This window comes from Nocardiopsis sinuspersici (assembly GCF_001998325.1).
GTDB lineage: Bacteria > Actinomycetota > Actinomycetes > Streptosporangiales > Streptosporangiaceae > Nocardiopsis > Nocardiopsis sinuspersici.
The window spans coordinates 689,419-804,761 of record NZ_MCOK01000001.1 but is presented as its reverse complement, the minus strand read 5'-3'; the positions used below and the strand labels follow the sequence as shown (position 1 = coordinate 804,761).

Here is a 115,343-nt window from a genome sequence, read left to right as displayed (position 1 = left end):
TCGAGGCCCGGCTGTGGAACGACATCTTCGTCCTGGCCCAGGAGCGCCTGGGGATCGCGCGCGGCACCATCCGCGCCACCTGCCTGATCGAGACCATCCCCGCCGCGTTCGAGATGGAGGAGATCCTCTACGAGCTGCGTGAGCACTCCGCCGGGCTCAACGCGGGCCGCTGGGACTACCTGTTCAGCATCATCAAGGTCCACCGCACCCGCGGACGCGAGTTCCTGCTTCCCGAGCGCAACGCCATCACCATGACGGCGCCGATGATGCGTGCCTACACCGAGCTGCTGGTCAAGACCTGCCACAAGCGCGGCGCGCACGCCATCGGCGGCATGGCGGCCTTCATCCCCTCCCGCAGGGACGAGGAGGTCAACAAGGTCGCCTTCGCCAAGGTCCGCGACGACAAGTCCCGTGAGTCCGGCGACGGCTTCGACGGCTCCTGGGTCGCCCACCCCGATCTGGTCCCGGTCGCCATGGAGGTCTTCGACGGCGTCCTGGGCGAGCGCCCGAACCAGCTCGACAAGCAGCGCCCCGAGGTGGAGGTGTCCGCCTCCGACCTGCTCGCCGTGAGCCGGACCCCGGGCGGCGTCACCCTCACCGGGCTGCGCGGCAACATCAACGTCGCCCTGCAGTACCTGGCGTCGTGGATGGGCGGCAACGGCGCGGTGGCCATCCACAACCTGATGGAGGACGCCGCGACCGCCGAGATCTCGCGCTCGCAGATCTGGCAGTGGCTGCACAACGACATCACGCTCGACAACGGCCCCAAGGTCACCGTCGACCTGGTCAAGCAGATCATCGACGAGGAGCTGGCGACCATCCGGGAGTCCCTGGGCGAGAACTTCGACGAGAACCTGTTCAAGCAGGCCACCGAGCTGTTCACCGAGGTCGCCCTCGCCGACGAGTACGTCGACTTCCTGACGCTCCCCGCCTACGAGCGCATGCCGTAATACCGGTACAAATTTCACAAAACGGAAAATAATTTCCACCGTGCCCCTTGCCTCGGCAGGGGGCACGGTCGTACTTTCGCCTTGCGAGCTCGCATCCGGCGGGGGCGGGACCAACCGTGTCGGCGCCGGTGGAACCGGGAGGCCTCCATGTCCGAGACCGCGGCCCCGACGGGGGCCCAGGCCGACGTGGCCGCGCTCGTCCCGCGGCTGCTCCGGATCTGCGGCGAGGACGGCGTCCTCACCGACACCGCCCGGCGACGCACCTACGAGAGCGACGGCCTCACCCACCACCGCGCCGTCCCCGGCGTCGTCGTGCTGCCCACCACCGCCGACCAGGTCGCCGCCGTCGTGCGCCTGTGCGCCGAGAACGGCGTGCCCTTCGTCCCGCGCGGTGCGGGCACCGGCCTGTCCGCGGGGGCGCTCCCCCACACCGAGGGCGTCCTGCTCGTCACCTCGCGCATGCGGCGCGTCATCGAGGTCGACGTCGAGAACGAGTGCGCCGTCGTCGAACCCGGCGTGGCCAACCTCGACGTCACCCGCGCCGCCGCGCCGTACGGCTACTACTACGCCCCCGACCCCTCCAGCCAGCAGGTGTGCTCCGTGGGCGGCAACGTCGCCGAGAACTCAGGCGGCGCCCACTGCCTCAAGTACGGGTTCACCGTCAACCACGTGCGCGGCCTGGACATCGTCACCCCCTCCGGCGAGCAGGTGAGCCTGGGCGGCAAGAGCCCCGGCGCGCACGGCTACGACCTCATCGGGGCCTTCGTCGGCTCCGAGGGCACCCTGGGCGTGGCCACCCGCGTCACCGTCGGCCTCACCCGGTCGCCGGAGCGGACCGTCACCCTGCTCTCCGCGTTCACCTCGATGAACGCGGGCGGGCAGGCGGTCAGCTCGATCATCTCCGCCGGGGTGCTGCCCTCGGCCGTGGAGATGATGGACGCGCTGGCCATCGAGGCCGCCGAGAAGGCCGTGGCCTGCGACTACCCCGAGGGCGCCGCCGCCGTGCTGGTCGTGGAGCTGGACGGGCCCGCCGCCGAGGTCGACGCGCAACGCGCCGAGGTCACCCGGCTGTGCGAGGAGGCGGGCGCCTTCGAGACCCGCACCGCCACCGGAGCCGACGAGCGCGCCCGGATCTGGAAGGGCCGCAAGTCGGCCTTCGCCGCCGTCGGCCGGATCAGCCCCGCCTACATCGTCCAGGACGGCGTCGTCCCGCGCACCGCCCTGCCCGAGGTGCTGCGCCGCATCACCGAGCTGTCGGCCGCGAGCGGCATCCGAGTCGCCAACGTCTTCCACGCCGGGGACGGCAACCTGCACCCGCTCGTGCTGTTCGACGACGCCGAGCCCGGCGCGGGGGAACGGGCCGAGGAGGTCTCCGGCGCCATCCTGGACCTGTGCATCGAACACGGCGGGTCCATCACCGGCGAGCACGGCGTGGGCGTGGACAAGGCCTGCAAGATGCCGCGTATGTACGGGCCCGACGACCTGGCCACCTTCGACCTGTTCCGCCGGGCCCTGGACCCGGACGGGATCGCCAACCCGGACAAGCTGCTGCCCACCCCGCGCCTGTGCGGCGAGCAACCCGGTGTGCGCCGGGGAGTGCACCCGCTGGTGGAGTCGGGAAGAGCCGAGCAGTTCTGAGCACCGGGGGTACCTCCGGGAAGGACACGAGAGTGGGGAGACGCGCGTGACACTCGCCGGGGAGCCGGGCACCGATGACCGCGCCCCGCGGAGGGGGACCGGCGCAGACGCGGTGGGCGGCCTGGTCCCCGCGCGTGTGGCGCGCCCCGAGAGCACCGAGGCGCTGGGACGGGTCATGGCGGCCGCCGCGCGGGAGGGGTCGGCCGTCGTCGCGCGCGGCAACGGCACGGCCCTGGACTGGGGCGGCCTCCCCCGCCGTCTGGACCTGCTCGTGGACACCGCCGGCCTGTCCTGGATCGAGCACATCGCGGGCGACCTGGTGGTGGAGGTCGGCGCGGGCACCCCCGTGGCCGAGCTGTACGGGGTGCTGGCCGCCGCCGGACAGCGGCTGTCCATGGACCCGGTGCGCGCGGGCGGCACCGTGGGCGGCATGGTCGCCACGGGTGTGAGCGGCCCGCGCCGCCTGCTCGGCGGGGCGCTGCGCGACCTGGTCATCGGTATGACGGTGGTACGCGCCGACGGGGTGGTGGCGCGCAGCGGCGGACGGGTGGTCAAGAACGTGGCCGGGTACGACCTGGCCAAGCTGCACACCGGCGGACTGGGCACCCTGGGCGTGATCGCCTCGGTGGCCCTGCGCCTGCACCCGCTCCCTCCGGCCCTGCGCGTGGTGAGCCGCGCGACGCCCTCCCACGAGCACGCCGAACGGGCGCTGGCGGAGCTGCGGCGGAGCACCGTGGTGCCCTCCGCGGTGGAACTGGACCGGCCTCCGGAGGGCCCCGGGCACCTGCGGGTGGTGCTGGAGGGGACTCCGGACGGTGTCGGAGCACGGGTGGCCGAGACCGCCCGGATCCTGGGCGGGGACCCGGAGGTGGCCGACGCCCTGCCCGAGGGCTGGGGCGTGCTGCCCGCCGAGGGAACGCTCGCCCTGGTGTCGGTGCCTCCCGCCGAGAGCGTTCGGGCCGCCGTGCGGGTGGGCGGGCTCTCCGGTGCGGCGGGGGCGACCGCGCACGTCACCGGCTCCCTCCCGGCGGGCGCGCTGTACGTGTCCTTCCCTCCGGGCGCCGGCGCCGAGGCGGTGGGAGCGGTGGCCGACGGCGTGCGCTCCGTCCCCGGCTGGTCGATGACCCTGCTGCGCGCCGAACCGCACGTCCACACCGCCGGGGTGGACCTGTGGGGCGAGGTTCCCGGGCTACCGCTGATGCGGGCGGTCAAGGACTCCTTCGACCCCCGGCACCGACTGGCCCCCGGGCGTTTCGCGGGCGGCATCTGAAGACCACGAGCACCCGGGAGGACCCGTGACCGACCTACCGACCGACGCCGCGAACACGACCGCGCACGGGGCCGCGGACGAGACCGCGAGCGGTGCTCCGAGCGAGCGCGAGCGCCTGTTCGGCGACCTCCTCGACGACTGCGTCCACTGCGGGTTCTGCCTGCCCACCTGCCCCACGCACGTGCTGTGGGGGCAGGAGATGGACTCACCGCGCGGGCGCATCCACCTGATGGAGCAGACGCACACCGAGGACGTGCTCACCGAGACCGCCGTCGGGCACTTCGACAACTGCCTGGGCTGCCTGGCGTGCGTGTCCGCGTGCCCGTCGGGGGTGGCCTACGACGCCCTCATCGAGCACACCCGGCACCGGGTGGAGGCCGAGTACGACCGTCCCCGGAGCGAGCGGGCGCTGCGGGGGGCGATCTTCGCGCTCTTCCCCTACCGGAACAGGCTGCGACTGCTGCGCGGCCCCCTGCGCGCCTACCAGGCCAGCGGCGTGTCCTCGCTGGTACGGCGGTCGGGGCTGCTGGAGCGGGTCTCCCCGTCCCTGGCCGCGATGGAGCGCATCTCACCGCCCCTGTCCGCTCCCCCGCCGGCGCTGCCGGAACTGGTGCCCGCCGCCGGGCGGGCGCGGGCCCGGGTGGGCATGCTGGTGGGCTGTGTGCAGGGGGCGTTCTTCCCCGAGGTCAACACCGCGACCGCGCGCGTACTGGCCCTGGAGGGCTGCGACGTGGTCGTCCCCCGCTCCCAGGGATGCTGCGGCGCCCTGTCCGGGCACGCCGGGCGGATCGGCGAGTCCGCCGACCTCGCCCGGGACCTGATCGAGGTGTTCGAGCGCGAGCGCGTGGACCGGATCGTGGTCAACTCGGCGGGTTGCGGCTCCAGCATGAAGCACTTCGACCGCACCCTGGCCGAGGCGGGCGCCGACGAGGCCTGGGTGCGCCGGGGCCGGGCCATGGCCGAGCGGGTCGTGGACCTCACCGAGTTCCTGGTGGACCTGGGCCCGCGCGCCGAGCGCCATCCCCTCCCCCTGCACGTGGCCTACCACGACGCGTGCCACCTCTCCCACGGTCAGGGCGTCACCCGGCCGCCGAGGGCCCTGCTCGCGGACGTCCCCGGCCTGCGCGTGTCCGACCTGCCCGACAAGGAGGTCTGCTGCGGTTCGGCCGGGGTGTACAACCTCCTCAAGCCCGAGGCCGCGGGCGAGCTGGGCGACCGCAAGGGCCGGGACGTGGCCTCCACGGGCGCTGACGTCCTGGTCTCGGGCAACCCCGGGTGCTCGTTGCAGATCGCCGCCGCCATGGACCGCGCGGGCTCTCCGATCACCGTGACGCACACCGCCCGGGTGCTGGACGCCTCCCTGCGCGGCCTGACCGTGGAGCAGCTGCTGGGCCGCGGTCGAGCCGACCGGCCCGGGGCCGGCGGGAGCCGGGCGTCGGGGACCGGGGCCGAAGGCTAGGGCGGCTTAGGGCATGTATGGCGAATACTCACCCTGCTGCGCGACGCCCCAGCGGCACCCTCGCCGCGTTCTCATCAGTCAACAGCCAAACCAGGATGACTCCTTCTTCGGCCTTGCGAGGCCACCACCGGATACGCCCGCCCGTCTCCCTCCCACCGCCCTCAACGGTCGCGCTTCGCGCGCAGCGCTCTCCAAACGACGGGCGGCACCCACCACACACGCCCTAGAGCAGCGAGGTCTCGCCCTCGGCGACGATGACGGCGGGACCGCCCAGCCGCGCGCCCTCCGGGTCCAGGTCCACGGTGCACTCGCCTCCCAGAACCCGCACGCGCCAGGTCGCGGCCTCGCCCGCGGGACTGGCGGCCACCGCGGCGGCGACGATCCCCGTGCCGCAGGAGCGGGTCTCACCGGAGCCGCGCTCGTACACGCGCATCTCCAGCACGCCCGGGGCGACCTTTCTGTACACCTCGACGTTGGCGCCGGCGGGGAAGGCCTCGCCGTCCAGCGCCGGCGGCTCGGTCAGGTCCACGTCCGCGACGGCTCCGGCCACCTCGCAGGCCAGGTGGGGGTTGCCCACGGAGATCTGCGTACCGTGCACCACCTGCCGGGCGAGCTTGGCGGAGGAGGTTCCGTGCACCTCCACGAAGCCCATGTCCACGGTGATGTCGCCATCGGCCTCGACGCGCACCTTCTTGGCGCCGTCGCGGGTGCCCACCTCGAAGCGGTCGCCCTGGACCAGCCCCGCGTGCAGCAGGTAGCGGGCGAACACCCGCACCCCGTTGCCGCACATCTCGGCGATGCTCCCGTCGGCGTTGCGGTAGTCCATGAACCACTCGGGGCGCTCGGCCGTGCGCGCGGCCGGGGCGAGGGTCTCACCGAAGGCGCGCGTGCGCACCACGCGCAGGACGCCGTCACCGCCGATCCCGGCCCGGCGGTCGCACAACAGGCGGACGGTCTCCTTCGTGAGGTCGAGTTCCCCCTCCGGATCGGGGAGGATCACGAAGTCGTTCTCTGTTCCGTGGCCCTTGGCGAATCGCATGCCGACCATCCTAGGTGCGACCACCAACCTTTCCCACTTTCCGCTTCCACGGCCCACGCGCCCCGCACCGAACGGGTCGGGGCAGGCCCCCGGCTGAATACGCTGGAGGAATGATCAAGGTGATCGCGGTCGTCGGCCCGACCGCTGTGGGCAAGTCGGACCTGGCCGTCGAGATGGCCCTGCGGCTGGAGGAGCGCGTCGGACGCCGGGGCGAGGTGATCAACGCCGACTCCATGCAGCTCTACCGCGGCATGGACATCGGCACCGCCAAGCTCACCGAGGCCGAGAGACGCGGAGTCCCCCACCACCTGCTCGACGTCTGGGACGTCGACGAACCCGCGGACGTGGCCAGCTACCAGGCCATGGCCCGCGACCGCGTCGAGGAGTGCACCGACCACGACGCCATCCCCATCCTGGTGGGCGGTTCCGGCCTGTACGTGCGATCGGTCCTGGACCACCTGGAGTTCCCCGGTACCGATCCCGAGGTCCGCGCCCGCCTGGAGGCCGAACTGGGCGACGTCGGCCCGGGTGTGCTGCACGCCCGCCTGGCCGAGGCCGACCCCGCGGCGGCCCGCGCCATCCTGCCCGGCAACGGGCGGCGGATCGTACGCGCCCTGGAGGTCATCGAGCTGACCGGTGAGCCGTTCACCGCGAACATGCCGGACCACACCTCCTTCTACCCGTGCACGCAGATCGGCCTGACCGCCCCCCGCCCCGAGCTGGACGAGCGCATCGACACCCGCGTGGACCGCATGTGGGAGCAGGGCCTCCTGGAGGAGGTCCGCCGACTGGAGAAGCAGGGGCTGCGCGAGGGCCGGACCGCCTCGCGCGCGCTCGGGTACGCGCAGGCGCTCGCCCAGCTGGACGGAGAGCTGTCGGCGGAGGAGGCCAGGGAGGCCACCGCCCAGGCCACGCGCCGGTTCGCGCGCCGCCAGGAGTCGTGGTTCCGCCGCGACCCGCGGGTACGCTGGCTGCCCTACGACGCCTCCGACCTCGTGGAGCGCTCCCTGGCCCAGGTGGAGCGGGCCCTGTCGGTGGCCTCGGAGGAGCCCGGAGAGGCGCTGGTGGACGTGTCCACCTGGGTGCCCAGTACCCAGCGCACCACGGAGTAGCCACCTCCAACGAACACGGGGGCCGGGTCCGGCGGGGCCCGGCCCCCTCTTGCGTCCGCCCGCCCCGGTCGCCCTCCGAAGCCCCTTGTCCCCGGGTGCCCGGTCGCCTATCTTGACTGTATGACCAGATTTCAAATCTGGTCACGGAGTCACGGAGGAGAGGTGTGGGGATATGGTCATCGCGACAACACGCGTGGTCAGCCGCCGCGCCCACCCTCGATCCACAGGAGCACACCGTGGCCCCGTCCACCGACACGTCCGCCACCGAACGCGAACTGCGCGCCGACCGCATCCTGGACGCGGCGGAGGAACTGATCGTGGCCTGGGGACACCGCAAGGTCACGATCGAGGACGTCGCCCGGCGGGCGAGGGTCGGCAAGGGCACCGTCTACCTGCACTTCTCCACCAAGGACGCGCTGATCGTCACGGTCATCATGCGCGCGCAGCTCGGCGCGATCGAGCAGATGCTGGACGCCATGCGCCGGTCACCCGAGAACATCCGGCCCAGCGAGCTCGCGCGCAACATCTACCTGCGCCTGCTCGACTCACCGATCCTGCGGTCCGTGTTCGCCGACGGCACCGCGTCCCTCGGCGAGATCTCACGCAGCGCGTCGGCCGTGGTCGGCGACCTCACCCAGGAGCGGCTGAAGGCCCTGCGCACCGCCTGGACGCTGCTGCGCGAGCACGGGGTGCTGCGCACCGACCGGCCCTTCGACGACCAGCTCTACGCCTTCAGCGCGACTGTCCTCGGCCACATGGTCGCCCCTCCTCTGCTGAAGGAGGTCGACTTCCACGTGCCGGACCGCACCACCCGCGCCGGCCTCATCGCCCAGAGCGTCCGGCGGCTCATGGAGGAGGACGTCCTTCCCGAGGGCGCGCACAGGGTCCAGCCCCGGATCGTGGAGGTGTTCTCCCACCTGGAGAAGCGGGTCCGCGACGAGATCGAACGGCAGAAGCAGGCCACACGCACCGCGTAGAGCCCCGAGGAGGGCCCATGACAGCCACGTCCCCGTCCGACGACCCCATCGACCTGCGCTCACCCGAGTTCGCCGCCGACCCCTTCCCGGTGATCGAACGGGTCCGTGAGGCGGGCGGATCGGCCCCGGCCCTCTTCGTGGACACCATGGAGGCCGTCCTCTTCGTCGACGACGAGGACGTGCGCACCATCCTCGGCGACCGGCGGTTCGTCCTCGACCCCGCCAACGTGACCCGGGGGCGGGTCACCGCCAAGCGCTCCGACGCCCTGAACGCGCTGGGCATCCGCCCGGACCTGATCACCTACCTGACCGAGTCGATCCTGGACAAGGACGGCGACGACCACACCCGGCTGCGCAAGCTGGTCTCGCGCACCTTCACCGTGCGCCGGATCAACGAGCTGCGGCCCAAGGTGCAGCGCGTCACCGACGACCTGCTCGCCCGGCTGCCCGGCCTCGCCGACGGCGACGGGGTCGTGGACCTCATGCCGCACCTGTCCTATCCCCTGCCGATCGCGGTCATCTGCGACCTGGTGGGGGTCCCGGAGGAGGAGCGCGCCGCCTGGCGGGAGTGGAGCCGCCGACTGAACAGGTTCGACCCCACCCGCGCCGAGCTGATGAACGACACGCTCGGCGAGATGGTCGACCACATCAGGGGCATGCTCGCCGAACGCCGGGAGGAGCCGACCGACGACCTGCTCGGCGCGCTGGTCCGGGCCCGCGACGAGGACGGCGGCCGCCTCGGCGAGAGCGAGCTGATCACCCTGGTGTTCACCCTGGTCGTCGCCGGGCACGAGACCACCGCGCACCTGCTGGGCAACGGTGTGGCGACCCTGCTCGCCCACCCCGGGCAGACGGAGGCGCTCAGGTCCGACCCGGATCTGCTGCCCTCGGCCGTCCACGAGATGCTCCGCTACGGGGGCACCGCCGTGGTCAGCAAGGCCCGGTACGCGGCCGAGGACGTCCAGCTCAGGACCGGCCGCCTGGCCGCGGGGCAGCGGGCGATCGCGGTCATCGCGGGCGCCAACCGCGACCCGCGGGTCCACCCGGACCCGCACCGGTTCGACATCACCCGCCACCGGGGAAAGCCGGGTGAGGCGCACGTGGGCTTCGGTCACGGCATCCACTACTGCCTGGGCGCGGCCCTGGCCCGCCAGGAGGGCGAGGTGGCCGTCGGTTCCCTGCTGAACGCCTACCCCGGCCTGTCCCTGGTCCCCGGACGCGACCCCCGGCGCACGCCCTCCCCCGGCGCCCTACGGATGGACAGCCTGCCCGTCCGCCTCGGGTGAGACCGGACCCGGACGCCCCGGGACGACGGCGGCCCCCGGCGCACACGCGCCGGGGGCCGCCCGTGTTCACGCGGCGGTCAGGTCTCGCAGCAGCCGCCCGCGGCGGCGGGCTGCTCGGCCGGGACACCGATCGCGGGCATGCCCAGCAGCACCTCCGGCTTCCTCTCCGGCACCGGGCGGCCGTTGCGGGCCGCCCAGGCCTCACCCGCACGGGTGCGGCGCAGGCTCCGGACGCCGGAGTCGGACACGAGGTGGTGCGGGGCGGCGTAGGTGACCTCCACGGTCACCGTGTCGCCGGGGCGCGGCTCCTCGCCGTCGCCGACGGCGAAGTGCACGAGGCGGTTGTCGGGGGCCCGGCCGGACAGGCGGCGGTGCTCGCCGTCCTTCTTGCCCCCGCCCTCGGAGACCAGCAGCTCGACCTCCCGGCCGACCAGCTTCTGGTTCTCCTCCCAGGAGATCCGGTCCTGGAGGTCGACGAGCCGCTGGTAACGGTCCTTGACCACGTCCGGCGGCACCTGGCCGTCCATGGTGGCGGCCGGGGTTCCGGGACGCTTGGAGTACTGGAAGGTGAACGCCATGGCGAAGCGCGCCTCGCGGACCACGTGCAGCGTCTCCTGGAAGTCCTCCTCGGTCTCGCCGGGGAAGCCCACGATGATGTCGGTGGTGATCGCGGCGTGCGGCATGGCGGCGCGCACCTTCTCCACGATGTTCAGGAAGCGCTCCTGGCGGTAGGAGCGCCGCATGTCCTTGAGGACCTTGCTCGACCCCGACTGCAGCGGCATGTGCAGCTGCGGCATGACGTTGGGGGTCTCGGCCATGGCCTCGATGACGTCGTCGGTGAAGTCGCGCGGGTGCGGGGAGGTGAAGCGGACCCGCTCCAGCCCCTCGATCCCGCCGCAGGCGCGCAGCAGCTTGGAGAAGGCCTGCCGGTCGCCGAAGCCGCTGCCGTAGGCGTTGACGTTCTGGCCGAGCAGGGTGACCTCGCTGACGCCCTCGTCGACCAGCGCGCGCACCTCGGCGAGCACGTCGCCGGGGCGGCGGTCCTGCTCCTTGCCCCGCAGCGCGGGCACGATGCAGAAGGTGCAGGTGTTGTTGCAGCCGACGGAGACCGACACCCACGCCGCGTAGGCAGACTCGCGGCGGCTGGGCAGCGTGGAGGGGAAGTGCTCCAGCGACTCGGCGATCTCCACCTGCGCCTCCTTCTGGACGCGTGCGCGTTCCAGCAGGGTGGGCAGGGACCCGATGTTGTGGGTGCCGAACACGACGTCGACCCAGGGCGCGCGGCGCGTAATCTCACCGCGGTCCTTCTGCGCCAGGCAGCCCCCGACGGCGATCTGCATGCCCGGGTTGGCGTCCTTGACCGGGCGCAGGTGCCCGAGGTTGCCGTACAGGCGGTTGTCGGCGTTCTCCCGGACCGCACAGGTGTTGAAGACGACGATGTCTGCGGTGGTGTCCTCGGCTGCGCGCGCGTACCCAGCGTCCTCCAGCAGACCGGAGAGGCGCTCGGAGTCGTGGACGTTCATCTGGCAGCCGTAGGTCCGCACTTGGTAGGTACGACTCTGGCTCACGGCCCCAGGCTATCCGGTACCGCGGACCGTACGGGGCCCGTCGGCGCATCCCTCTCCGGCGCACTCCTCGGCCCTTCCGCCCTGACATGGGACGACACCGGCGAATCGCGGAACACGGGGAGGCTGTACGTGCCCGGAGGGGGTCCGTGTGAGACGCTGAAGCACGGAACCGCGACTGGGAGCGACAAACACACACCTAATCCTCCAAACAGGTAACAGTTTCGCCGATCACGCCGTAACAAGTCTGCTACTCCGCAGACGGGCGGCGCTTTTGTGATGACACGGCAACACGGACCCGTTAGGTTCGCGGGCATGACCTCAACTCCTCTCGTCGTGCTGGAGAACGTCAACAAGCACTTCGGCGACCTGCACGTGCTCCGCGACATCAATCTGACGGTGAACTCCGGCGAGGTGGTAGTCGTCATCGGGCCCTCGGGCTCCGGCAAGTCGACTCTGTGCCGCACGATCAACCGCCTGGAGCCCATCGACTCCGGGACGATCACCCTGGACGGACAGCCGCTGCCCGCCGAGGGGCGCGGCCTGGCCAGACTCCGCAGCGACGTGGGCATGGTCTTCCAGTCGTTCAACCTGTTCGCGCACAAGACCGTGCTGCAGAACGTGACCCTGGGGCCCACCAAGGTCCTGCGCATGGGCAGGGCGGAGGCCGACAAGCGCGGCATGGAACTGCTGGACCGTGTGCAGATCGGCAACCAGGCGGACAAGTACCCGGCACAGCTCTCCGGCGGCCAGCAGCAGCGCGTGGCGATCGCCCGCGCCCTGGCGATGAACCCCAAGGTGCTCCTCTTCGACGAGCCCACGTCCGCCCTGGACCCGGAGATGGTCCAGGAGGTCCTCGACGTCATGACCGACCTGGCCGGCGAGGGCATGACGATGGTCGTGGTCACCCACGAGATGGGGTTCGCGCGCCGTGCCGCCAACCGGGTCGTCTTCATGGCCGACGGGCAGATCGTCGAGGAGAACACCCCGGAGGAGTTCTTCACCAACCCCCGGTCCGAGCGGGCCCAGGACTTCCTCTCCAAGATCCTGACCCACTAGGTTTCCCCGCATTCTTCGCACGAACCAAGGAAGAGGTACCCCAACATGCGAGTTCGTCGCATCAGCAGCATCCTGGGCGGCACCGCGGCCCTGGCCTTCGCCCTCAGCGCCTGCGGCACCGCCGACGTCGGCGGTGGCGGCAACGACAGCGGCGACGGCGACGGTGGCGGCGAGACCATCACCATCGGCGTCAAGTACGACCAGCCCGGCCTGGGCCTGCTCAAGGGCGACGCCCCCGTCGGCTTCGACGTGGACGTGGCCACCTACATCGCCGGCGAGCTCGGCTACGAGCCCGAGCAGATCGAGTGGGCCGAGGCCGCCTCCGCCAACCGCGAGTCCTTCCTCCAGCAGGGCACCGTCGACATGGTGATCGCCACCTACTCGATCACCGACGAGCGCCGCCAGGTCGTCGACTTCGCCGGCCCGTACTACGTGGCCCAGCAGGACATCCTGGTCAAGGGCGACAACGAGGACATCCAGGGCCCGGAGGACCTCGAAGGCAAGGTGCTGTGCTCGGCCTCCGGCTCCCGGTCGGCCCACAACATCGTCGACGAGATGGAGATCGACGCCGAGCTGCGCGAGGCCGGCAACTACTCCGAGTGCCTGTCGCTGCTCGGCAACGGCGCCGTCGACGCGGTGACCACCGACAACACCATCCTCGCGGGCTTCGCCGCGCAGAACCCCGGCACCTACCGGATGGTCAACAACCCCTTCGGTGAGGAGCGCTACGGCGTCGGCCTGCCCGCCGGCTCCACCGAGCGCTGCGAGGAGGTCAACGCGGCCATCGTCAAGATGTGGGAGGAGGGCGTCGCCCTCGACGCCCTGAAGAAGGCCTTCGGCGAGACCGACTTCGCCTACGAGGAGAGCACTCCCGAGGTCGACGCCTGCAAGTAAGGCCCCTCCTCTGACCGCACGCCCCGCGGCGGGGCCGGACGCGTCCGGCCCCGCCGCCCGGCCCCTGACCAGCTGGGACCCATGGAAGCCTTTCTCAGCAATATCGACAGGGTTGTCGACGGTTTCTCATGGACCGTCCGGCTCACCCTCCTCAGCGCCCTCTTCTCCTTCGCCCTGGGCGTCCTGCTCACCGCCATGCGGGTCTCCCCCGTCCCGCTGCTGCGCGGTCTGGCCACCGCCTACGTCGAAGGCGTCCGCAGCACGCCCCTGACCCTCGTCCTGCTGTTCTGCGGACTGGGTCTGAACAGCGCGCTCGGCCTGCACCTGTCCGGCACCGTCGCGCTGGACGTCTTCTGGTGGGCGGTGATCGGCCTGTCCGCCTACACCGCCTGCTTCGTCTCCGAGTCGCTGCGCGCGGGCATCAACACGATCCCCCTCGGCCAGGTCGAGGCGGCCCGTTCGCTGGGCCTGACCTTCACCCAGAACCTGCGGCTGATCGTCATCCCGCAGGCGCTGCGCGCCGTCGTCGGCCCGCTGGGCAGTGTGCTCATCGCGCTGACCAAGAACACGACCGTCGCCTCCGTCGCGGGGCTGGGCGTCCAGGAGGCGTCCCGGGAGATGAAGCTCATGTTCGACCAGGGCGTCGCGCCGGTCCTGCCGACCTTCGTCGGCTTCGCGCTCGGCTTCCTGATCCTGACCCTGCCGATGGGCTACTTCTTCGGCTGGCTCTCCAAGCGCGTGGCGGTGGTCCGGTGAGCACGCAGAAATCCGTCCTCTTCGACACACCCGGCCCCAGGGCCCGTGCGCGCAACGTCGTCTACACCGTCATCACGCTGGTCCTGTTCGCGGTCGGCCTGGCGGTCCTCTACCTGGGGTTCAACGACTACTTCCGGGGAGAGAGGCCCTCCCTGTTCGACCCGGCCACCTGGGCGGTCAACCCCTCCGGTGAGTGGACGGCGGACAAGTGGGAGCCGTTCCTGCGGCCCGGCACGTGGACCGACTACGTCATCCCGGGCCTGCGGAACACCCTGACCGCGGCCCTGACCGCCTCGGTCCTGGCCATCGTCTTCGGCCTGGTGTTCGGCATCGGGCGCATGTCCCAGCACTGGTGGATCCGTGTCCCGTCCGGAGCCGTCGTGGAGTTCTTCCGCGGCATCCCGCTGCTGATCCTGATCTTCTTCACCATGGCCCTGCCCATCGTGGCCTACCAGGTGTTCGACATCCCCACCGGCACCTTCCAGGTGACCGCCCTGGCCGCCGTCGTCACGGGTCTGACCCTGTACAACGGCTCCGTGCTGGCGGAGGTCTTCCGCGCGGGCATCCTCGCCGTGCCCAAGGGGCAGTCCGAGGCGGCGCAGGCCATCGGGATGACCAGGAGCCAGAACATGTGGCTGATCCTGATCCCGCAGGCGATCACCGCGATGATGCCCGCGATCGTCGCGCAGCTCGTGGTCCTGCTCAAGGACTCCGCGCTGGGCTACATCGTCGCCTTCCCCGAGATGCTGCGCAGCTTCACCCTGCTGGCGACGCGCGAGGGCAACGTGATCCCCGCGGCGATCATCTGCGCGGTCATCTACATCGTCATCAACTTGTCCCTGAGCCGGGTCGCGATCTGGCTGGAGCGCCGCAACTCCCGCCGCGGCCGGGTCTCGGCCAAGCCCGCGGACGCCGAGAACGAGCCGGTGAAGGCCGACACGACCACCGGCCCCGCGGGCACCGTCGCGGTGGAGACCACCGTGCAGGAGCCCCTGCCGGACACGCTCAGCGAGGACGGCCCCGCCGAGCCCGGTGACGACGATGACGACGACGGCGATGCCACCAGTGGTGACGCCCCCCGGGACGGGCGGGACTGACCCCTTCCCTCCCGGCCCCACGGCCCCGCCCGCGCCTCGGAGCGCGGACGGGGCCGTCGTCGTTTCCACGGCCCTCGCGGTGCTGCGCGGAAAAGCGTCTGAGGACTAAGGTCGACATGTCATCTGATCGAACCCACGACCCTTCCTGAGCGGACATGTCTGAACTGTCGAGCCCCCACGGCTCCTGGCCATCGCCCATCAGCGCCGGTGACGTCGCCCGAGGAGTGCGGCGCATGGCGTTCCCGTCCGTCGTCGACGGGACCGTCTGGTGGGAGGAGGGACGTCCGGAGGAGGGGCGCACCACCCTCATGCGGCGCGACACCGACGGGACGGTGACCGAGCTGCTGCCCGCTCCCTGGAGCGTCGGCACCCGGGTGCACGAGTACGGGGGACGCGCCCACCTGCCGGTCCCCCGCCGCGACGACAAGGCCATCACCCGTATGGGCGTGGTGTTCTCCTCCTCCGCCGACCAGCGCCTGTACCTGCTGGAACACGGCTCCCGGGAACCGTTTCCGCTCACCCCCGACGACGAGGCCGCCTCCCGCTACGCCGACCCCGCGCTGAGCGCGGACGGGCGCGGCGTGCTGTGCGTGCGCGAGCGGCACGAGGACGACTCGGTCCGCCGCTCGGTGGTGTCGGTGCCGCTGTCCGGCCGGGGCGCGCAGGACCCGTCGGCGGTGCGCGAGCTGGTCTCGGGCGCGGACTTCTACGCGTCGCCCACACCGTCGCCCGACGGCGCCCACCTGGCGTACGTGCGGTGGAACCACCCCCGGATGCCGTGGGACGGCAGCGAGCTGCGGGTGGGCGCCCTGGACGCGTCCGGGCTGTCCGGCGAGTACACACTCAAGGGCGGTGTGGACGAGTCGGTGGTCTCCCCGACCTGGGTGGACGACACGACGCTGTACGTGGCCTCCGACTGGCCGGGCTGGTGGAACCTGTACCAGGCCGGGATGACCGGGCAGGCGATCGCGCTGTACCCGGCCGAGGAGGAGTTCCACGCGCCGCCGGGGCGGCTGGGCAACCGGTCCTTCTGCGTACTGGACTCGGGCGTGGTCGTGGCGCTGCACGGGAACGCGGACATGACCCCGAGCGTGTACGACCCCGACACCCTGGACCTGACGCCGGTGCGGACCGAGCTGACCACGTGGTCGATGCTGGACACCGACGGGCGCGCGGTGGTGGCGGTGGCCTCCTCACCGACCGAGCCGCAGTGCCTGGTGCGGCTGGACCCGGGCTCGGGAGGCGTGGAGGTGCTGCGCCGCTCCGCCGAGGAGCTGCCGTACGCCGCCTACCTGCCGGTTCCCCGGAGGGAGACCCTGCCCGGGCGGTACGGGGCACCGGTGAACGCGAACGTGTACCCGCCGACCAACCCCGACGTCGCGGCGGAGGGGCCCGCCCCGTACGTGGTGTGGGCGCACGGCGGTCCGGTGTCGGCGAGCACGCTGGAGTTCGACCCGGTCAAGGCCTACTTCACCAGTCGTGGGATCGGCGTGGTGGACGTCAACTACGGCGGTTCCACCGGGTACGGACGCTCGTACCGCAAACGCCTGCACAAGGAGTGGGGCGTGGTGGACGTGGAGGACTGCGCGGCCGCCGCGCGGGCCCTGGTGGAACAGGGCGCCGCCGATCCGGAGCGGCTGGCGATCCGCGGGCCGAGCGCGGGCGGGTACACGGCCCTGATGGCGCTGACCGGCGACACGTTCGCGGGCGGGGTGTCCCTCTTCGGCGTGACGGACCTGTTGGGGTTCAGCGACACCACGCACGACTTCGAGTCGCACTTCCTGGACTCCCTGGTGGGAACGCTGCCGGGGTTCGCGGAGCGGTACCGGGAGAGGTCGCCGGTCCACCGGGCCGAGGACGTCGGCGCGCCGGTACTGCTGTTGCAGGGCCTGGAGGACAAGGTGGTGACACCGGACCAGGCCACTGCTATGGCGACGGCGCTGGGGCGGCGCGGGGCGCCGTACGCGCTGTTGGAGTTCGAGGGCGAGGCGCACGGGTTCGTCTCGCAGGACGTGCGCGTCCGCGCGCTGGAGGCGGAGCTGGCCTTCTACGCGCGTGTGCTCGGCTTCGAGGCGGACGTGGCGCCGCTGGAGCTGGTGACCACGCCTCCCGAACCGCGCCCGGAGCCGGAGGCCTCCGCGGAGGAGCCTGGTCCGGCCGGGGACACCGGGGACGAAGGTACCGCTGCGTCCGGAGAGGACGAGACCGCCGGGGACACCGCTGCCGCCGAGGCCGACGCGGATCCCGAGGCGCAGGCCACCGGGGCCGTCGGGGAGGCGCCGCGTTCCGCAGGCACCGCGACTCCCGCCACCTCGGACTGAGCCCGGGCACCGGGGCCGGGCTCGGCCGCCGGACGGCGGCGGCTCAGAGCCCCGGCCCGTCCGGGTCGGTGTCCACGCTCTCGTGTTCGAGCTCCTCGCGGACCAACCGGTAGGACAGGCCCGACGGGTAGCCCTTGCGGGCGAGCGCGCCCAGGGCGCGGCGGATCCGGGTCTCCCTGTCCTTGCCCCGGCTGTTGGCCAGGCGGCGGCGGGCCAGGGCGCGGGCGGCCTCCTCCTCGTCCTGGTCGCTGAGCTCGCCGACGGCCTCCTGGACGGTGTCCTCCTCCACGCCGCGGGTGCGCAGCTCCTGGGCCAGCGCACGGCGGGACAGGCGCCTGCTGTGGTGGCGGGAGGACACCCAGGCCCGGGCGAAGGTCGCGTCGTCGATCAGCCCGGCCTCGCCGAACGTGTCCAGGACCGAGGTGATGACCTCCTCGGGGAACTCCCTGCGGTGCAGTGCCCGCTCCAGTTGGGCGCGGGTGCGCGGGGAGTGGGTGAGCATCCGCAGGACCAGGGCCCGGACCTTGGCCTCGGGGTCCTCCCCGGGCGAGCCGCGCCCGCCCGGGGAGGGATCGTCCTCTTCGGACCCGGGTTGGTGGGGCCGGTCCTGGAACCGGCTCCCCTCACGCATCCGTCGCGGGCGCCTTGGTCGTCCTGGCCGCGGCGCGCTTGGCGGGGGCCTTGGCCGCGGCCACGGCCTCCTTGGCGGACTCGGCGGATCCGGCGGTGTCGGCGGCCGGAGCGGAGGCGGAGTCGGCGGCCGCCCCGGAGGCGCTGTCGTCACCCAGGGAGGGCACGCCCAGCTTCTCCTTGATCTTCTTCTCGATCTCGTTGGACACGTCGACGTTCTCGCGCAGGAACTTGCGCGAGTTCTCCTTGCCCTGGCCCAGCTGGGTGCCGTCGTAGGTGAACCAGGCACCCGACTTGCGCACGATGCCGTGCTCCACGCCCAGGTCGATGAGGCTGCCCTCGCGGGAGACGCCCACACCGTAGAGGATGTCGAACTCGGCCTGCTTGAAGGGCGGGGCCACCTTGTTCTTGACGACCTTGACGCGGGTGCGGTTGCCGACCGCGTCGGTGCCGTCCTTGAGCGTCTCGATGCGGCGCACGTCCAGGCGCACCGACGAGTAGAACTTCAGCGCCTTGCCACCGGTCGTCGTCTCGGGCGAGCCGAACATGACGCCGACCTTCTCGCGCAGCTGGTTGATGAAGATCGCGGTGGTGCCGGTCTGGTGCAGCGCGCCGGCGATCTTGCGCAGCGCCTGGGACATCAGGCGGGCCTGCAGGCCGACGTGGCTGTCGCCCATCTCGCCCTCGATCTCGGCGCGGGGCACCAGGGCCGCCACGGAGTCGATGACGATGACGGAGATCGCGCCCGAGCGGATCAGCATGTCGACGATCTCCAGCGCCTGCTCGCCGGTGTCCGGCTGCGAGAGGAGGAGTTCGTCGGTGTCGACGCCGATCTTCTTGGCGTACTCGGGGTCGAGTGCGTGCTCGGCGTCGACGAAGGCGGCGATGCCGCCCCCCTTCTGCGCGCTGGCCACCGCGTGCAGGGCGACGGTCGTCTTACCGCTCGACTCGGGCCCGAAGATCTCGACGATGCGGCCCCTGGGAAGGCCTCCGATGCCCAGGGCCACGTCGAGGGCGATCGCCCCGGTGGGGATCACCTCGATCGGCGGGCGGTCCTCGTCGCCCAGACGCATGACGGAGCCCTTGCCGAACTGCCGCTCGATCTGGGCGAGTGCTGTTTCGAGAGCCTTGTCTCGGTCTCCGGATGCCACGGGATACCCCTGTTGTTGGGTCGATGCCTTTTTCTTCATGATGAGCACGACGCTACGCGGCCGGTACGACAATCGCGACGTCCGGCGTCCGCCTGTGGATATCCACACTACCCGAACTTGTGTTCGATGTGACGTACGAAACGCGTACTCATGTGGGGTCAGCGCATGGACTCGGGGATGTCGAAGGCCTCGCACACGGCGCGCCACACCTCCTTCGGCCCCACTCCGTCGGCGAGCGCCTGCTGGATCGTGCGCGACCCGAGCCCCTCCAGGACGTAGTCCTTGGCCAGGCTCTGCGTGTAGGACTCGCCGAACTGCTCGTACATGTTGTTCCAGAAAAGCGTGAGTCTCATCCGGCCCAGTATCGGTGATCGGCGCGCCCGCCCCGCCCCGGCGGATTTCTGTCACGGCCCCCGGGCACACTGGCGGCATGAGCCGTGCGCCGCATCCCCTCGAACGCTTCGGTCCGGCCGCCCGGGCCTGGTTCGACCAGGCCTTCCCCGCCGGTCCCACCCCCGCGCAGACCGGGGCCTGGGAGTCGGTCTCGCGGGGAAGGAACACCCTGGTGGTGGCCCCGACCGGCTCGGGCAAGACCCTGTCGGCCTTCCTGTGGTCGCTGGACCGGCTGACCTCGGCGCCGGTCCCCGAGGACCGCGCCCGCCGCTGCCGGGTGCTGTACGTGTCCCCGCTCAAGGCCCTGGCGGCGGACGTGGAGCGCAACCTGCGCGTCCCCCTGGCCGGGATCGCGGCCGCCGCCAGGGCCGCAGGGCGTGAGCTGTCCCCGGTCACCGTGGGGGTGCGCACCGGCGACACCCCCGCCGGCCGGCGGCGCGGGCTCGCCGACCGGCCGCCGGACGTGCTCATCACCACACCGGAGTCGCTGTTCCTGGTCCTCACCTCCCGCGCCCGGGAGGGACTGGCCGGCGTGGAGACGGTGATCGTCGACGAGGTGCACGCGCTGGCGGGCACCAAGCGCGGCGCGCACCTGGCGCTGAGCCTGGAGCGGCTGGACGCCCTGCTGGACCGCCCGGCACAGCGGATCGGGCTGTCGGCGACCGTGCGCCCGAAGGAGGTGGTGGCGGAGTTCCTCGGCGGCGCCGACGTCGTCTCGCCGCCCGACTCCCCCGGCATGGACCTGCGCGTGGTGGTGCCCGTCCCCGACATGGACGACCACGGGGCGCCGGGAACGCCCCCGGCGCCGCCGGGCGGCTCCCGCGGCGGCGGGTCCCTGTGGCCGTACGTGGAGGCGCGGGTCCTGGACCTGGTCGGGTCCCACCGCTCCACCATCGTGTTCACCAACGGCCGCCGCACCGCCGAGCGTCTGTGCGCCCGCCTCAACGACCTGCACGCCGAGCGGCACGGCCTGGAACTGCCGCCGGAGGAGGTGCCCGCGCGGGTCATCGCCCAGTCCGGGCAGAGCCGCGGCGGCGCCCCGGTCATCGCGCGAGCCCACCACGGCTCGATGTCCAAGGCCGAACGGGCGCTGATCGAGGACGACCTCAAGGCGGGGCGGCTGCGCTGCGTGGTGGCCACCTCCAGCCTGGAGCTGGGCGTGGACATGGGCTCGGTCGACCTGGTGGTACAGGTGGCCTCGCCCCCGTCGGTGGCCAGCGGCCTCCAGCGGGTGGGCCGGGCCGGGCACCAGGTGGGCGAGACCTCGCGCGGGGTGTTCCTCCCCCAGTTCCGGGGCGACCTGCTGTCGACGGCCGTGGTGGTGGAGCGGATGCGCGCGGGCGGTATCGAGCGCCTGGAGACGCCGCGCGCCCCGCTGGACGTGCTGTCCCAGCAGATCGTGGCCATGGCCGCCATGGACGACTGGCCCGTGGCCGGGCTCGCCGACCTGGTGCGACGGGCCGCGCCCTTCTCCGGCCTGTCCGACCCGGTGCTGGAGTCGGTCCTGGACATGCTGTCGGGGCGCTATCCCTCGGACGAGTTCGCCGAACTGCGCCCGCGCCTGGTGTGGGACCGGGAGGCGGACGTGGTGAGCGGTCGGCCGGGCGCGCAGCGGCTGGCGGTGGTCGGCGGCGGCACCATCCCGGACCGGGGAACGTACGGGGTGCACCTGGCCGCGGAGGGCGCGGCCCGGGGGCGTGCGCCCACCCGGGTCGGCGAACTGGACGAGGAGATGGTCTACGAGTCGCGGGTGGGCGACGTGTTCGTGCTGGGGTCCACCTCGTGGCGGATCGAGGGGATCACCGCCGACCGGGTGCTGGTCTCGCCCGCGCCGGGGCGGCCGGGGCGGATGCCGTTCTGGAAGGCCGACGCGCAGGGCCGCCCGGCCGAGCTGGGACGCGCGGTGGGCGCGCTGACCAGGGAACTCGCCGAGGCGGAGCCGGATGAGGCGCTGGCCCTGGCCGAGGGCCTGGGGCTGGACCGGTGGGCGGCCCGGAACCTGGTGGCGTACGTGGCCGACCAGCGCGAGGCCACCGGCCAGGTGCCCGACGACCGGACCGTGGTCGTCGAGCGCTTCCGCGACCAGGTCGGCGACTGGCGCGCGGTGGTGCACTCCCCCCTGGGCGCCCGGGTGCACGCGCCCTGGGCTCTGGCGATCGCGCACCGGGTGCGGGCGCGGTTCGGAACGGACGCGCAGGTCGTGCACGGCGACGACGGGATCGTGCTGCGGCTGCCGGACAGCGGCGGGGACGGGCTCGACCGGCCGGGCCGGCTGGCCGGCCTGGTGGCGCTGGACCCCGAGGAGGCGGAGGCGGCGGTCACCGACGAGCTCCCCGGGTCGGCGCTGTTCGCCGCCCGCTTCCGCGAGTGCGCGGCGCGGGCCCTGCTGCTGCCCCGGCAGCGCCCGGACCGGCGTATGCCCCTGTGGCAGCAGCGGCTGCGGGCCTCGCACCTGCTGTCGGTGGCGGGCCGGTACGGGTCGTTCCCGATCGTGCTGGAGACGGTGCGCGAGTGCCTGCGGGACGTGTTCGACGTGCCCGCGCTGGTGGAGGCGCTCGCGGACATCCGGGCCCGCCGCACACGCGTGGTCGAGGTGGACACCGACCGGGCGTCGCCGTTCGCGCGGTCGCTCCTGATGGAGTACACGGCGGCCTTCCTGTACGAGGGGGACGCTCCGGCCGCCGAGCTGCGGGCGCAGGCGCTCACCCTGGACCCGTCGCTGCTGTCCGACCTGCTGGGGCGGCCGGACCTGCGTGAGCTGCTCGACCCGGGGGTGGTGGAGCACGTCGGCGCGCTGTTGCAGCGCACGGCCGAGGGCACGGGCGCGAGGGACGCGGAGGGCACGGCGGACCTGCTGCGCGAGGTCGGCCCGCTGACCACCGCCGAGGCCGCCGAGCGCGGTGCCTGGCGGGAGTGGCTGGAGGCGCTGGAGGCCGCAGGCCGGGTGGTGCGGATGGTCGTGGCGGGCGCCGAGCGGTGGTGCGTGGTGGAGGACGTGGCGCGGCTGCGCGACGCCCTCGGCGCCGAGCCGCCCGCCGGTGTGCCCGAGGCCCTCCTGGAACCGGTGGAGGAGCCGACGCGCGACCTGGTGTCGCGGTACGCGCGCACGCACGGACCCTTCACCGCCGGTGAGGCCGCCGGACGGCTGGGGCTCGGGCGCGACGTGGTGGAGGGCGTGCTGCGTGAGCTGTCCCGCCGGGGGCGGGTGTCCGTGGGCGGGTTCCGGCCGGACGGGGCGGGCACCGAGTGGTGCGACGCCGAGGTGCTGCGCCGGTTGCGGCGCGGCTCTCTCGCGCGGTTGCGCCGGGAGGTGGAGCCGGTCGCCCCGGAGGCGCTGGCCCGGTTCTCGCCGCTGTGGCAGCGCGCCGTGCCGGGTGAGCGCCGGCGCGGGCCGGACGCCGTGTTCGAGGCGGTGGAGTCGCTGCGCGGGGCGCCGCTGGCGGCCTCGGCACTGGAGTCGCTGGTACTGCCCGCACGGGTGGAGGACTACGCGCCCCACAGGTTGGACGAGCTGACCCAGGCGGGCGAGGTGGTGTGGGCCGGTGCGGGGGCGCTGCCCGGACAGGACGGGTGGGTGTGCCTGTTCCCGGCCGAGGAGGCGCCCCTGCTGCTGCCCGAGCCGGTTCCTCCCGAGGAGGGCACACTGCCGCACACGGTGCTGGAGGTGCTGCGTGAGGGCGGAGCGCTGTTCTTCCGCGACGTCGCCGACCGGACGGCGAGGGCCGTGGGCGGTTCCGCGGTCACCGACGGGGACCTGGTCGCGGCGCTGTGGGAACTGGTCTGGTCGGGCTGTGTCACCAACGACACCCCGGCGCCGCTGCGCGCCGTGCTGGGGTCGGGGCCCGCTCCGCGCCGTGCGGCGTCGCGGCGGTCCCCGCGTGCGGTGGGGCGCCGCCCGGTGATGCCCACCCGGTCGGGTCCGCCCGCGGCCGCGGGGCGGTGGTGGGTCCTGCCGGAGCGCGAGGGCGATCCCACCAGGGCCGCCCTGGCCCGGCTGGAGGCTCGGCTGGAGCGCCGGGGCGTGCTGGTGCGCGGCTACCAGGGCGGACGGATCTCGCCTGAGGAGTACCGGGTGCTGCGGACGCTGGAGGAGTCGGGCCGGGTGCGCCGGGGCTACTTCGTGGAGGGGCTGGGCGGTGCCCAGTTCGCCCTGCCCGGCGCGGTGGACCGCCTGCGGGCGCTGTCCGGGGGCGGGGCGGAGGCCCCCGTGGTCCTGGCGGCGACCGACCCGGCGAACCCGTTCGGCACGGACCTTCCCTGGCCGCGGGGAGAGGAGGATCCGGGGCAGCAGGCCAGACCGGGCCGGACGGCGGGCTCCCTGGTGGTGGTCGACGACGGCCGGCTGACCCTGTACGCGGGCCGGGGCGGCCGTTCGGTGCTGACCTTCGGTGCGCCGCCCGACCTGCTGGAGCGGGCGGCCCGTGCCCTGGTCGGGGCGGTGCGGGACGGGCGCGTGGCGTCGTTGACGGTGGAGCGCGCGGACGGGGCGGAGGTGTTCGGCAGCCCTCTGGACACCGCGCTGGTGGCGGCCGGGTTCCACGTGACCCCCAAGGGGCTCCGCCTGCGCCCCTAGGGCATGTACGGCGAATACTCACCCTGCTGCGCGACGGGCGGCATCCACCACACACGCCCTAGACGGTCGATGCCAAGGGGCCGGTGAGCGAGCGGAGGGCCTCTTGCCCCCTGGACCGGAGCCAGTCGCCTCGGGGAGGGATCCAGGCCTCCGACGGGGTTCATGACCGCCCGCGGCCGGGACTCGGCGTGGCTCCGAAGAGGCCGTCACCACTTTCGGTGCACGGTTGCCTTGCCACCGGTCACCAAGCTTGCCGGCGGGACGTCGTCGGCCACGACCGCGCCGGCGGCGACCACGGCGTCACGGCCGATGCTGACGCCGGGCAGGATCGTGGCACCGGCACCGATCCACGCATTCTCCGCCACGTCGATGGGCGCGCCGGTGAGGTACAGCCGCCGCTCCTCGGGATCGACCGGGTGGCCGCTGGTGATGAACGTGACCTTCGGTCCGATCATCACGCGCTCGCCGAGACGGATGCCGGCATAGTCCAGGAACGTGCAGTTCTGGTTGATGAAGACGCGTTCGGCGAGGTCGAGGTTCAGGCCGTGGTCCGTGAAGAAGGGTGGATAGATCGTGGCTTTCGGCGGCAGTGGCCTGCCGAGGATCTGTTCGAACAGTTCCGCCTTGCCCGCCTCGTCTTCGAAAGGCAGGACGTTCAGGCGGGAGGTGAGCTCGGTGGCCCGCAGGACCCTCTCGGCCATGGCCTGGAACTCGGCGCTGTGGATGCGCATGAGACGGTCGCTGGACATACCAGGATCCTTTCCGTGTACCAGTGGCCGGACAGGACTCACCGGATGACCAGAGCCGGGGGGGTGGCGCCGGAGGCGCGAATGGGGGGCGTCCACGATCGTCTTGCGACGAGCCACCCGGACACCCTCGCGACGGCACTCTACGTGAGGACCGACGACCCGCTGGAGGCGTCCCCGCATCCGGCGCCGTGGCCCGGCCGTGGGGACCGCCCCGCGGCTCACCGACGCCGGACTCGCCACACCGGCGATGACGCGGGCCGTGCTCGGCTTCGCCTCTGAGGTCGGGTGGTGCCGCAGTTGGCCGCGAAAACGGCTGGACGAGACGGCCGTAACCGATCAGGATGACGCCCGTCCGGAAGAGTGCGGGGAGGCGCGGTGGAGTACGCGTGGATCCGGCCGATGCGGCCGGAGGACACGTCCCGGCTGGTGGAGGTGTCGCTGGCGGCGGACACGGTGTTCGCCGGGGCCGGTGTGGTCCTGCCTCCCGACGATCCCCGGGAGATGCTCGCGCACGCGGAGCGGGTCCTGGTGGCCGGCGACCCGGTGACGGGCGCCCCCGTGGTCGGCCTGGCCGCGACCGTGGCCGTGGACGGCCGACCGCACCTGGAGCAGCTCGCCGTGCACCCCGGCCACGGCAGGCGCGGGATCGGCGGCGCCCTGCTGGAGGCGGTGTGCGCCGAGGCGGCGGCCGCCGGTCACGCCCGTCTCACCCTCACCACCTTCCGCGACCTGCCGTGGAACGGCCCCTGGTACGCGAGGCGGGGCTTCACCGTGCTGCCCCGGGATGAGTGGGGCCCCGGCCTGGAGCAGGTGTGGGAGGCCGAGGGACGGGCGGGGATCCGGGTGCTGCCGCGCGTGGTGATGGTGCGGGAGCCGTCCCCGCCGGCCTGAGGACCCCCGGCCACGCGCCCCGGCCGGTACCGGCCCACCGAGGTCCTCCACACCCGCCCTAGGATCGGGACGCCGTGTCCCCCCGCACCGGAGGCCCCCTTGCAGAACCCAGAGCGCGCTTCGAGCCGTCACCGGCCTCCGGAGGGGACCGGCGGTCCGGCCGCCGGACCCGTGACGCCGCGGCCGGAGCACCCGACCCGGCCCTTCGCTTCCCGGGTTCGGGGCCCGCTGCTGATCGGGCTCGGCCTGGTGTGTGTGCTGGTGGTGGCGGTCGCCCTGGTGGTGGCGACCGACCGGCTGACCGTCCCCGACGCCGAGGTGGCCGCCGAGACCACGGAGGCGGCCGTGCCTTCTCCCAGCGGCTACTCCACCTTCAGCGACGAGTACGTCGTCCTCCGTCATCCCCGGGGATGGGACCCCTTGGACGCCACGGAGGGTGCACGCCGGTTCCAACCCGGCACCCTCTCCGAATTCCGGTTCACCTCGCCCTCCGGCGAACACCAGGTATGCCTCAGCGTCTTCGAGTTGGAGGAGGACGAGGAGCGCACCGCGCGCGAGCACCAGGAGGGCTGGGAGTCCGACCTCATGGAGTACTCGAGCATCTCGGAGTGGCAACGGCTCAGCCTGGAGGAGGTCCCGTCCGCGCCGCCGGGATGGGACACCTCTCACATGGAGGTGACCTACCACAACAGCGGCTGGGACCAACCCGACCGGTGGATGCTGTGGAGGTACACCGTCATCGCGAAGGAGAGCAGGGGGTACTACCTCCAGTTCAACGTTCCCGCGTCGGAGCAGGAGGAGTACGCGCCGGTCGTGGAAGAGGTCTTCGGCTCCTTCGAACCGGTGCTCTGAGGAATCCGCCGCGCCCCGGCCGGGGAGGAGGGGCCGGGGCACAGGACGCGGACGAGGGCACGCGGCCTCCAACGGGAGGACGTGTCCGCCGGCCAGTGCCTTGGGAGGGCTCCCACGGCCCCGGAGGGCGCCGGTTCACACGGTGGAGGAGAACACGTCCTCCCGGGCGCGTTCGAGGGCGTGCAGGAGCGCGCCGCGCACGACCGGACTGCCCTCCACCCCGCCCAGGGCGACCTCGGTGGCGTTGGGGGCTATCCGGGCGGTGGCCGCCTGGACCCGCTCGGCGAGCTTGGCGCCGCCCGCGCGGGCGACGTCGCCGCCGAGCACCACCAGCCCGGGGTCGAGGATGACCGTCACCGCGGCCACACCCCGGGCCAGGCGCTCGGCGAAGGCGTCCAGGAAGGCGTCCCCCTGCGGGGTCCCCGCGGTGGCGGCCGCCGCGACGACCTCGGTGACGTCGGTGCCCTCGATGCCGTACCCGGCGGCGAGCTCGACCACCTGTCCGGCCTTGACCAGGGCCTGGAAGCCGTGCGGCAGTTCGCGGTTGGCACCGTCGCGCAGGGACTCGTACCCGCCGGACAGCCCCACGTCGGTGGGCATGGGAGCGCCGGGCACGGGCAGGTAGCCGATCTCGCCCGCGCCGCCGGAGCGCCCCCGGTGGATGCGGCCGTCGATCATGGTGGACATGCCGACGCCGCCGTTGGCGCTGAGCCAGATGAGCACGAACTCGGCCACGCCCGCGGCGGCGCCCTCGGAGTGCTCGGCCAGGGCGGCCAGGTTGACGTCGTTCTCGATCACGACCGAGCGCTTGAGGTCGGCGCGCAGGGCCTCCAGGACACCCTCGTGCCAGGACATCAGGTCGAAGGAGAAGCGGATGTCGCCGGTGCGGGGGTCGACGACGCCCGGGGTGCCGATGACGCAGGCGCGGACCCTGCCCAGCGGGACCCCGGCGGTGTCGGCCAGGCGCATCACCGCGGTGTGCACGAGCGCGACGGGGTCGTCCGAGGCCCGGGGGTCGACGGTGACGTCGCTGATGATCCTCCCGGTGATGTCGGCGATCGTCGCGGTCACCCGCTGCGCGCTGACGTCCAGGGCGGCGACGTAGGCGCTCTCGGGCACCACCGCGTACAGGGCGGCGTTGGGCCCCCGTCCGCCCGCCTGGCTGCCCACCACGCGCACCAGGTCCCGCTCCTCCAGCCGCGCCAGCAACTGGGAGGCCGTCACCTTGGACAGACCGGTCCGCGTTCCCAGCTGAGTCCTTGTCAAGGGTCCCGCGGATAGCAATAGTTCCAGCGCCGCGCGATCATTGAGCTGGCGTAGAAGCCGGGGCGTCCCTGGACGTTGAGACATAACCGTGACACCTCACCCTGTTTTTATTAGGAAAGTTTCCTGTTAATTTAGCTCACAACCTCACAGGAGGTCACGTCCTGGCAGGCCCGCTTTTCGGGCCCTTCCGGTACCCGCGCCGGCGGGGCGGCCAACGTGCGATCCCAGCACAACCCCCACGAAGACGTCGAGTCGCGGGGATGGTCCCTCGATCATCCCAGGTCGATTCGAGCACAGGCGTCGAACCCCAGCGCGCCGTGCGAAGGGAGAAGAGGTACACATGAGGTTCCCCAAGATCGCAGCGGCCACGTCCGTGGTCCTGCTCGCCGCGGCATGCGGCGGCAACTCCGAATCCGGCGGCGGTGAGGCCGACAGCCTGACCGTCTGGGTCATGGGCACCTCCCAGGAGCCCCTCGTCGAGTACTTCGAGGACACCGAGGCACGCTTCCAGGAGAGCCACCCGGGTGTCTCCGTCGAGGTCGAGTTCATCCCGTGGCCCGACGCCCAGGAGTCCATCACCAACGCCCTCGCCGGCGGTGACGCACCCGACGTCCTGGAGGTCGGCAACGACCAGGTGTCGAGCTGGGCCGCACAGGGCGCCCTGATGGACATCACCGAGCAGGTCGAGGGCTGGGACGCCGCCGCGGGCATCGACCCGAAGGCCCTGGAGTACGGCACCTACGAGGGCGTCCAGTACGGCGTTCCGTGGTTCTCCGGCGTGCGCACCCTGTACTACCGCGCGGACTGGCTGAAGGAGCTCGGCCACGAGCCGCCGGAGACCTGGGACGAGCTGGTCGAGGTCGCCGAGGACATCAAGGCCGAGTACGAGGTCCCCGGCTTCGCCGCGCCGACCGACTTCACCAACGGCATCGCCAGCTTCATCTGGAGCAACGGCGGCGAGATCGCCGTGCAGAACGGCGACACGTGGGAGGGCAGGCTCACCGACCCCGCCACCGTCGAGGCCATCGAGTTCTACGCGGGCCTGACCACCGACGGCATCTCCCCCCAGGACTACGTCGGACAGAACGAGCTCATCGCCCTGGCCGACATGGCCAACAGCGAGCTGGGCATGTACATCGACGGCGGCTGGGCCCTCACCTCCATGGAGGAGCAGGCCGGCGACCCGTCCGTCATCGAGGACATCGCCGCCGCGCCGATCCCCGGCGCCGAGGGCATCGCCCCGGCCTTCGCGGGCGGCTCCGCCCTGACGGTGTTCACCACCACCGAGCACCCGGACCTGGCCTTCGACCTGCTGACCGTCCTCGGTGACGAGGAGGGCGGCAAGGGCTACGCCGACGTCGCGGGCTTCTTCCCGGCCTACCCGCACCTGCTGGAGAGCGAGGAGTACCAGGAGGACCCCGACCGCGCCGCCGCCGCGACGCAGATGCAGAACACCCGGTTCTTCCCGACCACCCCGCGCTGGACCGCGGCCGACCAGGACAACAAGATCCTGCCGAGCGCCGTCCTGGAGATCGTGCAGGGCGGTGACTCCGAGAAGGTCCTGGAGGCGGCCAACGAGGAGCTCACCTCGATCCTCAACGAGCCGGTCGAGTAGCCGGACCCGCCTCACCGTGCAGAGCTGTGGGCGGGCGGGGCCCGCACCAGGACCCCGCCCGCCGCGTCCGGCCCACTCGATTGCGAAGACCATGGCACAAACCGTCGAACCAGCGACCCCGCGCGGGGCCGAGGAGCCCGTCAAGGCCCCCGTGGCCGAACCCGCGCCGCGCCGCCGCACGTTTCCCACCCCGTACCTGCTCATAGCTCCGGCCCTGATCCTGCTCGCGATCGTGCTGCTGTGGCCGATCGTGCAGATGGTGTGGTACTCGCTCACCAGCTTCACCACCCGCAACCTCCTGCCGAACCAGCCCGGTCCGGCGTGGAACGGCTTCGCCCACTACCGGACGCTGCTGACCGACCCCGAGTTCTGGGCGATCCTGCGCAACACGGTCGTCGTCTGCGTGCTGATGGTCGGCAGCACGATGGTGCTGGGCACCCTCGTGGGACTGCTGCTGCACAGGCTCCCCAAGTGGTTCTCGGCGTTCGTGGCCCTCGGCATGATGCTCGCGTGGGCCACCCCCGCGCTGAGCGCCTCCCTGGTCTTCCGCTGGCTGTTCCTGCCCGAGCGGGGGCTGGTCAACGTCGTGCTGGACCGGCTGCCGGACTGGCTCGTGGGCGGCGGGTGGCTGAACTACAACTGGTTCCTCGAACCGCTCTCGCTGTTCTTCATCCTGATCACGGTGATCGTCTGGCAGTCCTTCCCCTTCGTCGCCGTCTCCGTCCTCGCCGGGCTCAAGAGCATCCCGCACGAGCTGTACGAGGCCGCGAGGATGGACGGCGCCGGCGCCTGGAAGGCCTTCTGGAACGTCACGTTCCCGATGCTGCGTCCGCTGTTCGCCCTGCTGCTGGTCCTGCAGATCATCTGGGACCTGCGGGTGTTCACCCAGCTGTACATCCTGGCCAACAGCTTCCAGAACAAGGACGTCTACCTGCTCTCGTACTACATCTACCAGCAGGGCTTCAGCGCCAGTCCGGCCAACTACGGCATGGGCTCGGCGATCGCGGTGGTCATGACCGTGATGATCCTCGCCGTCACCGCGTACTACCTGCGCATCATGATCCGCCAGGGGGAGACCCGATGACCGCGACCGACAACACCACCCGCCCCGCCCCGGACCGGCCCGCCACCGGAGGCGCCGGGGCCGGCGCGACGGGCCGCTCCGGGCGCGTCCGCCGCCGCAGCCCGGCGCGCCGCCTGCGCTCGGTCCCGCTGTACCTGGCCGGTGTCGCGGTGTTCCTGTTCTCCGTCTTCCCGGTGTACTGGATGGTCATCACGGCCTTCAAACCGGTGGGCGAGATCTTCACCCGCGACCAGACCGTCCTTCCGAAGGCGCCGACGACGGAGCACTTCGACAGGGTGCTCAACGGCCAGCTGATCCCCGGCGTGAACTTCTGGCAGTTCCTCGGCAACAGCCTGTTCGTCACCGTCTCCGCCGTGGCCATGGGGGCGTTCCTGTCGCTGCTGGCCGCCGTGGCCGTGGCGCGGTTCCGCTTCCGGCTGCGCACCACCTTCATCATCCTGCTGATGGTGATCCAGATGGTGCCGATGGAGGCGATGATCATCTCGATCTTCATCAACTTCCGCCACCTGTCCGACATCAGCGGCGTGGAACTGCTCGGCAACCTGTCCGGCCTGCTCGTCGTGTACACGGCCGTGTCCCTGCCGATCACCATCATGATGCTGCGGGGCTTCGTCGCCGCGGTGCCCAAGGAGCTGGAGGAGGCCGCGGCCATCGACGGCGCCGGCCCCTGGACCGTCTTCTGGCGCATCCTGATGCCGCTGGTCGCGCCGGGCCTGGTCGCGGCGAGCATCTTCGCCTTCATCACCGCCTGGAACGAGTTCATCGTCGCCCTGACGTTCCTGGGCCGCAGCACGGACCACTACACGCTGCCGCTGACCCTGTCCTACTACTTCGGGCGCTTCGGCACCGAGTGGGGACCGATCATGGCGGCCTCCACGCTGCTGACCATCCCCGTGATGCTCTTCTTCCTGTTCGTCCAGCGGCGCATGGTCTCCGGCCTGACCATGGGCGCGGTCAAGGGCTGACCGCCTCCCTCCGGGACGGATCCCGCGCGACGGGCGCCGCGGGACCCGCCCCGGACACGCACGCCCCCGATCACGTACCCGCCCCCACGCCACACGTCTGCCCCGCCCCGGGCACCCCTTCGCTCACCGAACGGAGTCCGTCATGCCGTACGACCCGACCCTGGCGCGTCTGGCCAACGCCACGCTGCTGGTGCCCTTCGAGTCCTACCAAGCCCCGCGCTGGGTCCTGGATGGTCTGGCGGACGGCATCGCCGGTGTCTGCCTGTTCCACAACAACCTCGACGGCCCGGAGCAGGTGGCCGCGCTGAACGCCTCCCTGGCCGAGGCCACCGACACGCCCCTGATCTCCCTGGACGAGGAGGGCGGCGACGTCACCCGTATCGGCCAGGCGCGGGGCAGCGACTACCCGGGCAACGCCGCGCTGGGCGCGGTGGACGACCCGGGCCTGACCCGGGCCACCCTCCGCTCCCTGGGCGGACGCCTGGCCGAGCTGGGCTTCAACCTGGACCTGGCCCCGTCGGTGGACGTCAACGTCGCCGACGACAACCCGGTGATCGGCACCCGCTCCTTCGGCGCCGACGCCGCGCTCGTGGCCCGCCACGCGGCCGCGGCCGTGCTGGGCCTGCAGGAGGCGGGCGTGGCCGCGTGCGCCAAGCACTTCCCCGGCCACGGCGCGACCTCCCAGGACTCCCATCACGTACTGCCGCGCGTGGAGGCCGACGCCGACCTGCTGCGGCGCCGTGAGCTGCTGCCGTTCCGCGCGGCGGTGGAGGCGGGGGTCCGGTCGATCCTGACCGCGCACATCGAGATGCCCGGGCTGGGCGGTGACGGGCCGGCCACGCTCACCCCGCACATCCTCAACGACCTCCTCCGCGGTGAGCTGGGCTTCACCGGGACCGTGGTCAGCGACGCCATGGAGATGCAGGGCGTCAGCGGCCGGATCGGCATCCCCGAGGCCAGCGTGCGCGCGGTGGCCTCCGGGGTGGACCTGCTGTGCCTGGGCAGGTTCGTCTACGCCGACCAGGTCGAACTGGTCCGCGACGCCCTGGTGGACGCGGTCCACGAGGGCCGTCTGCCCGCGGAGCGCCTGGAGGAGGCGGCCGCGCGCAACGCCGAACTGCGCACCTGGATCCGGGAGTCGGCCTCCCGGCGCGCGGCCGTCCCCGAGGCGGACGGCGTGGGCCTGGCCGGTGCCCGCCGCGCGCTGCTCGTGAGCGGTGACCTCCCGCCGCTGAACGACCCGTACGTGGTGGAGGTGGACGCCCCCTCCGGCATGGCGGTGGGCGAGGTCCCGTGGGGTCTGGGCCCCTGGTTCCCCGACGTCGAGCGGGTCTCCCCCGAGGAGGCGCACGCCGAGCGGCTGGCGGCCGGCGCCCGGGGCCGCGACCTGGTCGTGGTGGTGCGGGACGCGCACCGCTACCCCGGCACCCAGGCGCTCGTGAGCCGCCTGCTCAGCCTCCGGCCCGAGGCCGTGGTGGTGGAGATGGGCCTGCCCGTCTGGCGCCCCGGGTCCGGGACCCACGTGAGCACCTACGGTGCCGCGCACGTGAACGGACTGAGCGCGGCCGAACTGCTGGGGGGCGCGGTGGGCGTCCCCTCCCCCGGCGGGAGCTGACCCCCTCCCGCCCGGCGGGAGCCGAGGGCCCGGTCCTGGACGGGGGCCGGGCCCTCGGGCTTCCACGTCCTCGGCAAACGAAGGGGACAGAAAGAATAAAGGGGGACATACCATCACACGCAGCCCCGGGGTGGGAACGTCACCGATGTCCCCGAAACCCGGTAGGAGAAGTACCCTTACCCTGAAGCACTCCGAGCCGTCGGCACACCTGTCGGCGCTCGGTGCCCCATTCGCCCTTCTAACCACGGCATAATCACAGCATGCGCCTTTCAGCCCGGGTCGACTACGCGCTACGCGCGGCGGCGGAGCTCGCCGTCGCCGAGGAGGGGCCGGTGACGGCCGAGCAGCTCGCACGCGCGCAGGACATCCCCGGAAAATTCCTCGAGAACATCCTCACCCAGCTACGCCGTGCCGGCCTGGTGCGCAGCCAGCGCGGGCCCGTCGGCGGGTACTGGCTGGCCCGACCCGCGGCGGAGATCTCCCTGGCCGACATCATCCGCGCGGTCGACGGACCCCTCGCCAACGTGCGCGGGGAGCGCCCCGAACACGTCGACTACGACGGCGCGGCCCGCAGCCTGCAACAGGTGTGGATCGCCCTGCGCGCGAGCGAGCGCGTCATCCTGGAGGGCGTCAACCTCCAGCACCTGGTGACCAACGAGCTGCCCGCGACGGTGCGCACCCTGGCCGAGGACCCCGAGGCCTGGGTCAACCACACCCACCGCTAGGGCGTGTCCGGTGCGGCCGGCGAGGCCCCGACGCGCGAAAGGAGCCGACCCCCGGGTCGGCTCCTTCACGTGGTCACGATGGCGATGGACGGACAGTTCCGAGGAGGGGGTCAGACCCCCACCATGTCGGCGACATGGGGAACGCGATCCGGTACCGGGTCGATGCCGAGGTCCTGGGCGGAGACGGGGTCGGTCGTGACCGAGTCGCCCAGCAGCGCGGCCTCCTGCAGCTCGGCGAGGGCAAGCTGGTCGGAGACCTCCCTCAGTACCTGGGAGAGCGGGACGCCGAGCGCCCCGCAGATCGAGGAGAGCAGTTCGGAAGATGCTTCCTTCTGCCCGCGCTCGACCTCCGACAGGTAGCCGAGGGACACACGTGCATCGGCCGACACCTCGCGGAGGGTGCGGCCCTGGCGCTGCCGGAGCCGCCTGAGCACGTCACCAAGTAGGTGACGAAGCAGGACCATCATTCGCGCTCCCTCCCACCGGTAGCGACCTTCATATACAACACCGTACCTGCCCCACGCCCGATTCGGGCACCTCTTGCCGTCCTGTTCGCTGGAGGGGGAACCACGTCCGGGGGTGGTTTTGTTCCCCCGGGACGAGGGGAGGAGGGCCTGACCGAAGGGTTCAGGTCCGGGTGCTTTCCTCCGTGCTCCCGCGAACGACCGAGTCCAGGAGCGACAGCGCCCCCTCGACCGTTCGGTATCGGATACCCGCACGGTCCCCGGTGAAACGGAACTGACGGACACGGGTCTGATCACCCGGCATGGCGACGGCCACGTGGACGGTGCCGACGGGCTGTCCGTCCTGGGCCTCGGGGCCGGCCACGCCGGTCACCGCGACGCCGTAGTCGGCTCCCAGCAGTCGGCGGACGCCCAGCGCCATGTGCTCGGCCACCCCGGGGTGGACGGCGCCGTGCTCGGCCAGGAGGTCTTCCGGGACACCCAGCACACCGGCCTTGACGTCGGTGGCGTAGGCGACCACCCCGCCCCGGTAGGAGCCGGAGGCGCCGGGAACGGCGGTCAGGTGGGCGCCGACCAGGCCGCCGGTCAGCGACTCGGCGGTGGCACAGGTGGCGCCGCGGTCCAGCAGGGCCCGGTGGGCGGCCCCGGCCGCGGTGAGCGCCCCGGACCGCGGTTCCGGGTCCTCCGGGCCCAGGTCGGCCCGGTGCTCCTCCCGCCTCACTCCGTGTGCCCTCCTCGGGCGCGGACCGCGCGGACGGCGTCGCGCACGTAGGTCAGGCCGGTCCACAGCGTGATCGCGAGCGCCGCGCCCATCGCCACGTGGGCGAACCAGGTGAGGACGCCGCTGAGGGGGAGCACCTGCAGGGGGAACAGGTAGACGCTGATCGCGACGATCTGCAGGACCGTCTTGAGCTTGCCGCCCTGGCTGGCGGGCATGACCACGTAGCGCAGGACCGCGAAGCGCAGCGCCGTGACGCCCCACTCGCGGACCAGGATGGCGATGGTGACCCACCACCACAGGTCGCCCTGGAGGGAGAGCACCACCAGCGCGGCGCCGGTGAGCGCCTTGTCGGCGATGGGGTCGGCGATCTTGCCGAAGTCGGTGACCAGGTTGTGCCGGCGGGCGAGCTCGCCGTCGACGCGGTCGGTGATGGCGGCCAGCACGAAGACCGCGAAGGCGGCGAACCGCCACCAGGAACCGTCCAGGAACATGAGCCACACGAAGAGCGGCACCATGACCAGGCGGCTCATCGTGAGGATGTTCGCGATGTTCCACAGCGGAACGCGGGGGGCGGGCGTGGCCGCGGGCTCGTGGTCGCTCATCTGCGCACGGCTTCCGGCTGGGCGTCGTCCTGCTCCGCGACGAGGTCGGCTCCGGCCGACTGGATGACGGTGGCGCGCACCAGGTCGCCGACGGCGAGGTCCCCGCCGTACAGGATCGTGCTGCCGTCCACATCGGGTGCCTGGTGCTCGGCGCGGCCCTCGTAGGCCCCGTCCTCCAGCACCGACTCCACCAGGACCCTCACCTGCGAGCCGATCCGTTCCTCGGCGCGCTGGGCCATCAGCTCCTCGGCGAGCCGGCTGAGCCGGTCCACGCGCTCGGCGACGGTCTCGTCGGGCAGCTTGCCCTCGTGGGTCGCGGCCTCGGTACCGTCCTCGTCGGAGTAGCCGAACACGCCGACGGCGTCCAGTCGGGCCTCGGTGAGGAAGGAGACCAGGTCCTCGAACTCGGCCTCGGTCTCGCCGGGGAAGCCGACGATGAAGTTGGAGCGGGCGCCGGCCTCGGGTGCGCGTTCGCGGACCGCGCCCAGCAGCTCCAGGAAGCGCTCGCGGTCACCGAAGCGCCGCATCCGGCGCAGGAGGGCGCCGCTGGCGTGCTGGAAGGACAGGTCGAAGTAGGGGACCACGCCGGGGGTGCCGGTGAGGACGTCCACCAGCCCGGGTCGGACCTCGGCGGGCTGGAGGTAGCTGACGCGGACCCGCTCCAGGCCCTCGACGGCGGCCAGGCGGGGCAGGAGCGTCTCCAGGGCGCGCACGTCGCCCAGGTCCTTGCCGTAGGAGGTGGAGTTCTCGCTGACCAGGAACACCTCGCGGACGCCCTCGCCCGCCAGCCACTCGGCCTCGCGGACGATCTCGTCGGGGTCGCGGGAGATGTAGGAGCCGCGGAAGGCGGGGATCGCGCAGAAGGTGCAGCGGCGGTCGCAGCCGGAGGCGATCTTGAGGTTGGCCACCGGTCCGCCGGTCAGGCGGCGGCGCGGGACCGCGGCACGGTAGGGCAGCTCGGTGCCCTCGGCCCCCGCGGAGTCGGAGAAGTGGCCGGGCACGTGCACCTGGGAGGCGTCGCGCTCGGCCGGGCTGATCGGCAGCAGGGTGCGCCGGTCGCGGGGGTCGTGGGGGGCGAGGGGGCGCCCGGCCACGACGTCGTCGAGGCGGTCGGTGATGGCGGCGTAGTCGTCGAAGCCGATGACCTGCGCCTCGGGCAGGGCCTCGGCGAGCTCGGAACCGTACCGCTCGGCCATGCACCCGGCGGCGACGACCTTCCCACCGTTCTCCGCGGCTCCAAGGAGGGTCTCGATGGAGTCCTGTTTCGCCGCGTCGATGAACCCGCAGGTGTTGACGAGGGTGACGTCGGCCTTGGTGTCGCCGTCGACGAGGTCCCAGCCTCCGGCTGACAGGCGCCCGGCCAGCTCTTCGGAGTCGACCTCGTTACGCGCACACCCCAGGGTGACAAGTGAGACAGTACGGCGCGATGACATGGCTTCCAAGCGTATGGGAGAGCTTCGAGTGGTGCGGGGGCCGGCCGGCAGCGGTTGGACCGCGTCCGGGGCGCGGCGTCGCATGGCGCCGCCCGCAGCCCCCCACACTACCCTGACCGGCTCACCCTCCCGTACTCCGGCCCGGCTTCCCGCCGCCGGCCGGCGGCCCCGTCACTGGACCAGGCCGTCCGCGCCGACGGTGACCTCCTTGACCTCCCCGGGCAGCCCGGCGGGTTCGAGCTCCTCGCCGTCGACGGTGATGCTGACCGCCCCGGCGTCGCCGAGCCACAGGTTGAGGTTCTCCTCGGTCACGTAGTCCTGCTTCTCGCCCTCCAGGAGGAAGCCCACGTACAGGCTCTCGCCGTCGGCTCCCGTGACCTCGATCCAGCTGCGCGCGGAGGCGCTGAGTTCGACGGTGAACTCGGCGGGCTCCGGCGGAGCCGCCTCGGTGCCCTCCCCGGCGGCGCCGGGGTCCACCGCGGAGCCGACGGTGCTCTCGCCGGTGGAGGAGTCGAAGGCGGCCCTCAGCGGGTTGCCCGCGTCCCAGTCCTGCCACGTGCGGACGCCGATGAGGACGGACAGGGCGACGATGGCGCAGACGACGGCCCAGGGCCAGTGGCGCCGGACCGCCTCGAGCCGCCGGCGGCCGGTGCCGAGGGGGCGCGGCGCGGGTCTGCCGCCGCGCGCCCTGCCGCCTCCGGCGTGCCTGCCGCCCCGGAACACGCCCTTCGCCGACCTGTCGTACACGGGGATTCCGTTCATCGGCCCGCCGTGTGCGTGTCCCCCGCCGTGCGTGTGCCCCCCGTCGTACACGGGTCCCCCGTCGTACGCGCGGTGTCCGTCGTCGTACACGGGTCCCCCGTCGGGGGCGCGGTGCCCGCCGTACGCGTGGTACTCGTCGTAGCCGCGGTGGCCGTCGGAGACGGGGTGCCCGTCGCCGTACGCGCGGTGCTCCCCGAGGGGAACGTGGTGCCCTGCCTCGTAGGCGCGGTGCCCGTCGGAGACGGGATGCCCTTCGCCGTACGCGCGGTGCTCCTCCCCGGCACCGCGGGGTTCGGGAACCCGCGTGGACCGGACGTCCCGGAGGTCCTCCTCCCCCTCCGGAGAACGGCCCAGGATCTGCCGGCGTTCGAAGTGGCCCCAGCGCTGGGCGCCGACCCCGGAGTCGTCGTCGCCGAAGCGGTGCGTCGGTGACGAGGACCGTGCGTCCTCCTCCCTGGCCTCCCGCGCGTCCTCCCGCGTGGCCGCCGCGGCGCGCGCCGCGGCGGCCGCGCGGATCCCCTCGGGTGTGGCCGCCGGGTGGCGCTGCAGAGGAACGAAGGCGGGTATGGCGCCCTTGGCGTGCTCTCGGTCGTACTCGTCCAGGAGTGGTGCCGGGTCCAGGCCGAGCGCGCGGCAGATGCCGCGGATGTGTCCGCGTGCGTAGAAGTCCCCGCCGCAGGGGACGAAGTCCTCCCGCTCGATGCCCATGAGGACGGGTTCCCGGATACGTGTACGGGCGCTGAGGTCCGCGACCGTGTACCCCGCCGCGACTCGGGCGGCGGACAGGGTCTGGCCGATCGTCGCCATGCGCACTCCCCCCGCTACTGTGCGTTTATGCCGGAACCCACTCTGCCTGCTCAAGGGGTGTTCTCGCAGGTCACCACGCCCCATGAAGCCCCCAAGATCACACCAAATCGGGCAGGCCCGTTCCTAAGGGATGCGAGTGGAGGTTCGGGAATCCGCGCCACGGGTCACGAGACTCCGGCGCGTCCCGCGCCCGCCCCGTGCCCGCCCCGTGCCCGGGGCGGGTCAGGAGCCGCGGATGTCGGCCAGGACGGCGGGAAGGTCGTCGGGGGTGACCAGCACGTCGCGGGCCTTGGACCCCTCGCTGGGACCGACCACGTCACGGCTCTCCATGAGGTCCATCAGGCGACCGGCCTTGGCGAAGCCGACGCGCAGCTTGCGCTGGAGCATGGACGTGGACCCGAACTGGGTGGTGACCACCAGCTCGACGGCCTGCAGGAGCAGGTCGAGGTCGTCGCCGACGTCCTCGTCGATCTGCTTCTTCTTGGTCTCGGGGGCGGCCACGTCCTCGCGGTAGCTGGGCGCGGACTGCTGCTTGCAGTGGTCGACGATCCCCCGGATCTCCTTCTCCGCCACCCAGGCGTTCTGGAGGCGGATGGGCTTGCCCGCGCCCATCGGCAGGAAGAGGGCGTCGCCCTTGCCGACCAGCTTCTCGGCCCCGGGCTGGTCGAGGATGACCCGGCTGTCGGACAGGCTGGAGGTGGCGAAGGCCAGGCGTGAGGGCACGTTGGCCTTGATCAGGCCGGTGACGACGTCGACGCTGGGCCTCTGGGTGGCCAGTACCAGGTGGATGCCGGCGGCGCGGGCCAGCTGGGTGATGCGCACGACGGCGTCCTCCACGTCGCGGGGGGCGACCATCATCAGGTCGGCCAGCTCGTCCACGATCACCAGCAGGTAGGGATAGGGCTCGTAGTGGCGCTCGCTGCCGGGCGGGGCGGTCAGCTCACCGGTGCGCACGGCGGCGTTGAAGTCGTCTATGTGCCGGTACCCGGAGGCTGCCAGGTCGTCGTAGCGGCGGTCCATCTCCCCCACCACCCACTGCAGGGCCTCGGCGGCCTTCTTGGGGTTGGTGATGATGGGGGTGATCAGGTGCGGGATGCCCTCGTACATGGTCAGCTCGACCCGTTTGGGGTCGACCAGGATCATCCGCACCTCGTCGGGCGTGGCGCGCATCATCAGCGAGGTGATCAGCCCGTTGATGCAGGTGGACTTACCGGCGCCGGTGGCACCGGCGACCAGCACGTGCGGCATCTTGGCCAGGTTCGCGACCACGTTGGAGCCCTCGACGTCCTTGCCCAGGCCCACCAGCATGGGGTGGTCGTCCGAGGTCGCCGCCGGGGACCGCAGCACGTCGCCCAGGCTCACGATGTCCTTGTCGGTGTTGGGGATCTCCACACCGATCGCGGACTTGCCGGGGATGGGCGACTGGATGCGCACGTCGGCGCTCTTGACGGACAGGGAGATGTTCTTGGCCAGGGCGGTGACCTTCTCGACCTTGACCGCCGGTCCCAGCTCGATCTCGTAGCGGGTCACCGTCGGACCGCGGGTGAAGCCGGTGACGTCGGCGTCGATGTTGAACTGGGTGAGCACCCCGGACAGGGCCGCCACGACCTCGTCGTTGGCCTTGGTGCGCGGCTTGGACGGGCTGCCGGGTTTGAGCATGGTCGGCGCCGGCAGCTCGTAGTCGCCCTCCACCACGCGGGAGGGGATGGTCAGCTGCTCGGTGGTGGCGGGCGCCGGCGTGGGGTCGGGGACCTTCACCTTCTTCCCGCGCGCGGACTTCCTCCCGGTCCCGGCCTCCTCGGCCGTCCCCGCCCCCGTCTCCTCGGCCCCGGCCGGCAGTGCGGCCTTCTCCTCCTCCTCGCCGGGGAGCGCGGCCTCGGGCCCACCGGACAGCACCGGGCTGTCGTAGGGGCGCTCGTGGTCGCCCGCCACGGTCCCGGCGCCCGCCTTGCGGGGCTTGCGCCCGCGCGGCTTGGCGGGCTTACCCGCCGTGTCGTCGCCCAGGATGCCGAGCCCCGAGTCGGGCCCGCCGTCGCGCTCCAGGAGCGCGGTGAACAGGGTCTGCAGGCGCTCGGGGATGCGGCGGATGGGGGTGGCGGTGACCACCAGCACGCCGAAGAGCAGCACCAGGAACAGCAGCACCCCGGTCAGCCAGGGGGTGACCACGGCGCTGAGCGGCCCGGAGGCGACGAAGCCGATGAGCCCGCCCGCCCCCTGGAGGGCCTCCAGGCCGTCGGAGGGCCGCGGGATGCCGCGGGCGATGTGGATCAGGCCCAGCAGGCCCAGCATGATCGCGGTGAAGCCGATGAACAGCCGTCCCGCGTCACCCTCCCGGCCGCTGCCGGGGGTGCGCATCAGCCTGATCGCGATCGGCAGGAACAGCAGCGGCAGGATCGGGGAGAACGTGCCGAAGCCGCCGACCACGACCATGCGGGTGTACTCCAGCAGGAGCCCCTCGCTGCGCCACCACACGGCGGCGGCGATGAGGACTCCCGCGGCGAGCAGGATCAGCCCGGCCCCGTCGCGGCGCAGGTCGGGGTCCAGGCCCCGGGCACTGCGTCCGACCGCACGGGCGGAGCCGCCGACGGTGTGCGCGACCAGCTTCCACAGCACCAGCAGGAACTGGCCGAACATGGTGACGGCGAGGGCGATCGGCCCGTCGGGCATGCGCTTCCTCGCCGCGGACCTGCGCGCGGCGGGCTTCTTGCGTCCGGAACCTCCGGAGGAGGCGCGCGTGGCCATCGGGGGTCACCTCCGGGAGGACGGGGTCGTTCGGACGGTCGGGCACGGCGGCCCGCCACGGCGAGCAGCCTACTGGGGTGTCCACGCCGTTGGCCTCCAACGGCACGGCGTGTCGTCCGAACGGGGCGGCGCGGCGGCCTTCCGCCCGGAGGCGCGGGACCCGGGCACGCGAACGGCCCGGGCGCGCCGTGGCGCGCCCGGGCCGTTCGCCGTACCGTGCTCCGGGTCAGACCCCGGTGCTCCGGGTCAGACCTCGACCAGGACGGGGATGATCATGGGACGGCGACGGTAGGTGTCGCTGACCCAGCGGCCCGTGTTGCGGCGGATGAGCTGCCGCAACTGGTGGGGGTCGTTGACCCCGTCCCGCGCCGCCTTGTCCAGGGCGTCCTGGATCCTGTCGACGACGTCGTCGTAGGCGTCCGCGCTGATGCCCGCGCCGCGGGTGTGGATCTCGGGCTCGCCCATGATCTTGCCCGTGGTGGAGTCCACGGCCACGACGACGGAGACGAAGCCCTCCTCGCCGAGGATGCGGCGGTCCTTCAGCGAGGCCTCGGTGACGTCGCCGACCGAGGAGCCGTCCACGTACACGTACCCGGCCTGCACCGCGCCGACGATCTTGGCGCGGTTCTTGTACACGTCCACGACCACGCCGTCCTCGGCGATGACGATGCGGTCCTTGGGCACGCCCGTGAGCTTGGCCAGGTCGGCGTGGGCGCGCATGTGCCGCCACTCGCCGTGCACCGGCATGAAGTTGCGCGGACGCACCATGTTGAGCACGTACAGCAGCTCGCCCGCGGGCGCGTGCCCGGACACGTGCACCAGGGCGTTGCCCTTGTGCACGACGTTGGCTCCCCAGCGGGTCAGGCCGTTGATCACCCGGTTGACCGAGTTCTCGTTGCCCGGGATCAGGGAGGAGGCGAGCAGCACGGTGTCGCCCTGCTCGATCCGGATCTGGTGGTCGCGGTTGGCCATCCGGCTGAGCGCCGCCATCGGCTCGCCCTGCGAGCCGGTGCAGACCATGAGCACCTCTTCGGGGCGCACCTGGTCGAGCTGCTTGGCGTCGATGATGGTGTCACCGGGAACGCTCAGGTAGCCCAGGTCGCGCGCGATGTTCATGTTGCGGACCATGGACCGGCCCACGAACGCGATCTTGCGCCCGTGCTGGACGGCGGCGTCGATAACCTGCTGGACACGGTGCACGTGCGAGGCGAAACAGGCCACCACGATGCGCTTCTCGGCCTGCCGGAACACCTTGTCGATGGCCTCGGTCAGGTTGCGCTCGTTGATGATGAAGCCGGGCTGCTCGGCGTTGGTGGAGTCCGACAGCAGCAGGTCGACGCCCTCGTCGCCGAACCGGGCGAAGCCCGCCAGGTCGGTCAGGCGTCCGTCCAGCGGCAGCTGGTCCATCTTGAAGTCGCCGGTGTGCAGCACCGTCCCGCCCGGGGTGCGGATGCCCACGGCGAGCGCGTCCGGGATGGAGTGGTTGACCGCGAAGAACTCCAGGTTGAAGGGGCCGCAGTCGTGCCGCTCCCCCTCCTCCACCAGGACGGTCTCCGGCTTGATGCGGTGCTCGCCCAGCTTGGCGGTGATCAGCGCCAGGGTGAGCTTGGAGCCGACGAGCGGGATGTCGGGCCGCTCGCGCAGCAGGAACGGCACACCGCCGATGTGGTCCTCGTGCCCGTGGGTGAGCACGATCGCCTCGACGTCGTCGAGCCGGTCCCGGATGTGGTCGAAGTCCGGCAGGATCAGGTCGACGCCGGGCTGCTCCTCCTCCGGGAAGAGCACGCCGCAGTCCACGATGAGCAGGCGTCCGCCGTACTCGAAGACCGTCATGTTGCGGCCGATCTCGCCGAGGCCGCCCAGGGGGACGACGCGCAGTGCGCCCTTGCCCAGGGGCGGCGGCGGACCCAGCTCGGGGTGCGGATGACTCATACGGATCCCTCCGTGAGGCGCTCGACGCGCACGGCGCTGGCGGGGACGGCCTGGTGTGGGGCGAGGCCGATGGGGCCCTTGACGCCCGCGGCGGCCAGGTCCTCGCGGAGGAGGGCCTGGAGCTCGGACGAGGCGTCGGCGAGCGGTGTGCGCACCGGGCCCGAAGGCAGCCCGAACAGGTTGAGCACGGCCTTGGTGGTGATGACGCCCTGCGTACGGAACATACCGGTGTAGACCGGGGTGAGGCGGCGGTGGATGGCCAGGGCCTGGCCGACCTCGCCCTTCTCGAAGGCGTCGATCATGTCGCGCAGGTCGGAGCCGACGATGTGGCCCACGACGCTGACGAACCCGGCGGCGCCGACGGACAGCAGCGGCAGGTTGAGGATGTCGGTGCCGCAGTAGAAGGCCAGGTCGGTGCGCTCCATGACCCAGGAGCTGGCGCCGACGTTGTCCTTGGCGTCCTTGTTGGCCACGATGCGCGGGTGCTCGGCCAGCCGGACCAGGGTCTCGGAGGCGATCGGCGTCCCGGTGCGGTGCGGGATGTCGTAGAGCATGACCGGCAGGTCGGTGGCGTCGGCGATCGACGTGAAGTGCCGGATGAGGCCTTCCTGCGGCGGCTTGTTGTAGTACGGAGTGACCGTCAACAGGCCGTGCGCCCCCGCCTTCTCGGCCGCCTTGGCCAGCCTGATGCTGTGGCGGGTGTCGTTGGTACCGACCCCGGCGACGACCGTGGCGCGGTCGCCGACGGACTCCACGACGGCTCTGAGAAGGCGGTCCTTCTCGTCGTCGCTGGTCGTGGGCGACTCACCGGTGGTGCCGCTGATGATGAGCCCGTCGTTGTGCTGCTCGTCGACGAGGTAGGCGGCCAGTCTGGCCGCGCCCTCGTAGTCGAGCTCCCCGTCTTCGAGCATCGGGGTGACCATCGCGGTCAGCATCTTGCCGAACGGGCGGTTCTTGGTGTCCACCATCGTGTGTGAAAGGCGTGCGGACCGCCGCCCGCGGGCGGTGGGGTCCGTGGTAGCCCCTCCTCCTCTCGGTGTGCGTCGGCAGCTGTGGACGTCCCGTGTCTTCTTCTTTCGTGCACGGGTGGGCGGCACTGCGTGTCCGCCACCGCGACCGGCGTGTACACGACGGTCGCGGGAAAGATCTGGGGTGCCCCTGGGGGCGCGGGATCCGGCTCCCGCCAGGCCACCGTCCTCGTGGGTCGAGGTTGATGGCTCCGAGAATGTGAACCTACCCGTCCCGGGCCCGTACCATCCGGACGGGCCCGGGGTCCGCACGCAGGTCAGGGCGGACGGGAGGGTTGTGTGACTGCTAGTCGTCCCCGCCGTCGGGAAGGAACATGCTCAGCAGCCAGCTCACGATGGTGACGACTATCGCGCCCCAGAAGGCGGGCCAGAACCCCTCGATGTGGAAGGGCAGGTCGAACAGCCCGGCGATCCAGTCCGTGAGCAGGAGCAGGAGTGCGTTCACCACCAGGCCGATCAGGCCCAGTGTCAGAGCGTAGAACAAGCACCCGACTGCTTTGACGATCGGTTTGATAATCGCGTTGACCACGCCGAAGATCGCGCCGACGGCGAGGTAGACCAGGATCTGTCCGACCGTGTCCTGCGCCGTGACGTTGATCCCGTCGATCAGAAAGACAGCCGCCCAAAGGGCGAGCGCGTTCACGATAACTCTGATAATGAGGCTCACAAGGTAGATGTTCCCATGCCGTGGCAAGGTCCGGGAACTCCGGTGTAGGTGACCTTGCCGTCAGGCGTGTCGCAGCCCCCCTCGAAGGAGATTCCACCGTGTCCAGTGCCCAGTTCGTCCGCCCCGCCCGTGCCTCCGACGTGGACACCGTCGTCGACGTCCAGGTGGCCTCCTGGCGGGCGGTGTACGGGGCGCTGCTGCCCGAGGACGTGGCCGACGCGCTGGGCGGTGAGGAGGCCCGTGAACAGTTCCGGGAGCAGTGGACCGCGGCCCTGCAGTCCCCGCCCACCTCCAGGCACAGGCTGGTGGTGTCCACCGACGAGGTCGGCGGGGTGCGGACGGTGACCGGTTTCGCGGCGTTCGGCCCGGCCGGGGACCCGGACGTGTGGCCCGCCACGGACGCGGAGGTCTTCGCCCTGCACGTGGACCCCGACCGGGCGCGCCAGGGACACGGCAGCCGCCTGGTGAACGCGTGTGTGGACCACCTGGTGGACGACGGCTTCACCACCGTGCACGTGTGGGTGCCCGAGGCCGACAACGCGCTGCGCGCGTTCTTCGAGGCCTCCGGGTGGCGCCCGGACGGCGCCCGCCGCGAGATCGACATGGGAAGGCTGCTCCCGATGGTGCGCCTGCACGCGGCGATCTCCCGCTGAGCCGCCCGCCCCGCCGCCCGCCCCGCCGCCGGCCCGGCACGGCACGGATGGGCGGACGCGGGTTGGGGACCGCTCTGGGCAGGCACTACCTTGGGGTGGTTGTCTCGGCGCGCACCGGGTGGTACGCGCCGTCGTCGAGCGGGGAGGGACCGGCGCGTGGCCACGGTCAGTGAATGGGTCTCGGGGCTGCGTCCCCGTACACTTCCGAACTCCGTCGTGCCGGTGGCGGTCGGCACGGCCCTGGCCGTCGCCCTGGACGGGTTCGTCTGGTGGAAGGCGCTGCTGGCCCTGGCGGTGTCCATGGCGCTGCAGGTCGGCGTGAACTTCGCCAACGACTACAGCGACGGCGTGAAGGGCACCGACACCGAGGAGCGGACGGGCCCGGTCCGCCTGACCGCGACCGGCCTCGCCGCGCCGGGACAGGTGCTGGCGGCGGCCCTGGGCAGCTTCGCCCTCGCCGGTGCGGTCGGCCTGGTCCTGGTGGCGACCTCGTCGTGGTGGCTGCTGCTGGTGGGCGCCCTGGCGATCGCGGCGGCCTGGTACTACACCGGCGGCCGCGCCCCGTACGGGTACCGGGGCCTGGGCGAGGTCTCGGTGTTCGTGTTCTTCGGCGTGGTGGCCGTGGTGGGCACGGTGTTCGTGCAGCTCGGCTCGGCGCCGTGGCAGGCGTGGGTGGCGTCGGTGCCGGTGGGGCTGCTGTCCTGCTCGGTACTGGTGATCAACAACCTGCGCGACATCCCGACCGACCGCGAGACCGGCAAGATCACCCTGGCCGTGCGGCTGGGCGAGGCGGGCACCCGGCGCCTGTACGCGGGGGCGATCGTGGTCGCCTACGCGGCGGCGCTGGCGCTGACCCCGGTGTCCTGGTGGACGCCGCTGGTCCTCTTGTCGGTACCGCTCGCGGCGTCGCCGGTGCGGCGCGTGCTGGGCGGCCAGGCCGGCCGCGACCTGGTGCTGGGCCTGGGAGAGACCGGCAAGCTGCAGATGGCCTTCGGCCTGCTGCTCTCGGTCGCGCTCTTGCTGGGCTGACCGCGGTGCTCCCCGGGGCCCGCGAAGGCCCCGGAGGCCTCCGGCCGGCGGCGGCTCCCGGGCCGACACGCCGGACGGCCGACCGCACAGCGGTCTCCCGCTTCGCCGGAGCACAGTAGGATGCGGCCCCACCCCAGACAGGCGCGTACGACACGGCAGAGAGAGATGACACCGTGCCCAGTGAGAACACCGCCCCCGACCCCCTCGAACAGGCTCCGGACCCGCAGGCGTGGGCGGAGCGCTCGGCCCGGCAGGCCGCCGCGTTCGACGCGATCGGGGAACGCTACGACGAGGCCTTCCCCCGGAAGGAGGGCCAGGAGGAGCGGGTACGGCGGCTGCTGGACCTCCTGCCGCCCGACGCGCACGTACTCGACCTGGGATCGGGCACGGGTCTGCCCACCACCAGACAGCTGGCGGCCGCCGGCGCGCGGGTCACCGGCTACGAGATCTCCGGGCGGATGATCGAGATCGCCCGTCGGAACGTGCCGGAGGCGACGTTCGTCCAGGCCGACATCCTCGACCTGGAACCGGCGGAGGCCTCCTACGACGCCATCGTGGCGTTCTTCTCCCTGCTGTGCCTGCCCAAGGCACGCATCCCCGAGGCGCTGAGCCGTATCCGCGCCTCCCTGACGCCGGGCGGGCTGCTGTGCCTGTCCATGGTGGAGGCCGACCTGGACGACGCTGCGATCCCGTTCCTGGGCTCGGACATCCGGGTGTCGGGCTACCCGCGCGAGGAGCTGCGCCGGGTGGTGGCGGGGGCCGGGCTGATCGTGGAGGACGAGCGGGTCGTCTCCTACGAGCCCGAGGGCGCCCGGCCCGAGGTCCAGGTGTTCCTCACCTGCCGCCGCGGCGCGTAGACGCCCCGGGAGGGCGCTGGGAGGGCCGCGCCCGGCACGGGGGGCGGCCCTTCTCCTAGTCCAGGCCGAGGAGGGCGTCCAGGCCCACGGTGAGCGGCTCGGACAGGTCGGCCACCCCCCGCACGCCCAGCAGCACGCCCGGCATGAAGGAGGTGCGGTTCATCGAGTCGTGCCGGATCTTGAGGGTCTCCCCGTCCGTGCCGAACACGACCTCCTGGTGGGCGATGAGCCCGGCGATGCGCAGCGCGTGCACGCGCACGCCCTCCACGTCGGCGCCGCGGGCACCGGGGATCTCGGAGGTGGTGGCGTCGGGCATGGGCGCGGCCGCGGCCTCGCGGCGGGCCTCGGCGACCAGCTCGGCGGTCCGGTAGGCGGTGCCGCTGGGGGCGTCGGCCTTGCCCGGGTGGTGCAGCTCGATGATCTCGGTGGAGTCGAAGTACGGCGCGGCCTTGCGCGCGAAGTGCATCATCAGCACGGCGGCGATGCCGAAGTTCGGGGCGACCAGCACCTTGGACCCGGGTGCGGCGGCCTGCATGGCGCGCACGCGTTCCAGCTTGGCCTCGTCGAAGCCGCTGGTGCCCACGACGGCGTGGATCCCGTGGCCGATGAGCCACTCCAGGTTGTCCATCACCGCCTCGGGGTGGGTGAAGTCGACGACGCAGTCGGCCCCCAGCACCGCGCTCCGGTCGTCGGCGCTGTCCACGCCCGCGACGAGTTCCATGTCGTCGGCGCCCTGAACCGCCCTGACGACCTCTGACCCCATGCGCCCGTCGGCGCCGAAAACTCCTACCTTGAACACGGCATGAGCGTACCGGAACGGGAGGGTCAGCGGACCGAGGCCAGGGCGAGCGCGAAGTCCCCGTCCGGGTCGGTCCACCAGTGGACGAGGTCGAACCCGGCGGCGTCCAGCTCGGCGGCCAGGCCCTCCCTGCGGAACTTGGCCGAGATCTCGGTGAGCATCTCCTCCCCCGCGGCGAAGTCGACCTCCAGGCCCAGGCCGGCGATCCGGACGCGCTGGTCGGTCCGGGAGCGCAGCCGCATCTCGATCCACTCCCGCTCGGCGTTCCAGCGCGCCAGGTGGTCGAAGGCGGCGGGGTCGAAGTCGGCGCCGAGCTTGTGGTTGATGACGTTGAGGACGTTGCGGTTGAAGGCCGCGGTGATCCCCTGGGCGTCGTCGTAGGCGGCGACCAGGCGGGCGGCGTCCTTGACCAGGTCGACGCCGAGCAGCAGCGAGTCGCCGTGGCCGAGGACGCCGCGGACGTCCCGGAGGAAGGCGGCGCGCGGACCGGGCTCCTGGTTGCCGATGGTGGAGCCGAGGACGGCCAGGAGCCGGCGCTCACCGGCCGAGGCGACCGGCAGCAGGCCGAGGTGCTCCTCGAAGTCCCCGACGACGGCGTGCACGTCCAGCCCGGGGTGGTCGTCGGCGACGCGGCGGGCGGAGGAGGCGAGGAAGTCGCCGCTGACGTCGACGGGCACGAAGCGGTTGAGGCGGCCGTGGTCGCCCATGGCCTCCAGCAGGAGCCGCGTCTTGATCCCCGAGCCGGAGCCGAGCTCGATGAGCGCCTCGGCGTCCGCCGACTCGGCGACCGCGTCGGCCCGCAGCTCCAGGATGGCGCGTTCGGCGCGGGTGGGGTAGTACTCGGGCAGCGCGGTGATCTCCTCGAACAGGGCGCTGCCGCGCTCGTCGTAGAACCACTTGGGCGGGAGCCGCTTGGGCCGTGCGCTCAGCCCCTCGGCCACGTCCGCGCGCAGGGCCTTGTCGAGGTCGTCGGCGGTCAGGTTGCGGTCGATCCGGAACATGGTGCCTCCTGCGTCCCGGGCTGGTCCGGGACGGGACGGGTGCGGTTGCGGAAGGTGGAGGGGTCCCCTCAGCCCAGCGGGTGGATCTCGGTGCGCTCCCCCGTGGCCACGACCACCGAGTCGTCGGGGACCTCGCGCCAGCCGGGTGCGTCGTCGAAGGGCTCCGAGGCGAGGAAGACCCCTCCACCGGGCTCGCGCAGGGTGAACAGGGTGTCCCCGGCGGCCGTGCCGACGAGCGCGCCGCCGTCGCTGGCCAGCAGGTTGTAGCGGCCCCCGGAGTGCTCGCGGGCCTGGCGGACCACGCCGGCCAGGGCTCCGGGCAGGTCGCCCGAGGCCCGCCACAGCCGCACGGTGTGCGCGAACAGGGGCGCGGAGTCCAGGGCGGCACGGGCGTCCAGCACACCTCGCGGCGGAGGCGAGGAGAACGCCGCGGCGAGCGCCTCGTCGTCCTTGACCGCGCCGTTGTGGCTGAACAGCAGCCGGTCGGCCCGGAAGGGCTGGGCACCCGACTCCTCGGAGCCGAACCCGGGGGTGGCGTCGCGGACGGCGGCCACCACGCACCCGGAGGTGATGGCGCGGGCGGCGTCGGCGAAGGACGCGTCGCCCCACATGGGCATGGCCCGGCGGTAGCGCAGCGGCTCGGCGTCCTGCCGGGGATACCAGCCGACGCCGAACCCGTCGGCGTTGACGGTGCCGTACCTCTGCATGCGCGGTGCCCAGGACTGGACGTACAGCGACCGGGGCGCCGCGTACAGCAGCTCGTGCACCGTGCGCGGCGGCCCCAGGTAGGCGAGGTGGCGGCACATCAGGCGGGTTCCGCGTCGCGTGCGCAGCGGAAGCCGCTGAAGATCTGCCGCCGGACCGGGTGGTCCCAGTTGCGGAACGTGGACCGGGCGGCGGTGGGGTGGGTGGCCCAGGAGCCGCCCCGCAGCACCTTGTACCCGTCGTCGAAGAAGGCCTCCGAGTACTCGCGGTACGGGAAGGCCCTGAACCCGGGGTAGCCGGTGAAGGTGGTGGAGGTCCACTCCCACACGTCGCCGACCAGCTGCTGCACGCCCAGCGGGGAGGCGCCTTCGGGGTGGCGCCCCGCCGGGGAGGGGCCCAGCCTGCGCCGGCCCAGGTTGGCGTGGTGGGGCCCCGGTTCGGTCTCCCCCCACGGGTAGCGGCGGGAACGGCCGGTGCGCGGGTCGAAGCGGGCGGCCTTCTCCCACTCGGGTTCGCTCGGCAGCCGCTTGCCCGCCCAGGCGGCGTAGGCCCGCGCCTCGTGGAAGCTGACGTGCTGCACGGGCTCGTCGTCGGGCACCATCTCGCGGCGGCCGAACCTGCGGCGGGACCACCCGTCGCCCTCGCGGGCCCAGAAGGCCGGGGAGAGGGCGCCCCTCTCCTCCCGCCACTCCCATCCCTCGGGGGTCCACCAGCGGCGGTCCTGGTAGCCGCCGTCGTCCATGAACTCCCGGTAGGCCGCGTTGGTGACGGGCGCGGTGTCGATCCAGTAGGGACCCAGGTCGACGGTGCGGGCCGGGCGCTCGTTGTCGTAGGCCCAGGGGTCGTCGTCGGTGCCCATGGTGAACTCGCCCTCGGGCACGAGCACCTCCTTCTGGGCGGGCGGGCGCAGCATGGCGACGTCGGCGGTCTCCTCCAGCAGGACGGGCTCGCCCTTGCGGAGCTGGTGGGTGGCGAGCATGGTCTCACCGTGCTGGTGCTCGTGCTGGATGACCAGGTGGTAGACGAGTCCCGCCTCCAGCAGGGGGGACCGGTCGCCGCGCGGTCCGGGCACACCGAGGTCGGCCGAGTCCAGGACGTCGAGCACCTCCCCGCGTACCCGGTCGTTGTACGCACGGGCCTCGTCCGGGCGCAGCAGCGGCAGGCTGACACGTTCGGCGCGCGAGTTCTCGAAGGCGTCGTAGAGGCCGTCGATGTCGGGGCGCAGCGCCTCGCGCCCCCCGGCCGCGCGCAGCAGCCACTGCTCCTCGTAGTTGCCGACGTGCGCCAGGTCCCACACCAGCGGCGACATCAGGGGCGAGTGCTGGGCGAGCAGCTCCTCCTCGTCGAGGGCGTCGAGCGTCAGCCCGTTGCTGCTGGCCCTGCTGCGGTCGAGTTCGGCGGCGATGCGCTCCTTGGCGCGCTCCTGTGCGTGGTTCACCGTGCTCCTCCAGCGTGTCCGGAGTCGGGACCCGCGGACCGCTCCGCGGGCTGCCGCCCGCGCACCGGGCGCGGTGCGGGCACGCGCGGCCGCGTCCGGGCGGGGCTGGTCCCCCGCCGCGTGTAGCGGTCGGCGTAGTCGTTGACCAGGACGGACAGGGCGGCGGCGCCCATGCGCGGCAGTGCCTCGACGGCGGCGTCGAAGCAGGTCCGGGCGCACCGGGCGACCTCGGGGTCGGTGATGCCGTGCTGGGCGGACCGCATCCACAGGCGGCGGTCGGGGAAGCGCCCCCGGCACAGCCTCTCGGTGGACTCCTCCGCCACGGCCCGGGCGCGGGGGTCGTCGACCAGGGCGGCGGCGAGCGCCACCGGGACCGGCCACCAGTGCGTGGGGAGCGCGTCGATCATGCGCAGCTCCCACCAGCCGCGCGGGCGCACGGGCGGGAAGAGCGTACTGAGGTGGAAGTCCAGGTCGGCGCGGGTGATCGGACGGGGCCCCTGCCCGTCGATCCACTGGGCGAGGGTGACGCCGGGGTCCGCGGTCCAGGAGGTGCCCGTGTCGGTGCACGCCGGGACCGCCATGACGTTCGCGGCCAGCGCGTACTCGGCCCACGCCGTGGCGGGGTCGGGGTGGCTGCCCTCGTCCAGGACCGGCCGGGTCCGGGTGGAGTCGATGGTCGCCCAGATGGCCCAGCGGGTGGACTCCCAGCCGGTGGGACGGCCCCGCCAGAAGGCGGAGTTGGCGAAGGCGGCGACGAGCACGGGGCCGAGCCGGTGGCTGAGCTCCCAGCGGGCGCGGACGTCGGCGGCGTCCGCGCCGATGTCCAGGCACACCTGGAGCGAGGCGGTGCTGCACATCATGGTGTGGCCGCCGGAGTACCGGTGGTTGGCGAAGAACCGCTCCATGGCCGTGTAGCGGGGCTCCCGGAGCTGGAGCCGCGGCGGGCGCGCGGTGTCGAGCGCGGTCTCCACCAGGTGCAGCCCGGATTCGGCGAGGGTCTTGCCGATGTGGCCCAGGTCGGCCGAGAGCGCCTCGTGCGCCCGCGCCGGTCCTGGGAGGGCGGGCGAGCTGAGTTCGAGCTGTCCGCCGGGTTCGAAGGTGATGCGGCTCCCCCCGGGCGGGGGGCCGCCCGCCTCCACCAGCGCCGCGAGGCGGTCGACGGAGACGGGTGCGTCCGGGTCGGCCAGGTCGGTGACCAGCCACTCGGTCTCGGCGCCGACCTTTCCGGGAGGGCCGGTCTTGAAGCAGATGCCGTTGATGTACTCGTGAACGTCTTCCGTGGTCATCCGGGCCATGGGCTACCCCCTCGACAGCGGTCATCCCTGCCGGATGACGCCTGACGATTCCAAGTCCTGCCCACGACGACGTCAGACGGAACGCGTGTAATGCCCACGAATCTCCGAAGAAGTCAGGACACTCCCGATACGAACGACGTGCACCGGAATCGGGAGGCCAGGTGGTAGAGGCCTTCGCGGTGGGTGGGCGGGCCCCCACCCACCGGCGTGTGACGACCCTCACATTCCGGTGAACTCCCGGAGCCGCTCCTCGACGACGGCCCGTTCCTCCTGGTCGAGGACGATGCCGAACACCTCCTCCAACAGCCGCCCCACCTCTTCGACGGGCACCTCGCGCTCCTCGCTGGTGCCGTCGGGCGCGGAGACGGTCAGGGTGGTGTCCGTCAGCCGGTGCTGGAGGCCCGGACCGGTGTACTGGGCCACCAGCCCGCCCCGGAACGGCGAGCGCGGGTGGCCGACCAGGTGGTGGGTCAGCTTCTCGGCCGTGAACGACCGAGCTTGCAGTTGAACACCTGACTGGCTGCCAGGAACATCCACCGCGTCTGACCCGCGAACCCAGGGGAACGCGGGTGGGACGTGTGACTACCGCCCCGCGTCCCACACGTCCTGGCTCCGACGGGCCAGGACACGGGAAGCGTTCCGGTCCGCGTGCGCAACGACACCACACGACCGGCAGGTGAACACAGCCTGGGAGATCCGGTTGTGCCGGTGGGTGCAGGAACACTCGGCGCACTCCTGGGAGGAGTAGGCCGGATTCACGAACACCACTGGCACACCGGCCCGCTTGGACTTGTAGGAGATGAAGCCCGCGAGTTGGGCGAAGGCCCAGGAATGCAACGCGACCCGTTGGGGCTTTCTCTGCCGTACCCTCTGCCGGATGCCCGTGAGGTCTTCCAGGGCGATTCCGCGCAAGGTGCGTTCGGCCTCGGCCACGATGCGTTTGGAAATCCGGTGGTTGGCGTCCCGGGAACGGCGGGACTCCTTACGGCGCTGACGTTTGAGCAGCCGCCTGGTGGACTTGGTGCCTTTCTTCTGCAATTTCTGGCGCAGGCGCTGCTGTCGTCGGCGGTACCGGTTGGGTTTACGCCCGGCTAGGACCTGCCCGTCGCTGGTGGTGGCGATGTTGACGATCCCCAGGTCCACCCCGAGGAAGGAGCCGGGCTCGATCTCGGGGGCGTCAGGGACGTCGACGGTGACCGCCAGGAACCAGGTGCCGTCCCGGCAGAGCAGGTCGGCCTCGCCGTGTTTGTACTCGGCCAGGGCCTTGATCTGGTCGGTTGATCCGGCGAACGGCACGTCCTTCAACCGGCCCTGGAAGGTCCACAGCGAGATCGTGCGCGCATCCAGGGCGAAGGACAGGTTGCGCGCATCATAGGGGTGCCCGGAGTCGGGGCGAAAGGTAATGGGCCTGGACTCGATCCGCTCCCGGCGCACCGAACCCTTCGGGCCGTAGTTGCCGTGGTTCAGGTTCGAGCGGCGGGTGCGGTAGGCGTCGCACACTTTCTTGATGGTGTGCTGGGCGGCCTGAGACCCCACCCCGGCCTCGCGCAACTGCTGGTAGGTGTGCTTGCGCAGCTCATAGTTGCGCGTCACCCCGCATTCGTGGGCCACCTGCGCCACCCAGGTGGCGTGGGTGTTGAGATCGCGCAGGGTCGACTCCAGCACCGTGGCCTGCTCGGGCGACGGCGTGAGCTTGAGCTGCACGACGATCTTCGACACACCCACCATCATGCAACCGGCCAGTGACAGAACGCAGCCAAAAGCAGCCCGGTGTGACCCCCGTCACCAGAGGACCGGTGTGGTTTGCGCGGCGATGCCTCCCGGGGCTTCAGCTCCGGGGCTCCTCGCCAAAGCGAAGCTGAAGATCGCGTAGTCCTGGCGCACCGCCGCGGCGGTGGCGAAGGAGTACTGCGGGCGCCACTCCCGTCCGTCGAAGGAGCGCAGCAGCCACTCGTCCTCGCCCACCTCCGCCACACGGTCCAGGCGCAGCCCCCACCCTCCCTGGACCTCCTGGTGGCCGTCGGTGAGGGGACCGGTTCGAGCAGGCCCCCGCCGCCGAAGCCGACGTCGGCCAGCCAGGGCCCCTCGTCCAGGTCCACGCGTAGCAGGGAGTGGGTGGAGGGCCGGGGACCTCCGGTCGCACCGGACAGGACCCGGGCGGCGAACCCGGTGACCGCGAAGCCCAGGCGGTCGAGCACGGCCGCCAGCAGGAGGTTCTGCTCTTAGCAGTATCCGCCCCTGCGCCGGCGGACCATCTTGTCCACCAGCGAGGGCACGTCCAGCGGGATCGTGCGCCCCAGGACGATCTGAAGGTTCTCGAAGGGGATGGCGGCCAGGTGGGCGCGGTGTACGGCGCGCAGGGTGTCCAAGGTGGGCGGCAGGTCGCCGGACAGGCCCACACGGGCCAGGTAGGCGTCCAGGTCCAGCTCCGCGCCGTGCCAGAAGTCGCGGTCGGTGGTGAAGCGCTCGGGGCGTGGTGCCGGAGCGGAGACGTCGGGGCCGGGGATGACGGTTTCAGATGGCATGTCGGTCCTGAACCGGGTCCGCGAAAGCGCTGTTCCGCTGCGGCTCCCCCTCTCCGTGGCCGGATCCGGTCATGGAGGACAGGTGTGTCCGGTGTGTTCGCGGAGACGTCCGCGGCCGGTGCCCCGCCCCGGCCTCAACCGGTGTCCGCCTCCCGGCCGCGGATCCGTCCGGCCGTGTCGGCCGCCGCCCAGTGGCAGGCCACCCGCCGCTCGGCGCCGCCCTCCAGGATCGCCGGGTCCTCGGTGCGGCAGCGGTCGGCGACCCCCGCGCGCTCGGCCTCGCCCGAGGCCAGCACCGGGCAGCGCGGATGGAACCGGCACCCCCGGGGCACGCGCTTGGGGTCCGGCGGCTCGCCGGACAGCACCACCGGCTCGCCCTCCGCGTCCGGCAGCACCGACAGCAGCGCCCGGGTGTAGGGATGGGCCGGCGCGGCCAGCACCTCCTCCACCGTGCCCAGCTCCACCACCCTGCCCAGGTACATCACCGCGACCCGGTCGGCGATGTTCCACGCCAGTCCCAGGTCGTGCGTGGCCACCAGGGCCGACAGCCCCAGGCCGGCGCGCAGGTCCAGGATCAGGCGCAGGATCTCGCCGCGCACCGACGCGTCCAGGGAGGCCACCGGCTCGTCGGCCACCAGCACCTCGGGGCCCAGCACCAGCGCACCCGCGATCACCACGCGCTGGCGCTGGCCCCCGGACAGCTCGTGCGGGTAGCGGGGGAAGAACCGCTCCGGCGGGCGCAGGCCCGCCTCGGCCAGTGCCGCGCCGACCCGGTCGGACTCGTCGGCGGTGGTGCCCCCGTGGATGCGCAGACCCTCGGCCACGGACTCGTAGACGGTGCGGCGCGGGTTGAGCGAACCGGTGGGGTCCTGCTGCACCAGTTGCACCCGGCGCCGGTAGCGGCGCATGTCGCGGGAGCCGTAGCGCAGTGGGACTCCCTCGAACACCACGTCGCCGCCGGTGGGCCGCTCCAGGCCCAGCAGGGTCCGGGCCAGCGTGGTCTTGCCGCAGCCGGACTCCCCCACCAGCGCCACGATCTCCCCCGCGGCGATGTCGAGGTTGACGCCGTCCACGGCACGGGCGGTGCCCCGTCCGCCGCCGGGGGCGAACCCGGCCGCGAAGGCGACCTCCACCCCCCTGGCGCTCAGGACGGGGACGGTTCCCTCCCCGGACGTGGGCGGGGTCTCGTGGGAGTCGGTCTCGGTGGTGCTCAAGGGCGCTTCTCCTCTGTGGGGGCGGCCGTCAGCGGTCGGGCGGGACCCACGTGCACGCACGCCGCCTGCCGGGTGGAGGCGCCCTCGGCGTCGGGGTCCACCGGCCACAGGGGCGGGTCGACCGTGGCGCACACGGTCTCGGCCACCGCGCAGCGCGGCCGGAAGACGCAGCCCGGGGACCGGTCCGCCGGATCGGGCGGGTCGCCGGGCAGGCCCCGTGGCGCCAGGCGCGAGGCCGGGTCGCCGATGCGGGGGAAGGCCGCGCTGAGCGCGTCGGCGTAGGGGTGCGCGGGCTCGTGCACGACCTCCCGGGCCGGTCCCTGCTCCACGATCCGCCCCGCGTACATGATCGCGACCCGGTCGCAGGTGGAGGACAGCACGGACAGGTCGTGGCTGATCATCAGCATGCCGATGCCGTGTTCGGCGACCAGCCGCTTCAGCAGGGTCAGGATCTGCGCCTGGATCATCACGTCCAGGGCGGTGGTGGCCTCGTCGGCGATGACCAGGCGGGGCTCGCACGCCAGCGCCATGGCGATCATGACCCGCTGGCGCTGGCCTCCGGACAGCTGGTGGGGGTAGTCGCGGTACCGGGAGTCGGGCAGGCCTACCTGCTCCAGGAGCGCGGTGACCCGTGCGGGCACCTCCCCGGCGGGGACCGTGCCGTGGACGGCCATGGGCTCGGCGATCTGGTCGCCGATCCGCCGGACCGGGTTGAGCGAGTGCATGGCGCCCTGGAAGACGATGGAGGCGCCCGCCCAGCGGACCGCGCGCAGGCGGCCCCAGCGCATGTCGAGGACGTTCTCGCCCTCCAGGAGCACCTCGCCGGTGACACCGGCGGTCCCGGGCAGCAGGCGCAGCAGGGCCAGGGCGACGGTGGACTTGCCGCTGCCGGACTCCCCCGCCAGGCCCAGGGTGCCGCCGGGGTCCAGGGCCAGGTCCACGCCGCGTACGGCGGGGACGTCGCCGCCGCCGGTGCGGTAGGTGACGCACAGGTCGCGGACGTCGAGCAGGGAGGTCAACGCTACCCCCGGAGTCGCGGGTTGATGACGGATTCGAGTGCCCGGCCGCACAGGGTGAAGGACAGCGCGACCAGGGCGATCGCCAGGCCGGGCGGGACCATGTACCACCAGATCCCGGAGCTGATCGCGCCGGCGTTGCGGGCCGCCTCCAGGACGCCGCCCCAGGACACGACGGTGGGGTCGCCCACGCCGAGGAAGGCCAGGGTGGACTCGGCGATGATCGAGGTGGCCACGAGCAGGGTGGTCTGGGCGAGCACGACCGGCATGACGTTGGGCAGGACGTGCCAGGCCATGACGTGGGCGTGGCCGCCGCCCAGGGCACGGGCCCGCTCCACGTAGGGGCGGGCCTCCACGGCCAGGGTCTGGGCGCGCACCAGCCGGGCGGTGGCGGGCCAGACGGTGAGGCCGATGGCGATGATGATGGTGCCGGTGCCGCGCGGCAGCACGGCGGCCAGGGCCACGGCCAGGACCAGGGTGGGCAGGACCAGGAACCAGTCGGTGACGCGCATGAGCGCCGAGGACACGATCCTCCCGGCGGCGCCGCCTGAGGCGCCGAAGTGCCCGGCGGTCATCCCGACCAGGGTGCCCAGGACCACGGAGACGGCCGTGGCCAGGAAGCCCACCGTGAGCGAGACGCGGGAGCCCCAGATGACCAGGTCCAGGATGGAGCGGCCGAAGTTGTCGGTGCCGAGCGGGTACTCGACGCTGGGCGGCTGGTAGGCGGCGCCGGGCGCGCCGGTGATGGTGAGGTCGGCCTGGTCGACGAGGAGCGGGGCGGTCAGCGCCAGGGCGCCGATGGCCAGCAGCGCGGCCAGGCCGAACAGTCCGGCGCGGTTGCGGGCGTACTCGCGGGCGAAGCGGCGCAGGGCCTCGCGGCGGCGCCTGCGGGCGAGGGCTCGGGGTGTGGCCGGCGCGGCGCCTTCGGCCCGGTCGGTCCGGTCGCCGGCCTCCGGGGTGCCGGGCGTCCCGGCGGGGGCGCTCACGGGCGCACCCGGGGGTCGAGCAGCGGGTACACCAGGTCGGCGAGAAGGTTCATGAGGATCACCGAGGCCGCGAAGACCACGAACAGGCCCTGGACGAGGCCGAGGTCGGGCACGCGCAGGCCGGAGTAGAAGAGCTGTCCGAGGCCGGGCCAGGAGAACACGGTCTCCACGAGGATCACGCCGGACACGACCTGGCCGAGGTTGAGGAAGACGAGCGTCACGGTGGGCAGCAGCGCGTTGGGCACGGCGTGCCTGCGCCGCACGAGGGTGTCGCGCAGGCCCTTGGCCCGTGCGGTGGTGAGGTAGTCGGCGCCCTTCTCGTCCATGAGCGAGGAGCGCATGATCATCAGGTACTGGGCGTAGATGACCGCGACCATGGTGGCGACGGGCAGCACCATGTGCCGTGCGGTGCTCAGTGCGGTCTCCAGGGCCCCGTCGGCGCCGGGGGCGACCATGCCGCCGGTGGGGAACAGGCCGGGCACGAACCCGCGCCCGGAGGCCAGGAACACGATGAGCAGCAGGCCGAGCCAGAACGTGGGCACCGACCAGAGGAACAGGGCCACGGCGGTGTTGACGCGGTCGCCGCGGCCGCCCGGCCTCCACCCGGCGCGGGCGCCCAGGAACAGGCCCAGGAGCGCGGCGACGACCGTGCCGGTCCCGGCGAGCAGGACCGTGGGGCCGAGGCGGTTCAGGATGAGCTCGGCGACGGGTTCGCGGTACTGGAAGGACGTGCCGAGGTCGAAGCGGAGCAGCCCGGCCGCGTAGTCCAGGAACTGCTGCCACAGCGGTTGGTCGAGGCCGAACTGGCGGCGCAGCTCCTCGCGCTGTTCGGCGGTGACCTCGCGGCCCTCGGTCATGGCGCGGACGGGGTCGCCGGGCAGGATCCGGAAGAGGAAGAACCCGGCGACGACCACGGCGGCCAGGGAGGCCAGCGCGGTCGTCAGGCGTCCGGCCACGTAGCGCGCGACCCGGCCGGCGCGGCCCGCGCGGCCGGGACCGGCGGGGTCCGCCGGGACGGGGGCGTCGTTCGCCCCGGGCCCGGGCGGATCCCCCGCCCTGGTGGGAGTACTGGTCACTCGCGGTCCTCCCTGGTGGCGCGTCGGCGGAGCAGCAGGAATCCCCCGCCCGCGACGAGGACGAGCACGACGGTTCCGACGCCGATCCAGGCCCCGGTGGAGGGCCCGGAGGCGGCGGCTCCGGCCTCGGCGGAGGCGGGTTCGGCGGACCACCAGGCCCAGTAGCCGTCCTGGCCCCAGATGTTGCCGCCCTCGGCGGGCTCGTACTGGATGGAGGCGATGTGGTCGGTGCGGTAGGCCTCCATGATGTTGGGGTAGGCGAGGACGTTCACGACGGCCTCGCGGTGGAGGACCTCCTGGAGCCGGTGGATGATCTCGGCCCGGGCCTCGCGGTCGTACTCGGCGAGCTGGGCCTCGTAGAGCTCGTCGTACTCCTCGTCGCAGAAGTAGGCGTCGCCCTGCATGGTGCCGGGCTCGGTGGGCAGGGCCCCGCAGGTGTGGATGCTGAGGACGTAGTCGGGGTCGGGGTTGACCGTCCACCCGGTGAAGATGAGGTCGTACTCGCCCGCGAAGAGGGCGTCGCTGAGTACGCCGGGGTCGACGGTGAGGTTCCTGACCTCGATACCGATGTCGGCGAGGCGCTCGACCAGGACCAGCCCGGCGTTGACGTTGGCGGGGCGGTCCTGGTGGACGTGCATGCGCAGTTCGAGGCGGTCGCCGTCGGGTGAGACGCGCACGCCGTCCCCGCCCCTCTCGTACCCGGCCTCGTCGAGCATGGTGTTGGCGGCCTCGGGGTCGAAGTCGGGGAGGGCGCCGCCGCCCTCGGGCTCCCAGTGGAAGTCCTCGTAGCGGGGCGGGATGTAGCCGCCCGCGGCGACGGCCTGGCCGCCGTGCGCCTTGTCGACGATCTCCTCGTTGTCGACGGCCATGGCGATGGCCTGGCGCAGGGTGCGGTCGGCGAGGGCGGGGTGGCCGTCGCCGAACTCCTCGCCGTCCTGGGTGACGGCGCCGGGGTTGACGGTGAAGGCCTGGAAGCGCTTGCCCTCGGCGACGTTGACGTGGATGTCCTCGGTGGTCCGCAGGGCTTCGGCCTGGGCCTGGGTGAGCTCGTAGACGAAGGAGACCTCGCCGCTGCGCAGGGCCTCGACCGCGGCGTCCTTCTCGGAGTAGTAGCGCAGGACGATCCGGTCGAAGCCGGGGGCGCCGCGCCAGTGGTCGGGGTTGGCCTCCAGGGTGATGGACCTGCCCCGGTCGTGGCCGGTGAGGACGAAGGGGCCGCTGCCGACGGTCGGGAACTCCTCGTTGCCGTACTCGGCGAAGGCGTCCCCCTCCTCCTCCAGGATCGGCTCCCAGACGTGCCGGGGCACGACCGGGACGTTGAGGGAGGCCATCGTGGCCTGGGGCTGGTCGAGTTCGACGACCACGGTGCGGTCGTCCTCGGCGGTGACCGACTCGAAGCCGGAGACGTAGTTGCCGTTGGCGACGGCCGCGGCCTCGTTCTCCATCATCGTGGTGAAGGTCCAGACCACGTCGTCGGCGGTGAGGGGCTCGCCGTCGGAGAAGGTGACGCCGTCGCGCAGGTGGAAGGTCCAGGTGAGGCCGTCCTCGCTGGACTCCCAGGACTCGGCCAGCGAGGGGGCGGGCTCGTTCGTCTTGGGGCTGACGGTGATGAGGGAGTCGTAGACGTGGCGGAGGACGTTGGTGGTGACGGCGAGCTGGGCCGTGAAGGGGTTGAACGAGTCCACCTGCTGGGAGGTGGCGATCGTGAGGGTGTCGCCACCGTCCTCGTCCGCCGCGGCGGGGGCGGAGGCGAGGGCGGGAACCGCGGCCAGGAGCAGGGCGGTACCCGCGGCGGCGGCACGGCGGAGGCTGGGGGGTCGAAGGAGGCCGGAGGAATGTCCGTGGGAGTTCATGTGCGGCCCCTGTCAGAGGATCGTGTGGTGGGAGGCGCGCCACCGCCGCCCTGGGGTTGGTGGTTGTTTACCAACCTGCGGTGATCGGCGTCAATGATCTACGGGGAGCGCCGTGACATTGGAATACATTCGCCTCTGGGAACCGGGGACGGAGTGGTCCCTGTGCGCCGCGTGACGTGCGGGTCGTCCACCGCCACCCCGCGTTGGCAGTGAATGCCGTACTCCGCTACGGTTCCGGCCATGATGGGGCACTCTCACGCACTGAGCGGCGTGGTCGGTTGGATGGCGGTCGTCCCGCTGGTTCAGGGCATGGAATTTCCCGGACTCAGCTTCGACCTGGGACCCGGCGAGATCGTCGCCGGGTCCCTGGTCTGCGCCGGTGCGGCCCTGCTGCCCGACCTGGACCACAAGAGCGCCACGGTGACCAAGACCTACGGCAAGGTCACCGAGACGCTGGGCGGCATGCTCGGCTTCCTCTTCGGCGGTCACCGCATGGGAACGCACTCGTTCTTCTTCGCGATCCTCGTGGGCGTGCTGGTCCAGTTGCTGGCCCTGTGGTCGGAGCTGGCCGTCCAGATCTTCGTGTTCCTGCTGATCGGCATCGCCCTGCAGGGCCTGGGATTTGGCCTGGACAAGAACCGCGTCGCCTCGGGGATCATCAACGCGATGGTCACGGGAGGGATCACGCTGGCCCTGTTCACCGCCGGGGTGAACTACAGCTGGCTGGGCCTGGCGGTGGCCTTCGGCGTGGTGCTGCACTTCTTCGGCGACATGATCACCAAGATGGGCGTGCCGATCTTCTGGCCCTTCTACAAGAAGCGCTTCGGCCAGGACAAGGGCTTCGTCACCGACGGCCCCGTCGAGCAGAAGCTGGTCACCCCGCTGCTGACCATCGGCGTCATCGTGGGGACGGTGTACCTCTTCGACTGGCCCTCCCTGTTGCCCGAGTACTAGTGCTTCCTTCGGGGCTCCGCTCCGCTTCGCCCACCCCTCGCCCTCCGCCACCCCCAGCGGACGCCCGCGGCGCGGCGCCCTCCGTGTCCGGACGCCTTGGAGACGGGAGCCTTCGGCTCCTCCGAAACCCCGCCGGCGCTCTGGTGCCTTCCTTGGGGCTCCGCTCCGCTTCGCCCCGTGTCCGGACGCCTCGAAGGCGGGAACCTTCGGCGCCCCCGAAGGGTTCACTCGTACCTCGTGAACCCTCCTACGCCACCTCCAGAACCCCGCCGGCGCTCTGGTGCCTTCCTTGGGGCTCCGCTCCGCTTCGCCCCGTGTCCGGACGCCTCGAAGGCGGGAACCTTCGGCGCCTCCGAAGGGTTCACTCGTACCTCGTGAACCCTCCTACGCCACCTCCAGAACCCCGCCGGCGCTCTGGTGCCTTCCTTGGGGCTCCGCTCCGCTTCGCCCCGTGTTCGGACGCCTCGAAGGCGGGAACCTTCGGCGCCTCCGAAGGGTTCACTCGTGCCTCGTGAACCCTCCTACGGCACCTCCAGAACCCCGCCGGCGCCCGAACCACACCCCCAGGGGGCTGAGGCAGGACTCGCCACGCACCCCGGGACACAGCGGCCCGGTCCGGGTGATGCGGGAGGTGCTGTTCTAGGCTGGCGGGCGTGACACGATCCTCAGAGGGCCTGACTCCGGAACTGCACGCCTACATCGTCGACCACAGCGAGCCCGTGGACGAGGTGCTCGCCGACCTGGCCGAGGAGACCGCTCGGCTCTTCCCCGACTACCGGGGGATGCAGATCGGTCCCGAGCAGGGTGCCTTCACCACCCTGCTCACCCGGGTCTGCGGCGCCCGCGACGTCGTGGAGGTCGGGACCTTCACCGGCTACTCCTCGATCTGCTTCGCGCGCGGCCTGCCCGCGGACGGCCGCCTGCTGGCCCTGGACGTCAGCGACGAGTGGACCTCCGTCGCCCGCCGCTACTGGGAGCGCGCCGGGGTCGCCGGCAAGATCACGCTCAGGCTCGGCCCGGCCCTGGAGTCCCTGCGCGCGCTCCCCCCGGAGCCCCAGTTCGACCTGGCCTTCGTGGACGCCGACAAGGAGGGCTACGTCGGCTACTGGGAGGAGCTGGTCCCCCGCATCCGCCGGGGCGGCCTCATCCTGGCCGACAACACCCTCTCCCACGGGCGCGTGGTGGACACCGCCGACACCTCCCCGGTGGTGCGGGGCATCCGCGACTTCAACGACCGCCTGGTCGCCGACGAGCGCGTCGAGCAGGTGCTGCTGCCCGTAGGCGACGGCCTCACCCTCGCCCGTAGGCACTGACGGGTCCCGCCGGGGCCCGCGGACACCGATATCCCACAGTCGTCCACAGAAGGGGATTTCCCCGAACGCGGTACGCCCGTCTTCGGTAATGTCCGGTGCCATGCGCCTGCTGCACACCTCGGACTGGCACCTGGGTCGCTCCTTCCACAGGGAGAACCTCATCGGCGCCCAGTCCGCCTTCCTCGACCACCTCGTCGACACCATCCGCGAACGCCGGATCGACGTCGTCGCCGTGGCCGGCGACCTCTACGACCGCGCGCTTCCCTCGGTGGACGCCGTCCGGCTGTTCGACCGGGCGCTCAGCCGCATCCGCGAGACGGGAGCCCGCGCCGTCCTCATCAGCGGCAACCACGACTCCATGACGCGGATGTCCTTCGCCACCGGCCTCATCGACGCCTCGGGCGTCCACCTGCGCAGCTCCCTGGACGGGGTCGGCGCCCCCGTCGTCGTCGACGACGAGCACGGCCCCGTCGCCTTCTACGGCATCCCCTACCTCGACCCGGAACTCGCCCGCCACCAGTGGGACCTGCCCGAGCGCGGCCACGCCACGGCCGTCGGATACGCCATGGACCTGGTCCGCGCCGACCTCGCCGAGCGCCCGGGCACCCGCTCGGTGGTCCTCTCGCACGCCTTCGTCACCGGCGGAGAGCCCTCCGACAGCGAACGCGACATCTCCGTGGGCGGCGCCTCGCACGTGCCCGTCCGGGTCTACGACGGGGTCGACTACGTCGCCCTGGGCCACCTGCACGGACGGCAGGCCATCACCCCGTCCGTGCGCTACGCGGGCAGCCCGCTCGCCTACTCCTTCTCCGAGGAGCACCACGTCAAGGGCTGCTGGGTGGTGGAGCTGGACGCCGACGGCCTGGCGGACGCGGAGTTCGTCGAGGCGCCAGTCCCCCGCCCGCTGGCCCGGATCCGCGGCCGGATCGAGGACCTGCTCACCCTCCCCGAGTGGGACTCCCACACCGACCACTGGCTCCAGATCACCCTCACCGACCCCCGCCGCCCGGCCCACCCCATGGACCGGCTGCGCGAACGCTTCCCCCACACCCTGGTCCTGGACTTCGCTCCCGAGGGCGCCGCCCCCGACACCCGCCCGGTCGCCGCCTCCGTCGCCGACCGCAGCGAGCGCCAGGTGGTCGCCGACTTCGTCGAGTGGGCCCGCGGCACCCCCGCCACCCCCGAGGAGGAGGCCCTCGTGAACACCGCCGTCGAGCAGGTCCGGTCCCAGGAGGGAACGCGCTGATGCGGTTGCACACCCTCACCATCGAGGCGTTCGGCCCGTTCGCGGGCACCGAGAAGGTGGACTTCGACCGCCTCAGCGCGGGCGGGCTCTTCCTCGTCCACGGCCCCACCGGCGCGGGCAAGACCTCCGTGCTGGACGCGGTGTGCTTCGCCCTGTACGGCAGCGTGCCGGGCGCACGCGGCAAGGACCGCTCCCCCAAGAGCGACCACGCGCCGCTGGACCGCGTCCCCCGGATCACCCTGGAGTTCACCGTCCGGGACCGCCGTGTCCGCGTCGAGCGCAGCCCCCGCTGGGAGCGGCCCAAGAAGCGCGGGACCGGCACCAGGGTCGAGAACGCCAAGGTCCTCGTCCAGGAGCGGCTCAACGGCCGCTGGGAGGGCGTCACCAACCGCCCCGACGAGGCCGGGCAGTTCGTCGGCGACCTGGTGGGGCTCACCCTCGAACAGTTCTGCCAGACCGCCATGCTCCCCCAGGGCGACTTCGCCCGGTTCCTGCGCGCCAAGTCCGACGAACGGCGCGACTCCCTGGAGCGGATCTTCAACACCCGCGTGTTCCGCGACGTGGAGGAGTGGTTCAAGGAGCACGCCAACAGGCTGCGCCGCGAGGTGGAGTCCGCCGACGACCGGGTGCGCGCGGTCGCGGGCCGGATCGCCGAGGTCGGCCGGTGCACCGCACCCGACCTGCCCGAGGAGCTGTCGGCGTGGGCCGCCGAACTGGCCGCCGTCACCACCGCGACCGCGCGCGACGCCGCCTCCGTGGCCGCGGAGTTCACCGGGGCACGTGAGGACGCGCGGCTGGCCCTGGCCGAGGGACGGGAGCTGCGCGACCGCCAGGATCGGCTGGCCTCCGCGCGCCTGCGCCGCGCCGAGCTCGCCGAGCACGCCGACTGGCGCGCGGAGGCCGACACCCGGCTCGACGCGGCCGAGCGCGCCGATTCGGTGCTGCCGTTCCTGCGCGCCCGCGACAACCGGCGCACCGAGCTGGACAAGGCCGAAATGGCCGTCACCGACCACCTGGCCCTGGTCAGCGGCCTGCCGGGGGTCGACACCGCGGACCTGTTCCCCCCGGAGCCGGGCGGGCCGGGCCCCGAGGAGGCGCTGCGCGGCGCCGAGCGGGAGCGCCGCGACGAGCTGGCACGTCTGGAGCTGCTGCGCGGGGACGCCGAGCGCCGCCGATCCCTGGGTCGCTCCGTCACCGAGCTCACCCGGCACCTGGGCGAGATCTGCGACCAGTGGGACCACCAGCGCGGGCTGGTCGCCGACCTGCCGCCGCAGGTGGAGCGGTTGACCGACCGGCTGCGCGGTCTGCGCGACCGGGCGGGTCTGGTGGAGTCGGCCGAGACCGTCCTGGCCGCCGCCGAGCGGCGCCGGGACGGGGCCGTGGAGGCGGAGCGCCTCGGCCGGGAGCTGGAGGCGGCCCGGGAACGGCACCACGCGGCGGTGGACGCCGCCCAGGAGGCCCGCGACCGCGCCCAGGAGCTGCACGAGCGCCGGATCACCCACATGGCCGCCGAACTGGCCGGGAACCTCGCCGACGGTGAGCCGTGCGCCGTGTGCGGGTCGGCGGAGCACCCCGCCCCCGCCCGGCCCTCCGGAGAGGGGCTGGTGTCCCCGGATGAGGAGGAGCGGGCCCGGGCGGCCGCCGACACCGCCGCCGCCCGGCGCACCGAGGCGGAGAACGCCGTGACGGCGCTGCGTGAGCGGTGCGAGGCCGCCCGCGAGCGCGCCGAGGGCCGCACCCCCGAGTCCGCCCGCGAGGAGGTGCGGGCCCACCGCCTGGCGCTCTCGCAGGCCCGGGACGCCGTCGGTGAGGCGCGCCGCGTGGAGGAGGCGCTGGAGAGGGCCGCCGCCGACCTGGAGCGGGCCCGTGCCCGCGAGGGCGAACTGCTCCGCCAGGAGACCCGGGTGGAGGCCGACCGGGAGAACGCCGTCCGCGAGCACGAGAGGCTGACCGCGCGGCTGGATCGGGCACGCGGGGACGACGCGGGGCTGGACGAGCGGATCACCAGGCTGAGCGGCGAGGCCGACCTGCTCCGCGCCGCCGCCGAGGCCGCCGTCGCCCGGGACCGCGCGGCCGAGGAGCTGCGCGCGGCCGCCGCCGAGGCCGAGCGGGCGCGGGCCGAGGTCCGGTTCGCCGACGAGGCCGGGGTGTGGGAGGCCGTCCTGGACGAGCGGCGGCGGCGTGAGCTGCGTGAGCGCGCCCGTTCCTTCGACGGCAAGTGGGCCACCGTCGAGGCGGCGCTGGCCGATCCCGGCCTGGCCGCCGCGGGGGAGCTGCCCGCCCCGGACCTGGAGGCGCTGGACGCCGAGGCCCGAAGCGCCTCGGACACCGCCGACCGCGCGGTGACCTGGCGGAGCACGCTGGAGCAGCGGGCGAGCCGGCTCACCGAGCTGCGCGGGGACCTCCGGAGGCAGTTGGCGGACTGTGAGCCGGTGCTGCACCGCTACACGGTGGCCGAGGGGCTGCGCGGCCTGGCGGCGGGGACCTCCCCCGACAACACCGACCACGTGCGCCTGTCCGCCTACGTGCTGGCCTCCCGCCTGGAGCGGGTGGTGGCCGCCGCCAACGACCGCCTGGTGACGATGTCGGACGGCCGGTACGAGTTGCGGTACACGGTGGACAAGGCCGCCGGTGACGGGCGCGCGCGTTCGGCCGGAGGCCTGGGCATGCGGGTGGTCGACGCCTGGACGGGGGTGGAGCGCGACCCGGCCACGCTCTCGGGCGGGGAGACGTTCTTCAGCTCGCTGGCCCTGGCCCTGGGGCTGGGCGACGTGGCCAGTGCCGAGGCGGGCGGCGCGGACATCGACACGCTGTTCGTGGACGAGGGCTTCGGCACCCTGGACGAGGACACCCTGGAGGAGGTGCTGGACGTCCTGGACCGGCTGCGCGACGGCGGCCGCGCCGTGGGCGTGGTGAGCCACGTCGCCGACCTGAGGCAGCGGGTGTCGACGCGGCTGAGGGTGGTCAAGAGCGCCTCGGGGTCGAGGGTGGAGCACGTGGGCTGACCGGCCCGGTCCCGCTCCCGGGACGGGCGGCGCCGGCCACTGCGCTCGGGCCCTTCGCACACCCACCCCGGATCCGGCCGCCCTCCGACCGGTGCGACAATGACCAGCGTGAATTCGCTGGTCGACATCGCCGTGTTCGGAATCGTGGGCGCCATCATGATGGCGGCCCTCATCGGTCTGCTCCTCGTGCTTCCAGGGGGTGCCCGCGAGGCGCCGCCCGGGGTGCGGGTGGCGTTCGGAGCCGCCTCGGTGGTGCTCCTGGTGGCGCTGCCGGTACTGGCCGCGGCCAACACGCTGTCCGCCGGCTCCGGCTTCTGGACGGCGTTCGCCGTGGCCAGTTGCGTCGTGGCCGTCGTGTACGCGGTGAACGTGGCGATGCTGCCGCTGGTGGCCCGCCGCCAGGCCGCGTCCGGGGACCGGTCCGCCCTCGCATCGCTGCGTCCGTCCCTGCCGGTCCTGGCCGTGGGCCTGCTGGTCTGCCTGACCCTGGGGCTGGTGGGCGCGTCCGTGGCCGCCCTGATCATCTGACCCCGGCTCCCCGCTCCCACGCCCCGCGCCCTCCGGCGCGGGGCTTCTCACGTGGCGGGCTCCGTGCGATGGTCCCAGTGCGGTGGGCCCCGTGCGGCGCGCCTCCGCATCGCGGGCTCCGTGCGTGGGCCGCGAGTTCCGTACGCCACGGGTGTCCGGCGGGGCGTTCGCCCCGTGGGACTCCGAGCGCCGACGCCCGGGGAGGGGCCTCCGACGCGGCGGCGGGGGCGCACCCTCCGGTACGCCCCCGCGCGGATCCGCCCGTGCGCCGCTCACGGCGCCGCGTCCCTATCCGTTCGGCTCGACCTGTCCGCCGGGCTTCGCGTCCGCCTCCGGCTCGGGCCGCCCGTCCGCCCGCTCCTGCGGCTCCGGGGCGCCCGGGGCCACCGCGGCCTCCGTCGCCGCGGCGCCAGCGGCCGGGCCCGCACCCGCACCCGCACCGCGCGAGCGCCGGTCGAGTTCGGCCAGGTAGGCGTTGTAGGCGTCCATGTCGGCGTCGTCGGAACCACCCCGGCGGCTGTGCCGTTCGCGGCGGCGCTCCTCCTTCTCGTCGTCGCGCGCCCACTGCCGGACCAGCGCGATCATGACCAGCGCGGTGGGGATCTCGCCCAGCGCCCAGGCGACGCCGCCGCCCTTGTACTGGTCCTCGGCCTGTCCCTCCATCCACGGCACCTCGAACTGGCCGTAGAAGTCCATCGCCAGCGGCGCCGACTGCATCATGATCGTGATGCCGAAGAAGGCGTGGAACCCCATCACCACCAGCAGCAGCAGGATCCGCAGCAGGAAGGGCACCTTCCTCGGGGCCGGGTCCACGCCCACGATGATCCAGTAGAAGAGGAAGCCCACGAGGAGGAAGTGCACGCTCATGAACATGTGGCCCAGGTGGTCGTTCATCAGCGTGGCGAACAGCGGGGTGAAGTACAGCGCGTAGGGGCTGAGCACGAACAGCGGGGCGGCGACCGCCGGATGCGTCACCACCTTGGAGTAGCGGCTGTTGAGGAACAGGTTCAGCCACTCGCGCGGCCCCCGGTCCCCGCGCCGCGCGGCGGGCCGGAACCCGCGCAGGGCCAGGGTGACCGGCGCGCCCAGCACCAGCAGGATCGGGGTGAGCATCGACAGCACCATGTGCTGGATCATGTGCGTCGAGAACATCACCATCGAGTAGGTCGCGAACCCGCTCAACTGTGTGACGACGATCGTCAGCAGCCCCGCCATGAAGGCCACCGTGCGCCCGACGGGCCAGGCGTCGCCCCGGCGCCGCAGCCGCACCACGCCGGCCGCGTACAGCCCTCCCCCGAGCACCACGACCATGGCGAAGAACAGGTCGGGGCGCCACAGCGTGAGCAGGTTCGCGGCGCTCATGGGCGGCGGGACCGGGAAACCGAGGATGATGGTGGCCGGGTCGACGGTGCTCTCCAGCGGCGGGGGCGGCGCGGTGCGCCCCAGTCCGACGGCCACACCGATGACGGCGGCCATGATGAGCACCTCGACCAGTGCCACGCGCAGGAACAGCGGGCGCCGGAAGGCCTCTCCCGCCGGGCCCTCCGGCGCGTCGTCGAGGCGCTTGAAGGTGAACTCGCGCTGCATGTAGCCGAACGCGCCCAGGACCACGAACAGGATGGTCTTGACCAGGATGATCAGCCCGTACTCGGTGGTGAGCAGGTCCCCGGGGGAGTACAGGCGCGCCAGCGCGCTGGCCACGCCGCTGACGGCCACGCCGGCGTAGGCCCACAGGGCCATGCGGCTGAACCGGTTGGCGGCCACCGACGGGGCCTGCGCGTCCCGGCGCGTCGCGTGGTAGGTGAGGGCGGCCAGGCCGCCCACCCACACGCTGATGGAGATGACGTGCATGGCCAGTCCGGTCACGGCCAGTTCGTGCGCCCCGGAGGAGGCCGAGTGGCCGGTCAGCGCCGGGGGCGTGATCGCGACCAGGGCGAGGACGAGCAGCCACAGGCCCCCGGTGGCGCTGGTGGTCGTGCGGCCGAACAGGGCGATGCCGGTCGTGAACAGGACGACGAACATCAGCGCGATGCCGCCGGAGATGGATCCGGCGTAGGCGGTGACCTCGTCGACGCTGACCTGGCCGACGGCCCTGGCCAGGAACTCCGAGGTCTGGAAGTAGAGGGTGAACACGGCGGAGACGGCCCACGCCAGGGCCGCCCAGGTGGCGCCGTGCACGTAGCCGACCGCCTGTCGGGACAGCCGGCCCTTGTGGGAGGGCAGCAAAACCGTCGCGAGCAGCAGCAGGCCGATGGCCACGACCCCGGAGGCGTCCATGGCTGTCTTGGCCAGCGGCAGGCCCCAGCGGACGGCCTCGCCGGCGTCGGGCAGGCCCGGGATGACCTCGGGGAAGGCGGCGCCGCCGAGAAGGAGGGTGAGGCTCAGACCGAGCAGGCACAGGGCCGCGGCGGCCACGGCGAAGAGGGGGACGCGCCCCGGGCCCGGGGCGTCGTCATGGTGTTCCTGAGGAGGGGATTTCGGGTTCAGTGCGGGAGGAGCCACGCGCCACTCCGTCGTCGGTCTCGTTTCGATGGCTGGTCAGCGCCCTTGGCCGTTGGCCGCCTCGCTGCTGTCCAGTCACTTCCGGCAGGGGCCGCGCACGGAGGAACACCTCGACCAAGGTTAAACCGTTTACTACACGGTGTCGGACTTGGGCGCCCCCGGCCACCCCCGTACACGTCCCGAACCCGAGACGTGCCCGGGAGGATGTCGTGTTTCCCCCTCACCGAGGGGCCTCCCGCGATACGCTCGTCCTCCGGCCGAGACGACTTCCCCGCCCGCCGTTCGACCACTCCTCCCCCGTGCCGCGGGCTCCTCCGCGGCTCCTCACAGCACACCCTCCCGTCGCGAGCGTAGTGAAAAGGGGACCGGCGATGACCGTGTTCGACAGTGTGGTCAGGTCCAGGCGCGTGGTCGCCGCCGACGGGGTCGCCCCCGCCTCCGTCGGAGTGCGCGACGGCCGGATCGAGGCCGTGGACGCCTACGGAGCGGACATGCCCGCGCGCGAGGTGACCGACCTCGGCGACGTGGCGCTGCTGCCCGGCGCCGTCGACGTGGACACCGGCGCACACGCGCCGGGGCAGGGCCTGGCCGAGTCCTACCGCCTGGTGGGCACGGCCGCCCTGCGCGGCGGGGTGACCTGCGTCGTGGCCTCCCCCGCCCCGGCCCGGCCCGCCATCACGTGCGCGGACGCGCTCCAGACCCACCAGCGCGCGGCGGCGCCCTCCCCGGTTCCGGTGCTGTTCCTGGGCGGGGTGACCCCAGGCACCGGCCCGCTCGACCTGGCCGACCTGCAGGCGGCGGGCGCGGTGGCCTTCCGCTGCTCCCTGTCGGACGGGGGAGCCCCGGACATGGCGTCCCTGGGCGACGCCCGGCTGCGCAAGTCGATGGCCGAACTCGCGGCACTGGACAGCGTGCTCCTGGTGCACGCCGAGGACGCCCGGGAGCTGGGGACCCCGCCGGTGTCGGCGGAGCAGCGGCCGCCCCGGGCGGAACGGCGCGGACTGGAGCGGGTGATCGCGGCGGCCCGCGTGGTGGGGGCGCGCACGCACGTGTGCCCGTTCACGGCGGCCGAGTGCGCCGCGCTGCTGGCGGCGGCGGGGCCGATCGGGGTGGAGCTGTCGGCGCAGACCTGCCCGCACTACCTGTGCCTGCCCTCGGAGTCGCTGGCACAGGATTCGCCCGCCCACGCCTGTCGTCCCCCGGTGCGCTCGGACGCCAACCGCAGGGCGCTGTGGAGCGCGCTGCTGGCGGAGGAGTCGTCGATCACCACGGTGGGGTCGGGGCACCTTCCCGCCCACGGCCTGTACACGCTGGAGTGGAGCCTGTCCGCACTGTGGACGGCGGCGCACCGGCGCGGTGGCGGACTGGCCGACCTGGCCCGGTGGACGGCCGAGGCTCCCGCGCAACTGCTGGGACTGGGCGGCAAGGGGCGGATCGCGGCGGGCTTCGACGCCGACCTGGTCGCCTTCGACCCCCTCGCACGGGTGGCGGTTCCGGGCGTGGATCCGAGCCCGTACGCGGGTAGGGAACTGGTGGGCCGCGTGGAACGCGTGTGGATCGCGGGACGCGGGACCGGGCCGGAGGGCGGTCGCGTCGGCTCCCCCGCCGACGGTCCGTGACGCGGCCGGACGAGGTCCGGTCACAGGCCGGACGGGGCGCTTCGGAGCGAACCCGCCCGCACCGGGTGCGAACTCGTGTCCCATCCCACGCATTCGCTTTACACGTTGCCAACAAGGTCGCCGACAGTCATGCATGTTGACGATGGCGGCGAGGGGCCTTCGCAGGTCACAGTGGGGATATCAACGGAGATACCAGTAGGAGGAACCGTGCGCATCGGCGTACCCCGTGAGATCAAGAACCACGAGTACCGGGTGGCCATCACTCCTGCGGGGGTCCACGAACTGGTCAGCCGGGGCCACGAGGTGGTCGTCGAACGCGACGCGGGCCTCGGATCCTCCATCCCCGACTCCGAGTACGCGGCGGCGGGTGCCCGCATCCTGGAGACCGCCGACGAGGTGTGGGCCGCGGGCGACCTCATCCTGAAGGTCAAGGAGCCGATCGCGGCGGAGTACCACCGCATGCGCGAGGGGCAGACCCTCTTCACCTACCTGCACCTGGCCGCGTCGCGCGAGTGCACCGACGCGCTGCTGGAGCGGCGGGTGACCGGTATCGCCTACGAGACCGTGCAGCTTCCCGACGGCTCCCTGCCGCTGCTGGCCCCGATGTCGGAGGTCGCGGGCCGCCTGGCCACGCAGGTGGGGTCGGTGACCCTTCAGCGTCCCAGCGGCGGGCGCGGCGTCCTGATGGGCGGGGTGCCGGGTGTGCGCCCGGCGCGGGTGACCGTGGTCGGCGCGGGCGTGTCCGGCCTGAACGCGACGCAGGTCGCGGTGGGCATGGGCGCCGACGTGACCGTGCTGGACCTGAACGTGAACAAGCTGCGGCACGTGGACTCGATCTACCGGGGCCGCGTCAAGACCGTGGTGTCCAACGCGTTCGAGCTGGAGCAGTCGCTGCTGGAGTCCGACCTGGTGATCGGCGCGGTGCTGGTGCCGGGGGCCAAGGCGCCCAAGCTGGTGTCGAACGAGCTGGTGTCGCGGATGCGCCCGGGCGCGGTGCTGGTGGACATCGCCATCGACCAGGGCGGCTGCTTCGAGGACTCGCGTCCCACCACGCACGCCGACCCCACGTTCCAGGTGCACGACACCGTGTTCTACTGCGTGGCGAACATGCCGGGGGCGGTGCCCAACACCTCCACCCACGCGCTGACCAAGGACACCCTGCGCTACACGGTGGCGCTGGCGGAGAAGGGCTGGCGGCGGGCCCTGGCCGAGGACGAGGCGCTGGCCGGGGGCCTGAACACCTTCGACGGCGACGTGGTGTCGGCGCCGGTCGCCGAGGCGCACGGGCTCAAGCACCGTCCGCTGGACGAGGTGCTGGCCACGGGCTGAGAGACGGCGGGCTCTGCTTCGCGGGCCGTCCGCGGCGCCGGTCGGCGCCGCGGGCGGCCCCGTTCCGTGAGGGGCCGTCGGCCCGCGGCGAGGGCACGGGGCGGCCGGAGGGAGCCTCCACCTGGCCGGCCAGGTGGCGCGGACCGCACCGCGCGGGCTGGTCGTGCAGGTCGGCCGGGGGTACCGTCGAGAGGACAGCCCGTGTCCGGCCCGGTGGCCGGACGACCGGCGGGAGGACGAGCACCGAGGTGGGACAGCGTGGCACACACCGACTCGGCGACCGCGACCCGGATCGTCGAACTCGAGCTGATCCGGCTGCGGCCCCAGTCGGGCGTACGGGGCACCGGAGCCGACGGCCCCGTCCTGGTCCGTGTGGCCGACGGCGAGGGCGTCAGCGGCTGGGGAGAGCTTCCACGCGCCACCGGGCCCCAGTGGGAGGCCCTGGCCTCGGCCTTCGCCCCCGCCCTGCTGCGCCACTCCTGGAGACGGCCCACCGAGGCGGGTGAGGCGTGGGCGGACCTGCCCTGGGACCCGGCGGTGGCCGGCGCCCTGGACACCGCCTGCTGGGATCTGTGGAGCCGCCAGCGCGGCACTCCGCTCTCGCACGCCCTGGGCGGTGAGCGCACCGCGCTCACGGCGGGTGTGACCCTGCCCCGGCAGGTGACCGTGGAGTCGGTGGTCACCGAGGTCAACCGGCAGGTCGGGGCGGGATTCAGGCGGATCCGGCTGGAGGTCGAGCCGGGTTGGGACGCCGACGTGGTACGTGCGGTGCGGGGCAGCTTCCCGTTCCTGGTCCTACAGGCCGACGCGGGCGGACGGTACACCGAGTCCCCCGCCGACCTGGACGCACTGCGCGTCCTGGACGGACTCGGCCTGCTGGCGATCGAGGACCCCTTCGCCCCGGGTGACCTGGCCGCGCACGGCCGCCTGGCCTCGGAGCTGCGCACCCCGGTGGCTCTGGGCCGGTCGCTGGACTCGGTGGAGGACCTCGGCGAGGCGATCCGCGCCGAGGCCGGTGGAGCGGTGAACGTGGACCTGACCCGGCTGGGCGGCCTGACGTCCGCCCGCCGCGCGGTGGACCGCGCGGTGGACGCGGGCTGGCAGGTCTGGTGCGGCTCCTCGGCGGTGACGGGGGTCGGGCGTGCGGCCGCGGTCGCGCTGGCGTCCCTGTCGGGGGCGACCCTGCCGGTGGAGATGCCCGGCGCCGGAGGCCGCGGCCGCGACCTGGTGGTCCCGCCGGTACGCGCGCACGACGGGGTGGTGCCGGTCCCGTTGACGGAGAGCGGCCTGGGACACGGAGTGGACCGCACGGCGGTGGCCGGACGCACCGCGCAGACCCTGCTGGTGGACGCCGACGGCACGCGCGAGGCCCTCGCCGAACGCGGCGGCGGAGCCCGCCGCGGCCGGGGCCGCTGATCCCGAGCCGCCTTCCGGGAGGGACTCCCCCTCCCCTTTAACCGAACAGCGTTAGGTAGAGTTGCGGCACCGTCCGGCTCCCGTTCCGGACCCGACGACTGTGGAGGCGCGGTGCGCGTATTCGCCGACATCAACGAGGTCATCGCATCCCAGGGCGAGCACCTGGGCTACACCGACTGGGTGACCATCGACCAGGAACGGATCTCCCTCTTCGCCGACGCGACCGAGGACCACCAGTGGATCCACATCGACCAGGAGAAGGCGGCGTCGGGTCCGTTCGGCGGCACCATCGCACACGGGTTCCTGACCCTGTCGATGCTGGCCCACTTCTCCCAGTCCTCCATCTCACTCACCGAGAAGCCCAGCATGTCCATCAACTACGGGCTCAACAAGGTGCGCTTCCTCCAGCCGGTCCCCTCCGGCGCGCGCATCCGTGACGGCATCGAGCTCAGCTCGGTACAGGAGTCCCCCAAGGGCTACCTGGTGACCACGACCCACACCGTGGAGATCGAGGGCCAGGAGCGCCCCGCCCTGGTCGCCGAGTCGCTCGGCCTCTGGGTGCCGTAGGCCCCTCCCCGCCGGCGGCACGGCCCCGGAGGGCTCTGGAGGCGGCGGAGGCGGGGACAGGTACCGCGGCCGAAGGCCGTCGTTCGGGGTTGGTGGCGGGCGACGGAGAGGCGGGCGCTGGAGCCGGAGGCTCTCCGTTGAGGGTGGTGGGAGGGTGACGGAGAGGCAGGGACCGGAGCCGAAGGCTCTCCGTTGAGGGTGGTGGGAGGGTGACGGAGAGGCAGGCGCTGGAGCCGAAGGCTCTCCGTTGAGGGTGACGGGCGGGCACGAGCCCTCCCACCGCGGACACCGAGGGCTCCCGCCCCTGGGCCGCCCGGAGCAGGCACCGCCTCAGCGAACGATGCGGCGCAGCACGCGGCGGACCAGGTCCGGGGTGAACCAGCGCAGCTTGCGCTCGGCCCGCTCCGCACGGCGCCGCAGGCTCCTGGCCTCGTTCTCCGCGCGGCTCAGGCGCCGGCGCAGAAGGGCCGCCTCACCCCCGGCGGCTCCGGTCTCCTCCGCCGCGGCGGAGGGGACCGCGAAGATCCCCTCCCCGCCCGCCCAGTGGATACCGCAGACCTGCTCCACCAGCCGGTCGCGCTCCTCCTCCCCCGCGTCGGGGGAGAGGTGGCGGGCCCTGGCGTAGGCGGCGGTGCGCTCCATCCGCAGCACCCCTCCTCCCCGCGCGTCCCCGGGCGGAAGCGAGCGCAGCAGCCCCGCCCCCGTGCGCTCGGCCGCCCGCAGGAGCTCGTCGAGGGCTCCGGGCGCCAGCCGCGCCCCGGCGGGCACCCGCAGCAGGAAGGGCGTCCGCGGATCGTGCTCCGGCCCGGAGCCGGTGAACCGCACCCGGGGATCGCCGCGGAAGAGCTCCCGGACCAGCCGCAGGTCCAGGTGCTCCTCCTCCAGCAGGGGCCTGCGCCCCTCCTCCAGCGCGTCCCACGAGCCGACGAGCCACAGCCGGATGTCGGGGGTGATGCCCGACAGCAGCGCCGAGGCGGTGGCTTCCACGTCCTCCAGCGCGACACCGTCCACGTCCATCACCGCCTCCAGCGCCGGCACCTCCCACAACCGCCCCGGGCGCCGGGTGCGCAGGTGGAAGTAGGGCACGCGGTTGGCCACGAACGGCATTCTGTAGCGGGTCCCCGCCTCGTGGCGGGTCTGCATCTGGGTGCGGCCCAGGTGCCAGCTGCTGGTGTCCAGGTCCGGGACGAAGACCGCCCCCTGCTGGGAGGCGCGGTAGCCGAACTCGCTGTCGCCTCCCAGGATGAGCTCGGTGTCCATCCCCCCGGCCCCGTCGAACAGCGTGCGGTGCAGTGACCCGGTGGCGCCCACGAACACCTTGTACGCCTTGTGGTGGGCGGTGCGGAGCCGGTCCTGCCTGTCGATCGTCCGCTCCACCCAGTGCGGTTCGGCGCTCTCGCGGTCGAACAGGTCCGCCGCCCGGCCGGCGCGCACCTGTTCGGCCACGTACCCGGGGTTCATCGTCTCGGGGTCGAAGTCCACGAACATCTTGTGGCCCATGACCACCGCGTAGTCGACCAGGTGGTGCCAGCGCATCTGCGACTCCACGTGCTCGCGGTAGACCAGCATGTCCGCGTCCAGGCGCAGGACCACCTCTCCGGAGGAGTCCGCCACACCCGTGTTGACGGCGTGCCCGGAGCCCCAGCCCCCGGAGGCGGAGGTGATCAGCCGCGTGTTCTCCGGGCGCACCGGCGGCAGGGTGAGCGGCTCGGGCGAGCCGTCGTCCACCACGACCACCTCCGTCAGGTGCGCCGGGTAGCTCTGCGCGGACAGGGAGGCCAGCACCATCGCGAGCTTGTCGGGATGGCCGTGCGCGGGGATGACCACCGACACCGACAGCGTCGGCGTCCACTCCCCCAGCGGCGGCGGCTGGAGCACCGAGTAGTCGTTGCGCCACAGCAGTGGCATGGGACGGCCGTCGGAGCCGTGGGGGCCGGTGCTCCGGATCTCCGTCACCGGGTCCGTCCGCCCTCGGCGCTGACCGGGTACCAGGCCCGATCCGGAAGCGTGGTCTGAGGTGCTCAACGGTGTCCTCCCGTGTACTCGGTCACTCCGCCGGGTCGTCCCAGGGGTTCGGGTACCCCCTCCATCAGGGCGCTGGGGCGCCAGCCGGACCACTGCTTGGTGCTCTTGCGCACGAAGTAGCCCGGGTCCTCGTTCCAGGTGTGGCCCTCGGCCACGCGGCGCAGCATGTAGCACAGCCCGTGGGCGCGGTAGATGCGCCCGCCGACGCGCCGCACGGCCAGGAGGAGCTGGCTGTCGATCGCCCGGGGCAGGGGGCGGAAGCCGCCGACCTCCTCCAGCACCGAGCGGTCGGTGAGGATGGTCCCTCCCGCGACGTGGGGTGAGGGGAGTTCCGAGTGGTAGCTCCTCCACGCGGTCAGGTCCAGTTCCTGGAGGTAGACGTAGTCCGTGCTGCTGCCCACCAGGTCGGCCCCGGAGTAGGTGCGCGCCAGCATCAGGTCGGCCAGGTGTTCGGGGCCGTACCAGTCGTCGTCGTCCCACTTGGCGATGATCGGCCCCGAGGCGCGGTCGACGGCGTCGTTGAGCACGGCCCCGAACACCTGGTCCGCGGGGGCCTCGTGCACGATGACCCGCGCCCCCGTGGCGGTGAACTCGGCGACGGCCGAACTCACCTCGGGCAGGTCGGCGGAGAATCCGTGCAGGGTCAGCACCACCTCGAAGCGCACGTGGCGCTGACGGGCGATCTGGGCGAGCGCGAACCCCACCATCTCGGGGCGCCGGGTGCACATGACCACCGAGACCAGGGGGTCGGGCGGCAGCGGGACCCCGGCCCGCCGGGCCAGGGAGCGCCAGCGGGTGAGCTGGCCGTGGGTCCGCAGGGCGGCGCGGCGCAGCCGGATGCTGTGCTCCTCGCGCAGGAGCGGGTCGCGCAGCGCCTCCTCCCCCGCCGCGGTCAGCAGGTCGGCCAGGGGGTGGCCGAGGGCGCTCGCCCAGGCCGGGACGGGGCCGCTGACCGTCGGTACGCCCGCGGCCGCGAGGGAGGCGACCGCGCGCACCGCGGCCGCGGGTCCGCTGTGCCCGGACCAGTCCACCCGTACGCCGCGCAGGTAGCGGGCCCGGCCGATGTCCAGATCGGTGACCGTCCCGTTCTCGGGGATCACGGCCAGGACCTTGTTCCCGTCGCGGATGACAGCGTGCTGGTCGTGGACCGTGAGGTCGCCCATGGGGCCGCCGGACTTGCGCGCGAAGCCGCAGGGGTTGATGACGCGTTCGTCGATGGGTGCGACCAGTTCCGCGGGGTCCGCCTCCCGCACACGCGGCGGGGCGCCCTCGCCGGGCCTCCACGTGTGGTGCCCGCTCCCGTGGTGCCCGTTCCCGGAGCGGGTCAGCCGCTCCCAGGACCCGGCGGCGGTGGTCTCCAGGTCCAGGCAGGGGACTGCCTCGTCCTCCCAGTCGGGCGGCGGGCCGCCGTCGTGGGTGCGTACGACCAGGTCGACGACCGGTGTGACCCGGCGCAGCGGGACGGGGCCGGTGGCGCTCACGCCCGAGGCCGAGGCGTCGCCGGAGCGCCACAGCGCGCCCTCGGGCCCGTGCAGCCCTCCCAGGGGAACGGGCCTGGGGCCGCGCCTGCGGCCGCCCGTCCCGTGCAGGACGGTCTCCAGGGCCGAGGCGGTGTCGGTACCGCCGGGGAAGAACAGCTCGCACACCCAGCCGCTCTTGCCCGTGCGGCGCAGCCGCAGCTCCTGGAGGCCGTGCCATTCGTTGATACCGGGAGGGGCGGGCAGCAGGGGTCCCTGGTGGCCCGGCATGTCGGCCACGACCGCGACCAGGTGTACGGCGGGCGGCAGGTGGACCGCGGTGGTGAGGGAGCGGCGAAGGTCGGTGAGGCTGGCCGCGACGACCGCCAGCAGCCCGACCTCCTCCGCCTCTCCCCGCCCGCCCACGCCCCTCACCCGGACCGGTTCGCCCATGGGGCGGGTGTCCAGGTCGACGATCCGGTCACGGACCCCGAGCCGGAGCCAGTCGAAGTAGACGCAGCCCCGCCCCTGGAATCCGGTGTGGCACAGCACCGCGGGTTCGTTTCCGCGTGTGCGCAGGCCCTGGCGGAGTACGGAGGTGATCATGGGGCGACCTCGGTGGTGTGGGAGGCGGAGTCGCGACCCGTGGGACGCGCACCAGTTCCGAGTGCCCAGAGTAGTCAAATAATCACTGACAGCACTTGGGCACGGCGGTGTGTCGTGGACAGCCGACACACCGCCGTGCCCCTCCCCCGCCCGGAAGGCCCTCAGGACCGGATCAGCGGGCCAGCTTCCGCAGCACCCTGCGGGCCAGCCCGGGGGTGAACCAGCGCAGCTTGCGCTCGGCCCGCCTGGCCCGTGCCCGCATCCGCTCCACCTCGGCGAGCGCCTGGTCGAGCTTGCGCCGCAGCGCCTCGGGGCTCTCGGGCCCGGCCTGTCCCTCCTCCTCCGGGACCACGAAGTCCGTCCCGGGCATCCAGTGGGTGCCGTAGACCTCCTCCACGCCCCGGTCCAGCTCCTCGGCCGCGGCCTCCGGCCAGAAGCGGCGGGCCCTGGCGTAGGCGAAGACCCGCTCCAGGCGCAGGACGCCGTCGCCCCGGGTGGCCCCGGGCATGGGCGCGCACAGCAGCCCCGCCTTGTTCTTGTTCGCCGCCGCGACCAGGTCGGCCACCGCCCGGTCGCGCGGCGCCGCCCCGGCGGGCACCCGCAGCAGGAAGGGCACGCGCGGGTCGTGTTCCGGCGCCGCCTCCGCCAGGCGCACCCTGGGATCGCCCCGGAAGGTCTCCCCGACCAGCCGCAGGTCGAGCCGCTCCTCGTCCAGCGGGGAGCGCCGCCCGTCGTCGAGCGTGCCCCAGGGGCCCACCAGCCACAGCCGGATGTCGGGGGTGGTGCCCGACAGCAGCGCCGAGGCGGTGGTGTCCACCTCCTCCAGGGTGGCGCCGTCCACGTCCATGACCACGTCGACCAGCGGCACCTCCCACTGCCGGTCGGGGCGCCTGCGGCGCAGGTGGAAGTCGGGCACACGGTTGGCCACGAACGGGGCGCGGTAGCGGGTGCCCGCGTCACGGCGGGTCTGCATCTGGGTGCGGCCCAGGTGCCAGCTGCTGGTGTCCAGGTCCGGAACGAACAGGGCGCCCTGCTGGGAGACCCGGTAGGCGAACTCGCTGTCGCCGCCCAGGACCAGCCCCCCGTCCAGACCCCCCGCGGCGTCGAACAGGGTGCGGTGCAGGGAGCCGGTGGCCCCGATGAACACCTTGTAGGCCAGGCGGTCGGCGGTCCGCAGCCTGTCGTGGTTCGCGATCGTCTGCTCCACCCAGTGCGGGTCGGCGCTCTCGCGGTCGAACAGCTCGGCGGCGCGCCCCTCACGGACCTCGGCGGCCACGTACTCGGGGGTCATGGCGCCCGGGTCGAAGTCCACGAACATCTTGTGGCCCATGGCGACCCCGTAGTCGACCAGGTGGTGCCAGCGCATCTGCGACTCGACGTGCTCGCGGTAGACCAGCATGTCCGCGTCCAGGCGCAGGACCACCTGCCCCGACGAGGCGGCGACACCGCTGTTCACGGCGTGCGCCGATCCCCACCCGCCCGGGGCGGAGGTGATCAGCCGCGTGTTCTCCGGGCGCACCGGCGGCAGGGTGAGCGGCTCGGGCGAGCCGTCGTCCACCACGACCACCTCCGTCAGGTGCGCCGGGTAGCTCTGCGCGGACAGGGAGGCCAGGACGAGCGCGAGCTTGTCCTGGTGCCCGTGGGCGGGGATGACCACCGACACCGACAGCGTCGGCGTCCACTCCCCCAGCGGCGGCGGCTGGAGCACCGAGTAGTCGTTGCGCCGCGCGCGGGGCTGGTTCCGGTAGTCGACCTCCCCCCGGGGAAGGACGGCCCCGACCTCGGGGCCGCTGGTGCGGGAGCTCGGCTCCGGGCTCATGTCAAGCGTGGTCAACGGATCTCCCCCGTGTACTCGGTGGCGGGCTGGCCGAGAGGCGAGGGCTCGCCCTCCATGAGGGCGCTCGGACGCCAGCCGAACCACTGCTGGGTGTGGTTGTGCAGGAAAAAGGCCATGTCCTCGGACCAGGTGTGTCCGCCGCCGGTACGGCGGAGCACGTACCCGAGCCCGTGGGCGCGGTAGATGCGCCCGCCGCCTCGGATGACGGCGATGAGGAGCTGGGTGTCGATGGCGCGGGGCAGTGGCCGAAAGCCCCCGACCTCCTCCAGCACCACCCGGTCGGTGAGGATGGTGCCCCCGGCGATGAACCGGGTGGCGGCCTCGGACCTGCGGTTGCGCCAGACCGTCAGGTCGACCTCCTGGAGGTAGACGAAGTCCTGGCCGACACCGACCAGCTCGGCACCGGAGTAGGTGCGCGCCAGCAGCAGGTCGGCCAGGTGGTCGGGGCCGTACCAGTCGTCGTCGTCCCACTTGGAGATCAGGTCACCGGAGGCGCGGGCGACGGAGTCGTTGAGCACCGAGCCGAAGACCTGGTCCGCGTCGGCCTCGTGCACGACCAGAGGCCGCCCGGTGTCCCTGAACGCGGCGACCGCGGAGCGCACCTCGGGCCGGTCCGCGGGGAATCCGTGCAGGGTCAGCACCACCTCCAGGTCCACGCCGCGCTGCCGGGCGATCTGGGCGAGCGCGAACCCCACCATCTCGGGGCGGCGCGTGCACAGGATGACCGACACACGGGGCTCCCGGGGCAGGGGGATCCCGGCCTCGGCCCCCAGTGCCCGCCAGCGGGAACGCTGACCGTGGGTCCGCAGGGCGGCACGGCGCAGGCGGACGCTGTACTCCTCACGGCGCAGCTGGTCGCGCAGGTCCTCGTCGCCGGCGCCGGTGATCAGGTCCGTGAGCGGTGCGCCCAGGCCCGACGCCCACGCGGGTACCCCGCCGCTGAGCAGGGGCACTCCGCCGGCGGCCAGCGAGGCGACCGCGCGCACGGCGGCGCTCGGCCCGGTGTGCCCGGACCAGTCCACCCTGACCCCGCGCAGGTGGCGCAGCCGTGACAGGTCGACGTCGGTGACGGTGCCGTCGGCGGCGACGGTGACCAGGTCCTTGTCACCCTCCCGGACGACGGCGTGGGCGCCGTGGAGCGTCAGGTCGGCCAGGTTCCCGTTCCCGACCCTGGTGAACCCGGTGGGGTTGACCGTGGTCTCGTCGATGGGCGCGACGGCGTTGACGGACGCCGCCTCGGTGCGCGCGGCGGTGGCGGCCCGGACGCCGGTGTGCTCGTCGGAGGCGATCCGCTCCCAGGAGTCGGCGCCGGTGGTGGCCCGGTCCAGGACCGGGACGACCGGGTCGGTCCACCCGGGCCGCTCACCGTCGCCGGACACGCGCAGCGCCAGGTCGCCGACCGGGGTCACCCGGCGCAGCGGGACGGGCCCGGCCGCGTCCACGCCGTGCGCGCCGGTGTCGCCGGGCCGCCACAGGGTGGCCTCGGGTCCGTTGAGGACGGCCATCGGCGCGGTGGCCGGGCCCCGGCGGCGGCCGCGGGTGCCGTGTACGACGGCGTCGACCACCTGGGCGGTGTCCACCCCGTTGGGGAAGAACAGCTCGCACACCCAGCCGCTCCTGTTCGCGCGGCGCACCCGCATCTCCTGGAGGTCGCGCCACTGGCCCATGCCGGGGGAGGCCGGGATCGGGGGCTCCTGCTGGCCGGTGGTGGCGGCCAGGGCGACCAGGACGTGCACGGCCCGGGGCAGGTGCACGGCGGCGGTGAGGGCGCGGTGCAGGTCGGTGGGCGTGGCGGCCAGGACCGCGACGAGTCCGACCTCGGCCTCCCCGTCCCTGATCCAGGCCCTCGGGAGCTCCAGGGGCCGTCCCAGGGGATGGGCGTCCAGGTCCAGGAGGAGGTCGTCGGGGCGTAGCGGCAGTTCGGCCAGGATGGAGCGGGTGTCGGCGCCCGCGTGGCACAGCACGGCGGTCTCCGTGCCACGGGCGCGCAGAGTGTGCCGCAAGGCGGTGGTGATCATCGGGTGACCTCGGGTGTGTCGGTCGGACTCCGGCGGGAGCCCGTCGGGTGGTGCGGTGGCGGACCGTGAGGGGACGGGAGGCCGTGGAGGTGTGGGAGCACGGGGCCGCGGGAGCGGTGTCGAGCTCAGGCCCCCTTGCGGCTGAAGACGTGGGCGCCCTTCTCCGCGGCCTCCTCGACGCGGTGGAGTTCGGGGTACTCGTCGAGCCAGCGGTCGCCGAGGCCGCGCTCGTCGTCGCGCGCGGCGTCGTCCAGGACGATGACGACGTCCTCGGTGCAGCGCGGCAGCAGGACGGGGACGGCCGGGTAGCGGGCCTGTAGGCCGGTGGCCTTGGGCGGACCGTCGACGAACACCAGGCCGACGCCCTCCAGGTCGGCGAAGGCCGAGGTGTCGTACCAGCGGTCGGCGGTCGAAAGCCTCTGGCCGTCGACGGTGACCGTGGTGCTCGCGGTCTCGACCAGTGGGGCGTGGCGGACCTCGACGACGTCGTCGAGCCCGTGCGCGGCGACCAGCTCACGGCTGAGTTCGGCGTAGCGGGCGTCGTGCTCGAAGGCGACGAGTCTGCCGCCGCCCGCGCGGCGCAGCGCGTAGCCGATCCAGACGCTGGACGCGCCGCTGCCGCACTCCACGACCAGTTCCGGGCGCAGCCGGTCGATGTGGCGGACCAGCACCCTGAGCACGTCGGGGGAGGCCGCCCAGCCGCGCAGGGGCGGCATGAAGGTGGCCGTGTCGAGGTGTTCGCGCAGCTCGGTCCAGGCGACCTGCTGCTCGTAGTCGTTGCGGCCCTGCACGGTGACCGCGTTCCTGATCTCGCGGTTCATCCGGGGGAGCGTGTGCTCCTGGAGGTGGACGAAGCGCTCGTGGACGCCTTCCAGGACGCGGACGTTCTCCAGCCGGTCCTGGCCGAGCGTCTCGGCGATCCTGCGGCTGTGGGCGTCCATCGCCGTGGTCACACTCCTGGACAGGGCTCCCATGCGGCGGGACAGCAGCAGCACGCTCGCGCCGAGGGCGCCCACCGCGGCGCAGAGCAGACCGAGGAGGGTGAGGGTGACCGCCTCGGTCCATCCGATCACCCCCGAGAACCCCAGCACCGCGGGGACACAGAGCACGACGGCGCCGACCACCGCGCCGGTGGCCAGGATCAGGCGAAGACGACTGCGAAGCGACCGCATGGACGGATACCTCCACGGGAGTTCCTGACACGGCACCGCCGAGTGCGGGCCGCGGGGGGACGAGAGGGGAAGGAGCCGGTTTCCCCGTGTTGAACCACCGGCCCGCCCGCCTCCGCCGGAAGCGGTGGCCGGTGAACCGCTCAGACGCTTCCGACCTTAACGCTTCGGGGAAATAACGGATGCTCCGTAACGGAAATCGAAACCTGGAGTACATGCAATTCCCCTGTTGTTCACTCTCTCCTCATATATTTCTCATTCCTGTGCATCCGTTGTTTTTCTTCTGTTCCGGACGGGCCGTCTCCGCCCGCGCCCCGCGCGGGGCCCCGCGCGGGGCGCGGGGCCCGTGCTGCGCCGGCGCCCCGCATCCTCCGCCCGGGGCGGGGCCGCCACTCCTCGTGTGTCGGGGACGTGGACGGACGCGTCCGAGGACCGCTGGGAGCGCCCCCCGGCAACGGACACGGACACGGCGGTGGCGGCTCCGGGGAACGGGGAAACCGTGTTCTCCTCGTTCTCCTCCGCCGGGCGGGGACGGGAACGGCCTCGGCCCCCGCCACGAATTCGTCGGCGGATTATCGGCGCCCGCGGATCCGCACGGATGAATACCGGACGGACATCCGTCCCACGGTCCGGTGACGGACGGATGTCGCCTCCCGGAAGGGACCGCGGCCGCTCCGCGGAAAACGCGTCACATCCCGCCACACCACACACACGAGGAGATTCCTCCACGCACGTGATGATTGGGAGAAGACAGGAGGGGAAGTGCTGGAGGGGACGGTGGGACGGCGGGCACGGGAGTTCGCCCCTGAGAGTCCAGTGCCCTTGGCGACGCGGCCCGCACGGTCGGTGACGGCGAGGATCCGGACACGGCGGCCCGGCAGATCCGGTTTATTCCCGGACCGGAGTGTAAACAGCCTGACATCGGGTGAGCGGTCGGCTGACTGATAGCTTGCTGCATAGCGATCCCATCGCTGGTAAACACGACGAATCGCGTCATTGGAAAGGTGCGTCAGAAGAGATGTCTGCGCCGTACTCGCTTCCCGAACTGCCCTACGACTACGCGGCCCTGGAGCCGTGGATCTCCGGTCAGATCATGGAGCTGCACCACGACAAGCACCACGCGACCTACGTCTCCGGTGCCAACACGGCCCTGGAGAAGATGGCCGAGGCCCGCGAGAGCGGTGAGTTCGGGACCATCCCGATGCTGGAGAAGAACCTGGCCTTCAACCTGGGCGGCCACGTCAACCACTCCATCTTCTGGAAGAACCTGTCCCCCGAGGGCGGCGACAAGCCCGAGGGCGAGCTGGGCGCCGCCATCGACGACCAGTTCGGCTCCTTCGACGCCTTCCGCGCGCACTTCACCTCCGTGGCCACCACGATCCAGGGCTCGGGCTGGGCGATCCTGGCCTGGGACGCACTGGGTCAGCGCCTGATCATCGAGCAGCTCTACGACCAGCAGGGCAACACCGCCCTCAGCTCCGTCCCGCTGCTGATGCTGGACATGTGGGAGCACGCCTTCTACCTCCAGTACAAGAACGTGAAGGCGGAGTACGCCAAGGCCTTCTGGAACGTGGTCAACTGGGCCGACGTCCAGGAGCGCTTCAGCAACGCCCGCGGGGTCAAGATCGGCTGACGCCGAGGGCTTCCGTCCGGTGAGGCTCCGGACATGGCGGAGGGCGGCACCACACGTGGTGCCGCCCTCGCGCGTGTCCGGAGCGGATCAGACCACCAGGCGGACCGGCTCCTCGGCCACCGGGCCGTACCGGTCGAGTTCGCGCCAGGCCCGGGCCAGCCGCCAGACCAGCTCCTCCTGGGTGGCCCGCTCGTAGGCGAAGGGCAGCCGGAAGCACTCGGAGTGGCGGCCGTCGGTGTGCGCCGACATGATCGCCCCCGGGACGAGGTCCACGTCGTGGCAGAGCGCGACCTGTACGTAGGCGCGGGCGTCCACGCCGGGCAGGCGCACCCACAGGGCCGCCCCGCCGTCGGGGCGCTTCCACTCCCAGGAGGGCAGGGCCTCGCGCAGCAGCTCCTCCATGTGGTCCAGCGCCTCGCGCAGCATGTCGGAGCGCTGCCGGGAGAGCTCGTCGTAGCGCCCCAGCAGGCGCACGGTCACCGCCTGGTCGAGCAGGGGGCCGGCCAGGTCGGCGAGGACCTTGCGGCGGCTCAGGCGCAGGGCCATCTCGGCGGGCGCGCGCAGCCAGCCCACCCGGAGCCCGGCCCAGCCGATCTTGGACAGGGACTCCACGGTGATGACCTCGGCGCCGCGCGGGGCGAACGCGGCCAGCGGCGGCGGCTCGTCCGCGACGCGCATGCCGGTGTAGGCGGAGTCCTCCAGGACGGGCACACCGTGGCGCGCGGACAGCTCACCCAGCTCGCGGCGGCGCGCCACGGACATCATCGTGCCGGTGGGGTTGTGGTACGAGGGCATGGTGTAGATCAGGTGGGGCGCGTGCTCGGCCACGGCACGGCGCACTCCGGTCCCGTCGATGCCCTGGTCGTCGAGGGGGACGGGGACGAAGCGGGCGCCCCTGTCGCCCATCAGGTCCAGACAGCCCGCGAAGCCGGGGTCCTCGACCACGACGGGCGAGCCCTTGCGCAGGTAGAGCTGTGAGACCAGGTTGACGGCCTGGTGGGCTCCGTTGGTGACCACGATCTGGTCGGGGGTGGTGGGCAGGCCCCGGCCGCCGTAGTGGTCGGCGATGGCCTGGCGCAGCGCGGGCAGGCCGCTCGGATGGTAGGAGCCCTCGGCCATGAGCGCGGGCAGGTCCTCGGCCACGACCTCGCGGATGGCCTCCTCCACCCCGGGGAGGGCGGGGGTGCTCAGGCAGGCGGTCGAGATGAGGCCCTCCTCCCGCTGGAAGAGGTTGCGGTACATGGGGTTGCCGTTGCCGCTGGCGGTCCAGCCGTCCGAGCGCACGGGCGCGACCCGGCTGCTGATGCGGGTGCCGCTGCCCTGTCTGCTGTCGAGGATGCCCGTCGAGCGCAGGGAGTCGTAGGCGGAGACGACGGTGGTGCGGCTGATCCTGAGTGCGGCGGCCAGGGCACGCTCGGACGGCAGGCGCTCACCCGGGGTGAGGGTGCCCTGGTCGATGAGTTCGCGCAGGGTGTCGGCGAGGCGCCGGTAGAGGGGGCCGCCGCCCCGGGGCCAGGCCCCCAGAAGGTCCGCGATTTCCGCGGCGCTTCGAGAAGAGTCCATTTTTCCCTCCATTGGATCTACTGGGGCTACCCCCGGACTTCCATACTGGCATTCGACGGGGGATACCACCAGAGCCAATGTGGCCCCCTTCAGAAGAGTCCAATTCACCTGGAGGCCACCATGCAGTCCCTGGACCAGCGTCAGCGAGTGCCCGCCGCCCGTTCCTCCTCCCACCACCCGCGCCGGGCCAGGGATCACGGTCCGGCCCTCCGGGGCGGCTCGCCGGTCCTGGTGGAGGCGCGCACCGTCCGGGGCGACCGGCGCTTCCTCGGGGCGTTCGCCGCCGCGCTGCGCGAGCGTGCGCGGAGCGGCCCCGGCCACCTGGGAGAGGTCCACTTCTCCGACGAGGGGGACCACATACACATGGTCGCGCTGTGGCGCTCACCGGTGGACCTGAGGTCCTTCGTGGAGGAGGCCCACCCGGACGTGCTGGCCCTGCGTGCCCGCAGCGGCGCCTTCCCCGAGGTGGAGCGCGTCCTGTGGTGGTCCACCGCCGGGGCTCCGGTGTCCCGGGAGGAGGCCGGGGAGCGTGCCCGGCGGCTGCGTGAGCACGGTCCCGGACCGCGCGCTTTCACACTGGCCTCGCCGGTCCCCGCTCCGGCGTGAGCCACGTACCGCCCAGGCACGGGGCCAGGAAACGGCGGGCCGTGTCCGCGAACGCGGGCGCGGCCAGTGCCCCGCTGCCCTCCGGCACCGCGCCCACCAGCGGACCGGCGCCCATGGCGGGCAGGTCGGTGAGGTTGCAGCGCATGGCCAGGTCAGAGCGGTCCGGCCAGGATCCCACCACCACACCGGCCGGGGAGAGTCCCCGGGTACGCAGGGCCTCCGCGGTCAGCGCGGTGTCGTTCAGGGTTCCCAGCCCGGGCCGGGCCACCACCAGCACCGGCGCGGACAGCAGCACCGCGACGTCGGCCAGGGTCTGGCCCTCGGCGTTCAGCCGCACCAGCAGGCCGCCCGCGCCCTCCACCAGTACCAGGTCGTGTGCACGGGCCAGGCGCCACGCGGCGTCGGCGGCCTCCTCGGCCCGTACGGCCGCCGCCCCGCACCGGGCGGCGGCCGTGGCCGGGGCCAGCGGTTCGGGGTAGCGGGCCAGCTCCGCCGTCGTCACCCCCGGCACGAGCCGGGCCACGGCGTCCGTGTCACCAGGTTCGGTCGGCCCCGTCCCGGTCTGAGCGGGTTTGAGCACGGCCACCCGCAGCCCCCTCGCACGTGCCAGCGCGGCCACCGCCGCCGTGACCACCGTCTTTCCGACCCCGGTCCCGGTGCCGGTCACCACCAGGACGCTCATCGCGGCCCCTCCCCCAGCGAGGCCCGTGCCGCCGCGACCATCCCGGCGGCGATCACGGCCACGTCCTCCGGACCGCACACGTAGGGCGGCATCGCGTACACGTGGTCGCGGAAGGGCCGCAGCCACACCCCGGCCTCCACCGCGGCGCGGGTGGCCTCGCCCATCCGCACCGGCGCCTCCAGTTCCACCACCCCGACGGCGCCGAGCACCCGCACCTCGCGCACACCCGGCAGGCGCTCGGCGGGGGCCAGCCCCTCGCGCAGGCCGGCCTCGATCCGCGCCACGTCGCCTCGCCAGTCGCCCCGCGTCAGCAGCTCCACCGAGGCCAGCGCGGTCGCGCAGGCCAGCGGGTTGCCCATGAACGTGGGCCCGTGGGCGAGCACCGGCACCTCTCCCCCGGCGATGCCCCGGGCCACCCGACCCGTGCACAGCGTCGCGGCGAGGGTCAGGTAGCCGCCGGTCAGCGCCTTGCCCAGGCACATGACGTCGGGTGCGACCCCCGCGTGGTCGGCGGCGAACAGCTCACCGGTGCGGCCGAAGCCCGTGGCGATCTCGTCGAAGACCAGCAGCAGTCCGTACGCGTCCGCGATCCGCCGCAGCTCGCGCAGGTAGCCCGGGTGGTGGAAGCGCATGCCGCCCGCGCCCTGCACCACCGGCTCGACGATGATCGCGGCCAGTTCACCCGCGTGCTCGGCGGCCAGGCGCTCGAAGGCGTCCACGTAGAGGGGGTCGGGCTCGGTGTCGAACCCGGCGGGCGGTTCGGGCGCGTGCACCTGTGCGGGCAGCACGTCACCCCACAGGGAGTGCATGCCACCGGAGGGGTCGCAGACGCTCATGGCGTGGAAGGTGTCGCCGTGGTAGCCGCCCCGCCAGGTGAGGAAGCGGCGCCGTCCCGGACTCCCGGTCGAGCGGTGGTACTGCAGGCACATCTTCATGGCCACCTCCACCGACACCGAGCCGGAGTCGGCGAGGAAGACGTGCTCCAGCGGCTCCGGGGTGAGCGCCACCAGCGTTTCGGCCAGCTCGGCGGCGGGTCCGTGGGTGAGCCCGCCGAACATGACATGGCTGTAGGAGTCCACCTGGCCGCGCACCGCGGCGTCCAGTACCGGGTGACGGTAGCCGTGGATCGCCGACCACCAGGACGACATCCCGTCCACCACGTGGTACGTGCCCTCCTCCGACCACAGGGACAGCCGCGTTCCCCCGGCCCCGGTGACCACGTACGGCCGCTCCGCCCCGGGAACCGCGGCGTAGGGGTGCCACAGGTGGGCGGTGTCCGCTGCGCGGACCCGCTCGGGGAGGAAGCGTGCGGTACCGGTGGGCGTGGAGTTCATGCCGCCTCATTGTTCACTCTCCGACCACGCGCGTGCCCGTACGGTCCCGCCAAGGAATCCGCGCGGATCTTTGTGGGCTTCCGCGGGTGACGTGCGCACCCGCCGACCGGCAGGGTCGTAGACGCCTCCCGGCACGGGGACCGGGCCGCCCCAGCGGGATTGGCCGCCGCTGGGTCGGCCCCGTCCCCGTCCTGCCCGAACGACCGGAGTGTGCCCGACACGATCCGAGGAGGCCGCAGCCCTCATGCCGAGCCCCGCCGTCACCGGCACCGCCCCGCCCCGCCGCCCGTGGACCCTGCGCGCCTCGGCCCGCACGCGCTCCGCGCGCGCACTGCCCGCGGGAGACCCCTTCGCGTGGCTGGACGGGGCCGCCCGGGCGCGCGCCGAGGCCGGGCTGACGCGGCGCACGGTGCCCCGGGAGGCCGACGACGGCCTCCTGCTGGACCTGGCGGGCAACGACTACCTCGGACTGCTGCGCCACCCCGACGTGGTGGCGGCCGCCGCCGGCGCCGCACGTGTGTGGGGCGCGGGTGCTGGCGGGTCGCGCCTGGTCACCGGGGACACCGGCCTCCACCACGAACTGGAGCGCGAACTCGCCGACTTCTACGGCGCGGAGGCGGCGCTGGTGTTCTCGTCCGGGTACGCGGCGAACCTGGCGATGGTCACCGCGCTGGCCGCACCCGACGGCGGCGCCCCTCCCCTGGTGGTGTGCGACCGCCACAACCACGCCTCCCTCATCGACGCGACCCGGTTGGCCAGGGCCTCCGGCGCGCGCGTGGCGCTCTTCGACCACGCCGAGCCCGGCCGGGCCGCCGAGGCGCTCGCGACCGCCGAGGGGCGGTCCCTGGTGCTGAGCGACACCGTGTTCTCCGTGGACGGCGACCTCACCGACACCGCCGCCCTGTCCCGGGTGGCCCGCGCGCACGGTGCCGCGCTACTGCTGGACGACGCCCACGGCCTGGGCGTGGTGGGCCCCGGAGGGCGGGGCACGGCCACCGCCGCCGGGCTGCGGGGCGCGGACGACGTCGCGGTCTCGGTGACCCTGTCCAAGGCGCTGGGCTCCCAGGGCGGCGCGGTGCTGGGGCCGCGCGGAGTGATCCGCCACCTGGTGGAGACCGCGCGCACGTTCGTCTTCGACACCGGCCTGGCCCCGGCCGCGGTGGGCGCCGCCCTGGCCGCGCTGCGCGTGCTGCGCGCCGAGCCCGGGCGGGCCGGGGCGGTGCGCGAGAGGGCCCGGCGCCTGGCGGAGGGCCTGCGCGAACGCGGGCTGTCGGCGAGCGCGCCCGACGCCGCCGTGGTCTCCGTGCCGGCGCCCTCCCCCGAGGCCGCCCTCAGGTGGCGGGAGGCCTGCCTCGCGTCGGGCGTGCGCGTGGGGTGCTTCCGTCCCCCGTCGGTACCGGACGGCCGGTCCCGACTGCGGCTGACCGCCCGGGCGACCCTGGACGGGGGCGACATCGACCGCGTTCTGGAGGTCATCGCGACGAACCGGCCCGGGTAGTCTTGCGGATGCACAGGAGCCGTCCGGAACGTGGGAGGCAGCAGCGGCCGTGTCAGCACGTGGCGAGGAACCCGAGGTGCCGGAACCCGTTCCCGGCGACTCCTCCCCCGCCGACGACCCCGCACCGGGCACCGGGCAGGCCGAGGCCGGCGGAGCCCGCGGGGAAACCGATACCGCCGGGTCCGACGGCTCCGGCGACGGTGGCGCCTCCGGCGGCGACGGCCCCGGTGACGGCCCCGAAGGACCCGACGACGGCGACGGCAGTGGAGAAGGGCCCCGGAGGAAGAGGTGGCGCCGGTCCCGGATCGCCCTCACCGTCTCCCTCCTCCTGGTCGTGGCCCTGCTGGCCGTCCTGGCGCTGCCCTCCACCCGCGGCGGCCTGGTGTCCCTGTGGTGCGACGTCACCGGAGGCGTGTGCCCGGCCCAGGAGTTCCCCCCGGTCACCGAGGACGAGGAGGGCGACCCCCGGGTCCGGATGGAGCCGGAGGAGGCCGCGCTGTGGGGCAACTACGTGGCCCTGGGCGACTCCTACTCCTCCGGTGACGGCGCGGGCGACTACGACCCCGCCACCGCCGAGCCGGGCGGCTGCTGGCGTTCGGAGCACGCCTACCCCAGGGTCCTCGCGGAGGAGTTCGACTTCGCCGGCGCGCTGGCCTTCTACGCGTGCAGCAGCCACAAGGCCTCGGAGATGGTCGACCAGCTCGGCACCTCCGAGTCGCAGATCGACCGGGTCACCCCGGGCACGTCCCTGGTGACCCTGGGCATCGGCGGCAACGACCTGGGGTTCATCCCCGTCCTGCGCACCTGCATGGTGCGGATGCCACTGCTGGAGAGCGGTGTCTGCGTCGAGCAGGAGAAGGAGATCGAGAAGCGGATGGAGGCCCTCGAGAAGACCCTGACCGAGGTCCTCGGAGAGATCCGCGACCGCGCGCCCGACGCCCGCGTCCTCGTCCTGGGCTACCCGCGGCTCTTCCCCGAGGACCCGCCGGGCATGTACTACACCCTCACCAAGAGCGACCAACTGTGGCTGAACGGGCTCACCCAGCGGTTCAACGAGCTCCTCCGCGACGTGGCCTACCGGGTGGACGGCGACGTGTACGGCTCGCGCGGGACCGGCAGCGTCGAGTACGTGAGCACCTTCACCGCGCTGACCGGACACGAGGTGAGCGCCGAGGACGCGTGGCTGAACGGCATCGTGCTCGGTCCGCTGGGCGAGGGGCTGAGCGTGGAACGCGCCAGTTTCCACCCCACCGCCCAGGGGCAGATGTCCATCGCCGAGCGGGTGCGCCTGCAGATCGAGGAGGGCCCGGAGCGGGTGCTCTACGTGTCCCGGAAGACCCTGGACAACGTCGACCCGACCCAGTTGAAGGCGGAGCTGGGCGGTCCGCTCGACCCCGCGCTCAACTCCGAGCCCCCCGAGGACACCGCGGTCACCGAAGGCACCGGGGCACCGAGCCCCGCCGACAGCGGGGCCGACACCCCCTGACCTCCCCGGTGTGGGGGGCGCCCCGCCCGTATCCGGCGGGACGCCCTGTCACGACCTGCTCCGGCGCGTGGTCACGCCTCACGCCGGCGGCACCGCCGGACGGCCCACGGCACCCGCCACACACGCCCTAGCGGCCCGCCCTGAGCTCCCCGATCACCTCGGCGAAGCGGTCCAGACCCCAGTTGAGGTCCTCCTCGCTGATCACGAGCGGCGGCGACATCCGCACGGTGGAGCCGTGCGTGTCCTTGACCAGGACGCCGTGCTCGGCCAGCCGCCTGCACAGCTCCTTGCCCGAGGCCAGCGACGGGTCGACGTCGACGCCCGCCCACAGCCCGATGCTGCGCGCGGACACCACCCCGTCGCCCACGAACTCCTTCAGGCGCCGTCCGAGCACCTCGCCCAGGCGGCGCGCGTTCTCCAGGTAGGGGCCCTCGGTCAGCATCCGGACGACCGTCCGCCCCACCGCGCCGGCCAGCGGGTTCCCGCCGAACGTGCTGCCGTGCTGGCCCGGCCGGATCACGCCGAGCACGTCCTCGTCGGCGACCATGGCCGACACCGGCAGGACGCCGCCGCCCAGCGCCTTGCCGAACAGGTAGGCGTCGGGGACCACCCCGCTGTGCTCACAGGCCCGGACGGTGCCGGTGCGTCCCAGGCCCGACTGCACCTCGTCGGCGATGAACAGCACCCGTTCCCGGTCACAGACCTCCCTGACCCGGGGCAGGAAGTCCTGCGGCGGCACGACCACGCCCGCCTCGCCCTGGACCGGTTCGATGAGGACCGCCGCGGTGGTGTGGTCGATGGCCTCCTCGATGGCGGCGGCGTCCCCGTAGGGCACCGTGCGAAACCCCGGCGTGTACGGCCCGAAGCCCGTCCTGGCCTCCGGGTCGGACGAGAAGGAGATGATCGTGGTGGTGCGCCCGTGGAAGTTGGCTCCCGCCACGACGATGGTCGCCTCGTTCTCCGGGACGCCCTTGACCTCGTAGGCCCACTTGCGGGCCACCTTGATGCCGGTCTCCACCGCCTCGGCACCGGTGTTCATCGGCAGGACCTTCTCCTTGCCGACCATGTCGGCGAGGGCGCTGACCCACGGACCGAACTGGTCGTTGTAGAAGGCCCGGCTGGTCAGCGTCACCCGGTCGAGCTGCCGGTGCGCGGCTTCGAGCAGGTCGGGGTTGCGGTGGCCGAAGTTCATGGCCGAGTACCCGGCCAGACAGTCCAGGTACCTCCTGCCCTCGACGTCGGTCACCCAGGCGCCTTGGCCCTCGGCGATCACCACGGGAAGGGGGGAGTAGTTGTGTGCCGACCGCGCCCGTGCGAGCGCGATGTGGTCCGTGCTGGAGAGTTCCTCTCCGCCGGGGTCTCCGGCGGAGTAACGCTGGCCCAGATTCTGGGTGCTGCCCATCTAGCCGCTCCGATCACCATTGACCGATGTCAGACAAGTGATACCCACCGCCGGGCTCGGTAGCGCCCCTCCGGCGGGATCCCCAAGAGTTGAGCAGATGATCCGGTGGACCCACAAGGGGTGGCGCGTATCACAGCGCCCGGGCGCGGCCCGAAACCCGGGGCGAACGGGCCCCGCGCACCCGCTGAACGGGGCTGTTACGAACACCGTGACCTGGGATAAGACCCCTGGTGACGCGCTCCACAGCCCCGACCTCGATCGGGCGCTCTCCCGAGGGGTACGGTCGCACCAACAGCCACTCCGCCGCCGCGAGCCCCGAGCCGTGGACGGCCTGTCGATCGCGTCAGGGAGGCCAGGCGTGTCCATCCCCGCGTCCACGGACGACCCCTTCTCCCTCTCCCGGCTGTTCGCCGCGGTCGCCGACGCCGTCCCCGACCGGATCGCCCTGGTCGCCGGCTCCCGGAGGCTCACCTACCGCTCCCTGCACGAGCGCTCGCTGCGCCTGGCCCGGCACCTGGTGGAGGCGGGCGTGGGCCGGGGCGAGCACGTCGCGGTCCTGGCCTTCAACCGCACCGAGTGGGTGGAGTCCTTCCTGGGGATCCTGCGCGCGGGAGCGGTCCCGGTCAACGTCAACTACCGCTACGTCGCGGGCGAACTGCGGCACGTCCTGGCCGACTCGCACGCGGTCGCACTCGTCGTCGAGGACTCCCTGGCCCCGACGGTCGCCGTGGTCCGCTCCGACCTGCCCCGGCTCCGGCACGTGCTGCTCCTCGCGGACGGCTCCGCGCGCGAGGCCGAGGGGACCGACTACGAGCAGGCCCTGGCCTCGGCTCCCGAGGACGCGGTGCTGCCGCCCACCAGCGGCGAGGACCACTACCTGCTCTACACCGGCGGCACCACGGGCTACCCCAAGGGGGTCCTGTGGCGGCAGGTGGACATCTTCCGCGCCGCGCTGGAGCGCCGGGCACCGGGTGCGCCGCGCGCCCGGACCCCGCAGGAGTCCGCCGAGCGCGCCACCCGCTGCTTCCCCCAGCGCATGCTGGTGCTGGGGCCGCTGATGCACGCGGCCGGGCAGTGGAACGCGCTGAGCATGCTGCTGTGCGGCAAGCGGGTGGTGCTGTACACCGACCGCAGCTTCCAGCCGGACCGGGTGCTGGAGACGGCGCACCGGGAGGGCGTGCACACCGTGCAGCTCGTGGGCGACGCCATGGCCCGTCCCCTGGCCCGCCACCTGCTCACCGAGCCCGGGCTGTGCCCCGAGCTGAGCTCGGTGCGCTCCGGCGGCACCCCGCTCACCCCGGCGGTGCGCGCGCTGTGGCACGCCTGGCGCGAGGACGTGGCCCTGGCCGACTCCTACGGGGGTTCGGAGACGGGCGTGTGCGGATCGGCGACCGGAGCCGAGCGGGACGGCGGCCGGGAGGGGGCCGAGGTCCTGTCCGGTGCCTCCGACAACCGCAGCTTCACCATGGGCGGCAGCATCGCGGTGCTGGACGACTCCCTGCGCCCGCTGCCGCCGGGTTCCCCCGAGGTGGGGCGGATCGCGCGCACCGGCCGGATCCCGCTGGGCTACTACAACGACCCCCTGGCCACCGCACGCACCTTCCCCACCGACGGCGAGGGCCGCCGCTGGGCACTGTCGGGCGACTTCGGGACCCGGGCTGCGGACGGCTCGATCGTGCTTCTGGGCCGGGGCAGCGTGGTCATCAACACCGCCGGGGAGAAGGTCTACCCGGAGGAGGTGGAGGCCGCGCTGAAGGCCCACCCCGCGGTGGAGGACGCCATCGTGGTGCCCGCCCCCGACGAGCGGCTCGGGCAGCGGGTGACCGCGCTGGTCTCGCTGGCTCCGGGCGCGCGGCTGGAGCAGGCCGAACTGCGCGCGTACTGCCGTGTGCGGCTGGCGGGGTTCAAGGTGCCGCGGACCGTGCACTTCGTGGACCGGGTCCGTCGTACGGCGGTCGGCAAGCAGGACTACCGGTGGGCGGCGTCGGTCGCACGGGTCGACACGGCGGCTCCCGACCCGGTCGGGCCGGACCCGCTCGCGCGCTGAGGGGCCCGGTCCCGGGACGGCCTTGCTGACCCGGACCGCACGACCTCGGGCGGCGCGGCCTCGGGCGGCGCGATCCCGGGTTCCGCGCCCCGGGGCCGCGAAGCCCCAGGCTGCGGGGCCGCGCACCCCTCCGCTGCGGAACTCCACACCCCGGCGGTAGGGAGTCCTTCATTTCGGGCACAGCGTCAATATGCTCTTACCCAGCCGAAACAGGGGTTCGGCGCCTTCCGGACCACTCCCCGCCCGTCCCGCCACCGCTAGACTGACGACTCCTGGTTCCGGGCCTCACGGTCTCTTCTCCCCCGCCCCGGCCTGGTCGGTGCGTCCGGCCGGTGTCGGCGGACCCCATCGCGTGTCCGGTCGGGACCGTGGATCACATGGACAACCCCTGACCCACCCTCCACCCGTGCACACAGTGCGCGTGCGGTGGCACCACTAGGACGGAGGACGGCGCCCTCGCCCGGGTTCCGGCCCGTGCGGCGCCCAACAACCCAGATGCCAAAGTCAGTAGGCAGCTACATCTTCAACGCGGTGCGCGGCGGCGCGGTGGGAGCCTCCGAGGCCCTGCCCGGCATCAGCGGCGGCACGGTCGCCCTGATCGTCGGCCTCTACGACAAGCTCATCGGCGGCGCGGGCCACATGGTCAGCGGCATCAAGCGCTACGTCACCGACGTCCCGCGCGGCCGCGGCAGGGAACGGGCCCGGGAGCAGTTCCGCCAGGTGGACTGGAGCGTGCTGATCCCCGCCCTGGTCGGCATGGTGGTCTTCCTCGGCCTGGCCGCCATCCTGCTCGCCCCGCTGGTCGAGTCCTACTCCCAGTACGCGTACGCGCTGTTCTTCGGCCTGGTCCTGGCATGCCTGTGGATTCCCTACACCGGCGCGGGCAGGAAGTGGCGGGCCTGGCACTACCTCGTCGCCCTGGTGTTCGCCGCCGGCGCGTTCCTCCTCACCGGCCTGCCCGGCGCGAACCTGCCCACCCACCCGGTGGTGGTCTTCCTCGCCGCGTCCGTGGCCATCTGCGCGCTCGTCCTGCCGGGCCTGTCCGGTTCGTTCATCCTGCTCACCCTGGGCCTGTACGAGCCCACGATCAGCGCGGTCGGCGACATGGACGTCGCCTACCTGGCGGTGTTCGCGCTGGGCGCGCTCACGGGCCTGTCGGTGTTCGTGAAGATCCTGCAGTACCTGCTGGAGAACTTCCACCACCTGACCCTGGTCGTGCTCACCGGTCTGATGGCCGGTTCGCTGCGCGCCCTGTGGCCCTGGCAGACCGAGGAGCGCGTCATCCTGACTCCCACCGAAGTCCCGGTCACGGTGGTGTTCATGGTGGTCGGCTTCGCCGTGGTGACGGCGGCCATCGTGTGGGAGCGCCGCAAGCGCGGCCAGGATGTGGAGACCGAGCACCACCAGGTGCCCACCCGCGTCTGAGAACGGGAAAGACGGCCTCATGGCGACGAATCCGTGGACGGCGGCCCCTGCGGCGGAGGGGTCGGCCCACCAGTACGAGGGCTTCATCGGGTGGATCCTGAACCTGATGGACACCCTGGGCGAGCCGGGCGTGGGCGTGGCCCTGTTCATCGAGACGTTCTTCCCCCCGGTGCCCAGCGAGGCGGTCCTGCCCGGTGCTGGTTTCCTCGCCTACTCCGGGGAGATGAACGTGTGGCTCGCCATCCTGTGGGCGACGGTCGGCGGCCTGCTCGGCGCGTGGGGCTTCTACGCCGCCGGCGCGCTCCTGGGCCGTGACCGCACGGCGCGGCTGGTCCGGAGGACTCCGCTGCTGGAGATCGAGGACTTCCACAAGGCCGAGCGCTTCTTCGCCCGGTTCGGCGGCCTCGCGGTCCTCCTGGGCCGGTGCGTGCCCGTGGTGCGCAGCTTCGTCTCCATCCCCGCCGGGATCGAGCGGATGCCGCTGTTCCGGTTCTCCGTGTACACGGTCGTCGGTTCCGCGGTGTGGAACACGATCTGGATCGGTCTCGGCTTCGCCTTCGGGCCGGCCATCGAGCCCGTCCTGCTCCAGTGGAGCGGCATCATCAGCAATCTCGTGATCGCGGTCACCGGCCTGCTGGTGCTGTGGTTCGTCCTCGCCCGCCTCCGTAAGCTGGCCAGGGCCCGCCGTTCCGAGGACACCTCCACCTGAGGGCCCGGGGGAGCGCCCCGGCTCCGGGCGGCGCACGCCCTCGGGATACCCTCCCTGGAGAACACCCACAGACGCATACCGAGGTGGGGGCCGCAGCGGCGGCCCCCACGGCGCGGGGTGCCGGGACACCGTCCCGGCTGAGAGCACACCCGTCGAACCTGCCCTAGTTAGCACTAGCGAAGGAACGCCCATGAGCGCGTACAACATCGTGTCCGTCGCCGGCAGCGACCCCAGCGGGGGCGCGGGGATCCAGGCCGACCTCAAGGCCTTCTCCGCGCACGGGACCTTCGGGATGACCGTGGTCACCGCGCTGACCGCCCAGTCCACACGCGGTGTCACCGGGGTCCACCCGGTCCCGGCCGAGTTCGTCGCCCACCAGATGGACACCCTCTTCGCCGACGCCACCGTGCACGCGGTCAAGGTGGGCATGCTGGGCACCTCCGAGGTCACCGAGGCGGTGGCCGAGGCGATCGGGCGCCACGCGCTTCCGAACGTGGTGGTGGACCCGGTGATGGTCGCCAAGAGCGGTGACCGGCTGCTGGAGTCCTCCGCCGTCGAGGCGCTGCGGAGTGAGCTGCTGCCCCGCGCGGACCTGATCACCCCGAACCTGCCCGAGGCCGCCGACCTGCTGGAGGAGCCCGAGGCCGCCGACCTGGCGACGATGCGCGCCCAGGCCGCGCGGCTGCTGGAACTGGGGCCGCGCCGGGTCCTGCTCAAGGGCGGTCACCTGTCCGGCGGGGAGAGCGTCGACGTCCTGGCCTCCCGGGGCTCCGACCCGGTCGAGTTCCGCGCCCCGAGGGTGGCCACCCGCAACACGCACGGCACCGGGTGCACCCTGTCCTCCTCGATCGCGGCCCTGCTGCCGCAGCGCCCGGACGTGGCCGCGGCCGTCGGGGACGCCAAGGCCTACCTGACCGAGGCGATCCGGCGCGCCGACGAGATCGACGCGGGCGGCGGCCAGGGCCCGGTCCACCACTTCCACGCCTGGTGGTAGCGGGCGCCGCCTCCGGCGGCCGCGCGACGACACGAGGGGGGACCGGCTCCGTGCCGGTCCCCCCTCCTCGTGCGCGGTGGGCTATCCGCTCACGTCTTGCTCACGTCCTCCATGACCTTGCTCGGGTCCCTCCAGTCCGGGTGGTCGAAGAACTTGCGCGTCTCGGCCACGACGATCGGGGACAGCAGCAGGAGCCCGATGAGGTTGGGCAGCGCCATCAGTCCGTTGGCGATGTCGCTGAACAGCCACACGGAGTCCAGGCTGGCCACCGCACCGATGAAGATGACCGCGATGAACACCAGGCGGTAGGGGGTGATCATGCGGCTGCCGCCCAGGAACTCCACGCACCGCTCGCCGTAGTAGGCCCATCCGAGCAGGGTGGTGAAGGCGAACACGGCGACCGCGATGGCCACGACGTAGGCGCCGGCCGGGGCGAGCGCGGGGCTGATCGAACCCAGGCCCTCGGTGATCGCGTAGGAGGTCATCAGCGAGCCGTCATCGCTGTTGGCGGCGCTCCAGGCGCCGGTGACGATGATGACCAGGCAGGTCATGGTGACCACGATGATGGTGTCGATGAAGGTCTGGGTCATCGAGACCATGGCCTGGCGGACCGGCTGCCTGGTCCTGGCCGCGGCGGCGGCGATGGCGCCGGTGCCCAGGCCCGACTCGTTGGAGAAGATGCCGCGGGCGAAGCCCTGCTGGATGGCGAGCATGAAGCCCGCGCCGGCGAAGCCGCCCGCCGCGGACGTGCCGGTGAAGGCGTCGGTCACCACGAGCTGGAGCGCCGGCAGGATGGCGTCCCAGTTGACGGCCAGGATGACCAGGCAGATGCCGACGTAGAGGACGATCATGAGCGGCACGAGCGCGGAGGCGACCCGGCCGATGCTCTTGATACCGCCGAGGATGACGGCTCCCGCGAGCAGCATCAGGATCAGGCCGACCATCCACGGGGCGAGCGGGGTGACGCTGGTGATCTGCTGGGAGACGGTGTTGGACTGCGTGCCGTTGCCGATACCGAAGGCGGCGATGGAGCCGAAGACCGCGAAGGCCACGCCCAGGGTGGTGCCCAGACCGCCGCGGATCCCGTACTTGAGGTAGTACATCGGTCCGCCGCTCTGCTCGCCCCTGTCGTTGGTGCGGCGGAACTTCACGCCCAGGAGGGCCTCGCTGTACTTGGTGGCCATGCCGAGAAGGGCGACGATCCACATCCAGAACAGCGCGCCGGGGCCGCCCGTGCCGATGGCGAGCGCGGCACCACCGATGTTGCCGACGCCGACGGTGGCGGCGAGGGCGGTGCTCAGGGCCTGGTAGTGGGAGATGTCGCCCTCGACGGACTCGTCCTCCTTCCGGCGGACGAAGGCGAGCCACAGCGCGTGCGGCAGGCGGAAGAGCTGGAGCAGGCGCAGTCGGATCGTGAGGAACAGCCCGACACCGGCCAGCAGCGGGATGAGGACGAAGGGTCCCCAGATGATGCTGCTGACGATGCCAGCCATTTCGAGGAGTTGGTCCACAGGGGATCTCCCTATCGGTGAGTGGGTGGGGACGGGGCCGCCGGTGTCTCGGTGCGGGGAGTTCGGGCACCCTTGCGATCGCGTCGGCACTGGTGGAGGCCTGGCGATACCGGCAAAGAATCGCACCGACGCGTAACGAACGAATCACGCCTGTTCCACATGCCGGTTTCTTCGTGTGCGCACGCGTCTTCTCCCGCGTGCGCGCGCTCAGACACCGCCCTCGTCGTCCTGGGCCAGGGCGAGCCTGCTGAGGACGGCCGCGGCCTCGTCGGGGTCCGCTCCCCGCCCCACCGCCACGCCGAGGAGATAGGTGGTCAGGGGCGCCGCGGGCCGGGCCACGGAGTGGGCGGCGTCCCTCGCCAGGTCCAGGACCCGATCGACGTCCGCTTTCCGGAACGGCTCCGTACCGGTCAGATCCAGTTCTCTTCTGACCACTTCCGCCCATTCGGTGAGGGTCACCGTATGACTCCTTAGAGAGCACGTCGATTGCGTCAGCCGATCATAGCCATCGGCGGATCACCCGGCGGCAACACTGGCGCCGGAGCGCCGTCACCGCCCGCTCGGTCGGTCCACGCCCGGTCTTCGGACGCGGTTCTCCCACGCCCCGACCGGGATTCACCCCCCGAGCCTAACGTCGGAGGCAGCCGTCCCCCCGGCGTTGGGAGCCACTCGCATGTCCCCGACCGAGACGCGCGGACCACTCCGCGTGGCCATCGTGACAGAATCCTTCCTTCCGCAGGTCAACGGGGTGACCAACTCCGTGTGTCGTGTCGTCGATCTGCTGGCCGCACGGGGCCACGAGGTCCTGGTGCTGGCCCCCGGACCCGGCCCCTCCTCCTACGCGGGCTTCCCTGTGGTCCGCATGCCCTCCATGCCCCTGCCCTTCTACCGGGACTTCCCCGTGGGGCTGCCCGCCCGGCGCACGATGACCGCGGCGATCCGCTCCTTCTCCCCCGACGTCCTGCACCTGGCCTCGCCCGCCCTGTTCGGCTCGGCGGCCGTGGAGACCGCACGCAGGTGGGCGCTGCCGACCGTGGCCGTGTTCCAGACCGACCTGCCGGGTTTCGCCGGTCGCCACCGCGTGCCCGGCGGGGAGGCCCTCTGGTCGCTGCTGCGGCGCACCCACGCGGCCGTGGACCGCACGCTGGTGCCGTCCTCGGCCACCATGGAGGCGCTGTCCGCCCGGGGGTTCCCGCGGCTGGACCTGTGGCGGCGCGGGGTGGACACCCGCCTCTTCGATCCCGCACGCCGCGACGGGGAGCTGCGGCGCCGGCTCGCTCCGAACGGGGAGGCGATCGTGGGTTATGTGGGACGGCTGGCCAGGGACAAGCGGGTGGACCTGCTGGCGCACGTGGCGCGGCTGCGCGGCATCAGGCTGGTCGTGGTGGGTGACGGTCCCGAGCGCGCCCGTCTGCGGCGGCGCCTGCCCGACGCGGTGTTCACCGGTCAGCGCACCGGCGGGGACCTGGCCCGCCTGTACGCGTCCATGGACGTGTTCGTGCACACCGGCGCCGACGAGACCTTCTGCCAGTCCGTCCAGGAGGCCCTGGCCTCGGGGGTCCCGGTGGTGGCTCCGGCCGCGGGCGGGCCGCTGGACCTGGTGGTTCCCGAGCACAACGGGCTGCTGTACGCCCCGGACTCGGTACGCGAGCTGCGGGTGGCGGTGGGACGGCTGGCGCACAACCGCGAGGTGCGGCGGCGGATGGCCGCGGGGACCCGCCCCTCGGTGGAGCACCGTACGTGGGAGGCGGTCGGTGAGCAGCTGCTCGACCACTACCGCGCGGTGATCGCTCCCAGCCGGGAACTGGCCGAGCGCGGCACCGGGGCGGACATGGTTCCGGCCTCCCCCGGAAGGAGCGGCCGGGGGAGGCCGGAAGAGCGCACGTCCACCCCGCCCCCTTCACGGGGCGGACGCGAATCTAGCTGACCGTCTGCGGAGCGGGGGCCCGGGGCCGTGAGAGGGCGGGGTCGGGCGCCTCGGCCAGCAGTTCGTCCAGGACCTCGGCGAGACGGTCCAGGTGGGCGCGGATCCACGGCAGCGCCAGCGGGTCGGTGGCCGCCAGGGCGGTGTAGCGGCGTTCCTCGGTGTCGCCGTAGAGCATGCTGGTGGCGACCCGCATGCGCAGGGCACCGGAGCCCTCTCCGAACTCGGCGGCGGGCAGCACGCCCATCCCGAAGCGCTCCAGCAGCAGCCCGGTCAGCTCCGGGCCGGTGGTCACGCCGTACCGGTCGGCCAGCTGGCCGCGGGCCGGTTCGAGGTCGGGGTAGAGGTAGAACGCCGCCCGGGGCGCGGAGACGGCCGCGCCCGCCCGGGTGAACGCATCGGTGACCGCGCCGGCGACGATGCCGTGCAGGCGGCGGCTGCGGTCGACGTGGTCCCGGAGTTCGGCGGGCTCGGTGAAGGCGTACGCGGCGGCCTCCTGGACGGGGGCGGACGGGCTCGACCAGATCTCGCTGGCCACGCCGAGCAGTCCGCCGCGCAGGCGTTGGCCGATCTCGGAGTCGGGCAGGCGCACGACGCCGATCCGCCAGCCGCCCAGGGCCAGGTTCTTGCTCAGGCCGGTGGAGACGACGGTGCGCTCGGGCGCGAACTCGGCCGGACCGTGGACCTCCACGGGTTCCTCGCCGGGGGCCCCGGGGTGGACGAGGTCGCGGTAGATCTCGTCGGAGACGATCACCAGGTCGAGTTCACGGGCCACCTCGCACACGCGGCGGACGGTGTCGGCGTCGGCCACGGTGCCGGTCGGGTTGTCGGGCAGGGTGACGATGACGGCGTTGACCGTGCGGCCCTGCTCCCGGGCGTCGGTGACGGCGGCGTGCAGCAGGTCGGGCTGGGGTACGCCGCCCTGCCCGGTGGTCGTGGGGACCATGACGGGCCGCTGGCCCACCAGGCGGCTCTGCGCCGCGTAGCTGACCCAGCTGGGCGCGGCGATCGCGGTGTCGCCGCCGATCTCCAGCAGGAGGCTGTACAGGAGCGGCTTGCTGCCGGGGCCGGCGATGACCTGCGCGGGGTCGGTGGGCAGACCGCGGCGCTCCCAGTACCCGGCGGCGGCCTCGCGCAGCGCCTCCGACCCGGCGACCGGGCCGTAGGCGTTCGCACCGTTCGCCGCGGTGAGCTGGTCTCTCATGACCGGGTGCACCGGGAGCCCGGCCTCACCGAAGCCCAGGGGAAGCACGCGCACCCCCTGGCGGCGCTTCTCGGCGAGGGCTTCGTTGACGGCGAGGGTCGCGGACACAGTGACGGTCATCGGTGACTCATCTCCGACTTGTCGTGTAATGCGTGGTCACACCATGGGTGTCGGCCTGTCACCCCCACACTGCCCAGTTCCGGGCATCAGTACAAGCGCGTCTTTACGATGCTGAGCGTAAGATCTTCTTATGCTCAATCTTCGCCGCCTCCAGATCCTCCGCGAGTTCAGCGCCCGGGGCACGATCGTGGCCACCGCGAACGCCCTGGGCTACACGCCCTCGGCGGTCTCCCAGCAGCTGGCCACGCTGGAGAGGGAGACGGGTGTGGCGCTGTTGGACCGGTCCGCCCGGGGCGCGGAGCTGACCGACGCCGGACGGCTCCTGGTGGCCCAGGCCGAGGACATCCTGGCGCTGGTGGAGGCGACCGAGTCGGTGATCGCCGAGCAGTCCGACCTCGCCCTCGGCGTGGTCACCGTCACGGCGTTCCCGACCGCCGCCGTGGCCTTCGCGCCCCTGCTCGTGCCGCGGCTGCGCCGGCACGAGGGGATGCAGCTGCTGCTGCGTCAGACCCTGCTGGCGACGGGGACCCAGCAGGTGCGCTCACGGGAGGTGGACATCGCGCTGGTCGACGACTGGGCCCGGCAGCACCCCGGGCGCGGCCCGGACATCGGGCTGCGGCACATCCACCTGATGCGCGACCCGATGGTGCTGGCGGTACCCGAGGACCATCCGCTGGCCGATCCCTCCACACCCGTGGTGCTGGAGACGCTGCTGAGCGAGTCGTGGATCGTGACGCCCGAGAGCGAGCGCTCGCGCTACGGCATGGACCGGCTCCTGGCCGAGGTGGGCGGCCTGCCCTCCTCGGCCTGGGAGTTCGAGGGGCTGGGGACGGTTCTGAGCCTGGTCTCGCGCGGGATCGGGATCGCCGCGGTCCCGGCCCTGGCGATGGCGGGAGGGCCGGCGGGACTGGTCTACCGCGGCCTGCCCCCCGCCGCGCCCGAGCGGGACGTGTACGCGGTGGTGCGCTCGGTGACCGCGCGCCGTCCGGCGGTGCAGGTGACCCTGGCCGCCCTGCGCGACGCCGCACGGCAGGTGGGCGAGGAGATCAGCGAGACCGCGCTCGCCTGACCCGCGGCGGTCCTGCTCCCAGCGGCACTCCCGACCGCCGGCGGTGACGCCGGGAGCGGGATCGCCCGGCGGGTGCGGACGAGGACGCGCGGCCCGCTCCTGGCGGCCGCGCGTCGGTCGTGTCGTGTTCGGTTGTGTGACGGTCTCCGGTCGTTCGGCGCTCGCGCACCGCTCACCCTTGGCTTTCCCTGCGACGCGTCCGGTCGATCCGGCGGCGCAGTCTGCGACAGACATGGCGTGCCCGGTCACGGTCGTCCCGGGCGTTCCACCATCGTGCGTAGGCTTCCAGTCTCCTTCTTCGCAGTGCCTCCAGCTCAGCTTCCATCCGGTTCACCCGGTGTTCCAGGTCGATGCGCTCACGTTCGAACACCGACATGTCGCGCTCATGGAACCCCGCCTCACGTTCGGCGCTGACGAGCCGTTCGGTGAGGCCTTCGGCGGCGTTGCCGCCACGGGCGATCCAGCGTCGGCCGGACTGTGCACTGATGCCTTCGAACCACACAACATCTGGTGTTTCCCGCAGCGGGACAACATCACAGGTCGCTACGCAAAGAATACGGAAAGTGGCAAAGGTAGCAAATGCCTATAAACAGCACATTCCAGACATAACAAGGGGGCGGTGACCCGCCGCGGAACGCCCCCGCGGCGACCCCCGCCCCACGGCACACGGGGCGCACACAGGGCTTTCCCGAGGCACCGGCCGCATCCGGCGGCCGGGGCGACCCGGGTATCCGTCGCCTCATGCCACGGTCAACACGCCACCGTGCCCGGGAGGCGACAGGATCCCCATCCGTCACCCGGCACGTTCGGGCATCCGGCCCCGCGCCCGCGGCCCCCGGCTCCTCCCCGGCACCGGACCCGGCCCCCTCCCGGAGCGTCCCGGGCCTTCCCGCCCCGGCCCCGCGCCCTCGGGTCACACCGCGACCGCCCTCTCGGCGACCGCCCTCTCGACCCACAGCGGCACCGGTGGTGCTCCCCGCAGCCGCCTGTAGGTGTCCTCGAACCGCTCCAGCGACCGCCGGTGGTCGTGCCGCAGCGCGATCTCCCGGCTGGCGGCGCCCATGGCGAGCCGGTCCCTCTCCGGACCGAGCACGGTGAGCAGCCGGTCCGCCAGGCGCGCGTCGTCTCCGGGCGGGAAGAGGAACCCGTTGCGCCCCTCCTCCACCAGGTGCGGCAGCGCCATCGCGTCGGCGGCCACCACCGGCAGACCGGTGGACATCGCCTCAAGGGTGGCGATGCTCTGTAGCTCGGCCACGCCGGCGATGGCGAAGGCGTCCCCCGCCGCGTACACCAGCGGCAGGTCCTCGTCGGGCACGAACCCCAGGAAGAACACCCGGTCGGCCACCCCCAGCTCCGCCGCCAGCGCGCGCAGCTCCTCCTCGCGCTGACCGGTCCCCGCCAGGGCCAGCTGGGCGTCCCGCTCCGGCACGATCCTGGCCAGCGCCCGGATCGTGTCGACGATCCGCTTCTCCTCGTCCAGCCGTCCCACGAACACGATCGTGTCCCGGTCGGGCAGGCCGAACCTCCGGCGCGCCGCCGCCCGGTCCCCGGCCCGGGGACGGAACCGCTCCAGGTCGATCCCGCACGAGATGTCCTCGACCGTACGGGCGAACCCCTTCTCCCGCAGCAGCCGTGCCGCGCGCGGCGTCGGCGTGGTCACGTAGTCGGCCTCGCCGGCCACCCGGATCATGTCCCTCCAGGCCAGTGTCCCCGCCGCCTCCCGCATCGGAGCGGGCACCCGTGCGTGCGCGTACAGGTTGTCCGGCATGAAGTGGTTGGTCAGCACCACCGGGATACCTGCCGCCCGGCCCTTGCGCAGCGCCGCCCGGCTGACCGGGAAGTGGCTCTGCGCGTGTACGACGTCCGGGTCCATCCGCTGCACGATCCTGGCGAGGTGCCCGCCCAGCCCCAGCGGGAGGGCGGCGCGCATGCTGGGCTGGAAGGGTATGGGGGCCGAGGGCATCCGGTGCTCGGTCACCTCGCCGTTGACCGTCACGTACGGCTCGCCCCGCTCGGAGGGGCACACCACGTGGACGCGGTGCCCCCGCCGCGCCAGCCCCTCGGCCAGGCGGTGGGTGAAGTATCCGGCACCGTTGACGTCGGGCGGGTAGGTGTCGGTGGCGATCAGGACGCGCAGCGGACGGTCGAACTGAGCCATGGTGGAACTCCTTCGTTCAACGTGTGGGGGCATTGGGGCTGGTTCCGGTGGACCCGGGGCCCCGCGGGGCCTCGGGGTTGCGGTGGCGCACCTGCGCCAGCGCGATGGTCCCGGCGACCGCCAGGACCGTGAAGGCCAGCGCGCCAAGCTGGGCGGGCAGGGTCCTCGGCGCACCCTCCCCGAGGAGCAGTGCCCCGATGGCCACGCCGACCACCGGGTCGGTGATCAGGAGGGTCGCGTAGGCGGCCGAGAAGTGCCCGGTCCGGTAGGCGTTCTGCATCAGCAGGGCGCCGAAGACCCCGGTCACCAGGGCGAGCGGGGTCAGCCAGCCGATGACGCTGGTCCAGTCCGTGTGGGCGTTGGCGGTGATGACCCGCGCCAGCCCCGACGTGGTGCCCATGGCCGCCCCGCCCGCCAGGGCGAGCAGGATGGCCCGGGCCGAGCTGTTCATCCAGTGCGCGGTGACGTGGACGAGGACCCCGGCGCCGAGGGCGGTCCCGGTGAGGACCAGCGCCACGCCCGTGGTCATGGTGGGGGTCTCGGCCGCGTGCGGGAACAGTGAGAGCACTCCGACGAGGCCCGCCATGACGGCGGTCCCGGCGATGATCTGGGAGGGGCCGACCCGTCGGCCGTTGAACACGGCCGACAGCACGATGGCGAAGAGCAGGCCCGTCACACCGATCGGCTGGATGATGGTCAGCGGAGCGCTGCTGAGGGCGGCCAGGTGCAGGAGCGACCCCAGGACCGCCGCGGCGCTGCCGACCATCCAGCGGGGCTGGCGGAGCAGGTGCAGCAGGAAGCCCCCACGCGCCACCTGGTGGCCCGGGGCACGGATGGCGTCGCGTTCCTGGAGAGCGGAGCCGAGCGCCAGGGTGAACGCCCCCGCCACGGCGATCAGGACCGGCAGCAGCATCAGCGCCACCGCCCCGTGGACCCCCGGGGCCTCCCCCGCATCCTCTGCACCGTGTCCTCCGACGCTCGATTCCGGTCCGCGCGCACCCGGCCGCGGATTTGGCCACAACGGTACGGACGGGCACCGTGCCGCGGCGATAACGACAGCCCCCGTCCGGAGGTGGTGCTCACCCCACCCCGTTCCGGGGCCGACCACCGCCGCTCTCCCTCGCCTCCCCGAGGGAGCGGATTTGTAACACGCGCCCGCGGCGGCGCCCGCCGACGTGAGCGGACCAGGGCGGAAGCGGACAGGGGGCCGCCCCGATCCGGACGGGCCGAAGGCCTCCGGGGGTGTGCCTCCGTGAGAGCTCATGACACTATGTCCGGTATTGGTCTAGACCGGATAGGAGCGGTTCCCCGTGCTTGACACCTCCCCCTTCCCCAGCCGTCCCGTCATTCCCCGTCCCGCCACGGCGGTCGGGGGCGACACCGAGGGACTCACCCTCACGTCGTCGACCAGGGTCTCCGCCGACCCCGAAGCCCGGGGCACGCTCACGTGGATCCAGCGTGAACTCGGGGCGGCGACCGGGCTGTCCCTGGCCACCGGTGAGGAGGCCAGCGCCCAGATCCGGCTGAGCGTGGACGCCGACGCGGGCCTGGGCCGCGAGGGCTACCGGCTGATCGTGGACGGCGAGGGCGCCATCATCGTCGGCAACGACCCCGCCGGGGTGTTCTACGGTGCGCAGACCCTCCGCCAACTGCTTCCCGCCGACGCCTACCGCGACGCCCCGCTGGGCGGCGCCGCGTGGTCCCTGCCCGCGGTGAGCGTCACCGACGCGCCGCGCTTTCGCTGGCGGGGCGTGATGCTGGACGTGGCCCGCCACTTCGTTCCCAAGCGCGAGGTGCTGCGGTTCATCGACCTGATGGCCATGCACAAGCTCAACGTGCTGCACCTGCACCTGACCGACGACCAGGGATGGCGCGTGGAGATCCGCCGCTACCCGAAGCTGACCGAGGACGCCTCCTGGCGGTCCGAGAGCCAACTGGGCGCCGGCAGGCCGCCCGTGTTCGACAACCGACCGCACGGCGGCTTCTTCACCCAGGACGACATCCGCGAGATCGTCGCCTACGCCGACGCCCGGCACGTGGCGGTCGTCCCCGAGATCGACGTGCCCGGCCACTCCCAGGCCGCCATCCACGCCTACCCCGAGCTGGGCGAGAGCGGACGGATCCCGGTGGGGACCCAGTGGGGCATCTTCGAGGAGGTGCTCGCGGTGACCGACGAGGTCCTGGAGTTCTACCGCAACGTCTTCGACGAGCTGATGGAGCTGTTCCCGAGCACCTACGTCCACGTGGGCGGCGACGAGTGCCCCAAGGAGCAGTGGAGGGCGAGCGAGTCCGCGCAGAGGCGGATCAAGGAGGAGGGGCTGGCCGACGAGGACGAGCTGCAGAGCTGGTTCATCCGTCAACTGGACGAGCACCTGGCCTCGCGCGGGCGCCGCCTGGTGGGCTGGGACGAGATCCTGGAGGGGGGAGTCGCGCCCGGGGCGACCGTGATGTCGTGGCGCGGCGAGGAGGGCGGTGTCGCCGCCGCCCGCGCCGGACACGACGTGGTCATGAGCCCCACCCGCACCTCCTACCTGGACTACAGGCAGTCGGACTCCCACGACGAGCCGGTCAAGGTGGGCACACTGCTGCGGACCGAGGACGTCTACCTGGCCGAGCCGGTGCCCTCCGGCCTCACCGAGGAGGAGGCCCGGCACGTCCTGGGCGCGCAGGTGAACGTGTGGACCGAGCACATCGACACGCCGCGCAGGCTGGACTACATGGTCTTCCCGAGGCTGTCGGCGTTCGCCGAGCAGGTGTGGTCCGCCGGAGAGCGCGACTACGCCGAGTTCGAGCCGCGGCTGAGGCGGCACCTGGAGCGGCTCGACGCGGCCGGGGTGGAGTACCGCCCGCTGGAGGGGCCGCGCCCGTGGCACACCCGTCCGGGCGTCGTGGGCTGGGGCTGAGGCCCCCGGAGCGGGAGCGGCCTCAGAAGTAGGTGGCCACCGCGTCCACCACGGTGTCCCGGTCGTCCACCACCGGGATGACCCTCCAGCGGTCGAACGCCGTGCACGGATGCGAGATCCCGAAGGAGACCAGGTCGCCGGGGCCGACCTCCAGCCCCGGCGGCACGCTCAGGTAGGCGTGGTGGTCGTTGAGGTCGGTCACCTCCAGGCCCCGTGCCGCCACGGTGCTCCCGTCCGCGCGACGGATCCGTCGCGGGACCGGGAACCCCTGGTCGTGATTGGCCTCACGGCGGCCCAGGCCGGCGATCGCCAGGCCTTCCTCGGGGACGGAGGTGACCTGCGCCCACAGCTCCAGGGCCCCGGACAGGGCCCCGGGCCCCTCCGGCAGGCGGCGGTAGGGGGTCGTGCGCCGGTACAGGCCGTCGTCGTGGGCCACGTAGGCGCCGCTGCGCAGGATCGGGACGACGTCCCCGCGGCCGCCGACCTCCTCGGCGACCAGGTCGAACCACGCGCTGCCGCCCACCGACAGCACCGGCCGGTCCACCCCGCACCCGGCGGCCAGGGCCTCGGCGTCCCCCAGCAGCTCGCGCAGGAATCCGCGGACGGCGTCGGCCCCGCCGAGCGGACCCTCGTAGCCCGCGACCCCGGCCGGTTCCAGGCCGGGCGCTTCGGCCACGGCACGGGCCACCGCGAGCACCTGTTCACGGGTGCGGCAGCCGGTGCGCCCGCCGGGGACCCCGCGTTCGACCATCACCCGCAGGGGGCGGCCGCCGGGCCGGCCGGTCGCGGCGCGCGCCGCGACCGCGACCCCCTCGGCGGAGTCGGCGTAGAACAGGAACTCGAAGTCGGGGTCCCGGTCGAGCTCGGCGACCGCCCAGCTCAGTACCCGGCCGTCCAGCAGCTCGTTGGCGAGCAGGATCCGGCGCACGCCGAACCGGCGAAAGTCCAGGACCTGGTTGGCGGTGGCGGCGGTGACACCCCAGGCGCCCGCGTCCAGCTGGCGCTGGATGAGGGCCGGGGCCATGGAGGTCTTGCCGTGGGGGGCGAACAGCAGGCGGTGGCGCCCGGTGAACTCGGAGAGCGCGGCGATGTTGCGCTCCAGGGCGGAGGCCCGAAGCACCATCAGCGGCCAGGTGAACGGACCGGTGAACAGGTGGTCGCGGCGGGCCGCGAACTCCTCCAGGGTGATCGGTTCGTCCGTCCACCACAGGCCCTTGGTGCGCCAGTCGACGTGCTCTCGGGGGACGGTCAGCCGGTCGCTCACGTGGGGTACGCCTCCTGTGTGCCCGCGGCCCCGCCCGGGAGTGCCTGCTCGGCGTCCTCCCGGGGCGGGGCCCCAATGTGGTCCGGACCGATCATCCCACCGGTACGGACCAGTGGCCAGAGCGCGGTCGGTGGCGGAGGCGGCCGGAGCGCCGTCAGCGGAACAGGGACAGGGGCGGCTTGACGATCCTGACGGTGGGCCGGGACTCCTCGCGTTGGGCGGCGACGGCCTTCAGCCCGATCTCGGGGAAGTCGGTGATGAACCCGTCGACCCGCCACTTGAGGACCGCGTCCATACGGGACCGTTCGTTGATGGTGTAGGGCATGATCTCCAGCCCCGCGTCGTGCACCCGCTCGACGTAGGCGGAGTCGATGGTGGTGTGGTTGGGGTTGATCATCTGCGCCCAGGTGAAATCCGGGATCCGGCTCTCGGGGACCCGGCCGAGCAGGGCGTGCGGCACGGACGGCATCAGTTCCTTGGACCGGCGCACCGACTCCCAGTCGAAGCTCTGCACGACGAGGCGCGGGGTCCCCCGGGAGGACCCGTCCTTCAGCCAGCCGTCGCGTCCGCCGAACTCGGCGGCGATCTCCTTCTCCACGCCGGGGTAGAGCTCGGGTGACTTGACCTCCAGGAAGAGGTCGAGGTCCAGCTTCTCCATCCGGTCGAGCGCCTCCGCGAAGGTGGGGACCTCCTCGCCCTCGAAGGAGGAGTCGAACCACGATCCGGCGTCGAGCTCGCGGATCTCCGCCATGGTGAAGTCGCCGACGTTGTAGGGGCTGCGGTCGGGGAAGACGTCCTCGACGTCGGTGGTGCGCTCCAGGGTGGTGTCGTGGACCAGGACGAGGACACCGTCCCGCGTGCGCTGGACGTCGACCTCGACGGCCTCGGCTCCGAGTTCGTGTGCCGTGTCGAGGGCGACCAGGGTGTTCTCGGGCGCGTGGCCGGACGCTCCCCTGTGGGCGACCACCGTCGGTGACCGCTTCGAGGGCGCGTACTCGATGGACACGGGTCTCTCGCGGCGCGGCTCCGAGGACTCGGAGGCCTCTGCTGCGGACGCTGCGCTCGCGCTGGTGGCGATGATGAACGATACGGCTGCGACGACGATCCCGATGCGCTGCACCGGACCTCCCAAGTGCGCGTGAACTGGGCGACTGCCCCCAGACTGAGTGCGTATGGTGACCACCCGGTTACCACGCGCGGAGCGGCCGGTGATCCGCCGCCCATCATCTGGTGGGTACTGCACTAGTTCGACGAAATTCTCACTTAATGCATCCATTTGGTCACTTCATGTGCGTTCCTTGACTCCGCAGCCTCTTGTTGATTACGGAGAGCCTGCGACCATCACTAGGAGTAGTCGATGGGAAGGAAGTCTCATGCGCAAGCACCACAAAGGGTGGGTCGCGCTGTTCGGCGCCGCCACGATCGCGTCGTCGGGATTGGCCGGGCTCCCGGGGGCGGCGGCCGACGAGAAGGGCACACGGGCGCTGGACTGGCCGGTGGTGAGCCAGAGCGTCTCCTCGTACAGCCTCGACGGCTACGAGATCGGTTACCTGCCCGAGGACCTGGAGGGGTACGGGATCAACGCCTCCTCCATCACGGACCGCAGGGGCAACAGGCAGTCGCAGATCTCCTGGACGCAGGGGCCCGACCGGATGCTCGCACGGGTGGCCGTGCTGCGCTCGGAGCGCTTCCAGAGCCTTGAGGACCTCCGGTCGATCCGGTACGGGCACCTGCCCGAGGGGTCGCTGCACCGCATGGACCGGAACGAGGCCCTGGAGCACGAGTCCTACCTGTCACAGGAGACCGGTGACCTGTTCTGGCTGGAGAGGCCCGGTGTGGCCATCGCCGTGCACCTGCAGCCGGACCGGTGGGACAGCGGCGAGCTGGTCAGGATGGCGGAGTCCGTGGTCCCGCTGGAGTCCTCCCCCGAGAAGCCCGCGGAGGAGGGCGCCGGCGAGGGGGCTCCGGCAGAGGAGCCCGCGGCCGAGGAGCGCGGCCAGGACAGGCCCGTGCCCGGGGAGCAGGCGACGGAGACCGAGGGCGCGCAGGAGCCCGCCGGTCCCCCCGCCGTGGGAGCGGCCCCCGTCGACGAGGTCGCGGACGGCACTCCGGTGGGCGTCGCGGGCACCGCTCCGGTCGGGCGGCCCGCGGACCCGCGGCCGTCCGACGCTCCGCAGGCTCCCGAGAGCCCCGAGGCGTCCGGTGCTCCCGAGAGCCCCGCCGGGCAGGAGGAGTCCCCGGCCGAAGAAGCCCCGGCCGAGGAGGGCACGCAGGAGGGGGCCCCCGCCGAGGAGGCTCCGGCCGGGCAGGACGAGGCTCCGACCGGGGAGACCTCCACCGGGCAGGGCACGCCGACCGAGGAGGGCACGCAGGAGGGGACCCCCGCCGAGGAGGTTCCTACCGAGGAGGGCGCACAGCACGAGGGCGTCAGGGTCCCCCAGGTCAAGGAGTGCGTCATCGGCCGGTTCGTGGACTTCGAGACCGGCGAGACCGACCTGGTCCAGGCCGGGATGACCCCCTCCAGCGGGGAGTTCGTCGAGCGGGTCCTGGCCGGGGAGCAGCTCGGCGCCGCCGAGCTCGACCGCCTGCTGGCCACCGTCTGGCACTACGGCGACGAGGGCGACAAGACCGGCGCGGTCAGCGCCTGCGCCCAGGACCTGAGCCTGACGCGCGCCGAGGTGGA

At 72.8% G+C, this 115,343-nt stretch carries 90 protein-coding genes, 2 pseudogenes and 1 riboswitch (2 of these 93 only partly in view); of the genes and pseudogenes, 45 read left to right on the top strand and 47 right to left on the bottom strand.

Annotation, left to right across the window (positions count from 1 at the left end; translation table 11 throughout):
* From aceB to NOSIN_RS03375, 4 genes are all read left to right on the top strand, one after another.
* Nucleotides 1-950, top strand: partial view of a malate synthase A gene (aceB, locus tag NOSIN_RS03390; RefSeq protein WP_077689329.1) — the 3' portion only. 655 nt of this gene lie to the left of the window's left edge; only the last 950 of its 1,605 coding nucleotides appear in the window; its start codon lies off the left edge, out of view; its stop codon occupies nucleotides 948-950.
* 147 nt (nucleotides 951-1,097) lie between these two features.
* Nucleotides 1,098-2,588 carry an FAD-linked oxidase C-terminal domain-containing protein gene (locus tag NOSIN_RS03385; protein WP_077689328.1) on the top strand — a complete coding sequence of 497 codons (1,491 nt, stop codon included), beginning with the start codon at nucleotides 1,098-1,100 and terminating at the stop codon, nucleotides 2,586-2,588.
* A gap of 46 nt (nucleotides 2,589-2,634) precedes the next feature.
* Nucleotides 2,635-3,858, top strand: a complete 1,224-nt coding sequence (locus tag NOSIN_RS03380; RefSeq protein WP_077689327.1) for an FAD-binding oxidoreductase — start codon at nucleotides 2,635-2,637, stop codon at nucleotides 3,856-3,858.
* Between the two features lie 115 nt (nucleotides 3,859-3,973).
* The gene (locus tag NOSIN_RS03375; protein WP_077693380.1) at nucleotides 3,974-5,317 is read left to right on the top strand and encodes a (Fe-S)-binding protein; all 1,344 of its coding nucleotides are present in this window, start codon (nucleotides 3,974-3,976) and stop codon (nucleotides 5,315-5,317) included.
* A gap of 223 nt (nucleotides 5,318-5,540) precedes the next feature.
* On the opposite strand, the gene dapF is transcribed toward NOSIN_RS03375, so the two are convergent.
* On the bottom strand, nucleotides 5,541-6,365 hold the full coding sequence (gene dapF / locus NOSIN_RS03370; protein ID WP_077689326.1) for a diaminopimelate epimerase: 825 nt from the start codon (nucleotides 6,363-6,365) through the stop codon (nucleotides 5,541-5,543).
* A gap of 101 nt (nucleotides 6,366-6,466) precedes the next feature.
* Here dapF and miaA point away from each other — a divergent pair, with 101 nt between their 5' ends.
* From miaA to NOSIN_RS03355, 3 genes are all read left to right on the top strand, one after another.
* Nucleotides 6,467-7,468 (top strand): tRNA (adenosine(37)-N6)-dimethylallyltransferase MiaA, encoded by a 1,002-nt coding sequence (gene miaA / locus NOSIN_RS03365; RefSeq protein ID WP_077689325.1) that lies wholly within the window; start codon nucleotides 6,467-6,469, stop codon nucleotides 7,466-7,468.
* A gap of 236 nt (nucleotides 7,469-7,704) precedes the next feature.
* A complete protein-coding gene (locus NOSIN_RS03360) occupies nucleotides 7,705-8,445 on the top strand; it encodes a TetR/AcrR family transcriptional regulator (protein ID WP_077689324.1) in 741 nt (246 codons plus the stop codon).
* Between the two features lie 17 nt (nucleotides 8,446-8,462).
* Nucleotides 8,463-9,731 (top strand): cytochrome P450 family protein, encoded by a 1,269-nt coding sequence (locus NOSIN_RS03355; RefSeq protein ID WP_077689323.1) that lies wholly within the window; start codon nucleotides 8,463-8,465, stop codon nucleotides 9,729-9,731.
* A 77-nt stretch (nucleotides 9,732-9,808) separates the two neighbouring features.
* On the opposite strand, the gene miaB is transcribed toward NOSIN_RS03355, so the two are convergent.
* On the bottom strand, nucleotides 9,809-11,275 hold the full coding sequence (gene miaB / locus NOSIN_RS03350; RefSeq protein ID WP_216349822.1) for a tRNA (N6-isopentenyl adenosine(37)-C2)-methylthiotransferase MiaB: 1,467 nt from the start codon (nucleotides 11,273-11,275) through the stop codon (nucleotides 9,809-9,811).
* A gap of 336 nt (nucleotides 11,276-11,611) precedes the next feature.
* Between miaB and NOSIN_RS03345 the strand changes: the two genes are divergently transcribed.
* The 5 genes from NOSIN_RS03345 (at nucleotide 11,612) to NOSIN_RS03325 (ending at nucleotide 17,423) form a co-directional block, all read left to right on the top strand.
* Complete coding sequence (locus NOSIN_RS03345; RefSeq protein ID WP_170293617.1) at nucleotides 11,612-12,355, top strand: amino acid ABC transporter ATP-binding protein; 744 nt, start codon at nucleotides 11,612-11,614, stop codon at nucleotides 12,353-12,355.
* Nucleotides 12,356-12,400: 45 nt separating this feature from the next.
* Nucleotides 12,401-13,249: a glutamate ABC transporter substrate-binding protein gene (locus tag NOSIN_RS03340; RefSeq protein WP_077689320.1), complete on the top strand. Its 849-nt coding sequence runs from the start codon at nucleotides 12,401-12,403 to the stop codon at nucleotides 13,247-13,249.
* Nucleotides 13,250-13,330: 81 nt separating this feature from the next.
* Nucleotides 13,331-14,005: an amino acid ABC transporter permease gene (locus NOSIN_RS03335; RefSeq protein WP_077689319.1), complete on the top strand. Its 675-nt coding sequence runs from the start codon at nucleotides 13,331-13,333 to the stop codon at nucleotides 14,003-14,005.
* A complete protein-coding gene (locus tag NOSIN_RS03330) occupies nucleotides 14,002-15,102 on the top strand; it encodes an amino acid ABC transporter permease (RefSeq protein WP_077689318.1) in 1,101 nt (366 codons plus the stop codon). The genes NOSIN_RS03335 and NOSIN_RS03330 overlap by 4 nt, the downstream gene beginning before the upstream one ends.
* Nucleotides 15,103-15,257: 155 nt before the next feature.
* Nucleotides 15,258-17,423, top strand: coding sequence for a S9 family peptidase (locus NOSIN_RS03325; RefSeq protein ID WP_077689317.1), 2,166 nt, complete (start codon nucleotides 15,258-15,260; stop codon nucleotides 17,421-17,423).
* A 43-nt stretch (nucleotides 17,424-17,466) separates the two neighbouring features.
* Here the strand turns inward: NOSIN_RS03325 and recX are convergent, their stop codons facing one another.
* From recX to NOSIN_RS03310, 3 genes are all read right to left on the bottom strand, one after another.
* The gene (gene recX / locus NOSIN_RS03320) at nucleotides 17,467-18,054 is read right to left on the bottom strand and encodes a recombination regulator RecX (protein ID WP_077689316.1); all 588 of its coding nucleotides are present in this window, start codon (nucleotides 18,052-18,054) and stop codon (nucleotides 17,467-17,469) included.
* Nucleotides 18,047-19,204 (bottom strand): recombinase RecA, encoded by a 1,158-nt coding sequence (gene recA, locus NOSIN_RS03315; protein WP_077689315.1) that lies wholly within the window; start codon nucleotides 19,202-19,204, stop codon nucleotides 18,047-18,049. The genes recX and recA overlap by 8 nt, the downstream gene beginning before the upstream one ends.
* A gap of 158 nt (nucleotides 19,205-19,362) precedes the next feature.
* Nucleotides 19,363-19,557 (bottom strand): DUF3046 domain-containing protein, encoded by a 195-nt coding sequence (locus NOSIN_RS03310; protein WP_077689314.1) that lies wholly within the window; start codon nucleotides 19,555-19,557, stop codon nucleotides 19,363-19,365.
* Between the two features lie 77 nt (nucleotides 19,558-19,634).
* Here NOSIN_RS03310 and NOSIN_RS03305 point away from each other — a divergent pair, with 77 nt between their 5' ends.
* A complete protein-coding gene (locus NOSIN_RS03305; protein ID WP_077689313.1) occupies nucleotides 19,635-24,170 on the top strand; it encodes an ATP-dependent helicase in 4,536 nt (1,511 codons plus the stop codon).
* Between the two features lie 206 nt (nucleotides 24,171-24,376).
* Here the strand turns inward: NOSIN_RS03305 and NOSIN_RS03300 are convergent, their stop codons facing one another.
* A complete protein-coding gene (locus tag NOSIN_RS03300; RefSeq protein WP_170293618.1) occupies nucleotides 24,377-24,919 on the bottom strand; it encodes a DapH/DapD/GlmU-related protein in 543 nt (180 codons plus the stop codon).
* A gap of 81 nt (nucleotides 24,920-25,000) precedes the next feature.
* Between NOSIN_RS03300 and NOSIN_RS28245 the strand changes: the two are divergent.
* From NOSIN_RS28245 to NOSIN_RS03290, 3 genes and pseudogenes are all read left to right on the top strand, one after another.
* Nucleotides 25,001-25,214: pseudogene (locus NOSIN_RS28245) on the top strand (hypothetical protein); the annotation flags it as partial.
* 104 nt (nucleotides 25,215-25,318) lie between these two features.
* Nucleotides 25,319-25,810 carry a GNAT family N-acetyltransferase gene (locus NOSIN_RS03295; RefSeq protein ID WP_171986645.1) on the top strand — a complete coding sequence of 164 codons (492 nt, stop codon included), beginning with the start codon at nucleotides 25,319-25,321 and terminating at the stop codon, nucleotides 25,808-25,810.
* Between the two features lie 255 nt (nucleotides 25,811-26,065).
* Nucleotides 26,066-26,662: a hypothetical protein gene (locus tag NOSIN_RS03290; protein WP_150285709.1), complete on the top strand. Its 597-nt coding sequence runs from the start codon at nucleotides 26,066-26,068 to the stop codon at nucleotides 26,660-26,662.
* A 135-nt stretch (nucleotides 26,663-26,797) separates the two neighbouring features.
* On the opposite strand, the gene NOSIN_RS03285 is transcribed toward NOSIN_RS03290, so the two are convergent.
* Nucleotides 26,798-28,012, bottom strand: coding sequence for an ROK family transcriptional regulator (locus NOSIN_RS03285; protein WP_077689310.1), 1,215 nt, complete (start codon nucleotides 28,010-28,012; stop codon nucleotides 26,798-26,800).
* 256 nt (nucleotides 28,013-28,268) lie between these two features.
* Here NOSIN_RS03285 and NOSIN_RS03280 point away from each other — a divergent pair, with 256 nt between their 5' ends.
* The 5 genes from NOSIN_RS03280 (at nucleotide 28,269) to NOSIN_RS03260 (ending at nucleotide 33,932) form a co-directional block, all read left to right on the top strand.
* On the top strand, nucleotides 28,269-29,543 hold the full coding sequence (locus tag NOSIN_RS03280; protein ID WP_077689309.1) for an extracellular solute-binding protein: 1,275 nt from the start codon (nucleotides 28,269-28,271) through the stop codon (nucleotides 29,541-29,543).
* A 91-nt stretch (nucleotides 29,544-29,634) separates the two neighbouring features.
* Nucleotides 29,635-30,627, top strand: coding sequence for a carbohydrate ABC transporter permease (locus tag NOSIN_RS03275; RefSeq protein WP_077689308.1), 993 nt, complete (start codon nucleotides 29,635-29,637; stop codon nucleotides 30,625-30,627).
* Entirely contained in the window at nucleotides 30,624-31,592 is a 969-nt protein-coding gene (locus NOSIN_RS03270) for a carbohydrate ABC transporter permease (RefSeq protein WP_077689307.1), read from the top strand. Before NOSIN_RS03275 ends, NOSIN_RS03270 begins: the two co-directional genes overlap by 4 nt.
* A gap of 142 nt (nucleotides 31,593-31,734) precedes the next feature.
* Complete coding sequence (locus NOSIN_RS03265; RefSeq protein ID WP_077689306.1) at nucleotides 31,735-33,207, top strand: glycoside hydrolase family 3 protein; 1,473 nt, start codon at nucleotides 31,735-31,737, stop codon at nucleotides 33,205-33,207.
* 260 nt (nucleotides 33,208-33,467) lie between these two features.
* Nucleotides 33,468-33,932 (top strand): RrF2 family transcriptional regulator, encoded by a 465-nt coding sequence (locus NOSIN_RS03260; protein ID WP_077689305.1) that lies wholly within the window; start codon nucleotides 33,468-33,470, stop codon nucleotides 33,930-33,932.
* A 110-nt stretch (nucleotides 33,933-34,042) separates the two neighbouring features.
* Here the strand turns inward: NOSIN_RS03260 and NOSIN_RS03255 are convergent, their stop codons facing one another.
* The 9 genes from NOSIN_RS03255 to NOSIN_RS03215 all read right to left on the bottom strand — a co-directional run bounded on the left by NOSIN_RS03255 (nucleotide 34,043) and on the right by NOSIN_RS03215 (nucleotide 45,090).
* The gene (locus NOSIN_RS03255; RefSeq protein WP_077689304.1) at nucleotides 34,043-34,399 is read right to left on the bottom strand and encodes a helix-turn-helix domain-containing protein; all 357 of its coding nucleotides are present in this window, start codon (nucleotides 34,397-34,399) and stop codon (nucleotides 34,043-34,045) included.
* Nucleotides 34,400-34,559: 160 nt separating this feature from the next.
* Nucleotides 34,560-35,117, bottom strand: a complete 558-nt coding sequence (locus tag NOSIN_RS03250; RefSeq protein ID WP_077689303.1) for a CinA family protein — start codon at nucleotides 35,115-35,117, stop codon at nucleotides 34,560-34,562.
* Complete coding sequence (gene pgsA, locus NOSIN_RS03245) at nucleotides 35,114-35,719, bottom strand: CDP-diacylglycerol--glycerol-3-phosphate 3-phosphatidyltransferase (protein ID WP_077689302.1); 606 nt, start codon at nucleotides 35,717-35,719, stop codon at nucleotides 35,114-35,116. Before pgsA ends, NOSIN_RS03250 begins: the two co-directional genes overlap by 4 nt.
* Entirely contained in the window at nucleotides 35,716-37,152 is a 1,437-nt protein-coding gene (gene rimO, locus NOSIN_RS03240; protein WP_077689301.1) for a 30S ribosomal protein S12 methylthiotransferase RimO, read from the bottom strand. Before rimO ends, pgsA begins: the two co-directional genes overlap by 4 nt.
* Nucleotides 37,153-37,323: 171 nt before the next feature.
* Nucleotides 37,324-38,721, bottom strand: a complete 1,398-nt coding sequence (locus NOSIN_RS03235; RefSeq protein WP_077689300.1) for a helix-turn-helix domain-containing protein — start codon at nucleotides 38,719-38,721, stop codon at nucleotides 37,324-37,326.
* 222 nt (nucleotides 38,722-38,943) lie between these two features.
* Entirely contained in the window at nucleotides 38,944-41,463 is a 2,520-nt protein-coding gene (locus NOSIN_RS03230; protein ID WP_077689299.1) for a DNA translocase FtsK, read from the bottom strand.
* Nucleotides 41,464-41,709: 246 nt separating this feature from the next.
* The gene (locus tag NOSIN_RS03225) at nucleotides 41,710-43,395 is read right to left on the bottom strand and encodes a ribonuclease J (RefSeq protein WP_077689298.1); all 1,686 of its coding nucleotides are present in this window, start codon (nucleotides 43,393-43,395) and stop codon (nucleotides 41,710-41,712) included.
* Nucleotides 43,392-44,363, bottom strand: coding sequence for a 4-hydroxy-tetrahydrodipicolinate synthase (dapA, locus tag NOSIN_RS03220; RefSeq protein ID WP_077689297.1), 972 nt, complete (start codon nucleotides 44,361-44,363; stop codon nucleotides 43,392-43,394). Before dapA ends, NOSIN_RS03225 begins: the two co-directional genes overlap by 4 nt.
* 346 nt (nucleotides 44,364-44,709) lie before the next feature.
* Nucleotides 44,710-45,090, bottom strand: a complete 381-nt coding sequence (locus tag NOSIN_RS03215) for a phage holin family protein (RefSeq protein ID WP_077689296.1) — start codon at nucleotides 45,088-45,090, stop codon at nucleotides 44,710-44,712.
* 98 nt (nucleotides 45,091-45,188) lie between these two features.
* On the opposite strand from NOSIN_RS03215, the gene NOSIN_RS03210 reads away from it, so the two are divergent.
* The 3 genes from NOSIN_RS03210 (at nucleotide 45,189) to NOSIN_RS03200 (ending at nucleotide 47,629) form a co-directional block, all read left to right on the top strand.
* Nucleotides 45,189-45,743 carry a GNAT family N-acetyltransferase gene (locus NOSIN_RS03210; RefSeq protein WP_077689295.1) on the top strand — a complete coding sequence of 185 codons (555 nt, stop codon included), beginning with the start codon at nucleotides 45,189-45,191 and terminating at the stop codon, nucleotides 45,741-45,743.
* 156 nt (nucleotides 45,744-45,899) lie between these two features.
* A complete protein-coding gene (locus tag NOSIN_RS03205; protein WP_077689294.1) occupies nucleotides 45,900-46,772 on the top strand; it encodes a 1,4-dihydroxy-2-naphthoate polyprenyltransferase in 873 nt (290 codons plus the stop codon).
* Between the two features lie 173 nt (nucleotides 46,773-46,945).
* Nucleotides 46,946-47,629, top strand: a complete 684-nt coding sequence (locus tag NOSIN_RS03200; RefSeq protein ID WP_077689293.1) for a class I SAM-dependent DNA methyltransferase — start codon at nucleotides 46,946-46,948, stop codon at nucleotides 47,627-47,629.
* Nucleotides 47,630-47,684: 55 nt separating this feature from the next.
* Here the strand turns inward: NOSIN_RS03200 and dapB are convergent, their stop codons facing one another.
* The 13 genes and pseudogenes from dapB to NOSIN_RS03135 form a co-directional block, all read right to left on the bottom strand.
* On the bottom strand, nucleotides 47,685-48,428 hold the full coding sequence (gene dapB / locus NOSIN_RS03195) for a 4-hydroxy-tetrahydrodipicolinate reductase (protein ID WP_077689292.1): 744 nt from the start codon (nucleotides 48,426-48,428) through the stop codon (nucleotides 47,685-47,687).
* Between the two features lie 26 nt (nucleotides 48,429-48,454).
* Nucleotides 48,455-49,429, bottom strand: a complete 975-nt coding sequence (gene egtD, locus NOSIN_RS03190) for an L-histidine N(alpha)-methyltransferase (RefSeq protein ID WP_077689291.1) — start codon at nucleotides 49,427-49,429, stop codon at nucleotides 48,455-48,457.
* Between the two features lie 68 nt (nucleotides 49,430-49,497).
* Nucleotides 49,498-50,235: an ergothioneine biosynthesis protein EgtC gene (gene egtC, locus NOSIN_RS03185; RefSeq protein WP_077689290.1), complete on the bottom strand. Its 738-nt coding sequence runs from the start codon at nucleotides 50,233-50,235 to the stop codon at nucleotides 49,498-49,500.
* Nucleotides 50,235-51,572, bottom strand: a complete 1,338-nt coding sequence (gene egtB, locus NOSIN_RS03180) for an ergothioneine biosynthesis protein EgtB (protein ID WP_077689289.1) — start codon at nucleotides 51,570-51,572, stop codon at nucleotides 50,235-50,237. Before egtB ends, egtC begins: the two co-directional genes overlap by 1 nt.
* Nucleotides 51,569-52,867 (bottom strand): ergothioneine biosynthesis glutamate--cysteine ligase EgtA, encoded by a 1,299-nt coding sequence (egtA, locus tag NOSIN_RS03175; RefSeq protein WP_077689288.1) that lies wholly within the window; start codon nucleotides 52,865-52,867, stop codon nucleotides 51,569-51,571. The genes egtB and egtA overlap by 4 nt, the downstream gene beginning before the upstream one ends.
* 219 nt (nucleotides 52,868-53,086) lie before the next feature.
* The gene (locus tag NOSIN_RS26595; protein WP_143832841.1) at nucleotides 53,087-53,404 is read right to left on the bottom strand and encodes an arylamine N-acetyltransferase; all 318 of its coding nucleotides are present in this window, start codon (nucleotides 53,402-53,404) and stop codon (nucleotides 53,087-53,089) included.
* Nucleotides 53,405-53,449: 45 nt separating this feature from the next.
* Nucleotides 53,450-54,595, bottom strand: a complete 1,146-nt coding sequence (locus tag NOSIN_RS03165; protein WP_077689286.1) for an RNA-guided endonuclease InsQ/TnpB family protein — start codon at nucleotides 54,593-54,595, stop codon at nucleotides 53,450-53,452.
* Nucleotides 54,596-54,670: 75 nt separating this feature from the next.
* Nucleotides 54,671-55,392, bottom strand: a pseudogene (locus tag NOSIN_RS03160) (arylamine N-acetyltransferase family protein); the annotation flags it as partial.
* A 134-nt stretch (nucleotides 55,393-55,526) separates the two neighbouring features.
* Complete coding sequence (locus NOSIN_RS03155) at nucleotides 55,527-56,606, bottom strand: ABC transporter ATP-binding protein (RefSeq protein WP_077689285.1); 1,080 nt, start codon at nucleotides 56,604-56,606, stop codon at nucleotides 55,527-55,529.
* Complete coding sequence (locus NOSIN_RS03150) at nucleotides 56,603-57,625, bottom strand: ABC transporter ATP-binding protein (protein ID WP_077689284.1); 1,023 nt, start codon at nucleotides 57,623-57,625, stop codon at nucleotides 56,603-56,605. Before NOSIN_RS03150 ends, NOSIN_RS03155 begins: the two co-directional genes overlap by 4 nt.
* A gap of 2 nt (nucleotides 57,626-57,627) precedes the next feature.
* Nucleotides 57,628-58,608, bottom strand: coding sequence for an ABC transporter permease (locus NOSIN_RS03145; protein ID WP_077689283.1), 981 nt, complete (start codon nucleotides 58,606-58,608; stop codon nucleotides 57,628-57,630).
* Nucleotides 58,605-59,684, bottom strand: a complete 1,080-nt coding sequence (locus NOSIN_RS03140; protein ID WP_077689282.1) for an ABC transporter permease — start codon at nucleotides 59,682-59,684, stop codon at nucleotides 58,605-58,607. The genes NOSIN_RS03145 and NOSIN_RS03140 overlap by 4 nt, the downstream gene beginning before the upstream one ends.
* A complete protein-coding gene (locus NOSIN_RS03135) occupies nucleotides 59,681-61,537 on the bottom strand; it encodes an ABC transporter substrate-binding protein (RefSeq protein ID WP_077689281.1) in 1,857 nt (618 codons plus the stop codon). The genes NOSIN_RS03140 and NOSIN_RS03135 overlap by 4 nt, the downstream gene beginning before the upstream one ends.
* Before the next feature lie 240 nt (nucleotides 61,538-61,777).
* On the opposite strand from NOSIN_RS03135, the gene NOSIN_RS03130 reads away from it, so the two are divergent.
* The 5 genes from NOSIN_RS03130 (at nucleotide 61,778) to NOSIN_RS03110 (ending at nucleotide 68,583) form a co-directional block, all read left to right on the top strand.
* Nucleotides 61,778-62,491 (top strand): metal-dependent hydrolase, encoded by a 714-nt coding sequence (locus NOSIN_RS03130; protein ID WP_077689280.1) that lies wholly within the window; start codon nucleotides 61,778-61,780, stop codon nucleotides 62,489-62,491.
* 653 nt (nucleotides 62,492-63,144) lie between these two features.
* A complete protein-coding gene (locus NOSIN_RS03125) occupies nucleotides 63,145-63,804 on the top strand; it encodes an O-methyltransferase (RefSeq protein WP_077689279.1) in 660 nt (219 codons plus the stop codon).
* A gap of 88 nt (nucleotides 63,805-63,892) precedes the next feature.
* The gene (locus NOSIN_RS03120; RefSeq protein ID WP_077689278.1) at nucleotides 63,893-65,050 is read left to right on the top strand and encodes an exonuclease SbcCD subunit D; all 1,158 of its coding nucleotides are present in this window, start codon (nucleotides 63,893-63,895) and stop codon (nucleotides 65,048-65,050) included.
* The gene (locus NOSIN_RS03115) at nucleotides 65,050-68,055 is read left to right on the top strand and encodes an AAA family ATPase (protein WP_077689277.1); all 3,006 of its coding nucleotides are present in this window, start codon (nucleotides 65,050-65,052) and stop codon (nucleotides 68,053-68,055) included. Before NOSIN_RS03120 ends, NOSIN_RS03115 begins: the two co-directional genes overlap by 1 nt.
* Nucleotides 68,056-68,154: 99 nt before the next feature.
* A complete protein-coding gene (locus NOSIN_RS03110; protein ID WP_077689276.1) occupies nucleotides 68,155-68,583 on the top strand; it encodes a hypothetical protein in 429 nt (142 codons plus the stop codon).
* Between the two features lie 288 nt (nucleotides 68,584-68,871).
* Here the strand turns inward: NOSIN_RS03110 and NOSIN_RS03105 are convergent, their stop codons facing one another.
* Nucleotides 68,872-71,085, bottom strand: coding sequence for a cytochrome c oxidase assembly protein (locus NOSIN_RS03105; protein WP_077689275.1), 2,214 nt, complete (start codon nucleotides 71,083-71,085; stop codon nucleotides 68,872-68,874).
* A gap of 371 nt (nucleotides 71,086-71,456) precedes the next feature.
* Here NOSIN_RS03105 and NOSIN_RS03100 point away from each other — a divergent pair, with 371 nt between their 5' ends.
* The 4 genes from NOSIN_RS03100 to NOSIN_RS03085 all read left to right on the top strand — a co-directional run bounded on the left by NOSIN_RS03100 (nucleotide 71,457) and on the right by NOSIN_RS03085 (nucleotide 76,016).
* Nucleotides 71,457-72,704: an amidohydrolase family protein gene (locus tag NOSIN_RS03100; RefSeq protein WP_077689274.1), complete on the top strand. Its 1,248-nt coding sequence runs from the start codon at nucleotides 71,457-71,459 to the stop codon at nucleotides 72,702-72,704.
* 207 nt (nucleotides 72,705-72,911) lie between these two features.
* A complete protein-coding gene (gene ald / locus NOSIN_RS03095; RefSeq protein ID WP_077689273.1) occupies nucleotides 72,912-74,033 on the top strand; it encodes an alanine dehydrogenase in 1,122 nt (373 codons plus the stop codon).
* 258 nt (nucleotides 74,034-74,291) lie between these two features.
* Entirely contained in the window at nucleotides 74,292-75,449 is a 1,158-nt protein-coding gene (locus tag NOSIN_RS03090) for an enolase C-terminal domain-like protein (protein WP_077689272.1), read from the top strand.
* A gap of 111 nt (nucleotides 75,450-75,560) precedes the next feature.
* Nucleotides 75,561-76,016 carry a MaoC family dehydratase gene (locus tag NOSIN_RS03085; RefSeq protein ID WP_077689271.1) on the top strand — a complete coding sequence of 152 codons (456 nt, stop codon included), beginning with the start codon at nucleotides 75,561-75,563 and terminating at the stop codon, nucleotides 76,014-76,016.
* Between the two features lie 330 nt (nucleotides 76,017-76,346).
* Here the strand turns inward: NOSIN_RS03085 and NOSIN_RS03080 are convergent, their stop codons facing one another.
* The 5 genes from NOSIN_RS03080 to NOSIN_RS03060 all read right to left on the bottom strand — a co-directional run bounded on the left by NOSIN_RS03080 (nucleotide 76,347) and on the right by NOSIN_RS03060 (nucleotide 85,131).
* The gene (locus tag NOSIN_RS03080; protein ID WP_375539641.1) at nucleotides 76,347-77,972 is read right to left on the bottom strand and encodes a glycosyltransferase; all 1,626 of its coding nucleotides are present in this window, start codon (nucleotides 77,970-77,972) and stop codon (nucleotides 76,347-76,349) included.
* Nucleotides 77,973-78,037: 65 nt separating this feature from the next.
* Entirely contained in the window at nucleotides 78,038-80,104 is a 2,067-nt protein-coding gene (locus NOSIN_RS03075; RefSeq protein ID WP_077689270.1) for a glycosyltransferase, read from the bottom strand.
* A gap of 172 nt (nucleotides 80,105-80,276) precedes the next feature.
* Nucleotides 80,277-81,923 carry a glycosyltransferase gene (locus NOSIN_RS03070; protein ID WP_143833014.1) on the bottom strand — a complete coding sequence of 549 codons (1,647 nt, stop codon included), beginning with the start codon at nucleotides 81,921-81,923 and terminating at the stop codon, nucleotides 80,277-80,279.
* 11 nt (nucleotides 81,924-81,934) lie between these two features.
* The gene (locus NOSIN_RS03065) at nucleotides 81,935-83,959 is read right to left on the bottom strand and encodes a glycosyltransferase (protein ID WP_077689268.1); all 2,025 of its coding nucleotides are present in this window, start codon (nucleotides 83,957-83,959) and stop codon (nucleotides 81,935-81,937) included.
* A gap of 125 nt (nucleotides 83,960-84,084) precedes the next feature.
* The gene (locus tag NOSIN_RS03060; protein ID WP_077689267.1) at nucleotides 84,085-85,131 is read right to left on the bottom strand and encodes a class I SAM-dependent methyltransferase; all 1,047 of its coding nucleotides are present in this window, start codon (nucleotides 85,129-85,131) and stop codon (nucleotides 84,085-84,087) included.
* A 1,015-nt stretch (nucleotides 85,132-86,146) separates the two neighbouring features.
* Between NOSIN_RS03060 and NOSIN_RS03055 the strand changes: the two genes are divergently transcribed.
* Nucleotides 86,147-86,761, top strand: a complete 615-nt coding sequence (locus NOSIN_RS03055; protein WP_077689266.1) for a superoxide dismutase — start codon at nucleotides 86,147-86,149, stop codon at nucleotides 86,759-86,761.
* Between the two features lie 87 nt (nucleotides 86,762-86,848).
* Here NOSIN_RS03055 and NOSIN_RS03050 read toward each other — a convergent pair whose 3' ends face one another.
* Entirely contained in the window at nucleotides 86,849-88,324 is a 1,476-nt protein-coding gene (locus NOSIN_RS03050) for an aminotransferase-like domain-containing protein (RefSeq protein ID WP_077689265.1), read from the bottom strand.
* A gap of 120 nt (nucleotides 88,325-88,444) precedes the next feature.
* Between NOSIN_RS03050 and NOSIN_RS03045 the strand changes: the two genes are divergently transcribed.
* Nucleotides 88,445-88,930: a DUF3291 domain-containing protein gene (locus NOSIN_RS03045; protein WP_077689264.1), complete on the top strand. Its 486-nt coding sequence runs from the start codon at nucleotides 88,445-88,447 to the stop codon at nucleotides 88,928-88,930.
* Here NOSIN_RS03045 and bioD read toward each other — a convergent pair.
* Both bioD and NOSIN_RS03035 read right to left on the bottom strand, forming a co-directional pair.
* Nucleotides 88,896-89,612 carry a dethiobiotin synthase gene (bioD, locus tag NOSIN_RS03040; RefSeq protein ID WP_077689263.1) on the bottom strand — a complete coding sequence of 239 codons (717 nt, stop codon included), beginning with the start codon at nucleotides 89,610-89,612 and terminating at the stop codon, nucleotides 88,896-88,898. The two genes, NOSIN_RS03045 and bioD, sit on opposite strands and share 35 nt — an antisense overlap.
* On the bottom strand, nucleotides 89,609-90,946 hold the full coding sequence (locus NOSIN_RS03035; RefSeq protein ID WP_077689262.1) for an adenosylmethionine--8-amino-7-oxononanoate transaminase: 1,338 nt from the start codon (nucleotides 90,944-90,946) through the stop codon (nucleotides 89,609-89,611). Before NOSIN_RS03035 ends, bioD begins: the two co-directional genes overlap by 4 nt.
* A 244-nt stretch (nucleotides 90,947-91,190) precedes the next feature.
* On the opposite strand from NOSIN_RS03035, the gene NOSIN_RS03030 reads away from it, so the two are divergent.
* Nucleotides 91,191-92,444, top strand: coding sequence for an 8-amino-7-oxononanoate synthase (locus NOSIN_RS03030; RefSeq protein ID WP_077689261.1), 1,254 nt, complete (start codon nucleotides 91,191-91,193; stop codon nucleotides 92,442-92,444).
* A gap of 49 nt (nucleotides 92,445-92,493) precedes the next feature.
* On the top strand, nucleotides 92,494-93,930 hold the full coding sequence (locus NOSIN_RS03025) for an SGNH/GDSL hydrolase family protein (protein ID WP_077689260.1): 1,437 nt from the start codon (nucleotides 92,494-92,496) through the stop codon (nucleotides 93,928-93,930).
* 127 nt (nucleotides 93,931-94,057) lie between these two features.
* Here NOSIN_RS03025 and rocD read toward each other — a convergent pair whose 3' ends face one another.
* Nucleotides 94,058-95,332, bottom strand: coding sequence for an ornithine--oxo-acid transaminase (gene rocD / locus NOSIN_RS03020; RefSeq protein ID WP_077689259.1), 1,275 nt, complete (start codon nucleotides 95,330-95,332; stop codon nucleotides 94,058-94,060).
* A 358-nt stretch (nucleotides 95,333-95,690) separates the two neighbouring features.
* On the opposite strand from rocD, the gene NOSIN_RS03015 reads away from it, so the two are divergent.
* The 4 genes from NOSIN_RS03015 (at nucleotide 95,691) to thiD (ending at nucleotide 100,507) form a co-directional block, all read left to right on the top strand.
* Nucleotides 95,691-97,379, top strand: a complete 1,689-nt coding sequence (locus tag NOSIN_RS03015) for an acyl-CoA synthetase (protein ID WP_171986551.1) — start codon at nucleotides 95,691-95,693, stop codon at nucleotides 97,377-97,379.
* Between the two features lie 495 nt (nucleotides 97,380-97,874).
* Complete coding sequence (locus NOSIN_RS03010) at nucleotides 97,875-98,804, top strand: DUF368 domain-containing protein (RefSeq protein ID WP_077689258.1); 930 nt, start codon at nucleotides 97,875-97,877, stop codon at nucleotides 98,802-98,804.
* 19 nt (nucleotides 98,805-98,823) lie between these two features.
* Nucleotides 98,824-99,513, top strand: coding sequence for a DedA family protein (locus NOSIN_RS03005; RefSeq protein ID WP_077689257.1), 690 nt, complete (start codon nucleotides 98,824-98,826; stop codon nucleotides 99,511-99,513).
* 103 nt (nucleotides 99,514-99,616) lie between these two features.
* Nucleotides 99,617-99,715, top strand: a riboswitch (TPP riboswitch).
* Complete coding sequence (gene thiD / locus NOSIN_RS03000) at nucleotides 99,704-100,507, top strand: bifunctional hydroxymethylpyrimidine kinase/phosphomethylpyrimidine kinase (protein WP_077689256.1); 804 nt, start codon at nucleotides 99,704-99,706, stop codon at nucleotides 100,505-100,507. (Overlaps the previous riboswitch by 12 nt.)
* Nucleotides 100,508-100,596: 89 nt before the next feature.
* Here thiD and NOSIN_RS02995 read toward each other — a convergent pair whose 3' ends face one another.
* Together NOSIN_RS02995 and NOSIN_RS02990 are read right to left on the bottom strand one after the other, a co-directional pair.
* Entirely contained in the window at nucleotides 100,597-102,018 is a 1,422-nt protein-coding gene (locus tag NOSIN_RS02995) for an alanine/glycine:cation symporter family protein (protein WP_077689255.1), read from the bottom strand.
* A gap of 207 nt (nucleotides 102,019-102,225) precedes the next feature.
* On the bottom strand, nucleotides 102,226-102,477 hold the full coding sequence (locus NOSIN_RS02990; RefSeq protein WP_077689254.1) for a DUF6457 domain-containing protein: 252 nt from the start codon (nucleotides 102,475-102,477) through the stop codon (nucleotides 102,226-102,228).
* 256 nt (nucleotides 102,478-102,733) lie between these two features.
* Between NOSIN_RS02990 and NOSIN_RS02985 the strand changes: the two genes are divergently transcribed.
* On the top strand, nucleotides 102,734-103,945 hold the full coding sequence (locus NOSIN_RS02985) for a glycosyltransferase family 4 protein (RefSeq protein ID WP_236743288.1): 1,212 nt from the start codon (nucleotides 102,734-102,736) through the stop codon (nucleotides 103,943-103,945).
* Here the strand turns inward: NOSIN_RS02985 and NOSIN_RS02980 are convergent.
* Entirely contained in the window at nucleotides 103,938-105,266 is a 1,329-nt protein-coding gene (locus NOSIN_RS02980) for a pyridoxal phosphate-dependent aminotransferase (RefSeq protein WP_077689252.1), read from the bottom strand. The two genes, NOSIN_RS02985 and NOSIN_RS02980, sit on opposite strands and share 8 nt — an antisense overlap.
* Before the next feature lie 130 nt (nucleotides 105,267-105,396).
* Here NOSIN_RS02980 and NOSIN_RS02975 point away from each other — a divergent pair, with 130 nt between their 5' ends.
* On the top strand, nucleotides 105,397-106,335 hold the full coding sequence (locus tag NOSIN_RS02975; RefSeq protein WP_077689251.1) for a LysR family transcriptional regulator: 939 nt from the start codon (nucleotides 105,397-105,399) through the stop codon (nucleotides 106,333-106,335).
* A gap of 172 nt (nucleotides 106,336-106,507) precedes the next feature.
* Here the strand turns inward: NOSIN_RS02975 and NOSIN_RS02970 are convergent, their stop codons facing one another.
* From NOSIN_RS02970 to NOSIN_RS02960, 3 genes are all read right to left on the bottom strand, one after another.
* Nucleotides 106,508-106,837 (bottom strand): hypothetical protein, encoded by a 330-nt coding sequence (locus NOSIN_RS02970; RefSeq protein WP_077689250.1) that lies wholly within the window; start codon nucleotides 106,835-106,837, stop codon nucleotides 106,508-106,510.
* A gap of 411 nt (nucleotides 106,838-107,248) precedes the next feature.
* Complete coding sequence (locus NOSIN_RS02965) at nucleotides 107,249-108,493, bottom strand: glycosyltransferase (protein ID WP_077689249.1); 1,245 nt, start codon at nucleotides 108,491-108,493, stop codon at nucleotides 107,249-107,251.
* Between the two features lie 16 nt (nucleotides 108,494-108,509).
* Nucleotides 108,510-109,406 (bottom strand): DMT family transporter, encoded by an 897-nt coding sequence (locus NOSIN_RS02960; protein WP_171986550.1) that lies wholly within the window; start codon nucleotides 109,404-109,406, stop codon nucleotides 108,510-108,512.
* Nucleotides 109,407-109,803: 397 nt separating this feature from the next.
* On the opposite strand from NOSIN_RS02960, the gene NOSIN_RS02955 reads away from it, so the two are divergent.
* Nucleotides 109,804-111,396: a beta-N-acetylhexosaminidase gene (locus tag NOSIN_RS02955; RefSeq protein ID WP_143832840.1), complete on the top strand. Its 1,593-nt coding sequence runs from the start codon at nucleotides 109,804-109,806 to the stop codon at nucleotides 111,394-111,396.
* Nucleotides 111,397-111,418: 22 nt separating this feature from the next.
* On the opposite strand, the gene NOSIN_RS02950 is transcribed toward NOSIN_RS02955, so the two are convergent.
* Both NOSIN_RS02950 and NOSIN_RS02945 read right to left on the bottom strand, forming a co-directional pair.
* Nucleotides 111,419-112,660: an alanine racemase gene (locus NOSIN_RS02950; protein WP_077689247.1), complete on the bottom strand. Its 1,242-nt coding sequence runs from the start codon at nucleotides 112,658-112,660 to the stop codon at nucleotides 111,419-111,421.
* Between the two features lie 154 nt (nucleotides 112,661-112,814).
* On the bottom strand, nucleotides 112,815-113,780 hold the full coding sequence (locus NOSIN_RS02945; protein WP_077689246.1) for a glycerophosphodiester phosphodiesterase family protein: 966 nt from the start codon (nucleotides 113,778-113,780) through the stop codon (nucleotides 112,815-112,817).
* Nucleotides 113,781-114,033: 253 nt separating this feature from the next.
* Here NOSIN_RS02945 and NOSIN_RS02940 point away from each other — a divergent pair, with 253 nt between their 5' ends.
* Nucleotides 114,034-115,343, top strand: the 5' portion of a protein-coding gene (locus tag NOSIN_RS02940) for a hypothetical protein (RefSeq protein ID WP_077689245.1). Its footprint extends 160 nt past the window's final position; the window shows 1,310 of its 1,470 coding nt (coding positions 1-1,310); the start codon lies at nucleotides 114,034-114,036; its stop codon lies off the right edge, out of view.

Bases quoted from the DNA above. Each gene is read 5' to 3' on its own strand.
- NOSIN_RS03385 (WP_077689328.1), top strand. From the start codon at position 1,098: ATGTCCGAGACCGCGGCCCCGACGGGGGCCCAGGCCGACGTGGCCGCG.
- dapF (WP_077689326.1), bottom strand. From the start codon at position 6,365: ATGGTCGGCATGCGATTCGCCAAGGGCCACGGAACAGAGAACGACTTC.
- miaA (WP_077689325.1), top strand. From the start codon at position 6,467: ATGATCAAGGTGATCGCGGTCGTCGGCCCGACCGCTGTGGGCAAGTCG.
- NOSIN_RS03355 (WP_077689323.1), top strand. From the start codon at position 8,463: ATGACAGCCACGTCCCCGTCCGACGACCCCATCGACCTGCGCTCACCC.
- NOSIN_RS03345 (WP_170293617.1), top strand. From the start codon at position 11,612: ATGACCTCAACTCCTCTCGTCGTGCTGGAGAACGTCAACAAGCACTTC.
- NOSIN_RS03340 (WP_077689320.1), top strand. From the start codon at position 12,401: ATGCGAGTTCGTCGCATCAGCAGCATCCTGGGCGGCACCGCGGCCCTG.
- NOSIN_RS03335 (WP_077689319.1), top strand. From the start codon at position 13,331: ATGGAAGCCTTTCTCAGCAATATCGACAGGGTTGTCGACGGTTTCTCA.
- NOSIN_RS03325 (WP_077689317.1), top strand. From the start codon at position 15,258: ATGTCTGAACTGTCGAGCCCCCACGGCTCCTGGCCATCGCCCATCAGC.
- recX (WP_077689316.1), bottom strand. From the start codon at position 18,054: ATGCGTGAGGGGAGCCGGTTCCAGGACCGGCCCCACCAACCCGGGTCC.
- NOSIN_RS03310 (WP_077689314.1), bottom strand. From the start codon at position 19,557: ATGAGACTCACGCTTTTCTGGAACAACATGTACGAGCAGTTCGGCGAG.
- NOSIN_RS03305 (WP_077689313.1), top strand. From the start codon at position 19,635: ATGAGCCGTGCGCCGCATCCCCTCGAACGCTTCGGTCCGGCCGCCCGG.
- NOSIN_RS03300 (WP_170293618.1), bottom strand. From the start codon at position 24,919: ATGTCCAGCGACCGTCTCATGCGCATCCACAGCGCCGAGTTCCAGGCC.
- NOSIN_RS03295 (WP_171986645.1), top strand. From the start codon at position 25,319: ATGCGGCCGGAGGACACGTCCCGGCTGGTGGAGGTGTCGCTGGCGGCG.
- NOSIN_RS03285 (WP_077689310.1), bottom strand. From the start codon at position 28,012: ATGTCTCAACGTCCAGGGACGCCCCGGCTTCTACGCCAGCTCAATGAT.
- NOSIN_RS03280 (WP_077689309.1), top strand. From the start codon at position 28,269: ATGAGGTTCCCCAAGATCGCAGCGGCCACGTCCGTGGTCCTGCTCGCC.
- NOSIN_RS03275 (WP_077689308.1), top strand. From the start codon at position 29,635: ATGGCACAAACCGTCGAACCAGCGACCCCGCGCGGGGCCGAGGAGCCC.
- NOSIN_RS03270 (WP_077689307.1), top strand. From the start codon at position 30,624: ATGACCGCGACCGACAACACCACCCGCCCCGCCCCGGACCGGCCCGCC.
- NOSIN_RS03265 (WP_077689306.1), top strand. From the start codon at position 31,735: ATGCCGTACGACCCGACCCTGGCGCGTCTGGCCAACGCCACGCTGCTG.
- NOSIN_RS03260 (WP_077689305.1), top strand. From the start codon at position 33,468: ATGCGCCTTTCAGCCCGGGTCGACTACGCGCTACGCGCGGCGGCGGAG.
- NOSIN_RS03255 (WP_077689304.1), bottom strand. From the start codon at position 34,399: ATGATGGTCCTGCTTCGTCACCTACTTGGTGACGTGCTCAGGCGGCTC.
- pgsA (WP_077689302.1), bottom strand. From the start codon at position 35,719: ATGAGCGACCACGAGCCCGCGGCCACGCCCGCCCCCCGCGTTCCGCTG.
- rimO (WP_077689301.1), bottom strand. From the start codon at position 37,152: ATGTCATCGCGCCGTACTGTCTCACTTGTCACCCTGGGGTGTGCGCGT.
- NOSIN_RS03235 (WP_077689300.1), bottom strand. From the start codon at position 38,721: ATGGCGACGATCGGCCAGACCCTGTCCGCCGCCCGAGTCGCGGCGGGG.
- NOSIN_RS03230 (WP_077689299.1), bottom strand. From the start codon at position 41,463: ATGGCCACGCGCGCCTCCTCCGGAGGTTCCGGACGCAAGAAGCCCGCC.
- NOSIN_RS03225 (WP_077689298.1), bottom strand. From the start codon at position 43,395: ATGAGTCATCCGCACCCCGAGCTGGGTCCGCCGCCGCCCCTGGGCAAG.
- dapA (WP_077689297.1), bottom strand. From the start codon at position 44,363: ATGGTGGACACCAAGAACCGCCCGTTCGGCAAGATGCTGACCGCGATG.
- egtD (WP_077689291.1), bottom strand. From the start codon at position 49,429: ATGTTCCGGATCGACCGCAACCTGACCGCCGACGACCTCGACAAGGCC.
- egtC (WP_077689290.1), bottom strand. From the start codon at position 50,235: ATGTGCCGCCACCTCGCCTACCTGGGGCCGCCGCGCACGGTGCACGAG.
- egtA (WP_077689288.1), bottom strand. From the start codon at position 52,867: ATGGCCCGGATGACCACGGAAGACGTTCACGAGTACATCAACGGCATC.
- NOSIN_RS03165 (WP_077689286.1), bottom strand. From the start codon at position 54,595: ATGGTGGGTGTGTCGAAGATCGTCGTGCAGCTCAAGCTCACGCCGTCG.
- NOSIN_RS03135 (WP_077689281.1), bottom strand. From the start codon at position 61,537: ATGAACTCCCACGGACATTCCTCCGGCCTCCTTCGACCCCCCAGCCTC.
- NOSIN_RS03130 (WP_077689280.1), top strand. From the start codon at position 61,778: ATGATGGGGCACTCTCACGCACTGAGCGGCGTGGTCGGTTGGATGGCG.
- NOSIN_RS03120 (WP_077689278.1), top strand. From the start codon at position 63,893: ATGTCCGGTGCCATGCGCCTGCTGCACACCTCGGACTGGCACCTGGGT.
- NOSIN_RS03115 (WP_077689277.1), top strand. From the start codon at position 65,050: ATGCGGTTGCACACCCTCACCATCGAGGCGTTCGGCCCGTTCGCGGGC.
- NOSIN_RS03110 (WP_077689276.1), top strand. From the start codon at position 68,155: ATGACCAGCGTGAATTCGCTGGTCGACATCGCCGTGTTCGGAATCGTG.
- NOSIN_RS03100 (WP_077689274.1), top strand. From the start codon at position 71,457: ATGACCGTGTTCGACAGTGTGGTCAGGTCCAGGCGCGTGGTCGCCGCC.
- NOSIN_RS03075 (WP_077689270.1), bottom strand. From the start codon at position 80,104: ATGATCACCTCCGTACTCCGCCAGGGCCTGCGCACACGCGGAAACGAA.
- NOSIN_RS03070 (WP_143833014.1), bottom strand. From the start codon at position 81,923: ATGAGCCCGGAGCCGAGCTCCCGCACCAGCGGCCCCGAGGTCGGGGCC.
- NOSIN_RS03065 (WP_077689268.1), bottom strand. From the start codon at position 83,959: ATGATCACCACCGCCTTGCGGCACACTCTGCGCGCCCGTGGCACGGAG.
- NOSIN_RS03060 (WP_077689267.1), bottom strand. From the start codon at position 85,131: ATGCGGTCGCTTCGCAGTCGTCTTCGCCTGATCCTGGCCACCGGCGCG.
- NOSIN_RS03055 (WP_077689266.1), top strand. From the start codon at position 86,147: ATGTCTGCGCCGTACTCGCTTCCCGAACTGCCCTACGACTACGCGGCC.
- NOSIN_RS03050 (WP_077689265.1), bottom strand. From the start codon at position 88,324: ATGGACTCTTCTCGAAGCGCCGCGGAAATCGCGGACCTTCTGGGGGCC.
- NOSIN_RS03045 (WP_077689264.1), top strand. From the start codon at position 88,445: ATGCAGTCCCTGGACCAGCGTCAGCGAGTGCCCGCCGCCCGTTCCTCC.
- bioD (WP_077689263.1), bottom strand. From the start codon at position 89,612: ATGAGCGTCCTGGTGGTGACCGGCACCGGGACCGGGGTCGGAAAGACG.
- NOSIN_RS03035 (WP_077689262.1), bottom strand. From the start codon at position 90,946: ATGAACTCCACGCCCACCGGTACCGCACGCTTCCTCCCCGAGCGGGTC.
- NOSIN_RS03030 (WP_077689261.1), top strand. From the start codon at position 91,191: ATGCCGAGCCCCGCCGTCACCGGCACCGCCCCGCCCCGCCGCCCGTGG.
- rocD (WP_077689259.1), bottom strand. From the start codon at position 95,332: ATGGGCAGCACCCAGAATCTGGGCCAGCGTTACTCCGCCGGAGACCCC.
- NOSIN_RS03010 (WP_077689258.1), top strand. From the start codon at position 97,875: ATGCCAAAGTCAGTAGGCAGCTACATCTTCAACGCGGTGCGCGGCGGC.
- NOSIN_RS03005 (WP_077689257.1), top strand. From the start codon at position 98,824: ATGGCGACGAATCCGTGGACGGCGGCCCCTGCGGCGGAGGGGTCGGCC.
- thiD (WP_077689256.1), top strand. From the start codon at position 99,704: ATGAGCGCGTACAACATCGTGTCCGTCGCCGGCAGCGACCCCAGCGGG.
- NOSIN_RS02980 (WP_077689252.1), bottom strand. From the start codon at position 105,266: ATGACCGTCACTGTGTCCGCGACCCTCGCCGTCAACGAAGCCCTCGCC.
- NOSIN_RS02975 (WP_077689251.1), top strand. From the start codon at position 105,397: ATGCTCAATCTTCGCCGCCTCCAGATCCTCCGCGAGTTCAGCGCCCGG.
- NOSIN_RS02965 (WP_077689249.1), bottom strand. From the start codon at position 108,493: ATGGCTCAGTTCGACCGTCCGCTGCGCGTCCTGATCGCCACCGACACC.
- NOSIN_RS02960 (WP_171986550.1), bottom strand. From the start codon at position 109,406: ATGCTGCTGCCGGTCCTGATCGCCGTGGCGGGGGCGTTCACCCTGGCG.